This is a genomic window from Chlorobiota bacterium, from assembly GCA_016710285.1.
GTDB lineage: Bacteria > Bacteroidota > Ignavibacteria > OLB7 > OLB7 > OLB7.
The window spans coordinates 288,357-403,699 of the sequence record JADJXR010000001.1 but is presented as its reverse complement, the minus strand read 5'-3'; the positions used below and the strand labels follow the sequence as shown (position 1 = coordinate 403,699).

Below are 115,343 nucleotides of genomic sequence, written 5' to 3'. Positions count from 1 at the left end.
CCAATCGTTCGGCAAACTGAATCATCTCGCGGCTGTTTTCGGAGACGGGGTGAAGGTCGCTGTTGCGCCCTCCGCCGCGGTGGCCCAGTATCCAAAAATTCCTGATCAACGCCCTGATTGGTCGAATCCGCTCCATCACGATCTCGCGCTGCAATTCCCCTTCGGTTCCGCCCGATTTTCCCCGAATCGTTACCGTGCCGGTTGGCTGCAATCCTGCGCTAAGTTGGCGGCCCCCTTCGTCAGGGGCAATGAACAGCCGAACCCTTCCGGTCTCGTTCTGGTAGGCATATCGCCAGTATCCCTCAAACACAATCGTGTCGCCCAGGCTGCGGGCCTCAAGGATAAAAAAGGCAGAGTTTTTTCCGCAGAAGATGGAGGGGTTTTCGCCCCCCCAGCGAAGCACCACGGTATCGCCAAACTGCTCGGTGCCGGCCCGCACGTGATAGATGCCGTTCATCCACACGTACGACTGTTTGGGGATTGCCCCCCCACCTTCCAACAACGACTCGGCAGCGGTGAACTGCGGAATCACCGGGCTGAAATCGTTGCTGCACGAACCAAGCAGCACCGCAACGGCCAGCAACCACAGCAGGGAAAGACGGCTCATAACATCACCCCAAATTGGAATTCTGGATAGAACAAAAATTCGTTGAAGGTGCTGAAGGCCAGCCATGATTGATACATCGAGCGGGAGTAATAGACCTTCAGGGCGATGAACGCTCCGGTGCTTCCCCAAAACGGTTGCTCCAGCGTGGTGGTGAAGGCATATCCCCCCAGCACGTTCCGGTCCGACCCCGTCTCGATCCCCTCGGTGGCGGAGCTTCGGAACGTGACGAACTGCGCTTCGGCGCGCCCGCTTAGGTGGAAATCATCGAAATCAAACCCGGCACTGATTGCCGGAAAAGTAAGCCAGCTTTGCGCGTCAACATTGAACCCTTCGAAGGCCGCAAACCCGTACCAGTACGCCACCGAGTAACCCGCGCTGGCCGAGAAGCGGCCCAGCTTCCCGCGCCACTCCGCCCCGGCCGAAGCAAGGTTGGTGATGACGTTGCTGGCAACCCGCCCGGTGGCAGCAAAACCGAAGGGAAGGCCGTACCGAAGCTCAAGGTTCACCATTGGGACCTGGCGCAATTCTTCCTCGGCAACGATGCGGGGAAGGATGGTGATGCTGGCCCCAACCGCAGCGCGAACATCCCCCGAAGGAATCGGGCGCGGGGTCAGCAAGATTGGGTCGGGAGTTGCGGTGTTGGCAACGGCGGTGCCGGGTGGTGGGGGCGCGGTGGGTTGCGACGCAAGCGGTTGGCTCAGCAGCAACAACAACGCCACCCCCCAGCAGAGTGTGGCGCAACCACGCAGCCCGCAGCAATCCGCTGGGCGGTTCCAGATGCAAGGCATCGGCAGGTTCAGGAACATTGGTTCAGGGAAGTTGATTGGGAGAAACCGGCGCAGAGGGAAACCGAAAGGAGAGCGTTGGTCCGGCGGCGAAGATACAGCACCGATGGAATCCAACACACGCTTTGTTTGCCCCGAACGGAGGCAGCAGCGCGGCAATGGTTCCCGCTGGTTGGTATCGTTGGTTGCGTGGTTCTTCGCGTATATTCGCGCAGAAGCAAACGGGCTTCCATGCAAACATCAACGCACATTAACAATAAGCATCATGCAATCAATCCAACGGGCAGTTGGTTTTGTTCTTTTGATCCTGCTTTGTTCCGCGCCGGCAGCATTGGCGCAGAAGGGGAACCGCAAAGGGAAATCCAAACAACCAGCAATCGAGCTACGGCTGCAACTGAAGCCGGGAAAAACCTACCGAATGTGGATGGCCACCGACCAGGATATCACCCAAGAGGTCGCCGGGCAAAAAATCACCATCAACCAGATGATGGGGATGGGATACCGCTACCAGGTCCAAAGCGTTGACGATGCCGGGACCGCCACCATCACCATGGCCTACGACTCCATTGTGGTGCGGAACAAAACGCCGATGGGGGAGGTCAACTTCAACTCCGCCGATCTATCCAGCGATGCTACGCCAGAAACCGCGCCATACCGGGCGATGGTGGGTGCAGCGTTCACGCTAAAGCTGACAAAAATGGGCAAGGTGGAAAGCATCACCGGGATGGAAGAAATGATGGGGAAGATCGTGAGCGAAATGGGCACAGGCGACCCCGCACAAAAAGCGGCGATTGAGCAATCGCTGAAGAGAATGATCAGCAACGAAGCAATGGCCGAAACGATTGAGCGTTCGATGAATATCTACCCAACAACCCCGGTGGCGGTGGGGGATTCATGGAACCACAACATGGAGGTAGCGATGATGATGCCGATGACGGTGAACACCACCTACACCCTGAAGAACGTAGCCAACGGCGTTGCCGATCTGGACGTTCAATCCACCGTTACCAACAACGCCAACGCCAAGCCGATGGAGATGATGGGAATGGAGATAAACTACAAGCTGACCGGCACGCAAAAAGGGACGATGAAAGTGACGGTGGAAGATGGCTGGATTGCTACCTCATCGCTGAAGCAAACCTTGTTCGGCACCATGAGCATCAGCGGGGAGAACATCCCTGACATGATGAAAAACATCCCGGTGGCCGTGCAAAGCGCCATCACCATATCCTCGCGATAAAGGGGCTTGGAGTCTTGTGCCATGCAGCCGCAATCAACCAAACAGCGTGGGGTGGGGGCGTTGTTGCGGCTGCTGTTGGTGCTTCTGTTCCTTCTTGTGGTGTGCGATAAACACCCCGCGCCACAAAGCAACACCGCCAGCAAAGCCCAGCTGCGGCTGAAGCTGAAAGCCGGCGAAGCATGGCGGCATTGGACGCTGACCGAGCAAACCATTACACAGCAGGTGATGGACACCGCCGAAGCGATTCAGCAGGTGGTTGGAATTGGCGGAGTGATGGAGGTGTTGGGGGTTGATTCCAACGGCGCGGCGCACATCCGCTACACCTACGACTCCATCACCTTTGGCCAAACAATCGGGGACCGGAAGGTCAGTTTTAACTCGGCAGATTCGGCAGCCGATAGCGGCGGCAGGGTCCCGCCCATTGTGGCCATTTACCAAGCGATGGTGGGCACGGCGTTCACCATGAAGATGCTGCCAAACGGAACGATTGCAGAGTTGGCGGGATTGGATTCGCTGGCCAAGCAGATTGTGGAGAAGGCCACCGCCAATCCGGTGGCGGCGGCTGCTGCGGCACCGGAGGCGATGTTGGTGGGAATCAAGGAGATGGTCAGCAGCCAGGCACTTCGCAGCAATCTTCAGCGCACGCTGGCCATGTATCCCCCCAAGCCGGTTGCCCCGGGCGACACCTGGAGCAACGCCTTGATGCTCACGGCGGGAATCCCTCTGGAGATCATCACCACCCACACCGTGAAGGGGATGGATAGCAGCCGGATGATGGTGGATGTTCGCTCGGTCATCGCCGCAAGCAACCGCGCCGGAAGCATGGCCATCAGTGGGGTGCGCTTCCGGTACAACATGGCGGGGACGCAAACCGGGGCAATGGAGATAGACCGCGCCAGCGGATGGCCCGCAAGCAGCAAGTTCCACCAAACATTGTCGGGATTTATCGAGGTCCAAGGGGTGGATTCAAGCGACGGCATCCCCAGCAAAATCCCGATGGACGTTTCCACCACCATCACCAGCATGATCTGGAAGAAATAAACGCGTTGTTGCCGGAAGCGTGGTGATCCTGAGATTCGGAAATGGATACTTGGTTCGGTGGTGTCTCCAACCCACCCCCCGCCCAAGAGGGGGAGCCGCGCACAAGGCCAGGCAGGGAAGCCCCCGCCTCACTCCCCCTTTTCCCGGAGCGTGAAAATTTTCAGGAGGAGCACCCCCACCACCAACAGCACCACCACCCACAACACCGTTAGCGTGTTCAGCATGATTGTTTGCTGATCTGTTGTTATGATTCTTTCCGTTGCAGGTCGTGGATGCGGCGGCGTAGCTCCACGTTATCGCGCGAGACGTTCAGGCGGCGCGCCTCGTACACCGCTGGGACTTCGGAGGAGGAGACGGTGATCTCCCCACGCCGTGCCGCCTCGATCCGTTGCTGCAACTGCAACGCCTGCCCCGACATCCGCCGCGATTGCCCCGCCCCTTTCCCCGATGGCTCATCTCCAACCTGAGCTTCAGGTTCGGCCTGGCTTGCAGGCCGTGCGGCGGCGGGGGCGATTGATTCCATCTCAATCAATCGCCCCACCGGTTGCTGCAATTTTTGCGGGGTGATTGTTGGCTCAGCAATCGGAGATGGAGCCTCCGCCGGAGTTTCTGGAATTGGCGCGGCCACGGGATCCGGCTCTTTTGCAATCGTTGCCGTTGCCACAACTGGCGGCTCGACTTTTTCTGGAGCTGCGGGAGTTATCGGCACTGCTGGCGCGGGCGGTTCTTGCGGGATTGGCTCCACCGGGGGTGGCGTGGTGGTGGCCACTGTTGGCGCAACTGCCGGGGCAACGGCTGGCGCAACCGCAGCTGCTCCGGCTGGCGCGGCGGCGGCAATTGGGTTGGGGTCGCGCCCCACCACACGAACGTCTGGTTGCTCCGGCTGCCCGGTTGTTGGTGCGGAAGGAGTGTGGGCCGGTTTCTTCCGCGAGGAGCGGATCAGGATTGCCAGCGCGATGGTGAACAGCAGCAATCCGCCAATCACCGCAACAAGGACCCGCCAGTCGTTCAACGTTTCCATGAATGATCGTGAGGTGTGAGTAGGGGAGGATGTTGGTATCTGCTCCGGCGTGGAAGGCTGGATTGCCGGTGCTGGGTTGCTGGCAACGGGAGCTCCATCCCGCTGCTGAATCTGCTGCAAGGCTTGGCGGTCGTCCTCATCGGCGGGGACGGCAAGGTAGCGCGCGGCCAGCGAGTCGTTCCCGCTGCGGGCGTAAAGGACCCCAAGGGCCGAGGCGGCCCGCTGCTCGCCGGTGGCGTAGGCAACCCCCAGAAGCTCCTCGGCTTGCTGGGTCAGGCCCGACTCCAACGCCAGCAGGCCTTTGTGATATTGCTCTTGGTTGTAGGGAAGCCCGTTCCAATCGAACGTGTGGACGATCAGCCGTTTGGTGAATGGCCGCCAGAGCGTTGAGTATCCGAACCGCGCTCGGGAGGTGACGGTAAGCCGCAATCCGCCATCGGGAAGTGGGGAGAATCCTGCGGTCCCGCTGTGGCGATTACGCAGGTGGCGCAGCGTTGCGTTTGGGGCAATCGTGGTGCCCGGAAATCGAATCACCACCACGGTGGAATCGGTCTCGGCAAGGTCAACTTCGTAGCGAACGCTGTCGCTGAAGGTTATCACAAAATCGCGCTCGTTCCATCCGGCTTCCGTCACCTGTGTGGCAACCGCAGCAAGGGGGAGCAGAAGGGAGAGAAGAAGCCACAACGGGATGCATCGCCTAGACATGGGCGGCCTCCGGATCGGGAGTTTGCAGGGCCATTCCTTCGATTGCCCACTCACCCAGGGGAACTTCACGCGAGGGGAGAAGGTCATCGGGGATCATGGTCCCGCTGCTGACGAACCCCAGCGGAAGCCCAAGCCACCGCAGCGAGGAGATAACCCCGCCAAGCGACGGAGCTTCGTCCAGCTTCGTGAAGGTGACGTAGTTGATCCGTTCCCCCAAAAACAGCGCGGCGGTTTCCTGGATGGCCCGCTGGCTCATGGTTGCCGAAAGCACCAGGTGAATCTCGTCCGGCGCGGCGGCGGTGATGAACTCCGAAAGCTCCTCGCGTGCGGCGCGGTCGCTTCGCCCGGCGGTGTCAAGAATCACCAAGTCAATATCGCTTCCCAGCATCTGCTCGGTGATGTCGCGCGGTTCAAACGCAATGCCGAACGGGACGCTCAGGATGTCGGCAATGGTTTGCACCCCTTCCACCGAGCCAATCTTGTAGGTGTCGCAGCTGATGATTTTTACCCGCAAGCCAAAGTTCAGCACCGCACGCACGGCCAGCTTGTACATCATCGTGGTTTTCCCCGCGCCCGATGGCCCCACCAACGCCACCACAAACGGTTTTTCCCCGCTGGCGCGTGGGCGTATTCCTGGCAGCGATTCTTTCATCTTTTCGATGGCCGTATCAATCTCGTGCGAGGCAGCAAGTTTCAGTTCCTCATCGCTTGGCTCGTTCTTCCCCACCGATTGGAACAACGCCCGCACCAATGCCGAGGCGGTGCGGCGGTCGAAGTCGGAGGTGATAAGGCTGGAGTAGAGCTTGCGATACTGCGCCGGAAGGGAGCTGACCTGCTCGGCGCGCATCCATTCGTGAAGCTCGCCCAGAAGCTCTTCCATGTGTGCCAGCCGTGCCTCGATCGCTGCGGACTGTAAAGATGAATCGGGAAGTTCCCCGCTGTCGCGTACAAATGCCTTCATGGATATATCGGTAGTCGGGAATCGGTTGTCGGTTAGGATGTTGTTGAATCGGGAAATGGCCATTGGCCGGCTGCAGAAGATAGGGCTGCGGAATCCGGAGATGGAGATTGCCTGCGCCCCCTGTTACTTCTGGCAGAAGCTACCGTTTTTCAGTTGAACGGCGATGGAGGCGGCTCCGCGCAATGGCATCCCGATGGCGCAAAGTTACATGGGGATTACCGATTGACTTGCACAGGGTGGGGTGGCGTTGTGATGTTCGCGCTATCTTTGGCGCGGCAATTCCCGTTCGCCAAACCACCGTGGCGGCTGGGACCTGGCCCGGCTTCGTCCGTTCCGAACAGAATTTTCCCGTAATCCATGCTTCACACTCGGCTCCTTCTTTGTTCGCTTGGCGTTGCCCTTTCGTTGGCTGCCTGCCGCTCCTTCGATGACCAAATCAAAGGGGTGATTGCCCTTGATGAGGTTGAGTACGCCGATTCCTCCGGCGCGAAAGGGGTGTATATGATCGGCCTGAAGCCGTTCAGCCAAGCGGACCCCGCCACGTTGGTGGTGGACCCCTGGCGGATCATCACCGATAAGTTCCCCGACTCCATCCACCTGTACGTTCGCGTTTTCGACCGCGCTGGCTACCTTATCACCAACCTTGCGCCGCCGTACTACGACGGCCCGGGCGATTACCGTGCAATCTGGAGCGGGCTAACCGAGCAGATTGGAACCGACGGCCAGCCGGAAAAGATTGAGAACTTCACCGTGCGCGAGTTCAGCGAAAAAGATGGCTTGCCGAACGAGCTTGCGTTGGTGCTGGATTACTCCGGCACAATGGCCAGCAGCATCGGGTTGCTGGAGAACGCGGCCCAATCGTTCGTGAAGCTGAAACGCCCCGCCGACCGGATCACCGTGGTGAAGTTCGACGACAAACCGCAGCTTGCCGCAAAAGCCAGCACCCAAACCGATGAGCTTCTGGGCATCTTCGGCAACGGGTTGAAGGGGTTTGGGAACTACACCGCAATGTATTCCGCAGCGAAGTTGGGGGGGGAACAGCTTGCCGCCGCCCCCGCCGCAAACCCCCGCGCACTGATCCTGTTCACCGACGGGGAGGACAACGCCAGCAACATCAATGAGTTGGACCTGTACGCGTTCGTCAAGAAACACAACATCCCAATTTTCACCGTTGCGTTCGGCGCGGTGAACCGTGGCGTGCTGCAGGAGCTAAGCAAGTACAGCGGCGGGAAATTTTACCAAACCGACGACCCCAAAAAGCTGCCAGCAATCTTCGAGGATATATACCGTAGCCTGCGGAATTACTACTTGGTGAGCTATCAGCCAATCAACGCCGGCGGGCGGCATATCGCACGGGTTGGGCTGAATCCCCCGGGCGCGCCGGAGCCGGCCGCAGGGAAGATTGAGTACGAAACCAGCGGGCCGCGGCTATCCCCCAATTCGATCACCGAGAACAACGCCGAACCGATTGAGCGGCGAATCCAATTTGCCTACAACTCGGCGGATCTTCTGCCGGAATCGAATCCGGCGTTGGACACAATCGCGGCGCGGATGAAGCGGAACCCACGGTTAGAGATCAAGATTGAGGGGCACGCATCGGCAGAAGGAACGCCCGAGCGGAATCAGCTCCTTTCCGAGCAACGTGCCCAGGCGGTCCGGCAAGCGTTGATCGAGCGGGGAATCGCCGAGCAGCGGCTGACCTCGCAAGGCTACGGAAGCACAATGCCGATTGACAGCAACGAAAGCGAAGAAGGGCGGAAGCTCAATCGCCGCGTCGCCATCGTCGTCACGCGGCGGTGAGTGGGGGGGCGGGGATTGGGTTTGACCAACTGCGTGGCCCTGTGCGTTGCTCCCCCTCTTGGGAGGGGGTGGGGGGGTGGGTTGGGGACACACACGAAACTGCTTTCCCTTCCGAATCTCAGGATCATCGCCTTCCGCAACCAACGCGAACCTCCGCTTGTTCGGTGGTGTCCCCGAACCCACCCCGCCCTGTCGGGCACCCCTCCGTTGGAGGGGAACGCTTCGGGAGGTTCAGAGAACAACGGGTATTCCCCCTCCCCAACGCAGTCGGGGGTAGCCGCCCCGACCTCCGTCGGGATTGATAAAAGGTCTTTAGCCTTCGGCTACAGAGGACGAGGGGCATCGGCAAACCCGCGTTGCTCCCCCAAACCTCAGGATCATCGGTTATCGCACCTTGCAAGCATTCAACCCGAACCAGCGTGAGATGTGGTGGCGGTTGATGGCCACCAGTTTGTAGGCAATCACTTGCAGCAGAAGCAGCGGCGGAAGCAGGATAAACGGAAGCGCCAGCAGCGTCCACGGGGGTGAGGTCAGCAGGAACCAGTTCACCCCAAACGCCCCGCCAAAAACCTTCCCCGATTTGGTGATGACATACAGCCGCTTGTCGCAGTCATCGTAGGTGATACCATATTTTTTTAGTTCTTCTTCGCTGTGGGAGAAGTAGGGTTGGATGCTGTACGCCCCCGGGCGTGCCATTTTGGGGCAAAGGTTTGTGGCCAACCACGTGCAGATGCCGCAATCGCCATCGAACAGCAAATGGTTCTTTCCGTCGTGATGAATCATGCGATTCGAACTCCATTTCTAACAATGATTTCTGATCCTTCAGCCATGAATGCCGAGAGCGGAGGATCCGCCAGCACGGGGGCAAACTCCGGCCCGTAGAGTTGCTGGGCGTTGCAGATCAGCCGTGGGTTGGCACAACGCCGCGCGGTCCAGCGTGGGTGCTCCACTTGATACTCCACCGTCCCGCCATCCCGTTGCCGGGCATACCCCCAGTAGTGTTCGGTGATGAACTCCTCCTCCGATCCGTCGGCGATTGGCTGCGGTTGGCCAATTGGCTGGACCGCCATGCTGTTCCACACTCCGTTCAGCTTCCACCCATACTCAACGTTTGCGTTGGCCTCTGCCGCGTTCCCTCCCATTCCTCCTTCTGTTGTGAAGCAATGGCGCATCGGCATTGCCACGTAGTTCTCGTTGTAGAAAATGCGTGCGGCAGCAGCAATCGCCCAGCGGGGAACGATTTCCTTGATGAACACCACTCCACGCCGCACCTGGCCGTTGACCACGCGCCGCACGTAGAACCGCAAGTTCACCTCCTCAAAATTCCGATGGAAGGGAATTGGCAGCCCCATCACTTTGGTATCCAAAAAAAGGAATCCGACCAAGCTGGCATAGGTGCGCCCCTGCCACGTGTCAAGCACCGTCCCGTTGGGAACCAGCGGAAGGAGCGTTGCCGGGGGAACCAAGTAATTGAGCATCACCAGATGCCGCCACTGGCCAGTAAGAAAGATAGAGGGCTGCGGCATGAAGCCACGGGTTATAGTGATTGGAGGAAGATGCCCGAATCTAAGAACCTGGCTAAAATTTGAAGTAGGAAAAATCGAGGATCGGCATGGAAGCAAAGCGAATCGCCAGTCATATTCTTCCGCTGACTGTGTTCCCTCCATCGTCCCCCCACTGTGACAGTGTGCGATGACCGCTTCCCAATTGTGTTGTGGCTCTTGCACCGCCACCGCCCTTTCGCTATGTTGCGCCCCGCGTTTTTCTGACAGCGGAGAGGTTTCCCGAACAATGAAGGACTTCCAGATAAAAAAGCTCTATTACTCCATCAGCGAAGTAAGCAAGATGGTGGGATTGGAGCAGTACGTCCTTCGGTATTGGGAGTCGGAGTTCGAGCAGTTGCGCCCGCAGAAGAACAGGGCCGGAAATCGGATTTACACCAACAAGGAAATCGAGTTGGTGAAGCTCATCAAGAAGCTGACCCGCGAGCATCGCTACACTATCGAAGGTGCGCGGCAGATTCTGGAGACGATGGACCTGGAGGCGATTCTGGCACCAGCAGCAGAAGGAGGGACGGCGGAGTTCACAATCCCCGGCACAGAAGCTCCGGCAACCATAACCGAACCTACCAACTCGCTCCCCGACGACGTTCGCCGGGACCTGCAGGCGATTCGCGATTCGTTGGTGGAAATCCTTCAGGTGCTGGATTCTTCGCCAGCCGAGAAGGCCACAGCTCATTAAGGGAACAAGAGCGGGGGGCAACTGAGCAAGGGGAACATAAAGTACATTTCGGCGTGTAGCGCAGCCCGGTAGCGCACCACTTTGGGGTAGTGGGGGTCGTGGGTTCAAATCCCGCCACGCCGACAAGGAAAGCCTGCTTCTTGCAGGCTTTCGCTGTTTTGGGAGATTTGCCCCATTCCCGCGGCCCGCAGCTGGCTGGATTCCGTTGGCGTGTTATCTTGTTGGCGTGGTTTGTTAGTCTGCTGTGGGGGGTGTGGAACCTCTCCATTCTTCCCGCCAGCGCGACGTATCACCAAGCACCAATTCCCTTCCCTTGATGCACGAAGAACTTCCGCTTTCATCTGCCCCTTCAACCAAGCCTTCCGTTGCCGAAACGCTTCGCGCAGCAACCACAGCCCAGCAGGTGCTGATTGCGTTGTTGCTTGCGTTGGCGTTTACGCTGGCGTTCCGGGAAATCCGCGACCTTGACACCGGCTTCCACCTGAAAGCTGGCGATTGGATGCTGCAAAATTTCCGCTGGCCGGGCAACGATGTCTTCACCTACACCATCAACGACCACCCCTACATTGATATGTATTGGGGCTATCAGGTGGTGCTTTCCATCACCAACTCCATCGGCGGGGAGTTCCTGATTGTGGCCATTAACGCGCTGTTGGTGGTGCTGAATTTCTGGCTGGTGATCAAACGCACCCAGCAGCTTGGTTCCATCCGCCAGTTCAGCTTTGGGGTGGTGATGTTTGTTGGCGTTTTTGCGGCAAGCTACCACTTCGGCATCCGCCCCCACATCTTCTCCTTCCTCTTCCTCAATCTGATCCTGCTGGTTCTGGAGAACTACTACCGCGACCGCTCCACAAAACTGTGGCCGCTTCCGGTTATCATGCTGCTGTGGGTGAATATGCACACGATTTTTGTGCTTGGTTGGGTTGCTTTTTTCTGCTACTTCGTTGGCATTTCCATCGAGCAGCGGAAGCTGGATATGAACCTGCTGAAATGGTGCGCAATCGGCGTGGTGATCTGCTTGCTGAACCCCTACACCTACCACTGCTTCCTGTTGCCGCTGGAACAATTCGGGTTCCTGCAAGGGGGGAACCTGTTCAAAAAAATGATTAGCGAATATGCCTCCCCATTCAAAGGGCGCACGCTAACAGGAATGTATTGGCTGAACGGAGAGCTTGTCCTGTTCCAGCCAAATTTCTTCTTCCACCTTTTCTTGGTGCTGACGTTGGTTGCCGTTGGTGCGCGATTGCTGAAGGAAAAAATCGTCAAAATCCACGAGCTGCTGCTGGTGGTGATTTTTAGCTATCTGATGGCATCGGCATTCAAGAATATCGGCTATTTCTTGATGGCACTGATGCCGTTGGTGGTCCATGGGATTGGCGCGTTATTCTACCGCCACCGCGACCGCCTTACCCCCGCCGGAACCCGCCTTCGCGATGCCTTGCCAACCGCGCTCACTTCCGAAAAAATGCTGCTGTGGGGAAGCGTTGGGATGATTGTTGTTGTGGTGCTGGCCTCGATGCGCGTTGCCACCAACGCCTACTACATCGGCTGGCGCTCGCGCGATGTCACCGGCTACCGATACAGCACAAATAATATGCCGATGCGTTCGGCGCAATTTCTTCGGGATAATGGGCTAACGGGGCGGTTGTTCAACCACATCAATTTTGGCGGCATTTACATGTATATGCTGCCGCAAAAAGTTTTTATTGATGCAAGAAATGAGGTGATCGGCGAAGAATTTTTTAAGGAGTTCAGCTCCTTCCGGACACCGAAAGGGCGGGAAGCAATTCTGCGGAAATACGACCCGCAGATCATCGCCTTCCCGCGCCGCGTTGAGGAGCGATACTGGCTTCCGCCGCTCCGTAAATCGCCCGATTGGCGACTGGTCTATCTGGACGATATTTCGATGGTGTTCTTGAAGAAAGATTACGCTCCGCAAATCCCTACTCTAGATTCCAATAAAGCTGCCGAGGGTGCGCCGGCGCGCTCGCTTCAGGAAATAGATGAAATTATCTACCAGTATAAACCCAGCAGTTTCTTCAGCGGATTTTTCAAGCCTCAATATTTCCCGAACGAGGAAATGGATGTTGTTGGCGGGATGCTGGCAATGCGCTGGATTGAGCCAGCAATCCGCTACGGCGTTGAAGGAATACGCCGCAGCACCGTTGACGTGCCCGAGATGTATTACAACCTTGCCGAAGCCTTCCGGTTGCGTGGCGATTGGGAACGCGCCATTTATTGCTACCGCCGGTACCACACCGCCAACCCAACGGCGGAATCAGTAAAGAAAATCCGGTACTGCCAGCAGATGGCAATTCGGCAGCAACGCGGGATGGGGAATGAGCAACCTCCAGCAGCAATCCCGGAGGAGAATGCCGACACCACCAGCAGTAATCAACTTGACCAATAAAGGGTATTTTTTCTGATGCTGAACGAACAGGAAAATAATCGGCAGGGCGATGCCGCGTTGATCCGTGGTGAGTGGGGGAAAGGGATGTGGTGGATGATTGCTGCGATGATGGTGATGGGGGTGATGCTGGCGTTCCAGGAAATTCGCGATTTAGATATTGGCTTCCACCTGAAGGCAGGGGAATGGATTCTGGAGAATATGCGATTCCCCGGGAACGACCCCTTCACCTACACCATCACCGACCGCCCGTACATAGATATGTATTGGCTTTATCAGGTGACGCTGGCATTAACGAATAACATTGCCGGGCCGTTCGGAATGGTGCTTCTGAATGGGCTGGCGGTGGGGTGCAGCATTTTTCTTCTGTTCCGCCGTACGGCCCAGTTGGTGACGTTGAATAATCCGTACGTTGCGCCGGTTCTGTTCGTGGCGGTGATGACGTGCAGCTATTTTTTCTTTATCCGACCTCACATTTTCAGCTGGATTTTCCTTAACCTCCTCCTCTTTTTTCTTGAACGCTACCGCCGCGACCGCTCCGCAGCACTGTGGCCGATTGCCCTGATTATGCTGCTGTGGGTGAACACCCATGCCCTGTTTATTCTGGGATGGATTGTCTTTTTCTGCTATTTCGTTGGGGATAGCTTGAAGAATCGGAAGGCCGATGTCAATCTGCTGAAATGGTCGGCAATTGCGGTGGCTGCCTGTTTTATCAATCCCTATTTCTACGAGGGAGCTGTTTTGCTTCCGCTGGAGCAGTTTGGTTTTTTGCAGTCGGGGAATTTATACAAGGATATGATCGGCGAATATATGTCCCCATTTTCCGGGTTTACGTTCGCTTGGTATTCCCTGGATGGCAGCTTTATCTTGTTCCAGCCAGCGTTATTCTTTCACCTTTTTATCCTGCTGACGGTCGTGGGGTTGCTGTTGCGTTGGTTGCGTGGCGGCATTCGGTGGGTTGAGTTCCTGCTTTTTGCATTCTTTACGTTCGTGCTTCTGTCAGCGTTCAAAAACATCGGCTATTTCGTGATGGTGGTTGCGCCGATTGTGGCCGCCGGGTTTGCTTCGTTGGTGAAGAAGAAAGAGGGAGAGGTGGAGATGGAGGAGGCTCAGAGTGGGGGAGGTGGAACGGCAGCAACGCGTTGGAGCTTGATTGCGGTTGGCGTGCTCTGCTTCCTAACCTGTGTTCGCGTTGTCACCGACGATTATTGGGTGGCATGGCGCGGGCTTGGAACGTTCGGGTATCAGTTTGCCGATAATAAAATCCCGATAAAAGCTGCTGAATTTATCCGAAGCAATAACCTTGATGGGCGCATCCTGAACCAGATAAATTTTGGCGGGATTTTCATGTGGAAACTCCGCCAGCCAATTTTTATTGATGCCAGGAATGAGGTGATCGGCGAAAAATTCTTTGCCGAATATCTGCGCATGGCAACCGACACCGGAAAGCTGGCGCTGATTGAGCACTACCGCCCAGTGATTATCTCCTTCCCTCACAAAAACGAATCGCCCTGGCTGCGGTTTTTTCACAGCCGCACCGATTGGAGGCTGGTGTATATTGACCAAGTGGCGGCGGTTTTTCTGAAGCAGGGATACGCGCCGCAAATTCCTGCAATCAGCGAGCGGGATTTGCTTGCCACCGGGCCACAGCGGACAAAGGAGGAGATGGAGGCAATCATCACCAATTTCAAGCCGGATGGTTTTTTTGCGGGATTTTTCCGCCAGCAATACTCGCCAGCGGCCGAGGGGGATATGATGAAAGCCTGTTTGCGGATGGGGTGGAACCGTGCGGCGGCGCAGATCGGGATTGAAGGCATCCGCCGCAGCACCATCAATTATCCCGATTTATTCTACAACACCGGAATTGCGTTCGAGCAGCTGCGGGATTACGACCTTGCCGAGCAGTGCTACCGCTTGCATGATGGCATCGTGAAAACGGACTACGGAGCCAAAGCCTTGCGGCGGATAGAGCAACTGAAGCAGCAATAATCCCCCATCACGGTCTGCATCCTGCGGTTTGCCGGCCACCCCTTCAAGGGAAGGGGGGCCGCTTCGGGAGGGTTGGAATCTGATCCCATTTTCCCCCCCAAAAAAATCTTACTTCAATTCCTCCATCACCTTCCGAACAACCTCCCAGCCAAACCCACGAGTTGCAAGAAAATTGGCAAGGGAGCGTTCCCGTTTTTGTGGATCGGTGGCGCGCAAGGTGGAGAGTTTTTTGCGCGCCGCCGCAATCGCAAGCTGCAACTCCTGGTCGCTGTCGGAAAAAACAGCGGACAAGGCATCGTCAATATCATGCTTGGCAACCCCGCGCCGCTGAAGCTCCAGCTGCAACCGCTGCCGGCCCAAAGGGCGGCGCAGCAACTGGTCCCGAACGAACGCTTGCGCAAAATTGCGGTCGTCCAAGTAGCCGTATTCGGCAGCGAAGGCGAGTGCTGCGTCAATCGCCTCGGCGCGGAATTCTTTCTCGCGCAATTTCTCCTGCAATTCCTTTTTGCTTCGGAGCCGCCTTCCGCAGATTGTTAGCACGGCCTGTTTTGCTTGGAAGGCTTCTTCGGCACCCCGAATCTGCTCGATCTGTTCTTGCGAAACCACCACCCCTTTTGCCAGCCCAAACCGGACGATGGTGTCGTCGCTGATTGGAAAGGTGAAGCCGTCGGAAAGGCGGATGCGCCGGGGCTGCGTTCGGCTCCGCTGGGGAAGGATGTCGGCAATGGTAATCGGCGTGGTGTCCATGGTTCCGATGATGAAAATTCTTGGTGAAATGGCATTTGGGCGCATGGCATCTTGCCCAAAAAAAACTCCAAACCTTTTGGCAATCGCTGGGAAAATAGGGGGATCGAGGGAATGGAGTTGAACGAAGGAAGAAAATTTATTCAAGGGCTGGGGGCGGGGGCAGGGCGATCCCGACGAACCCGCACGGTTGGCCGGCCACCGCAACGCAGTCGGCACCGCAATCACTCCATGTTTTTCCACTGGCGGTAGCTCTCTTTCAGCAGCGATTGGAAGTGATAGACCCCTTGCTCGCACTCCACCGAGAAACGCCCGCGGTCGTAAGCGTGCGAGGCAACGCCCCGTTGCACCCGCTCGCAAATCTCAATATCCTCAACTTGAATGCGGTGGCTGGTGGCTATTTCATCATTGATGAAGGCGATTGCTTCGGGCGATTCAACGTCGTCGTAGAAATAGTCGAACCGAACAAGCGTCCGCTGGTGTGTTATCGGGATCACCACGTTGGTTTGCAGCCGCCCGGGCAAAATATTCAGCATGAAATTGGGGTAGATGAAATAGTAGAATGCATTGCCCGAATCGCCGTTGGCTCCGTACGGATGATCGCCCGTGCCACGCAAGGGGCTGAATTGCAACGAGTGCCAGCGCGCGGTTTCGGTGATGTAGCTGTTGAACTCCAACATCTTCATCAGCTCCGGGTGAACCAGCGGGACGTGATAGCCCTCCAGATAATTATCAACGTAGATTTTCCAGTTGCAATCAACGTGGTAATCCACCCTGCGGAAAAACCGCTTTGCCGGAAGTGAGTTCGGCGCGATGCGCTGGGCAATCCCCTCCATCACCTCGGTGATTGGGGGTGGAGTTTGGCACAAGCTCACAAAGATCAGCCCTTCCCACACCGCCACGTTCACCGGAACCAGCCCGTACTCTTCCCGATTGAACAACTCCACGCGGTCAAATTTCGGGATCCCGCGCAGCGATCCATCCAAGCGATAGGTCCAGCCGTGGTACTTGCATTGCAGCATCGTGCAGTTGCCCGAATCCTGCGTGGCCAGCGGTCCGCCACGATGGCGGCAGACGTTGTAGAATCCGCGCAGCATTCCTTCGCGGTCGCGAAGAACGATTACGGGATTATCGGCAACATCGGCAAGGAAGTAATCGCCAATCTGCTGCAGCTGCCCAATGTGCCCAACCCATTGCCACGTTTGCGAGAAAACGGCCTGGCGGTCCAGCTGGTGGAATGCCGGGTTGGTGTACCAATCGGAAGGAATCGTTTCCGAGCGTTCAATCGGCAGCACCGCCAGCGATTGCTCGGTCAGCTGCTCGGTCAGCGTGGGGAAGTTTTGCTGGTTGGTCATCGGGGGCATTCCCACATTCTGATTCGCGATGGAAAGATGGTCAGGAGTAAGATGGTCAGAAGCAAAATGTTCAACAAGAAGGCCTTCACCGGCCAGCGCGGGTTGGCTACTGAAGCAGCCCCCAGCGGGCCACCATCAGCGCCAGCGCAATGCCAAACGCCTGGAAGGTTCGCCGCTCGCTGCGGAACGCGGTGGTCCAATGGATGGTGGTGGAGCGGTCCCCCTGATACGGGGTAAATCGGGGGAGGAACCGGGGGACGTGCTGGCGGAATTTCTCATACTCCGGCCCGAACTTCTTCGCCAAAAATTCTTCCTCGCGTGAGACGATCAGGTGGTATTGGAACAGGAACCAGAGGAGGGTTATCACCACCAGCCACCAAAGGTTTGCCATGATCCCAAATCCGGTGTAGAGGAGGATATTCCCCACGTACAGCGGGTTCCGGACGTAGGCAAACGGCCCGAAACCACCAATCGCGAGGCCCCGACGGTTTCGGTGACGCGGGTTTCGTAGCTGGCGTGCCCAACGCCCCAGAATCGGATTGCCTCGCCAAGCAGGGCGCACAAACATCCACCGATCAAGCTGGGGATGGTTGGCTGGCCCAGTGCCAAACCAACAAGAAGGAAGGGGATGGGGGTGTAGCTACGCCACGTGAAAAGTCGGTCGCGAAAATCAGGCATGAAGGGAAGGTGTTCTGTTCGGTTTGTTGTTGGTTCGATGGCAGTGATGCGGTCCAATTCGGCGGGGCGGATGCCGGTTGGAGACTCCGTTACCGCAGGTCCCGCTCATACTGCGCGGCGTGTTCTTTCAGCCATTCGATGGAGGCCTGATAGTTCGGGTCGAACCGTTCCACCAATGCCCAAAATTTTGGCGAGTGGTCAAACTGCCGCAGGTGGCAAAGTTCATGGATAACAATGTAGCGCCGGACCTGCTCCGGGAAGAGTATCAGCCGCCAGTTGAAGGATAAGTTCCCTTTTTTGGAGCAGCTTCCCCACTTCGTTTTCTGGTCGCGGATGGTGACGCGTCCGTAGCGAAGTCCCATCCGTTCGGCTTCCCGCCGGACATCGTTGGTTAAAGCGTCGGCGGCATCGGCGCGCAGCCACTGGCGCAAGGTTTCGCGGATTGTTTGATCGTGATCGGCAGGGAGGTACAGGTGCAGCTGGCCTTCTTCAATGAAGATGTGCGGGTTTTTCCCGATGCCCCGGTGCACCCGCAATCGCAGCGGTCCGCCGCGATAGTAGATAATGGAGCCATCCCGAAGCTGCGCCGCCGGGCTGATTGGCTTCACGTGTTGGAGGTGGTGAAGCACCCATTCCTGCTTTTCCCGCAAAAAATCTTCCGGGTTGATGTAGCGTTTCAGCCGCAACGGGAGCGTTACCACCACGCCACTGTGGGGGGAGATGGTGATCCGCATATTCCGAGCGCGAGCATTGCGGCGCACGGTGTAGCGCACCGAAACGCCGTTCAGCATCACGGTCCCGATTTGCGGTTTTGGAGGCTCGGGTTTCACATCGCGAAAATACAATCTGGCAATCCCTTCCCGCTATTCCCCGCGATTGTTCGTTGATAGAAACAGCCCGTGGTTACAAATCCTTATCGGCAAACGCGCCCTAAGAACTGCCCCCGCGCTGGCGAAAGATGGTAGCTTGCAAACGCATTCCAACACGTTAGGGAACTACCAAGTATCCCGCATCCGCACAGCGATTGCAACACACGAACCTCCATTGAACATGAAACAACTGCCTTCCGCACGCAACCGGTGGGTTGGCTTCTTGGCGATAATGGCCACCGCCATGGCCACGATTATGGCCGCTTGTGGCCAGAATTCCCCGGACGATAGCAAGCCAAGCGTTCAGCAGGGATACACCCAAATGGTGGAGACCATGCGCACCGGCGACGGGGCCAAGATTTACGACCTTTTTGATAGCGACCAGCAGCACCAGCTAGATATGATGCTGGCTGGCCAAACCATGAATATGTCCCTTGACTCAGCCCGCCGCCAGGAAGTGGAGGTGTTGCAAGGGCTGAAAGGGAAGGAGGCGTTCGCCAAGTACATGCAGCTGTACGGCGAAGACTTCACCGGCAAATTCCAAGGGGATTTTGAGGTTTTGCAGGTGGATACGTTGTACTCCCTGGTGGTGCGCCACAAGGATCGCCCGGCGGAAATCTTGATGATGCGCTGGGAGAACGGAGCCTACAAAGTTGCGGCCCCCCCGAACCCGCAAGCCGTTGCGCAGCGGGTGGATGCGGGCAAAGGGAAGCCCAGCCCCGTTCCCCCGCCTTCATCCCCCGCCCCAGGGGATACGGCGCGGTGATAAACGCAGGCCGGATGGAATGCCCGCTCGTAACAATGAGTTGTCATAACTAAGAATGAGCTGTTTCATGCGGTAAGGCATCTTGCCCACGTAAACGGGTCGGTGCTATCTTTGCGCTCTTCTTTGTAAAAACCGAAGTCCAACAACACAACAGTCAAGCTGTGCCGACAATCAATCAGTTAGTTCGCAAGGGTCGTCAGGAGGAGTTGTACAAGAGTGCTTCCCCGGCATTGGACCGTTGCCCGCAGCGTCGTGGGGTTTGCACCCGCGTGTACACCACCACCCCGAAGAAGCCGAATTCGGCACTTCGTAAAGTGGCAAAGGTGCGTTTAAGCAACCAACAGGAAGTAATCGCCTACATCCCCGGGGAAGGCCACAACCTTCAGGAGCACTCAATCGTGCTGATCCGTGGTGGCCGCGTGAAGGACCTTCCAGGTGTCCGTTACCACATCGTCCGCGGCACGCTGGATACCCAAGGGGTTGCCAAGCGCCAACAGGGGCGTTCCAAGTACGGCGCAAAGCGTCCAAAGAAGTAATCAACGAACATCTCTCTTTACTGAATAGAATCCATGAGAAAGAAACGCGCAGAAAAGCGGTGGATATCTCCAGACCCACGCTTCAACGACGTTACCATCGAGCGGTTTATCAATAACCTGCTGCTGGATGGGAAGAAAAGCACCGCCCGCGACATCCTGTATGGCGCGCTTGACCTTGTTGCCGAACGCACCCAGCAGGACCCGCTAGAGGTCTTCCGCAAAGCGTTGGCGAACGTCTCCCCAGCCGTCGAGGTCCGCTCGCGCCGCGTTGGTGGGTCCACCTACCAAGTTCCGATGGAAGTCCGCCCGGAACGCCGCGTTGCCCTGGGCATCCGCTGGTTGATTAAGTACGCCGACGACCGCCGCGAAAAAACCATGCGCGACAAACTGGCCGGCGAGATCATTGCCGCTTCCAACGGCGAAGGTTCTGCCGTCAAGAAGCGCGAAGATGTTCACCGCATGGCCGACGCAAACCGTGCCTTTGCTCACTTCCGCTGGTAAAGCGGAAACCGGTGGCCGGGCCAGTTGATAGAACCAAGCGATAGAAATGATCGGCGAAGAAGGGCATCGCTCTTTTTGGCACGCATCTGCTCCGTCGCAATCCCGGCCGCAAAACACGTCAACCTGCTGTGTAGGCCTTGATATTCATAGATAACCGAAGCTAATTCTCGATTATGCCACGCCTGTATCCACTTGATAGAGTCCGCAACATCGGCATCATGGCGCACATTGATGCCGGCAAGACAACCACAACCGAGCGCATCCTGTATTACACCGGCGTGCTTCACCGTATCGGTGAGGTTCACGACGGAGCCGCAACCATGGACTACATGGAGCAGGAGCAGGAGCGCGGTATCACGATCACATCGGCAGCAACAACCTGCTTCTGGAAAGGGTCCAAATCCCATTTCCCAGAGCACCGCATCAACATCATTGACACGCCGGGCCACGTTGATTTTACCGTCGAGGTAGAACGCTCGCTTCGCGTGTTGGACGGTGCTGTTGCCCTGTTCTGCTCGGTTGGTGGCGTGGAGCCGCAATCCGAAACGGTGTGGCGCCAGGCCGATAAGTACAATGTCCCGCGCATCGCCTTTGTGAACAAAATGGACCGCGTCGGTGCCGACTTCCTGAAGGTTGTTGGCATGATTCACGACCGCCTGGGCGCAAACGCTGTCCCGCTGCAATTGCCGGTGGGCCAGGGCGATATGTTCAAGGGTATCGTTGACCTGATTGAGTGGAAAGCCTACATCTTCGATGACTCCAGCCAGGGCGCAAAGTGGGACATCATTGACATCCCGCACGACATCGAGGAGCAAGCCAAAGAGTACCGCACCAAAATGCTGGAAGCGGTTGCCGAGGTTGACGACACCCTGCTGATGAAATATCTGGAAGGGGAAGAAATCTCCCCAGAAGAAATCCGCAAGGTGCTCCGCGAAGCCTGCTTGCAGGTGAAGATCATCCCGGTGATGCTTGGCTCCAGCTTCAAAAACAAAGGCGTTCAGCAGTTGCTGGATGCGGTGTTGGAGTTCCTTCCATCGCCGATGGATGTGGGAACCACGCCGGGCCACCACATGGATTCCGACGATCATATCGAACGCCAGCCGTCCGATACCGAGAAGTTCGCTGGATTGGCGTTCAAGATCATCACCGATAAATTCGTTGGGAAGCTGACCTTCGTCCGCTTGTATTCCGGCACATTGTCGGCAGGGTCCTACGTCCTGAACACCATCACCGGGAAAAAAGAACGCGTTGGCCGTCTGTTGCGGATGCACGCCAATCACCGCGAGGATATTGACGAAGCCTACACCGGCGACATCATCGCTGTTGTTGGTTTGAAAGCCACAAAAACCGGCGACACGCTCAGCGATGAAGCGGATCCAATCGTGTTGGAGAAAATGGAGTTCCCCGACCCAGTGATTGACCAGGCAATCGAACCAAAAACGAAAGCCGATCAAGACAAGTTGGGCGAGGCCCTGGCCAAACTCAGCGAAGAAGATCCAACCTTCCGCGTAAAAACGGACGAGGAGACCGGGCAGACGATCATCTCCGGCGTTGGTGAGCTTCACTTGGACATTATCGTGGACCGTATCCGCCGCGAGTTCCGTGTGGAGGCGAACGTTGGTAAGCCGCAGGTGGCCTACCGCGAAACGATCCGCGAGACGGTGGACCAGGACACGAAGTTCGTTCGCCAGTCGGGTGGGAAAGGCCAGTATGGACACGTGGTGATCGAGTTCGGTCCGAACGAGCCAGGCAAAGGCTTCGAGTTCACCAACGCCATTGTTGGCGGTGTGATTCCAAAAGAGTACATCAAGCCGGTGGAGCAGGGGATCACCGAGGCACTCCGCAACGGCGTGCTTGCCGGATTCCCGGTGGTGGACATCAAAGCCAAACTCCATTTCGGTTCCTACCACGACGTTGACTCGTCGGAAATGGCCTTCAAGATTGCCGCATCCATGGCCTTCAAAGAAGCCTGCCGCAAAGCCAAGCCAGTGTTGTTGGAGCCGATCATGGCCGTCGAGGTCGTCACGCCGGAAGAGTACATGGGGGATGTGATGGGCGACCTTTCCAGCCGCCGTGGCCGCATCGAAGGAATGGTCCAGCGCCACGACGCTCAGGTGATTCGCGCAATGGTTCCGCTTGCGGAGATGTTCGGCTACGTCACGACGTTGCGCTCCATCACGCAAGGCCGTGCAATCCCTTCGATGACCTTCGACCACTACGAGCCGGCACCAAAATCGGTGCAGGAAGAAGTGGTGGAGAAAAGCGGAAAAGCTGCGATTGCAGCCTAACCCAAAGCCTTTTTTGATAGAGGCCGACGGCAAAGAGCAACAGACACACGGGTTCAATCAACAAATACTTAACACACACTTCTCGTAGAGGAGACATCAGGAATGGCAAAAGAGAAATTTGACCGCAGCAAACCCCACGTCAACGTGGGCACCATCGGTCACGTTGACCACGGAAAAACAACGCTGACCGCCGCCATCACCATGGCATTGGCACTTCGTCACGGCGGTGAAGTCCGCACGTTCGACTCAATTGACAACGCACCGGAAGAGCGCGAGCGTGGTATCACCATCGCCACCGCTCACGTGGAGTACCAGACGGACAACCGTCACTACGCCCACGTTGACTGCCCGGGCCACGCCGACTACGTGAAGAACATGATCACCGGTGCCGCCCAGATGGACGGTGCCATCCTTGTGGTGGCCGCCACCGACGGTCCAATGCCGCAAACCCGCGAGCACATCCTGCTCTGCCGCCAGGTCGGTGTGCCACGCATCGTGGTCTTCTTGAACAAAGTTGACATTGCCGACCCAGAGTTGTTGGAGCTTGTTGAGCTTGAGATTCGCGAGCTTCTCTCCAAGTACGAATTCCCGGGCGATGATATTCCCATCATCCGTGGTTCGGCATTGCAAGCGTTGGAAGCCGGCACCGCCAGCGCCCCAACCGACGACGCACGCTATCAGTGCATTTGGGACTTGATGGACGCTGTTGACAGCTACATCCCAACCCCAACCCGCGACACCGATAAGCCATTCTTGATGCCGGTCGAGGACGTGTTCTCGATCACCGGACGCGGAACCGTGGGCACCGGCCGTATCGAGCGCGGAATCATCAACGTCAACGAGGAAGTGGAGATCGTTGGCTTCGGCGCAAAGAAGAAATCGGTGGTGACGGGCGTGGAAATGTTCCGCAAGCTGCTGGATCAGGGCCAAGCCGGCGACAACGTCGGTCTGCTGTTGCGCGGTGTTGGGAAGGAAGAGCTGGAGCGCGGCATGGTTATCGTGAAGCCAGGCTCGATCACTCCACACATGAAGTTCCTTGCCCAGGTGTACGTCCTCTCCAAAGAAGAAGGTGGCCGCCACACGCCGTTCTTCAACGGCTACCGTCCACAGTTCTACTTCCGCACAACGGACGTTACCGGTATCATCACGCTTCCAGCCGGAACCGAGATGGTGATGCCTGGCGACAACCTGGACAACATCACCGTTGAGCTGATCACGAACATCGCCATGGAAGAAGGTCTCCGCTTCGCCATCCGCGAAGGTGGCCGCACCGTGGGTGCAGGCGTCGTGACGAAGATTCTGGACTAAGACCCGTCCAGAAAGGGAAACACCAAACCCGCCCGACTCAAATTTTTTTGAGTCGGGCGGGTTTTTTTGTGGGGCATTGGTAGATCTGATGTAGTAGATTTGATGCGATGCCTAACGATCCCAAGTCGAAGTGCTACAGCCCACCGTTGTTGCACGGGGGAATCGTTGAAGGTAGCTGTGAACCAGAGTTAGCAGGCCCAGACATCCGACATGGTGGCAGAATGAGCATACGCAAGATGTTGGAAAACCTTTTTGGAGAGACTCCAAAACATGGAATAGTTGTTTCTCCTGATCCTATAAAAGCAGTTGAGAGATACTTCCGTGATGGGGGCAAGGAGGTACAATCCATACAAGAAGTTCAAACAAGAAGAATGGGAGTGTGGAAGCTCTCAAAAGAAGCGAATGCCGAAAATCTACTGAGCTATTTTAACAGCCTTGAAGAATATGCCCCTGAAGAGGACTCGCTGATATTATACCATGTTGTTGACGTTAAGAATAAAAAGTACTGGGTTGTCGTATTTGACCCGGTAGAGCTATTTGATAATCCCACAATACTGTTGTGCTATGAAGATGAGGGGAATGCTGATTGAATTTCAACGAACTTGAACCCGCTGTTGAATTAGCAAACTAATCCCGAGGGAAAAGATGTTTCCCAGAAGAAAAAATGAAAACAATAACAATCAGATTGCTAATTGCAGTATTCGCAGCTATGAGTTCTTGCTCAAATGCTGTTGTGAAGAGAAAGATTGATTCTGTTAGAATATACAGCGTGGGTTGGAATTCCGAGTTTTTAGTGGCACAAACACCAACTGCGGTTGTGAGCAATCCACGTGCTGTGGTTATAGATTCCATATCACAAGATTTGGCAAGTGAACTTCAAACAGGTATCCAAGCCTTTGTCCCAATAAAGGCAAATACAGCCTATTTTGACTGCCGGATTTCCTGCCTGTTGTTTAGCAATGGAATTGTGGATACACTCTCATTCAGCAACAACAGAGTGATGCAATACAACGCTGGATTGTATGAAGAGGATAGCGTTTTGCTCTGGCAGATCGCAAGGGAGCTACCTGAGTATCAATATCAGCAATTGGAAATAGGTCGAGCTATCCAGAGTAGAAATGATAATGAAAAAAATATGATGGATGATACATTGTTGCTTTGGAAGCAAGATTCTAATGGTTGTCAGCAATTAAGAAATCCAGAAGTATTCAATTATTTAATCAATAAATATAGAAATGATATATATGATAAGGAAGGGATTCTAAAAATATTTGGTACTCCAAACAGGATCGTATTTTTTGATTCTCGAACGACAAAGGATACGAGCTACTATAACGTTATGCACCTGTATTACTACTGGGGAACCGTTTGCAATAATCAAGGGATGATTACCCCAAATTCAGATATATGCTGGTTTGATTTTGAGATACTTCCTCAAAATGATAGCACTCTCGGCTTCATCTATTTTTGTCAATAGCCATACTCGTTGCAAGTAATGCGCTACTAGCCCAAAGAACCGCTTGGGTTTGGGCGACACGGTGTTGTACGAGTACGACAAGGTGGGGAACCGAACACTGAGTGCTCGGATAGATGGCCAGGATGTGCGAACGTACCAGTACGGCGCACCAACAAGTGGTCCGAACCGGTTGGAGCAGAGCCTGCAGCAACAAGGGGGAGTAACGATGCGGACGGACTACGGGTACAACCTCAACGGTTCCATCACGGATCGAATAAGGTACAGCCAGGTAGCTCCTCCATTCTGGGGTTTGGCGGGTGAGGATCACTTCGGCTACAGCTACCGTGAGCTAAACTGGAAGTACCTAAACGGGAACCCGTGGGAGAACAACCACTGGGATTGGCGATACCGGTACAACGCGCAGGGGGAACGAGAGCAAAAGCGGTTGTACCACGGCCCATTGGCAGATAGCATCATCGGCCAGCCGTACCCCTGGGTGCAGTATCTGCTTGGTGGAAGCAAGGAGCAATTAGCCGTCTGGCACGGCCAACAGATGACCAGCCCCTTCTGCGACACCGCTTGGCGGCGGAATGTGTTTCTGTATCCAACGGAGTATCTAAGCTATGGAGTAGGGAAGCACAGCAACGTGGTGACGCGCCCTGATGGAGCGAAAGAATACCGTTTCTTCGACCACTTAGGCTCCAGCCGAGCAGTATTGGGAAGCAACGGATTCACATACAGCGATTACGCACCATTTGGAGGGTTATTGGCCGGCGGAACGGAGAGCCGGAAGGGGTTTATAGGGAAAGAGAAGGATGGAGAGAGCGATCTGCGGAACTTAGGGGTGAGGCAGTATGATGATGAAGGTGGAAGGTTTTTGAGTGTGGATAGGTTCTGGGAATTATATAGAAGTTCAAGCCCGTATAATTACGGATTAAATAATCCAATTGGTTTGTTAGATCCATCTGGAGATACTGTAGTGTATGTAAGTGGTGAGGTTGAAGAAGTTGTGAATCCAGCAGCAGAAGATTTAGCACGAGTGGAAGAACGGATGGGAATGGAAGGCGAGTATAGTAATGAACAAACAGCTAATGCTGTAATGACAGATTCGCGAGTTATGACGATTGGGTTTGGAGATACGAAGATGGAAGGAAGAATTATGGCAGCTATAGTTCGTACAACAACTGATGCTGATGGGAATATTATAGGCCTACAATTAATTATTAATAAAGAGGAATGGGACAAAAAATCTCATGTTGATAAGGTTACTTTGTTAGGGCATGAGTTTAAACACGGAAAGGATTTGTTCTCAGAAAATGGAAAGAAGATATATCAAAATCGCTTAAAAGAAGGTAATAATGGAGTTCCATATGAGAAACGAGCATCAGAAAAGTCAGCTAATGGGTACGAAAAAACGATATTTCATTATTATTTAAAATATAGAGATTCGCAAGTATTAATGGAGAATAAAACAAATATATATCAATGGTGGACTCCACAAACAAGAAATATCAAATGAGAAGCATCATTCTTTATGTTGTATGCTTTAGCTGTGCCATACTTTTATGTATGAATAATCAGTTATGTGCACAAACAGTATTCAGCGAAAATCAATTAAAACTGTTTGCTCGGAATGTTACTGTTGCTAGGCAGATTCAAAGAAATTTAAACAGGTTGCTGACCTCATATCCGTGGAAAATGGGTAATAGCTTAAACGTAACATCAAGAGAGTATGAATTGTTAATTAATATAGACACTAATCTGATTCTTATTAAGAAATATCAAAATATCATTCAAGACTCTAATATAATTGTCTATAAAACTATTTATAATATTCCGATGTACGAGGATTCATATCTATTAGCATTCAATCGTCAAGGAGGATTGTATTGTCTTAATGGTTTTGACACGAATCATTTTGTGCAGTATATGTATGATCGTTGGAAACCAATTAGAGATACAAGAGCAGCCATAGAGATTGCGCGCCAATATGTCTTAATTGTTCAGCATAGTCCATTTAACACACGATCCATTATAGAAACTGATTCAATAATACAAGAAGCAGGTGGGCATGGTTATGCTCAACTGCCAAAAGCAACATATGATGGAATCGCATACAGTGTTGTTTTATACACCTATAATGAGTACACAAGAGAAGTCGTACGTCATCAAGTGCGAATAAAATGGAATGGTGATAAAGAGGCTGCCTATGTACGATATTCTTCAAGTGTAATGCGTGAAGGTGAACGATGAGTTAATGAAATTGGTATCCCCATCAGTGTATTATTTGATGGAAGCGGGAGCAAGGAGCAATTAGCCGTCTGGCACGGCCAACAGATGACCAGCCCCTTCTGCGACACCGCTTGGCGGCGGAATGTGTTTCTGTATCCAACGGAGTATCTCACCAACGGCATCGGTTGGAACGGGGTGCATGAGGACCTCACACCGATCATCACCAAGCCAGACGGGAGCAAAGAATACCGAATCAGCGACCACCTAGCCAGCCTGCGAGCGAGCCTCACCCCCGGCGTTTCAACAAAGTATTATGATTACGACCCGTGGGGCGGCCTTCTAAGCGGGACGGGAACGCGGCGGATGTATAACGACCGAGAGGAGGACAAGGAAAGCAGCCTGTACAACAACGGAGTGAGGAAATTAGAGGAGGGATTGGGTAGATTTACAGCAATAGACCCATTGTGGGAGAAGTTTTTGTGGCAATCGCCGTATGTGTATGGGGATAATGATCCGCTGAGGAAGACGGATCCGAAGGGGATGCAGGCTGCTGTAGCTGCGGGGACAGTAATAGCCACGAATCCTGAGACATGGCCAGTAGCAGCAGGAGTAGGGGTGGTAGTATTGTTAGGAGCTGATGTCGCAGTAAAGGAGAAGTATCCGGCATTGCGTGGGATGCCTGTGGGAGGAGCCATAGGAGTGTATGTGGCATCTCAGATCTTTGATGGAGATGAGGGTGGTAGTGGTGGTAGTGGGTCATCGGGTAAGGGAGGCAGTGCGTCGCCGGGAGGAGGTGGAGGAAGTTTCATTGGTGGAGGTTTAGCAGCGGCAGCTATCAAGAAAGGGATCGATAATATTTCAAAAAAAGTTATTTCTATTGTAAAGCAAGACGCAAAACTTGCAAAATTTGCTGAACAAACATTCTCTGGTAATAAGTCTTTGAGTAACGAAGCAAATGGTCTGATCAATCAGCTAACAAAAGGAAATATGAATCCTGGTATAGGTACTAAAAGTATCGGAAAAAATATTTTCGAAGCTAGATCTAAAGGTGGAGCAAGGGTCTATTTTAGAAACACCCAAGGAGGGGTGGAGATTTTAGGCTATTCAAATAAGACAAACCAACAGCAGGTCATAAATCGCCTGATAGAAATATATAAATAACAATAGGGTATTTAACATGAAATCTTTCAAGATCGTTTTCCCTACAGGTTATCAGGTGCTGAACGTGCTGGATGATAATCTAGATATAAATATTGTTATCGAAGATGAGAGCGTGTTCTTCGCAACATTATTTACGCTGTTAAATGTTCAAAAAATAATGATTCAGGATGGTGATAATTATTTTTGGGCAGTGAATATGATCATTATCGAGGATTTAGAATTACAAACAATTAGAAGCGTAATATCAAAAATTTTAGATGCTGGTTGTGAAGAATCAATTTTTTCAAGAATTGGCACAATCCAAACAATATTTTCAAAAGATTCTTCATTTAATACCATACAAGATATGGGAGGATTCCATTGAAGTGATCGGCTGATAGATGACACCGTAAAAGATGTTTGAGAAAAGAATCCTAAGATGGAAGAATTAAATGAACTTGAGAAAGCGATATTGAGCAAATTGTCAGTGAAGTATCCAGCAATACAGGAGCATATGCCTTTCCTAAGAGTGCTGAATAGAGAGATTACAGGAGTAGGTATGTATGTGAATTTTTGCTATGTAAAAGATCCGCAAGTCTCTATTCCATGCCTCGAAATCTCTGATGGTTGTATAAGTACGAATGAGAATATTGAGATTCAAGGATTAAAATATGGTATAGGTTATGAAGTGGATGTATCAGATGGGAAGATCAAGTTCATTGAATTTATTACCTATGGAGAGGAGTGGGATGGAGTCATAAAAGACTACCGGTTCATTTGACGGTGGGTTAGTAATCGGAGATCAATACATCTGCACCATGTGGCGTGCCAGCAAAAGTGCCTCTACCACGGCCCATTGGCAGACAGCATCGTAGGCCAGCCGTACCCCTGGGTGCAGTATCTGCTTGGCGGGAGCAAGGAGCAATTAGCCGTCTGGCACGGCCAACAGATGACCAGCCCCTTCTGCGACACCGCTTGGCGGCGGAATGTGTTTTTGTATCCAACGGAGTATCTAAGCTATGGAGTAGGGAAGCACAACAACGTGGTGACACGTCCTGATGGAGCGAAGGAATACCGTTTCTTCGACCACTTAGGCTCCAGCCGAGCAGTATTGGGAATCAACGGATTCACATACAGCGATTACGCACCATTTGGAGGACTATTAGCCGGCGGAACGGAGAGCCGGAAGGGATTTATAGGGAAAGAGAAGGATAGGGAGAGCGATCTGCGGAATCATGGCGTAAGATTGTTTGATGATGAGGCAGGAAGATTCTTGAGTATTGACCCATTATGGGAAAAGTATAAATTGCTAACACCATATCAATATGGTGCAAATAATCCGTTAATGATTAGTGACCCTGACGGAATGAAACTATGGCTTCATAAAGATGATGTGAAAAATCCATCCCCAGCGTTTAGAAAATGGTATAAAGAATTTAAAAAAGCTATTAAGTATCTTAATAGTGGTAAAGCAAGCGGAGTATTAGCAAGGCTTCATAAATCTAAAGATGTGACTTATATCAGACCAACGTTTTCAGAAACGCGTTATGAGGCTGATAAGAAAACTATTTATTGGTCTGCCGAATATGGTTTAAGATTATCTAACGGATACACTCAAACTCCCGCATTAGGGCTTATTCATGAAGGGGGACATCGTGCATTGGAATTAGAGAAAACGCCAGAACAAATGAAGGAATTATTAGAAAAATCAGATAATAAGTTTGAAAATAAAGAGGAGCAGCAAGTATATGAAAAATATGAAAACCCTGCTGCAGTAAAATTGGGAGAGCCTTTGGCTCCAGATCATGGTGGTCAAATTGAAGAAACTGATGGATCGGATCAGCGCAACCCTGATATGCCAGTTGTTACAACGGTTCCTCTTGAAACTCTAAACGACTAGCTACTATCTACGAGGTTATTCAGATGATAAAACTCATAAATCTTCTTGTAGCATTGCTAATGCTTAATGGGCCACTAATAAGCATTGATAATGGTCTTATTTATCAAATGCAAGAAGTGAAAGGCAATAAAATAGATTCAATAAAAATCCGAAGTTTATATTGGAATGTCCGAACTCGCTCTCAGATAACCCCAGAGCGATTTTGGAAAACTAAATTTCGGAAAAGCGAAGAAGATTTTTTTGATACCACAGTGATTTCTCGTGTAATAATAGATAGCATTGAAAGTGCTATCCTGAAATTAGAACGATATTCAATAAATGCAGAAAATCATTCTCAATTATTGAGAATAGATACTAGATTAAGTATTCAGTTATTTTATCACCACCATCCTTATGCGGACACAGTTAGTTTCGGCACAGGGGGTAGGTACTTGCTATTAAAGGTTCCGTATGGAATAGTATGGAATTCAACTCCATACTATTGGAAAGAAGGGTTAATTGATAAAATTATTCAAGTTTTACCCGATAATCACAAAAGAAAGATTCCGGTGAATAGAGACTGAGATAGTGATTGGACCGGCTGCAGAAATGGAGCCGCTTGGGTTTGGGCGACACGGTGTTGTACGAGTACGACAAGGTGGGGAACCGAACACTGAGTGCTCGGATAGATGGCCAGGATGTGCGAACGTACCAGTACGGCGCACCAACAAGTGGTCCGAACCGGTTGGAGCAGAGCCTGCAGCAACAAGGGGGAGTAACGATGCGGACGGACTACGGGTACAACCTCAACGGTTCCATCACGGATCGAACAAGGTTCAGCCAGGTAACTCCTCCATTCTGGGGTTTGGCGGGTGAGGATCACTTTGGCTACAGCTACCGTGAACTGAACTGGAAGTACCAGAACGGGAACCCGTGGGAGAACAACCACTGGGATTGGCGATACCGGTACAATGCGCAGGGGGAGCGAGAGCAAAAGCGGTTGTACCACGGCCCATTGGCAGACAGCATCGTAGGCCAGCCATACCCGTGGGTGCAGTATCTGCTTGGCGGGAGCAAGGAGCAATTAGCCGTCTGGCACGGCCAACAGATGACCAGCCCCTTCTGCGACACCGCTTGGCGGCGGAATGTGTTTCTGTATCCAACGGAGTACATCACCAACGGCATCGGCTGGAACGGGGTTCATGAGGACCTCACGCCGATCATCACCAAGCCAGACGGAAGCAAAGAATACCGAATCAGCGACCACTTAGCCAGCCTACGCGCCAGCCTCACCCCCGGCGTTTCAACGAAGTATTATGATTACGACCCGTGGGGGGAGGTTCTTGGCGGTGGAACGGTAGCGCGTCGAGGGTTCAACGAGAACGAGAAGGACCGTGAGAATGGATTGTTTAGTTTAGGAGTGAGGAAGTACGAAGAGGGGAGATTTTTAAGTATAGACCCATTATTTGAGAAAGAAGCAGAGATCAGCCCGTACGTGTACGCGGGGAATGCGCCGTTGAATTATGTGGACCCGGATGGGATGCAGCGGCGTGGTGTAGCAAGTGTCAAGGGGATGGCGCTAACAGTAGGAGATGGACTACCGGAGCAATTATCGGCATTTGGCGGTGCCCAAGGTTCAGGTGGTATGATTGTGAGGATGCCAAGGATTGGGAGTGGTTTGAGTGTTCGTCCAAGCGGCGGAGGTGGGGGGGTAGCAAGTAGTGGAAATTGGATACGAGTAGGTCAAGTCTCAAGCAGTGTAGGAGCGCGAGGGGGAATAAGCCAATCTTCGGGAAATACTATTAGAGCGAACAATGCTAATGGGAAGGCGCAAGAAGCCAAATTTCAACAGCAAAATGGAGGAAAAAATGGAGTAAGCATAAAGACAAATCAAGGAGCGAGGGTAGTAGATAATGTCAAAAAGGATCAAGCCAATGAAATCAAGACAGGAAGGACACCATATTCCTCAAGGATCCAGAGCCAAGTCAAGAAAGATGCTGAGATATTGAAAAGTAATCTTGGAGATATTCAAGGGGTAACGTGGCATTTTTATCCAAGCCCAGTAACTGGGCAAGTCGGTCCGACATTAAGGTTGCTGAATGCTCTTCAGGAGCATGGGATAGGTGTCATAATCCATAAATAACAAACAGAAAGGAGTCATGAACGAGACCACATTCATCGAACCATATCCCATAATTCTTACTCCGTTAGAGTTCGCGGAGAAGGATCACAAGGATTGGAGCAAGAAAGAAGCGAAGCAAAACCTGCTTTGGTTTTTGAGCATTTTTCCTGAACGTCTTGAGGTGTTGAGTAATTTTTTAGATGTGGATATAGATTTCAGGAGAGATAATGTAGAGTTATTAGATGAGATAGTAGGTAAATCAATGGAGATATTTAGGGATGAGAGATTTCACACAGATAACAAGAACGAGGAGGATTTCAGTGTCGAGGTTCACAAGGATGGGAAGTACACGATCATCAATCATCCGAGGATAGAGTTGACGACGTATGGAGCATCGTTAGCGGTTGACATTGGGATCGTGTTTGCGCATATGTTGATGAAGGTGCAGCCTGAGTTGGAATGGGGAGTTGGAGTTGGAGGCAAACGAGCCTTATCCTACAATCTGCCTGTTCTGAAGTATGGAAAGTTTTTTGAAGAAAATCCGATTAGATCAGCTTATAATCAGGCATTACGGTCTATAAAGGAAGAAAATAAAAATGGGATGCTCCATACACTGGATGTCTGGTCACGGCGGTTACAGAATGGGGGGATATTATAGATCTGTGGGCTGAATTGAAAATAGCTATGGAACGAGGTTCAGAAGAGTCTCACACCCACCATCACCAAACAGAAAGGAGTCATGAACGAGACCACATTCATCGAACCATATCCCATAATTCTTACTCCGTTAGAGTTAGCGGAGAAGGGGCACAAAAATTGGAGCAAGAAAGAAGCGAAGCAAAACCTGCTTTGGTTTTTGAGCATTTTTCCTGAACGTCTTGAGGTGTTGAGTAATTTTTTAGATGTGGATATAGATTTCAGGAGAGATAATGTAGAGTTATTAGATGAGATAGTAGGTAAATCAATGGAGATATTTAGGGATGAGAGATTTCACACAGATAACAAGAACGAGGAGGATTTCAGTGTCGAGGTTCACAAGGATGGGAAGTACACGATCATCAATCATCCGAGGATAGAGTTGACGACGTATGGAGCATCATTAGCGGTTGACATTGGGATCGTGTTTGCGCATATGTTGATGAAGGTGCAGCCTGAGTTGGAATGGGGAGTTGGGGTTGGAGGCAAACGCGCCTTATCCTACAATCTGCCTGTTCTGAAGTATGGAAAGTTTTTTGAAGAAGATCCAATTGGCGCGCCTTATGGTAATGCAGAACGCGCTTTAAAAACGGGAGACACTAAAGGATTAGAGCGTTTATTAGGTGTCTGGTCACGGCGGTTGCAGAATGGGGGAATATTATAGAGCCGTGAGCTAAACTGGAAGTACCAGAACGGGAACCCGTGGGAGAACAACCACTGGGATTGGCGCTACCGGTACAACGCGCAGGGAGAGCGAGAGCAAAAGCGGTTGTACCACGGTCCATTGGCAGACAGCATCGTAGGCCAGCCCTACCCCTGGGTGCAGTATCTGCTTGGCGGGAGCAAAGAGCAGCTTGCCGTCTGGCACGGCCAGCAAATGAGCGGTCCATTCTGCGACACCGCTTGGCGGCGGAATGTGTTTCTGTATCCAACGGAGTATCTCACCAACGGCATTGGCTGGAACGGGGTCCATGAGGACCTCACGCCGATCATCACCACGCCAGACGGGAGCAAAGAATACCGAATCAGCGACCACTTAGCCAGCCTACGCGCCAGCCTCACCCCCGGCATTTCAACGAAGTATTATGATTACGACCCGTGGGGCGGCCTGTTAAGCGGAACGGCAACGCGTCGGATGTATAACGACCGAGAGGAGGACAAGGAAAGCAGCCTGTACAACAACGGAGTGAGGAAATTAGAGGAGGGATTGGGTAGATTTACGGCAATAGACCCATTGTGGGAGAAGTTTTTGTGGCAATCGCCATACGTGTATGGAGATAATGATCCGTTGAGGAAGACGGATCCGAAGGGGTTGCAGGCGGGTTCGATTGGAGATGATATTGATCCTGTTGATGCGACTGGTACACCTGGTGAAGATGGCAAGATCCAAGTGCTCGGAAGTGCAGGAGGAGGAGATATAGGAATAGGGTTAAGGCGTTTATGGCAATCAATATTTGGAACAGAGTCAGCAACAGTAGCAAGGGCCGCATCGGCGACTCAAACAGTTGGAACAAAAGGTGTAGAGGGAGCAAAAGCTCTTCTACATACAAGGCAAGTTGCAGTTTCTGAAAGCAATGCAACGACTACAAGTGTTTATCGAGCTGTCTCACAAGCTGAATTATCCGATATTGCCCAAAATGGTTTGAGAAATTTGGCAGGAGGGTATGAAACAACAAAACTTTTTGCACCAACTGCGAAAGATGCAGCTGGTTTTGGTCAACTTCTGTTTCGTGCAGATCAACAGCCATTTTATGTAATTGAAGCTCGGATTTCAAGTAGCATAATGAATGGTGCAACGCCTTTCAGAGCGGATGGATTTTCTGCAATCGCAATTCCTTCAACTCAACTCAGTCAAATTCAAGTCAACGTACTAAATTATACACCACTTGTTCGAATCAAGTTTTAATCAAAATGGTTAAGATCAAAGCTAAAATACGATTGAATAATAAGAGGCAAACGCCGTTCCGTTCAGGGTATTGGCCTACTTTTAATTTTATAGATAACATGAAGACGGGTGGGAGAATAACGCTGATTCACAAGGATGAATTTTTTCCTGGAGAAGAAGGCATTGTTGAGATAACATTCATAAATGACAGATATTTAGGAGGTGAATTTCGTGTTGGAGCAAAGTTCACTTTTGATGAAGGAAGTGAAGTAATAGGAGAAGGAATAGTTGTACAGATTTTGAGCATGAATTCATAGAGTGTTGAGAATCGGTGTGTTGATACAACAAGCGCGGTTGGTTGGATTCTCTGGAGAGCCAGTACACGATCGTCGCGCCGAAGATATTCCAGCAGAAATTATCGTACGACTCAGTAGGGCGGATCGTGAAGCAGGAATCGAAGAATGGTGGGCAGGGGAGTTGGTTGGTGCAGGGGTATGAGTACGACGGGGTGGACCGGCTACAGAAATGGAGCCGGTTGGGTGTGGGCGACACGGTGTTGTACGAGTACGACAAGGTGGGGAACCGAACCCTGAGTGCTCGGATAGATGGCCAGGATGTGCGAACGTACCAGTACGGCGCACCAACAAGCGGCCCGAACCGGTTGGAGCAGAGCCTGCAGCAACAAGGGGGAGTAACGACGCGGACGAACTACGGGTACAACCTCAACGGTTCAATCACGGATCGGATAAGGCACAGCCAGGTAGCTCCTCCATTTTGGGGTTTGGCGGGTGAGGATCACTTCGGCTACAGCTACCGTGAGCTAAACTGGAAGTACCAGAATGGGAACCCGTGGGAGAACAACCATTGGGATTGGCGCTACCGGTACAACGCGCAGGGAGAGCGAGAGCAGAAGCGGTTGTACCACGGCCCATTGCCAGACAGCATCGTAGGCCAGCCCTACCCGTGGGTGCAGTATCTGCTTGGCGGGAGCAAAGAGCAGCTTGCGGTGTGGCACGGCCAGCAAATGAGCGGTCCCTTTTGCGACACGGCTTGGCGGCGGAATGTGTTTCTGTATCCAACGGAGTATCTGAGCTATGGAGTAGGGAAGCACAGCAACGTAGTAACGCGCCCTAACGGAGCGAAGGAATACCGTTTCTTCGACCACTTAGGCTCCAGCCGTGGAGTACTGGGAAGCAACGGATTCACATACAGCGATTACGCGCCATTTGGAGGGTTATTAGCCGGCGGAACGGAGAGCCGGAAGGGATTTATAGGCAAAGAGAAGGATGGAGAGAGCGGTCTGCGGAATTTAGGGGTGAGGCAGTATGATGATGAGGCAGGAAGGTTTATGAGTGTGGATGCGTTCTGGGAAAGCAATCGTTATACTACTCCATATCATTACTCGAGAAATAATCCAACGAATCGTATTGATGGAAGTGGTTTATGGGATATTGAAATCCATTTTATGAGGAATCGAGGAGAAGAAGGGGGGAGTTTTGTAGGTGTTGCTACTCTCAAAGATAGGAATGGAAAGGAGATTTATTCATTTATTGTAAGAGGGCAAGGGGAAGGAAGAGATAGAATGCATACAGACCATGATACTCCAACAGGAGTATATGATATAGATGATAAAGCACCTTGGACAAGCGGCGGGAGTCGAGCCTCTTATGGCCCTAACCCACGATTAGTTCTTACGGGGGAATCTGGTGAAATCAAAGAGAGTGGAAGAACACTTATCCGTATTCATGGAGGACAACAAGAGGAATACAACGAAAAGACAAAGAAATGGGAACCGGTTGAGGATCCTCAATTACAGGCAACTCATGGATGTCTGCGAACATTTGATCATATCATGAAAGAGTTAAAAGAGAAAGTGGAGGAATTAGAAAAAAATGATTCTCAAGAAGTCCCTGGTAAGCTGATAATCTCAGATGACATACCAGTTCCAGGAGATATGACACAGCAGCCTGTTTCGGAAATGCCACAATAACTTAGGGAGGAAGGTACTCATGTTATGTTATAGATATCATGCTACTCGCAATGAGTGGAAGAATTTATGGAAAACGGGTGCAAGATTAATAAAGAACGACTTTATACTAAAGTTAAGATGGTCAATCTGCGGATTATTGCTTGTTATGGTAATAGTGGGATGTTCTACTGAACAGAATCATTCTGGGAAATTGGATAGTAATTTGTTAAAAACTAAAAGATATGAGGAAAGCCAAAGAAAGAAGCGTATAGAGTACATAGCAATGATAGACACTACATATGCTTGCAAAATGATCCGTAATTATCCTGATTCATTAGTGCTGGGTGGTGATATTCGATATAGAGAATTATTAAATGGATATGATTCGTGTGTATTGGAAATAATAGACGCATTGTTTTATGATTATAGACGAACAGGAGAAGAGAAGTATATAATGATGATAGATTCTATAAGTAAATATTCAGATGGGTATATAAGTGAATTTTTAGAAGAAAATATTGGTAAATTATTTTCAAAGTCACCGATAAATCTAATAAAGTATTTATCTAGAAAGAAAGAAGAAGATAAAATATTTCAACGTACAATTTGGTATTTACAATCATTACATGATTATGAGTATTACGAAAATGAAAAAGAAGATGTAGCAAGAACGATAGATAGTTGCTTAAAAATTCTTTCAAAACATGATGCTACATGGTTAAAAAAAATAGTTCGAAGAGCTAAATTAAATACGAAGTAAGCTATATAAGAAGCTCCGAATACTATTAAGTGTTGAGTAACAGATATTGCTTATCGGTACACGGTGTTGGGGAATGTGGAGCAGATGAAATACCCCGAGGCACAAATCACAACGGACTATTGGTACAACAAGCGCGGTTGGTTGGATTCTCTGGAGAGCCAGTACACGATCGTCGCGCCGAAGATATTCCAGCAGAAATTATCGTACGACTCAGTAGGGCGGATCGTGAAGCAGGAATCGAAGAATGGTGGGCAGGGGAGTTGGTTGGTGCAGGGGTATGAGTACGACGGGGTGGACCGGCTGCAGAAATGGAGCCGCCTGGGTGTGGGCGACACGGTGTTGTACGAGTATGACAAAGTAGGGAACCGAACCCTGAGTGCTCGGATAGATGGCCAGGATGTGCGAACGTACCAGTACGGCGCACCAACAAGCGGTCCGAACCGGTTGGAGTGGAGCCGACAGGAACAAGGGGGAGTAACGACGCGGACGGACTACGGGTACAACCTCAACGGCTCGATTGTGGAGCGGAAGGTGACGGATCCGATGGCGATTCCATTACCGACATTGCTGAGCGAGGACCACTTTGGCTACAGCTACCGTGAGCTAAACTGGAAGTACCAGAATGGGAACCCGTGGGAGAACAACCATTGGGATTGGCGCTACCGGTACAACGCGCAGGGAGAGCGAGAGCAGAAGCGGTTGTACCACGGCCCATTGCCAGACAGCATCGTAGGCCAGCCCTACCCGTGGGTGCAGTATCTGCTTGGCGGGAGCAAAGAGCAGCTTGCGGTGTGGCACGGCCAGCAAATGAGCGGTCCCTTTTGCGACACGGCTTGGCGGCGGAATGTGTTTCTGTATCCAACGGAGTATCTCACCAACGGCATCGGCTGGAACGGGGTTCATGAGGACCTCACGCCGATCATCACCAAGCCAGATGGCAGCAAAGAATACCGAATCAGCGACCACTTAGCCAGCCTACGCGCCAGCCTCACCCCCGGCATTTCAACGAAGTATTATGATTACGACCCGTGGGGGAACGTTCTTGGCGGTGGAACGGTAGCGCGTCGAGGGTTCAACGAGAACGAGAAGGACCGTGAGAATGGATTGTTTAGTTTAGGAGTGAGGAAGTACGAAGAGGGGAGATTTTTAAGTATAGACCCATTATTTGAGAAAGAAGCAGAGATCAGCCCGTACGTGTACGCGGGAAACGCGCCATTGAATTATGTGGACCCGGATGGGATGCAGCGTAAAGAAACGAATAACCCTCAAGGATATAGAGGGATGCAGACTGCTGTGGATAAACCTGGAGCAACATTCCCAAACCCTAGCTTAAGTTCAGATCAATGGTCAAAGATAATGGCATCAGCAGAGAAAGTAGCATTTATGACGGGAATGAATACAGGGCAAATTTTAGATCTTTGGTTTAATGGCAGTGTAGCATCAAGTGCATCTGAGACTTTACAAGACTTAACTGGTAAAACATTAGAAGAAGCACAAAAGATACTTGAAGGTGCTGGATTTAAAGATCAAGGCACTACAGAGGGAGGATATAAAAAATGGTACCATCCAGATGGTAGCCGTGTACAAATTAGGCCAGATGGTGAAATTGTGAGAACGGGGCCTAAAGTTGAACCAGCTGGAGGTGGCACGAAATATAGACCTCGCATAGGGCCAGATGGAAAAAAAATACCGCAAGATGCTCCTCATAATACTGGTGAAACAGTAACCAAATAGAGATTAAAATGAAATTCAAAAACTTTAAAATTACGACCGTTCAATATATTACTAAGATAGAGTATATCCCCACGGAAAGGAGGTTGTCGGTTGCTTTAACAAATAACCCAGACAATCCAGTGATAGATTGTCTTTTAACGTTTAATGATGTCCATTCTTTTTATGAAGAGGTTGTTTGCGAGGATTATGATGACCCATATTTAGAGAGTTGTATTGATATAGTTGAAACTAATATGAAAAATCATACGCACTATAGAATCGTGACAGATGAGCGGGAAATATCTTTTAGGACATATAAACCTCCTGATATATGGATGCGATCAGTTGATAACCCGTTATAGGTACAGTGAATTCGAATTAAAAATGAATTAGCGATATATCAGTGCTAATTCATTTGACAACAACCATTGGGATTGGCGCTACCGGTACAACGCGCAGGGAGAGCGAGAGCAGAAGCGGTTGTACCACGGCCCATTGGCAGACAGCATCGTAGGCCAGCCGTACCCCTGGGTGCAGTATCTGCTTGGCGGGAGCAAAGAGCAGCTTGCCGTCTGGCACGGCCAGCAAATGAGCGGTCCCTTCTGCGACACGGCTTGGCGGCGGAATGTGTTTCTGTATCCAACGGAGTATCTCACCAACGGCATCGGCTGGAACGGGGTCCATGAGGACCTCACGCCGATCATCACCGCGCCAGACGGGAGCAAAGAATACCGAATCAGCGACCACTTAGCCAGCCTACGCGCCAGCCTCACCCCCGGCATTTCAACGAAGTATTATGATTACGACCCGTGGGGGAACGTTCTTGGCGGTGGAACGGCAGCGCGTCGAGGGTTCAACGAGAACGAGAAGGACCGTGAGAATGGATTGTTTAGTTTAGGAGTGAGGAAGTACGAAGAGGGGAGATTTTTAAGTATAGACCCATTATTTGAGAAAGAAGCAGAGATCAGCCCGTACGTGTACGCGGGAAACGCGCCGTTGAATTTCAGTGATCCAGGGGGAAAGCAGCGAGATAAGTTTTTGATGCGAACCCCGATGGGTTTTTTTGGAGTAGAAGTGGCGATGGGAGCAGGTTCGGGGATGTCAGGATCAGGCGGGGTGATGACGGAGCCAGATGGACAATCAAGCGGGAAGTTTGGTTCGGTAGGGTTACGTCCGTCGTCAATGGAGCATTCATCTGGGGCAAGGTATAGTAAAGTTGGGAGTGTACCGCAACCGTTTTTACAGTCAAGTCGAGGGGGTGTTGCGGCAGGAGCGCAATCTGCTCAATCTCCAAAGACATACCAGACATACACCAAAACAAACCCTACAACCAATCAAGTATATTCTGGACGAACAAGTGGTACGGGAACGCCAGAAAAAAATGTCGCCAAGCGGGATGCGAACCACCATATGAATAAGAAAGGATATGATCCGGCAGAAGTAGAACGATCATCTACGAACAAGGAAGCAATTCGGGGAAGGGAACAGCAATTAATTGAGAAGCATGGTGGAGCACAAAGTCAGGGAGGGACATCTGGAAATGCGATCAACGGGATTAGTCCAAACAATCCCAGTGGTAGTCGTTACTTACAACAGGCAATTCAGGAATTTGGTCCTTTATAGAGGATCACAAAACAAAATATAGAGAGCAAAACAATGACAAGACAACGGATCACACCTGGTTCGATCATCAAGATAGATTTAGGAGACGGGTATCATTCCTATGGTCGGATACTACGGAATGCAGGGTATGGATTTTATGATATTCGGACGAAGGAAGAGATAAGCGATATGGAGGAGATTGTGGATAAGGCTATTCTTTTTATCGTTGCTGTGTACGATGATGCGATCACCCGAGGTCATTGGCTAAAGGTGGGAAAAATGCCGTTAGAACCATCGTTAGAAGTAATGCCGAATAAATTTATCCAGGATGGGTTACATCCGGATAAATTTCGAATATATGATCCTAATACAGGAGCTATGTACCCGAGTACGCGGGAAGCGTGTCGTGGCTTAGAGCGTGCGGCAGTGTGGGAGCCGGAGCATGTGGAAGAGCGGTTGCGGGATCATTTTGCAGGTAGGAAGAATCGGTTGGTAGAAAAAGATCGGCTTACTTTGTATGGTTCAGTAGAGAGCAGTTAATGCTGATATTGTTTGGCTGGAAGGAGGGATGAATTGCAGGAAGAGGTGAGTACCAGCAGCTGGCATCGGCTGGAACGGGGTTCATGAGGACCTCACGCCGATCATCACCGCGCCAGACGGAAGCAAAGAATACCGAATCAGCGACCACTTAGCCAGCCTACGCGCCAGCCTCACCCCCGGCATTTCAACGAAGTATTATGATTACGACCCGTGGGGCGGCCTGTTAAGCGGAACGGGAACGCGGCGGATGTATAACGACCGAGAGGAGGACAAGGAAAGCAGCCTGTACAACAACGGAGTGAGGAAATTAGAGGAGGGATTGGGTAGATTTACGGCAATAGACCCATTGTGGGAGAAGTTTTTGTGGCAATCGCCGTATGTGTATGGGGATAACAACCCTCTGAGTGTGGTTGACCCTGATGGAATGCAGGGAAGACCGAAAGCTCCAGGAGGAGGAAATGCGTATAGTATCGGGCCGGATGGGATACCGATTGGCAGTGGCGCATTCGGTAGCGGCGGAGCTGGAGAGGCAAGTTTAGCAAGTGGGAGTGGTTTGAGTGTTCGTCCGGGAGGGGGAACGAATGCTGCATCAGCAGCACCATCGGGAGCGCGTGGAAGTGTGGTAGCTCCGACGCAATCAGCTGCTCAATTAGAAGCACGAGCAGTACAGATTCATCAAGCAACATCACAAGCAACACAAAATCGTACTACTGTTGCTGTTGCCGAAGTTAATGTGAATGGCCAAACGACACGATATATAGCATCAAGTGAAAACGCTTTACGCCCTTCCCAAAGAGCAATGCTTAGCAAAAATGAAGTGATGGTAAAGGGACAGGGTCATGCTGAAGCTACAATTCTTCAACACCTTGATAGATCTGGAATTTCGGCAAGGAATGCATTAATAGCTGCTAGCCGTCCTATTTGCCCATCATGTGCTGCAATGATTGAAGCCGCAGGAGCAATTCCTGCGAGTACATTAAAATTTGTGGGGAGTGAAGCTGGAGCTGCTGCAAAGTAAACCTTATTCAAAATTGATATGCTGAATCAGCTAAAACAAAATCTGAACTCCTTGAAGGAATTGCAGTATGAGCATAAGATAATGTTTGCTGCTGCATGTTGTGAGAGAATGCTGCCGAATTACAAAGCGTTTTCAGAAATTGAAAACTGGGGTGATGTATCAGCATTATCTAATGCTTTAGCTATTGCTTGGCAATTTGTCAAAACTAAGGATGAGAACATTTTAGAACTGATACAGCAATGTGAAAATCAAGCACCGGATACTGAAATATTCAATTCTTTGTACACATCGGCAGCTCTTGATGCTAGTAATAGTATTGTTGAGTCTTTACTGTTCATTGTGGATGGTTCTTTTGATCACATTGAATTAATCAGCCAATATGCAATTGATACTATAGATATGTTTATCCAGGTAAGGGATGATCTCGATTTCAATTCTGACCCTCTATTTGAAAAGAAAATCTATAATGATGAATTAATGATTAAAGAAATCACAAAACAGGTTTCAGATATTCAATGGTTATCTTCTCATTTAAAGAGAACAGATTCAGACATAGATTTTTTTAGAAATCATTCTAATCCATCATCACCGTATAGTAGCATAGGAGTAGGATAAAGGATGTAATCGGTTAAATATCCAACGGAGTATCTCACCAACGGCATCGGCTGGAACGGGGTCCATGAGGACCTCACGCCGATCATCACCGCGCCAGACGGGAGCAAAGAATACCGAATCAGCGACCACTTAGCCAGCCTACGCGCCAGCCTCACCCCCGGCATTTCAACGAAGTATTATGATTACGACCCGTGGGGGAACGTTCTTGGTGGTGGAACGGTAGCGCGCCGAGGGTTCAACGAGAACGAGAAGGACCGTGAGAATGGATTGTTTAGTTTAGGAGTGAGGAAGTACGAAGAGGGGAGATTTTTAAGTATAGACCCATTATTTGAGAAAGAAGCAGAGATCAGCCCGTACGTGTACGCGGGGAATGCGCCGTTGAATTTCAGTGATCCAGGGGGAAAGCAGCGAGATAAGTTTTTGATGCGAACCCCGATGGGTTTTTTTGGAGTAGAAGTGGCGATGGGAGCAGGTTCGGGGATGTCAGGATCAGGCGGGGTGATGACGGAGCCAGATGGACAATCAAGCGGGAAGTTTGGTTCGGTAGGGTTACGTCCGTCGTCAATGGAGCATTCATCTGGGGCAAGGTATAGTAAAGTTGGGAGTGTACCGCAACCGTTTTTACAGTCAAGTCGAGGGGGTGTTGCGGCAGGAGCGCAATCTGCTCAATCTCCAAAGACATACCAGACATACACCAAAACAAACCCTACAACCGGTCAAGTATATTCTGGACGAACAAGTGGTACGGGATCACCAGAAAAAAATGTCGCCAAGCGCGATGCGAACCACCATATGAATGAGAAAGGATATGATCCGGCACAAGTAGATAAATCATCTACGAACAAGGAAGCAATTCGGGGAAGGGAGCAGCAATTAATTGAGAAGCATGGTGGAGCGCAAAGTCAGGGAGGAACATCCGGGAATGCGATCAACGGGATTAGTCTAAACAATCCCAGTGGTAATTATTACTTAGAAGAGGCAACTCGGACACTTGGTCCTTTATAGAGAGTCACAAAACAAAGTATAAGGAGCAAAACAATGAAAAGACAACGGATCACACTTGGTTCGATCATCAAGATAGATTTGGGAGATGGGTATCATTCCTATGGTCGGATACTACGGAATGCAGGGTATGGATTTTATGATATTCGGACGAAGGAAGAGATAAGCGATATGGAGGAGATTGTGGATAAGGCTATCCTTTTCATCGTTGCTGTGTACGATGATGCGATCACCCGAGGTCATTGGTTAAAGGTGGGAAAAATGCCGTTAGAACCATCGTTAGAAGTAATGCCGAATAAATTTATCCAGGATGGGTTACATCCGGATCAATTTTCATTATATGATCCCAATACGGGAGCTATCTACCCGAGTACGCGGGAAGCGTGTCGTGGCTTAGAGCGTGCAGCAGTGTGGGAGCCGGAGCATGTGGAAGAGCGGTTGCGGGATCATTTTGCAGGTAGGAAGAATCGGTTGGTAGAAAAAGATCGGCTTACTTTGTATGGTTCAGTAGAGAGCAGTTAATGCTGATATTGTTTGGATGGAAGGAGGGATAAATTGCAGGAACAGGTGAGTACCAGCAGCTGGCATCGGCTGGAACGGGGTTCACAAGAATATCACGCCGGTTATCACCAAACAGAAAGGAGCCATGAACGAGGCCACATCTATCGAACCATATCCCATAATTCTTACTTCGTTAGAGTTTGCGGGGAAGGATCACAAGGATTGGAGCAAGAAAGAAGCAAAGCAAAACCTGCTTTGGTTTCTGAGCATTTTCCCTGAGCGTCTTGAGGTGTTGAGTAATTTTTTAGATGTGGAGATAGATTTCAGGAGGGATAGTGTAGAGTTATTAGATGAGATAGTAGGTAAATCAATGGAGATATTTAGGGATGAGAGATTTCACACAGATAACAAGAACGAGACGGATTTCAGTGTAGAGGTTCACAAGGATGGGAAGTACACGATCATCAATCATCCGAGGATAGAGTTGACGAAGTATGGAGCTTCGCTAGCGGTTGACATAGGGATCGTGTTTGCGCATATGTTGATAAAGGTGCAGCCTGAGTTGGAATGGGGAGTTGGAGCTGGAGGCAAGCGAGCCTTATCCTACAATCTGCCTGTTCTGAAGTATGGAAAGTTTTTTGAAGAAGATCCAATTGGCGCGCCTTATGGTAGTGCAGAACGCGCTTTAAAGACGGGAGACACTAAAGGATTAGAGCGTTTATTAGATGTGTGGTCACGGCGGTTGCAGAATGGGGGGATATTATAGAGCCGAGGGCTGAACTGGAAGTACCTGAACGGGAATCCGTGGCAGAACAACCACTGGGATTGGCGATACCGGTACAACGCGCAGGGGGAGCGAGAGCAAAAGCGGTTGTACCACGGCCCATTGGCAGACAGCATCGTAGGCCAGCCGTACCCGTGGGTGCAGTATTTGCTTGGTGGGAGCAAGGAGCAATTAGCCGTCTGGCACGGCCAACAGATGACCAGCCCCTTCTGCGACACCGCTTGGCGGCGGAATGTGTTTCTGTATCCAACGGAGTATCTCACCAACGGCATCGGTTGGAACGGGGTTCATGAGGACCTCGCACCAATCATCACCAAGCCAGACGGCAGCAAAGAATACCGAATCAGCGACCACCTAGCCAGCCTGCGAGCGAGCCTCACCCCCGGCGTTTCAACGAAGTATTATGATTACGACCCGTGGGGGGAGGTTCTTGGTGGTGGAACGGTAGCGCGCCGAGGGTTCAACGAGAACGAGAAGGATCGTGAGAATGGATTGTTTAGTTTAGGAGTGAGGAAGTACGAGGAGGGGAGATTTTTGAGTATAGATCCATTATTTGAGAAAGAGGCAGAGATCAGCCCGTACGTGTACGCGGGAAACGCCCCGTTGAATTATGTGGACCCGGATGGGATGCAGCGGCGTGGTATAGCAAGTGTCAAGGGGATGGCGCTAACAGTAGGAGATGGGCTACCGGATCTCGTATCGGCATTTGGCGGTGCTGCAGGTTCAGGTGGTATGATTGTGAGGGTTCCAGGAATTGGGAGTGGTTTGAGTGCTCGTCCAAGCGGCGGAGGTGGAGGGCTAGCAAGTAGTGGAAATTGGATACGTGTAGGCCAAGCCTCAAGCAGTGTAGGATCGTCAAGTCGAGGGGGTGCGGCGGCAGGAGCGCAATCTGCTGCTCAATCGAAGGCGGGAGGTGGGAATAGTGGGGGAGGAAATTCTGGGTCGGGTGGTGGGAATGCAGGAGGGAAAGGATCAAATAGCCCTTCAGCCTCAACACCTGTTGGAAAGAGTGGGAGTCCAATGAAAGTACAAGGGAATACTCCTACTGCTATTAATGGAGTAAAATTTACAGGGCATGCCTTAGATAGAATGCAAGGGCGAGGGATTCTATCTCCAAGTACGGTGTTAGATGTCATAAATAACCCATTCAAAATACATCAAGGTAATAGCCCTGGATCTACAGTTCACGTAGGTCAACAAATGAAAGTCGTTACGAATCAAAATGGGGATGTTATCACAGTTATACCATTAAGCAAATGACGATGATAGCGATAAGAGTTTTCTCTGAAGAAAAGAAGAAAATCGAAATTGCAATTCACAACCGGAGTCATCCCGAGAGTGAAGATTTTGATGATGCAAATTGGCTTAATGCCATTATCTCAGTGTCGGTTATAGGATTTACAGCAACAGTTGAGATAAATCTTAGATCTGAAGATATTATTGATTTTTATCATCAAGTAATCGAAACGATAAAGGGTAATTCGTTAGATGGACTATTTTCAAATTTGGAAGAGAATATATATATCAAGTATAGTCAGAAAAAATCTGGAAGTATTTTATGGGCAGGGTACGTAAGAGATTTTGAAGGTAATATGCTTCAGTTCTCTTTTTCATCAGACTACATGGTCTTAATTGATATAAAGGGTCAATTAAAAGCCGTAATGGACAAGTATCCACTCATCATTAAGGATTGAATTTAATGACCAGACAGCATCGTAGGCCAGCCGTACCCGTGGGTGCAGTATCTGCTTGGCGGGAGCAAGGAGCAATTAGCCGTCTGGCACGGCCAACAGATGACCAGCCCCTTCTGCGACACCGCTTGGCGGCGGAATGTGTTTCTGTATCCAACGGAGTATCTCACCAACGGCATCGGCTGGAACGGGGTTCATGAGGACCTTACACCGATCATCACCAAGCCAGACGGCAGCAAAGAATACCGAATCAGCGGCCACGTAGCCTACAGAAAAACTGATGAAATCACTATGACTCAAATAAAACTAATCTTCGCAATCTTTGGAGATTCGCTTGATCCAGAGGCATTGAGCAAAATAGCTCGGATTTCTGCTACTTAATACTGGTTCAAGGGTGATCCAATTCCGAATAAAAACATAACAAGGAAGGAGACTCACTGGGGGTATACTGATGGTTTTGTCGAAACTCTGTTTGTGGATGAAGTCTGTGATCTATTCATGCAGAGGTTCAATTCAAGGATTGAAGATATCGTTCAATACATAAATGATAATTGTTTAGAGACTCAAATAGATGTAGTTGTAGAAGTAGAAGATAACCAAGCACCTTCACTTAGTATGAGTAAAGACCTCATAAGCCTAATGGCAAAAATGAACGGTAGTATAGATATTGATTTATACATCTATTAATCCTCCAGTAGGGGCTGCAATAATGCTCAAGAGGTGGAGGGGGTGCATTTCACAATGCCAATCACAATTCCAATGCCGCCGCCGGCTTGGGTAGGCTGCGGCGATTTCCGGCACGTTGCAATGCGCCCCCGTACAAGCTACCCAGCAACCTCGCTGGGTTGCAGCTTGTATTGCAGCCGGTGGAGCGTGGCGTAGATGCCGTTCAGCTTCAATAATTCCTCGTGGGTTCCGGCTTCGCGCAGGCGGCCGTGGTGCATCACCAAAATGGTGTCGGCCTTCTGGATTGTTGAAAGCCGGTGCGCGATAACAATGGAGGTCCGCCCCTTCAGCAATCGGTCAATGGCGCGTTGGATTACCTGCTCGGTCTCGGTATCCACGCTGGAGGTTGCTTCGTCGAGAATCAAAATTTTGGGGTCGTAGGCAAGCGCGCGCGCAAAGGAGAGAAGCTGCTTTTGGCCCACGCTTAGGGTGGAACCGCGCTCCTGCACCGGGGTGGCGTATCCTTCCGGCAGCGATTCAATGAACTCCGCCACCCCCACCGTCTCCGCCGCTTTTTTTGCTTGCTCCAGCGTGATGCGCTCGTCCCCAAGCGTGATGTTATCAAGGATTGTTCCGCGGAACAGGAACACATCCTGCATCACCAGCGCGATGTCGCGGCGGAGATCGGCGGTGGGGATTGTCCGCAGGTCGCGCCCGTCAATCAGCACCGTTCCGGATTTGTGCTCGTAGTACCGCATCAGAATGTTGATGACGGAAGTTTTCCCCGCCCCGGTTGCCCCCACAATCGCCACGGTCTGGCCCGGTTGGGCCGCAAAACTCAGGTCCTCGATCACGGTATGCTGGCCGTCGTAGCTGAAGGTGACATCCTTGAACTCAATCGCCCCGTGCTGGATGGCGAACGGCTCCGCACCGGTGGCTTCGGCGGCGAAGGAGTCGGTGTCCAGCAGCTCGAAAATTCGTTCGGAGCTTGCCATTGCGTTCTGAAGGATGTTGTACTTCTCCGACAAATCGCGCACCGGGCGGAAGAACATTTCGGTGAACTGGATGAACGCGAACAGCGTGCCGAAGGTGAGCGGGTCCCCCTGGACGTTCCCGAACCAGCTTTGCACCAGCTGCGCCAGCCCCAAATCGGGGACCGCCTGAAGCACCTCCTTCCCCCCATACCACAAAATCAGCGCGACGGAGAGTGTGGAAAGGAAATCAACGATTGGGAAGAAGACGGCATAGTAAAAGATGGAGCGGACTTGGGCATCGGTGTAGGCTTTGTTGATGGTGTCGAATTTCTCCTGGGCGGGGCGTTCTTGCCGGAAGAGCTTCACGGTCAGCGCGCCGGTGACGTGTTCGTTCAAAAAGGCGTTCATCCGCGAAAGGTGAAGGCGGGTTTCGCGGTAGGCGGTGCGGACGCTTTTGCGGAAGATGGAGGTTGCCCACAGCAGGAACACCAGCGAAACAAGCGTCACCAGCGTCAGGTTGACCGACATCAGGAACATCACGATCACAATGCCGAGGATGGTGAAGATGTTCGCCACAATCATCACCAATCCGCTGCTGAAGAAATCGTTCAACACCTCAACATCGCTGGTGACGCGGGTAACTAATCGGCCAATCGGGTTGGTGTCGTAGAACCGCAGCGAAAGCCGCTGCAGATGGGCGAACAGCTCGATGCGGATTTTGTGGATCGTCTCCTGCCCAACAAACTGCATCAGCAGGTTCAGGGCGTAGGTAAGGCCGGCTTGCAGGATCATCAGCAACAGCATCACCCCAATCACCCAAAGCAATCCGCCGTAGTCTTTCTGAAGCAGATAATCATCAATGGCGATTTTGGAAACGTAGGGGCGCAGCGCGAAAAAGCCGCTGGAGACAATGGCCATTGCGACCGCGCCAGCCACGTGCCAACGGTAGGGACGGATATAGACAACAAGGCGCTTGAGCAGCGAGCGGTCAAGCGCCTTCCCCAATGCCTCGGTTTCTTCGTGCTTTGCCATGCAGTAATTGAAAGGGAATGGTGAACAGGGAAAATGGATACGTGGTTTGCGGAACACCCCGTTGACGATGCACCTGGGGAATGATTGCCCAATCAAACAACGGAAATGATAATTTCGCCCATCCAGCCGAAACTTCCATTCATCAACGTGTGAACCGCTCATGGAACCTACCGCAATGCCTCCCGATTCCGCAACGAACCCCGCAACAAGCCCCGCAGCCAACGGCGCACCAGATCAACAAGAAACCGACCGGATAGCAATGCTGATGAAAAGCCGCGCAACCCCGCCGCAACCCAGCCACTGCTTGGATTGCGGCACGCCGGTTAGCGGCCACTACTGCGCCAACTGCGGCCAGGAAACAACCGCCCACACCCTCACCTTCCGCGAACTTGCCCGCGATGTGATTGGCGAGTTTGTTTCCACCAACTCCAAGTTCTTCCACACCCTGCGGAAACTGCTGCTTAACCCGGGAACCCTAACCACCGACTACATCGCCGGGCGGCGGGAACGCTACCTGATGCCCTCGCGGATGTTCATTGTTCTTAGCGTTGTCTTCTTCTTTGTCCTGTCGCTTACTCAGGTTCCGGTTTCGGAGAATGTGGTCACGATGGCGTTTGAGAAGGAAGAGATTCAGGCATCGTTCCAAGCAAGCGGGCTAAGCCAGGAGATGTTTATCGAGAAGCTGGATTCCGCCTTCACCTCCGCGCTTCCTATCCTCCTTCTGCTGATGGTCCCGCTGTTCGCCGGGATGATGCGGCTGATTAACCTTACTTCCCGCAATCGCTTTATCGTCCACCTGATTTTCAGCTTCCACCTTTTCTCGTTTGTGGCGGCGGCCAGCGTGGTGGGGTTCTTGGTGATTGTTGTGCTTGGGATTGTGGCAATGGCTGCCGGGACCGAGGTGATGGAAACCCTTGCCGCACTTGTGCTGATTGCCGTTGCCATCTACGCGCTCATCTACACCATGATCGCGCTCCGGAAAGTTTATGGTTACTCCTGGGCTGGGGTGTTTATCGAGACGCTGGTTCTGTCCGTTGTTGGCGTGGTGATTGCTGCCGGGTATCTCTCGATGGTTGCCGGATTCGCCTTGGGATTTGTGGAGCAGTAATAGCCGAACCGCCCGCAACGCACCGGAGTTTTGAGAAGCCATGTTGAAAACCAATGTTGAGAAATCTTGCAGAAAATTCATTTGCCTGGATGAAGGCAGAATACCATCTTGGGGCAACCCATGATGGGCGAAAAAAACCTTTGAACTACTAACCAAGGATACCAATGGACGAACTCATCAAACTTGTGGCCGATAAAACCGGCATCCCTGCCGAGACCGCAAAGACGGCGATCACCACCGTCATCGGCTTCCTGAAGGATAAGCTCCCCGCGCCACTTGCCGGCCACCTTGATGGGCTTACCGGCGGCAGCGATAACAGCGACGGCGGCGATAACAAGGAGGGAGGAGAAGGGGGAGGCCTGATGGATACCGTCGGCAAAATGTTCGGCTAATCCCGGCAAGACTAACCGGAACCGGGGTGGAGAGATACCGAATCTTTCCACCCCGGTTTTTTATTGCTTGGTGCGGGGCATGGGCAGTTGTTGGAAACCAGCAGCTACGCCGTGGCCAGCGTCCCCAGCCGGGCGGTGGTTGCTTGGTATTCTTGGATCATCCGCCGCACCACTTCGCCAGCGGGAAGAATCTCCCGCACCAGCCCCGCGCTTTGCCCTGCCTCCAGCTCCCCTTCGGCAAGGTCGCCTTCAAAGATTCCGCGCCGTTCCCGTTTGGTTCCCAGCAGTTCTTGCATTTGTTCGGGGGTTGCGCCGGCGCGTTCGGCGGCGGCGGCCCGCAGCGCGAAATCGTTTTTCATCAGCCGGACAGGGGTAAGGGATTTCAGCGTCAGCATGGTTCCGGTGTCGCCCGCTTGGGTGATGGTTTGCTTGTAATCGGGATGGGCGGAGGATTCAATCGTGGCGGCAAAGCGGGTCCCCACCTGAACTCCATCGGCCCCGAGGGCAAGGGCGGCGGCCATTCCGCGCCCGTCGGCAATTCCTCCTGCGGCAATCACCGGAATGGTTACTGCGTCGGCCACTTGGGGGATCAAGCAGAAGGTGGTGATCTCATCAATCCCGTTGTGCCCGCCGGCCTCGAAGCCTTCGGCCACCACGGCATCCACCCCAACCGATTGCGCCTTCAGCGCGTGCTTCACCGAAGCAACCACGTGGACCACTGTAACTCCCGCAGTCTTGAACCGGTCTATGTGGAGCGCAGGATTTCCGGCAGAAGTGAAGACGATATTCACCCCTTCGGAGAGCGTGGCCTCGATCAATTTGGCAACATCTCCGCGGATCAAGGGTATGTTCACGCCAAACGGAGCTGCGGTTACTTGGCGGCATTGGCGGATATGTTCAATCAACAATTCTGGCTTCATCGAACCGGCACCAATCAGCCCTAATGCCCCGGCATTGGCGGCGGCGGCGGCAAGTTTCGCGCCGCTACACCAAACCATCCCAGCTTGGATAATCGGGTAGCGGATGCCGAACAGTTCGGTAACTCGTGTGTTCAGTGTCACGGCGTGGAAAAGAGTAGATGGAGGGGAAACGTTCTGGCGCATCATTGGAGCGGCCCCCCGTTCCCGCCCCCCAATGCTGCGTTGCCGGAAAAAAGATAGTGCCATGCGGCCATTTAGTGATTGCTTTTCCGGGCGCGATACGCCAAATTACTAGCCGCAGAATGTTCCCGCGCAAAGTGAAGGAACGCCTGCGCTTCCGGCGGCGTGATGAAGAACCGAACCAAGCCGTTGTTCGTAGAACTACCGGCAATCAACCGCAGCACCATGCAGAATTTTTGACCCTTTCCGTAATCATGGCTTTCACCGATTAACCGAACCGATGCAGCATAGATTGAGCGTAGTAATCATTGCCCTGTTGCTGGCTGCTTGCGTGGCCACCACCACCGCGCAACCAACTCGCAACCGCGTGGACAATCGGGGCAAGGAGTTCCGGCTGGCCTTCCTTCATACCGATGGGGCCGAGGACACGCCACGGTTTTACGTGAACGTCTGGTGCACCAAGCCAACCCGCGGGGTGTTTACCTACATGAGTTCGGGGGAGTCGTTCACGGTGGATATCCCCACTGCCGACCGCCCGGTCCGGGTTGCATTGGACCCCTCCAAGCTGATCCTTCCGCGCCCCAACAGCACCAGAAATGAGGTAAGCAAGTACACGCTTCATGCCGTGTTCGACGACGAGGTGACGGTGTATGGAATCAACACCCAACGCTGGAGCAGCGATGCTTGGGTGGCGTTGCCGGAGTCGGTGCTGGGGATGGAGTATGTGGTGATTTCCTACCCAAACACCATCTCCCCCGATGCCGACGGGCAGCTGTTCGACCGCTCCGATTTCCCCTCCCAGCTTGCGGTGATTGCCTACCACGACGCGACGAACGTCACGGTTTATCCCACTGCCCGCTTGGTAAGCCGCTCCAACAGCAATCCCTTCACCACGCTTCTGAACGCTGGGGAGATTTTATTTGTTCAGGCCGATAACAAAGTGGGGTTCGATTTAACCGGAACGCGCATCGTTTCCAACAAGGCGATTGGCGTGTACGGAAGCCACCAGCGGACGAATATCCCGTACAACCAAGCCGTTGGGCGCGACCATCTTGTGGAGCATCTGCTTCCGGTGAACCGCTGGACCAACCGGCCAATCCTGACACCCCATTTCCAGATTCGGAAGACGATTCCCGATGCCAACCTTGCCCGCATTGTTGCCTTGAACGACAACACGGAGATCAGCATTGATAGCGTGCCGATCCGCACCTTGAATGCGCGGGAGTTTGCGGAGATTCCTTTGGATAAAGGGATGCTGGTAACCGCCACCGGCCCAATCCAGGTGGCGCAGTATCAGCATTCCACCATGGATGCCAGCAAAGCCCGCTTGCCCAACGACACCATCGGCGACCCGTTTATGATGCAGGCGTTTGCCCCGGAACAGTTCGATTCGGCCTATGCGTTCGAGAGCTACGCCACGCAGGATTTCCTGTTCCACTTCATCAATGTGGTGATCCCCACCGAGCGGGTAACCACGGTGGAGTTAGACGGGCGTCCGGTGGGGCAAAACTGGATCCGCATCCCCAAAACCAGCTACAGCTACGCCCAAATTCCTGTGCCGTCCGGGACGCATTACATCCGGGCGCGCGTCCCCTTTGGGCTGTATATCTACGGCTATGGCCCCTACAACTCCTACGGAACCCCGGGCGCGGTGGTGTTCGACACCCTGTTTAAGGACCAGAAACCTCCGCTGATTTCGGTGGAAGATTCCTGCCAGGGGGTGGTGGGGTATGCCTACGACGACAGCACCTACGATTTTGGCGTGGAGAGCGTCCGGCTGGACTCCAGCTCGCGCAATGTGATGCTGGCAACCGAACCGTTCACGCCCGGGATAGATTCCGTGCGGTTCCGCGTGCTTCTGAACGACCCGTTCAACGATGGCCAGGCGGAGATGACCGTGGTGGATACGGCGGGACTTGACAGCAAAGTGAAGTTCCCCGTGAAAGGCTTCACCGTTTCGGTGGCCGCCGCCGGACCACTGCCGTTGAAGATGGATACGCTTGCTTCGCTGAACGGCCTGCAGTTCTGCACAAGCCTTCGGCTGCGGAACTACGGTGGGTTCCCGCAGACCCTCACCAACCTCAATTTCAATTCCTCGGACCCCGGGCTGACGATTGCCGAGCAGCTTCCCATCACCTTGCAGCCGGGGGAGGAGCGCGAGGTAAGATTCTGCTACCAGCACGTTGGCGACACGGCATTCACCGTCAGCCTCCGCATTGGGAACGGCTGTTTGGAGCGTGAGCTTGCGCTGCTTCCGCTGATCAGCGCGGTGGATTCCGTCTATCCGCTTATCACGTGGGAGGGCGACTCTTGCTCGCCGTCGCGGAGCTTCAGCTTGAAGGAGCTTGGGATCAGGAATGCGGGGATTAAATCCATTGAGTATCTCACTCTGGAAAACGCGGATCCAATCCTGAATCCCGCAACCCTTCCAACCCGGCAAGCCCAGCTAACGTTGCAGCGGCGCGACCCGCGGAAGGATGTGGTGTACACCATTGTTGTGGAGGATTTAGTGGGGAACCGGGTGACGCTAAGCGACACGGTTGGCGGCGCGACGCTTTCGGTTGCGCGGACCAACGGAACCGAATTGGGAATGCGGATCAACAGCCCGTGGGAATATTCCCAGCTGGTGTATGGCGGCCAGCAATGCGACTCGGTGACGCTGCAAAACTACGGCCTGCGCCCGCTGAACTTGTCGTCGTTGCGGCTGCTGGGGAACCTTGAGTACTCCATCCCTCCGGATCAACTTCCGATAACGCTTCTTCCTGGCGAAACCCGCCGCTTCATGGTCTGCATGCGGCCCCGTGGGGTGGGCCAGCGGATTGATACGCTGGTGGTGGATTTCAACTGCGGTGCGTATTCGGAGCTTGTGGAGCTAACGGCGAACGTGCTTCCGTTGGCCGGAAGCGGGGCCGACCGCTGCGGCAACGCGCTGACGTTCCTGGTGGGCGGGTTTGCGCGGCGCAATTATCTGATGGCTCCATTCCCCAACCCAGCGTCAAGCCAAACCGCAACCGTCGGTTTTGGGCTGGATGCGGACCAGAACGTGACGTTGGTGGTGCTGGATGAGTTCGGGAACGAGAAGCAGCGGCTGCTGGATAAGGACCCAATGCCGGGGGGCGTTGCGCAAATCCAAATGGATGTAACGAACCTGCCGCAAGGGCTGTACTTCTTGCAGATGCAGACCAGCAGCGGCGATGTGATGGCGCAAAAACTGGTGGTTACCAGATGATTGCGCGGCAACGCCAATCGGCACGCCCCCAAGCGTGACCAAACTGCCGGGACTGGATCATTAAAAAATCCACGATGAACGACTTCCCTACGGCGGTTGCCCATGAGCCTTGCGCCAAGTTTCCAACGATTGCTTCTTCCACTGATTGCAGCCATTGCGGTATCCATTGCCGCATCGTGCGCCGCCCATGCCCAAGCCCGCGATAATCGCGGCAAGGAGTTTTGGGTGGCGTTCATGGCCAACAACGGGTCGGGCGATTGGGATGAGACTTCGCAGATGGATCTGTACATCAGCTGCGAACGCCCAACGAACGTCACCATCACCTACCATCGGAATGGCCGCACCCACGCGGTCCCGATCCCCAAAGCCAACACTCCGGTTCGGGTTGATATTTCGCGGGTCTTTGGAACCGGCGTTGAGATTGCCGATGCCGCCACCGACTCCATCAGCCGCCGGACGCTGAAAGTGGTGGCGGAGGATGAGGTGACGTTGTACGGGGCCAACATCCGCACCATGTCGGCCGATGCGTTCATGTCGCTGCCAACCGATGTGCTCAGCGGGCGGTACATCGTTCTGGCCTATCCGAACGGCTACGCAGAAGGCTTCGACGACTATGATATGCCCTCCGAATTTGTGGTGATTGCCACGAAGAACGGGACGACGGTGAATATCACGTCCCCTGCGGAAATCAACCGGCGTCCGGCCAAGCAATCGTTCGCGGTTCGGCTGGACAGCGGCCAAGCCTACTTTGCGCAATCCTCCTTAAACGGCCCGCAGGATGTGAGCGGAACAATCATCAATGCCGATAAGCCGGTGGCGGTGTATGGCGGAACAAAACGCTCCTCAATTCCGGTGTTGGTGGGGAACTATCGGGACCATTTGGTTGAGCAGCTGCCGCCGCTGGAAACGTGGGGGAATGAGGCTTTGATTACCCCGCATTTCCCGATTACCCCACAATCCCGATACGAAGCCGTGGTGCGGGTGATTGCCGCCAGCGACAGCACCACATGGACGCTTGATGGCGCGCCGCAGCCGATGTTGCGGGCCGGGAAATCGGTGGAGCTTCCGCTGACCCGGGCGCAACATATCGCGGCTTCGGGGCCGATACTGGTGGCGCAGTATGAGCACTCCGTTGGGTTTACGGAACTGGGCGATCCGTTTATGATGCTGATCCCCCCGCCCCAGCAGTTCGATTCCATCTACTCCTTCCAGTGCGTTATTAACGATGAGTTTGTGGCGCACTACGCCAACGTGGTGATCCCCAGCAACGCCGCAAGCTCGCTCCGGATTGACAGCGCGGCGGTTCGGGCAACGTTCCGCCCCATTCCCGGGACCCGTTTCAGCTACGCGCAGATTCCGCTTGCTGCGGGCGCACATTTTGCCCGCGCAGATTCCACATTTGGGTTGTACGTTTACGGCTACGGCGCGGCAAACTCCTACGGCTATCCTGGCGGGATGCTGCTGAAGGACCTAACGCCCCCCCCGCCCGACAGCTTGCGCTGGGCCGATAACTGTGGCAATGAACTGATCTTCCAATCGGGTGCGATGGCGCGGCGGAACACCATGATGGCTCCGTTCCCCAACCCCAACGCTGGCTCAATCGCCACGCTGTACGTTGGCCTTTCTTCCGATCAGCAAGTGACGGTGGTGGTTAGCGACCCGTTGGGGAACGTGCGGCTTCGCCCCTTCGATAACGTGCCGATGCGTGGCGGCGTTGGCGCGCTTCAGCTGCGGTTGGATGAGCTTCCACAAGGGGAGTACTTTGTGCAACTGCGGACTTCGGGCGGCGAGGTGATGACCCAAAAACTTCTGATAGCCCGCTAACCCGGGAAACGGTTTTGCGGTTGCAGGGTTCTTTATCCTTGCTGGCTTGCAATCTCTCTGGTTCCATCTCTCTGGTTCCATCTCTCAATCATTCATCCAACGGATGTTCCCATGAACCTTGTGAACGCTTCCCATAAAACCTTCGTGGCGTGTGTGGCCGTGGTTGCCCTGCTACTGTTCACCATGATGGAAGCATCGGCGCAAACGCCGGTGCGCGACAACCGGGGGAAAGAGTTCTGGGTGACGTTCATGACAAACCTTGGGTCGGGGAGTGCAGAGACCTCACAGATGGACCTGTTTTTAAGCTGCGACCGGCCCACCACCGCAACCGTTTCCTACCATGAAGATGGCAGCAGCGTCACCATTCCGATCCCTCAAGCCAACGTCCCCGTTCGTGTCAGCGTTGATCTGCTGTTTGGACCGAATGCAGAGCTTGAGGATATCTGGGCAGATCGGGGGAATGAAGTTACCGCCAAATCAATCAAGATTGCTTGCAACGACGAGATCACCCTGTACGGCGCAAATATCCGCACGAAGTCTGCCGATGCGTTCATGTCCTTGCCGGTGGATGTGCTGACCGGGCGGTACATTGTGCTTGCCTACCCGAATGGATACGATGCCCAGTTTGCGGACACCTACGATACCCCTTCGGAGTTCGCGGTTATCGCCATTGAAGACGGAACCACCATCCGTATCACTTCCCCTGCCACTATCAACGGACGGAGCAGACGAACACCGTTCACCGTTACGTTGGATAGTGGGCAAGTCTTCTTTGGCCAAGCGCGGTTGGGGCTGCTGCAGGATGTGAGCGGGACAGAGATTGTCGCAAACAAGCCGGTTGCCGTGTATGCCGGGGTGAAACGGACAGCGGTTCCGGTGGCGGTTGGCAATTATCGCGACCACCTTGTGGAGCAGATACCGCCATTGGAGGCATGGGGGACCCAGGCTATCGTCACGCCACATTACCCGATCACTCAGCAGTCTGTCGAGAAAGCCGTGGGGCGGGTGCTGTCCGCGTTCGACAACACCAACTGGACGCTGGACGGCCAACCGCAACCCCCGCTGATGGCCGGGCGGCCGGTGGAGTTCGAGCTTACCAAAGCCATGCCGCTGATTGCCGATGGTCCGGTGTTGGTGGCGCAGTATGAGCATTCAGTAAACGTCGGCGGACCGGGGCAGCAGTCGGGATTGGGCGATCCTTTTATGATGCTGATTCCCCCACCTGAGCAGTTCGATTCCATCTATTCCTTCCAATGCGTGGATCACCCTGAGTTCTTCCGCCACTTTGTCAATATTGTGATCCCCAGCAACGCTGCCCCCTCGGTTCGGATTGATGGGAAGCCTGTCACCCAACCGTTTGTGGCAATCGCCGGAACCCAATTCAGCTACGCCCAAATTGAGCTGACCGCCGGCGCGCATTTCGCCCGTGCCGATTCCACGTTTGGATTGTACAGCTACGGCTACGGTCCGGCGAACTCCTACGGCTACTCCGGCGGAATGCTCTTCAAGACGTTGGTCACCGATTTCCAACCGCCGGAATTGATGTCGGTGGATACGTGTGGCGGGATGATCGGCGTTGTAAGCGATAGCCATATCACCGACACCGGCATTGACTCGCTATACACCACCAGCCAAACCCAAAACGTCAGCGTGGCGATTGACCCCTTCACGCCAGGTGCCGACACCGTCCGCTTCCGCGCCACGCTGGTTGACCCCTACCAAGATGGAGTCGTGGCGATAAAAGCGATTGACAGCAGTGGACGCTCCCGCTTCCAAATGAACCGCTTCCCGGGATTCACCCTGCGCGCCACCGGCGGAACAAACGGCATGATCGTTGCCGATACGCTAATCGCCTACAACGGCAACTCCTTCTGCCGGCGGTTTGAAATTGAGAATTACGGCGCGTTCCCGCAGCGGATTAGCAACGTGCGGCTGCTGAACAAACAAGATTCCGGGATCATCGTCCGGAGCTTCCCGCAAACCATCGAGCCGGGGAGCAAAGGGGTGATTGAGATCTGCTACGAAGGAACCACCGACACCCTGCAAATCGTGGACCTGCTGTTGGAAGGGGAGTGCGTCCAGCGGCGCGTGGCCACCATTCCGTTTATCCACCGGATTGACACCACCGCCCCGTCAATCTCGCGCAGCAACGACCCCTGCGGTCGCGACCTTGTGCTGCAACTGCAGGAACAAAACAACGCCAGCGGGATTGCGGAACTTCAATACAACTATCTGGAGAACTGCACCGCCTCAACGCCAGCGCAAACCTTTGCCCCGGCGGTGCAGAACGTCAACATTTCGCTGAACCGGATTGATCCGTACAAGGATATGATCTTCGAGATCACGTTGTGGGATGCCGCCGGCAACGGCGTTGTTCGCCGCGACACAATTGGCGGGTTCACCTTGCAGGCGTTGGACCCTGCCGGCCAGCAAGTTGCCATCCGGCTGAACCATGATTGGATTGCCGACAGCATGACCGTTGGGCTGCACCGCTGCGACACCATCACACTTTCCAACCCCGGACGCCGCCCAATCACCATCCAAAGCGCGCGGATGTTGGGGAACCTGGGGTTCAGCGTGCCGCCGTCGCAGCTGCCGGTAACGATTCCGCCGGGGGAGGCACGCCGCATGAACGTCTGCTTGGAAGGATTGATTGGTGGAAACCAGCAAGGGGACACGCTGGTGCTGACCGATGCTTGCGGAGTAAGCGAGGAAATCGCGCTGAAGCTGGCGGTAACGTGGCTGGTGGCAACCGGACAAGATGGCTGCAACAACACCATCCGAATCGAGATGTTCGCGCAAGCCAAGCGCACCTACCTGGGGCTTCCCGCCCCAAACCCTTCCCGGGGAACGGAGGGATTTGTGGATGTGGCCTTGCAGCAGGATGACCTTGTGCGGCTGCAAGTGCTGGACGACCACGGCAACATCGCGCTCACATTATTGGACGGAATAGCCTTGAAAGGCGGGGTTCATCGTGTGGATTTCAGCCACCAGGGGCTTCCCAGCGGAGTCTATGCGCTTCGGCTGGTGACAGCCTCCGGAAAATCGGGAACCCAGCGAATGGTGATTGCGCGGTGATGGGGGGGGGGTGAGATTCTGCTACCTAATAGTTCTATGCATGTTCTTTTCATTCATCGTTGCTCTCAAATTCTTCTTTGCGCAGCCATTCTGATAATGGCGGCGCACAAAGGGATTGCGCAAAATTCTGAGCCACGGCTGAATCTTGTTTGGTCGGGGTTGCGGGGTGGGTTTGCGCCACAGATGTGCGCGTTGCAGCGGGGAGCCGGATATGTTGCTTCCTTGCACCACCTGTACACTGTTGATCTATCTGACCCGGATCGCCCCCGAATTTCCGACACCATTCCGCTGGCAGGAACTAAGCGGCAAATGGAGGTTGTGGATGATACACTCCTAATTGTTGCTTGTGATTCAGCAATTACTCTATTCTCATTGCAGGATTCATTCAATCCACAAAAACTCTCAACAATTCCTGTCGAAAATTCTCCAAAGTTTGTAGCCTACAATGGCTTTCTTTATGTGACTACATACTCGAAAACTACTCAGGAAGGAGTGTTTGAAGTTTTTAATATCATCAAGCCTAGTCAGCCAATACGTTCTACTCAATCAAAAAACATCTATCCATTTGGAAGCCTCAGAAGAATAAACGATTTCTTATTGATCGGCACTCTCCAGATAGATGCGATAACATACCGGATCGTTAAAATTTTGCCGAATGGAGAATTAGAAGGGGGAAGTTTTTGGGTTCCTCCATTTTATTCGGAGCATGGGTTTGTAGCTCACGATAGCACTGCTCTTTTTTTAGGGAGAGTAGGAAGTAATTCTTATGTATTCTCCATTGTATTTCATGAAGATCGCTTGCCTACTACCCAGTGGTATCAAACCACCGTAACCTCGGATTATCAAGCTGCCGAATTTGCAGCGAGTGATATCCGCACTCTATTTACTTGCGTGCCAACAAAATCTTCAAGGGCTTTAGTTGGTTATGGCTCACAGTCGATGCTCATTGGTTCGGGAAGATCAGATACGTTAAGGGTTGGGGCTAATGTTGTTAGGCAGTCGCACCCAAATCGTGGATGGGCTATGCATACTCAGGTAGTGGATTCAACAGCCATCTGGATAACAAGTACTGGTTTCTATGTAGCAACTATTACGCAAGAAGGGGAAATTATAGACCGTGGGAGCATCTCAACAAGCAAAAACTGCCTTGCTGTTGACGGAAGGGGAAATCGTGCAGTAGCATTGATGGAGCAAGAGATGCTCGTGCTGGATTTGTTGGACCCACGCAACCCTGTGGTGCAAGGCTCGCTTCCTATTACTGCCGATGGAATAAGGATGATTTCAGAAACGGAAGCAGTAACCTACGATTCTGTAATAACCTTGATTGATTTATCGGAACCAAATCGCCCAGTGGTTCGCTCTCGCCATTCGTTAGGTGAAAATATTATTGCCAATAACATAGCATGGAATGGAGAAATGCTTGCTGCGGCCTGCCTAGATAGTGGAACCTACATCATGCGAATGCAGGGGCTGATAGAACCTGTTGTTCATATCCCTGCTTTAGGAACCGATGTCGTGTGGAAAAATGACACGTTGATTGTTGCTGAAATAGATACGCTGGCAAGTGTTTGGGATATCTCCATTGCGACTACTCCTCAACTACTCTCTCTACTTTCTGATAAGGCAGACAGCCCGAAAGGTTATCGAATTGCTCGAGGTTGGGGCTTAGGAATAATAGAAGATTATTTGCTTGTGGGACGGTATGGCGAGGCTTTAATATTTAATATCAATAAGGCATCAGAGCCTTCTTTCATAGGAGAAAGCACATTCAATAGTGGGGTTGCTCAATGGCAGAGTGCTGAGAAATCAGTATATGCATTTAATAGTAGCGCAGGCTTTTCTTTGAATAATTACACTGAAAAGTCAGGCGTAATTTTTATAAAAAGATGGGATCTGATAGATAGTGCTGATTCAGAAATTCCTATTGACTCTTATGAACTGATTTCAACACTTACCGTGCCTTCTTCATGTGTGCGCAATCAATACGTGGTTATTGCTGGCGGCACATTAGGGTTAAGAGTTTGTTCGGTTAATCATAACACATCGTCGGTGAAATCTGAACCTTCGGATAATCCATCAAAATCTTGCCATGGCCTTTTTCAGGTGATGTTGTCGCTACATACTATACGTTGAGATCAGCACGCAGAGCTTGGTTGCCATGATGTGATGTGGTAGGTGAAATCATAAGTAGCTGCTCTTTGAGGGCGAAGACAATGCGAGGGGGGTACCCGAAGGGCACAGGGGCGAACCACCCCCAACAGGCGCGCAGCAACCAGCGGCGCAATCACCCTACTGGCACGGGCCATTGCGCCCATGCCCAAGCATTTGCCTACCGCTTTACAGCGATTGTTCCGTATAATGCCTTCGGAGAGAATGTCTGCACCCATTGTTTCCGCAACCATGTAGCTGAGAAGATGCGGCATGAACTCACGATACTCACTTCCTTATGATGGCCTTTGCCACCATGCTCCGATGCTCGCTTTCGCCCTGTTGGCGATTGCATTCCTTTGCCCAATTCGTTCCATAGCCCAGCCCGCCGGGATCTCCGGGCGCGACTCCAAGGGAACGCTCTTTTGGGTGGCGTTTATGGAGAACTACGGGTCGGGAACCAGTACCGAGACCTCGGACCTGCGGCTCTATATCAGCTCCGACACCATCACCACCGCCACGGTCCATTACTTCTTTACCGGGGATTCCGTGCAGATTGACATCCCCGTCCCCAACGTCCCGGTGGAGGTGAACATCCCTGAGATTTTTGGCTACTACACCGAACTCTCCAGCGGCGATCAAGGCGTTACGCAGAAAGCCTTCAAGATCACCGCCCAACATGAGGTGACGCTCTACGGCGTGAATATCCGCAAGATGTCCTCCGATGCGTTCTTGGGCCTTCCCGACGACATCATCACCCGCCGCTACGTCATCCTTGCCTATCCCAATGGCGTGATACAAGCCGAGTTCGGTTTCAGATATGCCGACATGGCTTCGGAGTTCGCGGTGATTGCCACCGAGGATAACACCCAGCTGAAAATCTCCCCCTCGACCCCGATCAACAACCGCCTTACCACTGCGCCGTTTACCGTGAACCTAAACCGTGGTGAGGTCTATTTCGGGCAGGCAAATTTGGAGGAGGAGTATGACGTTAGCGGGACCGAGGTGCTGGCCAACAAACCGGTTGCCCTCTTCTCCGGAAACCGCCGCACCAGTATTCCCAATTCTGTTGGCTCATACCGCGACCACCTGGTGGAGCAGATGATACCACTGGAAGCCTGGGGCGCAAGCGCGTTGATTACTCCATTCTATCCAATCTCTCCCGCTTCCCCCTACACCGCTGTTGTGCGCGTGCTTGCGGCAGTGGATGGAACCCCCTGGACAATTAACGGGGTCCCGCAATCGCCGCTTCAGGCTGGGCGTTCAAGGGAAGTTCCTCTTAGTGAGCCGATGTTTATCCAGGCCTCTGGGCCAATCATGGTGGCGCAGTACGAACACTCCGCGGGGGACACCGACCCCGGCGGGAGTGTCACCGAGGTTGGCGACCCGTTTATGATGTTGATCCCTCCGCCGGAGCAGTTCGACACAGCGTACTCCTTCCAATCGGTGGCGCACCCGGAGTTTACCAACCACTTTGTGAATGTGGTGATCCCCACCGATGCAATCCCCTCGCTGACGATTGATGGCGCGATCCCCTCGGCAAGTTTTAGCCCGATTGGAAGCACCCGTTTTAGCTACGCCCAAGTCCGCTTAACCGCCGGGTCCCACACGGCCCGCTCCGATTCCGCATTTGGGTTGTACAGCTATGGGTACGGGTTCGCCAACTCCTACGGCTACCCGGGCGGGATGCTGTTCAAAACCTTGCTAACCGATTTCCAACCCCCCGAGCTTTTCTCGGTGGATACGTGCGGCGGAATTGCCGGCACGGTAAGCGATGCCCACATCACCGATACCGGCATTGACTCCCTGTTTGTGGTGGCAACGGAGAATATGAACGCGATGATCGAGCCGTTCACCCCGGGCGACGACACCGTCCACTACTGGGCAACATTGGTGGACCCGTACCAGGATGGGATGGTGGCGCTGAAAGCGATTGATAGCAGCGGGCGTTCGCGGTTCCAACAGACGCGAGTCCCCGGCTTCACGGTGCGGACGGTTGGGATGAACAGCAACGCGCCGCTGCTGCTGGACACGCTGGTGACGTTCAACGACCAAGCCTTCTGCCAGACGGTGATGATTGAAAATTATGGAGCCTACCCGCAAGCCATTTCCAGCATCAAAATTTCCGGCGGTGGGGCCGGGGTGACGCTGAAAAGCAGCGTGACACAGCTTCTTCCAGGGGAACGCCAGCCGGTGGAAATCTGCTACACCGCCACCAACGACACCAGTTTCACCGTGCAGCTGGAGCTTCAGAACAATTGCGTTTCGCGGGTTGTGGCCCAGGTCCCACTGAACCACAGGGTTGACACCGTTGGCCCAGCAATCCTGGGCGTTGCCGACCCCTGCGTTAATAGGATGCAACTGCAAACCGGTGAGCAATGGGCCGGGTCGGGAATCACAGAGATTTGGTACGACGAGTTGGTGAATTGCACAACCGCTGTTCCGGCCCAGAAGTTCAGCCCGGCAATGCAGAATGTGGCGGTTTCGCTGAACCGGATTGACCCACGGTTGGATATGATCTATCAGATTACCGTGGTGGATGCCGTTGGCAATCGCACCGTTCGCCGCGACACCATCGGCGGGTTTACGCTGGCGGCGTATGATGCCGCACGGCAGCAAGTGGCAATCCGGTTGGAGCGCGATTGGCAGGCCGACAGCATCACCTACGGCAACTTCCGTTGCGACAGCATCACCCTAACCAACAATGGCCTTCGCCCGCTTCAGATTGCCGAGGCACGGATGCGGGGGAACATCAACTTCAGCATCCCGCCGGCGCAGCTTCCGCTGCTGCTTGCCCCGGGCCAGTCGCGCAGGCTTGTGGTTTGCTTGCTTCCAACCGCCGATGGCAACAGCTTGCAGGCCGACACGTTGGAGCTGGTGAACCTTTGCGGAGTTCGCGAGGAGGTGGCGCTGAAGCTGCCGGTGACGTGGCTAAGCGGGACCGGCCAGGATGGCTGCAACAACGCGCTTCGGGTCCAGATGTTCGCGGCGGCGCGGCGCACCTTCTTGGGGCTGCCAACGCCAAACCCCGGCACCAACTCCGCCAGCAGGGTGGACGTTGCCCTGGCTCAGCAAAGCCACGTCTGGCTTGACGTGGTGGACCAGCAAGGGAACATCGTTGCCGAGGTGCTGCGGAATGTGGAACTCCGCGCCGGCGTTCACCGCGTGGAGTATTTGCTGGAGCAGATTCCCAGCGGCCAATACTTCGTGCGAATGCGGACCAACCACGGCCAGGTCTTCACGCAAAAGCTGATACTCCATCAATAAGGCATCATCACAACAAAGGCTTCCCAACATTGTGGAAGCCTTTGTTGGTGATGGGGGGGAAGGCCAACGGCTGGCATCTACCTCTGGGATTACTCAACTGACTCTATCCAACATCGCACTTCCTGGCCATGACCATTTTTCAAACACCTCGGCTACAGCTTGCCACGTGGTATCGTTCCGATGCTGAGTTGCTGAAGGCAATCGCCACCGACCCGCAGATGATGCGGTACATCGGGAGCGGGGAAGCGTGGGATGATGCGCGGATTGCGCAGTTCATCGAGCGGCAAATGAACCACTACAACCGCTTTGGATATTGCATGTGGAAGCTGATTGATCGCCAGAACGGTCGGCTTATCGGCCTTTGCGGATTGCAGCCGCTGGCGGAAACCGGAATGGCGGAAACCGGAATGGTGGAAATTGGTTGGTGGATTGCCACCGATTGCTGGGGGCGCGGGCTTGCAACCGAGGCCGCGCAAACTGTGCTGGCGTTTGGGTTCCACCAGAAGCAACTGCCGGAAATTGTGGCGATTGCACACCCAGAAAATGGTGCCTCGCTGAACGTCATGGAGAAGATCGGCCTGCGCTTCAGCCAGCACACCGATAGCGACACGCTTGGCCTGCAAGTCAGCGGTATTCCGATTGTGCTGTGGCGGATGAAGAACCCGTTTCTGAGCAATCACCCTTCGCAGCTGGTTGACCTAAGCCACACCGTTGAAGAAGGGATGATAACCTACCGTGGGCTTCCCGCGCCAATCATCTGCGACTTCCTGAGCCGCGAGGCAGCGCGTGCGGTTTATACCGAAGGGACGGAGTTCCAGATTGGGAAAATTGAGATGGTGGCGAACACTGGAACCTATCTTGACTCGCCGTTCCATCGCTACCGGGAAGGGGGCGATTTATCAGATTTGGCGTTGGAGTCGCTGGCGGATCTTGATGCGGTTGTGGTGCGCGTTGCCGAACATGGCCAACGAGCGATTGATGCCGATGCCATCGCCGGGCGCGACCTTGCCGGGAAGGCGGTGCTGATCCACACCGGCTGGGCAAGGCATTGGCGGACCGATAGCTATTTCGAGGGACATCCATTTTTGACGCTGGATGCTGCAATCGCCCTGCGCGATGCCGGCGTGCGGCTTGTGGGGATTGACTCCTACAACATTGACAGCACCGACGACATGGAACGCCCGGCCCACACGATTTTGCTGGGGGCCAACATCCCAATCGTTGAGCATATGACCGGGCTGGAGTTGCTGCCAGAGAGCGGCTTCCGTTTCTACGCTATCCCCGCCAAAGTCAAAGGGTTCGGAACCTTCCCCGTTCGTGCGTTTGCGCTGCTCCCTCCCTCAAGTTTGGAATAAGCAACCTTCTGTTCCTCTCCATGCGTGGCCTTGTGCGCTTCCTCCGCTGGAGGGGGGGGGGACGCTTCGGGGTTTTTTGGTGGAAGCCTGCTACTTCCCACTGTTCGCCGTCACCCCTTCGCTCAATCCCCACTCGTTGTTCCGCGATTGCACCATGTACTCATATTCCGCCGAAGGGTCAGCGTACCAATCTTTGAACTCCCGTTCATCGCTGTTTGGTTGGGCGATTGTTCGCTTCTCCCCGGTCTTCCGTTCGGTGCGGGTGATGACGTATCCCGCCACCGTTGCCGCCGGTGCTTCCCACTGAATCCGCAGATAGTTGCTTCCGCGCTCTACCTTCACCGACCGCGGAGGCAATGGGCGTTCCTGGTGGCGATAGGTGATGGAAACTGGTTTGGACCGCGCCCCTTCGTTGCCGGAAGAATCCACCGCAGAAATGGAGTAGAAGTAGCGGCCATCGGCAGGGAGCTGTTCGGTGAACTCCATCCCAGAAACCTCGCCAACGCGCTGCGGATTGGCCTTCTCATCGCTTCCTCGGTAGATCCGATACCGCGCAACGTCGCGCTCGCTGTTTGGCAGCCAACGGAGCGTTGCTTTCGCGTCGTGCGCCTGCAGCTCGGCGATTGTTGGCGCGGTGGGGGGGACCAGATCGGGCATCCGAGCAAAGATCATCGCTGACGGTTTGGAGCGGTTGTAGCTTCGGTCAATCGCCGTCACGACGTAGCCGTAGGTGGTCCCCGATTGGCGCGGCAGCCGGTCAACAATGGTGGTTCCGGCAATGATCGAATCGTTCAGCAGCAAGCGGCTGATGCGCGCGTCGTCCGACGAGCGTTCAATCTGGTAGCCAAGCAGGTCGCCCTCGCCGTTCGGCTTCCAGCGGATGGTGATGCTGCCGGTGTCGGCAATGGCCGTAACGCCGGTTGGCGGCGCGGGGGGCGTGGCATCATTGGCCCGGTACGTCACCGTGTCGGAGGGTTCGCTCTCCAAACCATTTTCCCCAACCGAGCGGAGAACGTAGCGATACTCCTTCCCCTCAACCACCGAAAGATCCACCCACTCCCCGGCGCGGAATCGGGCGGAGGAAAGTGGGGGGCTGGCTTCGCGGAACTCCCGCTCCGGGGCGGTCATCTCTATCCGGTACACCCGCGCCCCGGCAATCTTTCCGCGCAGTGGCGGGACCCACGTCAGCCTTGCGCTTCCGGCAAATTCTTCCACGGCAAGATTGAGCGGCGGCGGCGGAATTTCTTCGCTCCCGACCGTCACTTCCACCGCCACGCTTGGCTCGCTTTCTATCCCAAAAACATTGACGGCGCGGATGTGGTAGAAGTAGGTGGTCCCGGCCTCAAGGTATTCATCGCTGAACGTTTGCTGGTTCTGGTCCTGGGCTGATTGGCCGGACGATACCGTGATCGGCAGCAGCGCGGCGGTGTTGATCTGCTGGAATGGACCAAGCACACGTTCGGCACGGTAGATATTCCACGTGATGACCTCGCCCCGTTGCAGCAACGCCGGGTCGCGCTCCCAGCGGAGCGTTGCGCTGCGGTCGCCGGCTTCGCCAAGAAGATCGGCAACGGGGGGGACGGTCCCGGGCGCGGAGCCGACGGCGGTGCTAACGCCAACCTCACGCTCGGCCCCGTTGACCAGCGCGACGATTCGGTATTCGGCATCGGCACCGGCGGCAAGGGTGTTGTCGAAATAGACCTCCCCCATCAGCTTCCCGAACTCTGGATTGACAACGCAGATTGCTTCAAACAGCCCGTTGTTTTGCCGGGATAGCACGCGCTGGTAATCGGCTGCGGTAAGGTCTCGCGGCGGTTGTGCGGCCTCGAACAGTGATAGATAGAGGTCGGTTTTGAATCCTGCAATTCGCTCAATCTCTTGCTGGCTTGTGGCGCGTTGCATCGGCACGGTTGTCAGCCGGGTCCATGCTTCTTGCGGCCCTCTTCGCTCAACGTGATACCCCCCGAACCCCGATTCGCGAACCCCTTGCCAACGAAGATGCACACCATCGGCAGCCCGAAAAGTGATGACCTTCGGCTGGGCAAAGGCGATGGGGGAGAGGAGGGCCAGAACGAGAAGAGAAAGAAGGCCACACCGCCCCGCACGGGCATGGAGTGCCATGCCCGTGCGAAGGGTTTCGGTTGCAGTTGCGAAGATTGATGTGATGTTCATGGTGTTGTTCCTTCTTCGCTTATATGCTTGTTGTGTATCCAACATCCACCGACTCATCCACCGTGAACCAAAGGACCGAGCCGCGCACCCGCGCCGTTCCCGTGAAGGAAATGGTGCTTGTGCTGGCCATCAGTTTTGCCTCCACGCTGATCGCTCCGGAAAGCAGATCCAGCATCCCAACCGGCGTGTCAAGGTTCACATCCCAGGTTCCTTCAAACTTCGCGTCGGCACTCAACGTTTTCGAGGCGTTGACGTACTTCAGCGAGGTCTTGATGGAGAGATGGAGGTCCACCACCGCCGTGGCCACAAAGAACGGGAAGCTCTTGTTCAGATCGTACCACAGCCTTCCGTCGGCTTCGATCTTTTCTTCGGTGAACTCCAAGTTCGCTTCGGCCTTCACCTGCTTCAGCACCGCCCCCTCGATCTTCTCGCTTCGGATGTACTTCTCTCCATCGCGGTATTTGAAGTTGATTTTTCCGTTGAAATAGAAGACCTCACCCTCGGCATCGGGAAGCCCGACGAACATCCGCACAAATCCTTCCATCCCTGGCTTGTCGTTCCAGAAAAGGGTCAGCTGGCCTTCGCCGAACATATTTTTTTCCTGCTTCAACAGCCAGACTTTGCCGTTCAGCGTGAAGTATTCGTCGGTGAGGACCATCGTCAATCGCCCAGCAAACACCTCGCCCGATGGAGCGTTGCCAATGCCGACGATTGCTTTGAACGAGAGCGCGCCGGAGTTCCGTGGCGAGCCAGGTTGCTCACCAACCGGAGGATCGTAATTCCAGCCAACGCCGCCGCCAAGCTCCAGCAACGCCAGCCCCGTTTGCCCCAGCAACACTCCCTTCAGCCCAAGCGACATCTCCACGTACCAGTAGGTGAAGTTGCTTTTGTCGTCAATGGCTTGCGTGCCAACCACGAAGCTCCCTTTGATCCCTTTATCCAGCAGCTTCTTGATGCCGATTTCGAACGCGCCTCGGAACTCGTTGCCGTTGTAGGCCAGCTCGCCATCGAACGTCACCGCGCCGTTTTCGAACTTCAGTTTTGCTTCGTCCAGCGTGACGGAAATCTCTGGGCCGGGGGCAATCGCGATCGAGCCTTTCAGCTTGTCAATCCCGATTGCGGGGATCATAAATCCGCCGGTGAGCGATAGGCCGTATTCCCCCCCCATCGCCACAAATTTCACTTGGTCCACCTCCACCGTCAGCCGGTTGTTGAAGGTGATCGCCTTGTTGAAATTGAACTCCCCTTTGATTTCCCCTTTGCTGTTGAACTCGAATCCGTTGATGTCAATGTCGCCAAACTTGGTGCTGCTGATGACCGCATCCAATTTCAGCGTCCCCACCGATTCCTTCGTGTCGTAAACAATCTCACCTTTGCGGAGGGTGAAGACCGTTTGCAGCCGTGGCAGCGAGACCGGGTTGTCGGTCCCGATGCTTGCTTTCCACTCGTCGCCGGTGATGCCGATGCCCACGCGGAGCTTCCCTTCCATTGGCGCGGGGAGCGCGACTTCCCCGGTAAACGCGCCGCCTGACAGCGCGCTTTTCTCGAACGTGAGGCTGACTTCATCGGCTTGGAATTCGTAGCCAGCGTAGCCGAAGGTGAAGAACTTCCCTTTCAGGGCGACCTTCCCGCCAAAGCCCGCATCCCCCGTGCCGATGTAGAAATCGGTGACGCTAAGGGTGCTTGGCGCGCCTTCGCGTCCGTTGAAGATTTGCGGCAGTTGCAGGTTGGCTTCGCGGATCAGCAAGCCTTGCCAATCGTCGGCCATTCCCTTATCGCTTTTTGTTGGATGGAGGTCAATCGCGAACGACGTTCCTTCCTTCAGCGTGAACCCCGCAACAGCGATTTCCGGCACGGCAGAAACCTCACCGTAGAAATCCCCTTTCGTGTTCATCTCCGCGTAGAAACTCACCGGTTGCTCCAGCTTTGCGTGGCCAACCTTTCCGCCAATCCCTGCGCCGCTTTGTGCGCGGATCACCACCGAGTCAAGCTCCACGCTGAAGCCAAGAATGTTGGCTTTCACTGCGTCGCCGCTTGGCTGCCAGGAGACGGTCCCGGCGGTGGCTGTTGGGATTTCTTCGTCGCCATCCTCCAACATCACATCGCTGATCTTCAGGGTGATGTCCTTCAGTTCGGCAATCAAGATTCCGGCGGCAGCAATCTCAATTTTGCCGTTGCCGCTTACCGGCTCGCCACGCGCTGGTGGGTCGTCGGGGATGATAACGAACAGGTCGTCCGGCGAGCCGATCTTGAATTTCTCGACCTTGGAAGAGTTGTACGTCCCCTCCACCGTGAATGGCCGCGACACCTTCTCGTACTTCTTTTCTGGATTGACTTTTAGCGTCAGCGCGCCTTTCTCCGGCGGGTCCTGGACCACCGTTCTGGCAATGCCGAACAGTTCCGTTGTGGCTTCGTCGGGCGCAACCTTGAAGTCCCCCGCTGGCTTGAAGAAAAGTTTCTCCCCAACCACCGAGTCGCGGTTTTCGTCCAGCAGTCCGGCAACGGCAAAGACCTCGTTGGCGTAGTTGTCCTCTTTGGCTTCCGGCATGGTTTTTAGGGCATCGGCAGCCGGCGTTCCCTGCCAGACTTTTTTGGCCGCATCCCACGCCACCGTTGGCGCGCCGCTGGTGAAGCGGAGGAACTGCGGGTAGAGTGGTGAGGTGGCGATGATCTCCTTTGGCGGAGGGCACTCACCCGGGCGTTTCCACTTGGCTTCAATCTTGAACTTCGCGAAGCCTTCGCCAAAGTGGAGTTCCGCTTTGGCGTAACCATCGCCGTCGGTTTTTTTCGTGACGGTTGTGCTTGTGCCGTCAAGACCGTATCCCTTTGCTTCCCCTTCCACAAGGGTGAGGGTGAACTCAACTTCCTCGCCTGGGCGACCTTTGTGGTCCCCTTTCACCACGCGTGCCCGCACGGTGTCAACGTGCTTGGGCCATCCAACAAGGGAGTCGGGCGTTTCAATCATCACGCCGGGGACGATTTCCGGGAGGGTTTCCCGCTCCGGGATTGCGTCGGCAGCGATGCTGTTGGCGATATACTTGGTTTTCACCGTCGCCTTTTTCTTGCAGTCGGGTTGCGGAACGTCAATCGTTTTCCAGAATACGCGGGGGTACTCAATGCCGTTGATGTAGCTGCCATCGCCGCCCCAATTGAATGTCACCAAGTCGGCAATCGCGCCACCAAGACCGCCGGGGGGAAGGCATTTTTTGGGATCAACCGGAACGCAGACTTGCCGCCATGCATCGCCGTCGCTGCCGCTGGCAATCATCCGAACAACGTCGTCGGTCAGGACCGGTGCGGTGCCAGGGATCACCGGCCACTCTGGCCAAAGCGGTTCCCCTTTTTTGTAGATCAGGGCAATGGTGCGTGGCTCCGGCATTTCAAGGCTTGGGGGAACCGGCACGATACCGCCGGGAGGGGTGAACGAGACCTGTGGATTGCACCCTGCCATGCTTTTCTTTGGCGCGATTTTTACGCTGGGATAGCTGTTGGCAAACACCGGCACGCGATCCGAAGGGTAGGTGAGTGTTTTGATGATTGTCACCGTGTCATCCTTTGCGCGGAATCCATCCAGCGGCGTGTCAACCGCCTTGATCGTCAGCTTCACTTCGTGGTTGACGACGTTGAACTCCTCTTCCAGCAAGTACTGCCGCAGCGAGTCTTTTGCTGCTTGAAGTTTCTTGCGGGCGTTCTCCACGGTGTCCTTCATCCCTTTCGTGATGTCGTCGCGGCGTTTCAGCGCGCTGGCGATTTCCGCCTCGGCTTTCTTCATCGCTGCTTCGGCTTCTTTGGCCTTCTCGTCGGCGGCTTTCTTCTCCTCATCTTTTGCTTTTACTGCGTCGTCGTCGTTCACCGCGTCGGCAATTTTTTCCTGGAATTCCTTCCGTGCGTTGTTGCACTTCTCGATTTCTCCTTCGGCTTTTGCCAGCACCATCCGCCAGTAGGTAAGGCTTGTTAGAAGCTCCTCCATCTGCTCGTTCAACTCCACCAACGTGTCTTTTGCGTTGCGAAGCTCCTGCTGTTTTTTGATGATGGATTCGGAGCGTGCAATCAGTGAGTCCTCGGCGGTCTTCGTCCGTTTCTGTGCGGCATCGTAGCTGCTGGCGATGCTCTCCACGCTGCTCTCCAGCGTGGTAATCGCCGTCTTCTTTGCCGTCACCGCACTCTTCTTGCTGCTGACGGCGGCATCGGTTGCGATTTCGCGGCGTGCGTTGCTTCGTGCCGCCGCCCGGCTTGCCGATTGCTGTGCACGTGCAAGCGCGTCCTCAAGTTCCTGAAGCTCGCGGCGTGCGTTCTTCAGTTCGGCGGTTCGCTCGGTAAGGGTGTTCTTGGCGTTTTGGCGCAATCCTTCCTCGTAGGTCAGCTGGGCGCGGGCATCTTGCAGGTTGCTTTCCAGAGTTTCAATCTCCTGCTCCAAGCCTTCAATCCGCTGGCGTTGTTGCTCAATTTTTTGGGCAAGGGTTGCGCTGTCGGCCATTGCGTTGTTCAGCCGTTTTTCGGCGGTGTCCTTGTGGGCTTCGTTCCGCTCAAGGATGTCCAGCAGGCGGTTTTGGTAATCTTGGTACTCCTGTGTTTTGTTGTTTTTCAGCGTGGCAAGCTCGCGGTCAAGGTCGTTGGCTTCTTCCTCGGCGGCTTTCTTTTCAGCTTCGGCTTTTTTGTAGTTGGCCATCTGGCGCGCAATCTGCTCAAGCTCTTTCGTGAGCTTCTTCTGCGCCCCGGCCTTGAACTCCTGGGCCACCACCACTCCCCGTTCGGCCACCGCCACGGAGTCCTTCAGGGCGTTGAACTTCGGCTCGTTCTTCAAGATTTCTTCCAGCGGCGGCGGGATGTAATAGACCAGCGCACCCTCGGCAGTTTTGTTCCCTTCGGCCAGCGTCTCCTTGCTCTTCTTCAATTCCTCAAGCTGTTTCTTCAGCTTCTCCTGCTCCTTTTCCAGCGCGGCGATTTTTGCGATCAACGGCTTCTGTGCATCCTCAATTTTCAGGTCAAGGATTTCTTGGAATTTTTTCTGGAGTTCAGTCAGCTGCTTCTTCTCCTTCTCCAACTCCGCCTTGACGTTTTCCAGATGTTCCTTCAGGCGGCCAAGCCGTGCGGTGTCGTTGTCAATCTGGGCGATGGTGTCGCGAAGGGCATCGGCGGTGCGGAGCATGGCATCGCGAAGCGTTTGGCTGCGTTGGCGTTCCAGCAGATACGCCTCGCGGTTCTGCTCAAGATCAGTCTCGCGGATTTTCACCAGCGTTTGGTACTCGCGTTCAAGCGTTGCTACCCGTTCGTTCTTTGTGGCAGCGGTTGCCAGCAGTGTGGTGCGGTCCCCCTCCAAGCCTTTGATGGTGGTGGTGTAGTTGCGCAGCGCGGCCTCGTAGGCATCGCTTTTTTGCTGGACGGTGCGTGCGGCGCTGGCAATGGAGCCTTCCTTTGCCGCAAGCCGCGTGCGTGCTGCCGAAAGGTCGGCAAGAAGCGCGGGGCTTAGTTTGTAGCCAGATTTCAGCGCGTCATCCAGCGCACGGTCGTAGGCAGCGGCGGCGGCATGAAGCGCGGGAAGGTCGGCGGTGCAAGCCGAACGCTTGGCGGTGTCGGCAATGCTGCCGCAGGTGAGTGCCGTTTTTAATGCTGCCATTCGCGTGCGGAAGGTGGCAAGCGCGGCGGTTCGCACCGCAGGGGTTGGGGAGGATAGGCCGCTTTCGGCTACGCCGTTCAGTTTGTTCAGATCGCCCCCCAGCGTGGTTTGCGCGCTGGGAAGGTGACGGCTGATAAAGTTGATGGCCGCAAGGTCCCACGCCCGCTGCGCGTTGAAGAAGCTGCGAGCAATGGCCGGGCCGTAGAGTTTTTTGTTCAGATCGGCCACCTTTTTGGTCTCGACCTCGCCCCCACGTTTCAGCGATTCGTAGGCTGCGGTGGCCGCATCAAGCTCGGCGGCTGCGGCATCAATATCCGCTTTCAGCCGTGCCGATTCGGTTTGGATGTCGCGGGTTTTCCGGGCCACGCTGCTGTCGGCAGCGGCGGCGGCGGTGCGTGCGGTGTTGACTTCTTCCAGCTTGGCGCGCTCGTTGGCGGTTGGCTTCCCGGCAAGGATCGCATCCAGCGAGTCAATCGTTTTCTTTGCCGATGTCGCAATCTTGATGGAGTCGTTCCGTGCCTTCACCTTCGCTTCCCGAAGCCCTTTCAGGATCGTCAGCGAATCGCTGGTGGTGGCAAGGCTGTCGGTGACGCGCTTGGTTTCCGCCGTGATGGAATCCAGCCGCGTCTTGATTTCCTCAATCTGTTTTTCAGCATCTTTTTTCTGCTTCTCCAACCGTGTGCGGAGCGCGGCGGTGTCGGCTTTTAGCTGGTCCAGCGAGTCGGCAATCTCCGCCAATCGCTTGGCGACGGCGACAATGGAGTCATCGGTCTTTTTCATCCCCTCCAGATCGAACGGGACGTTCAGCGAGCCTTTTCCTTCCAGCTTCCACTGGTAGATTTCCACCCTGTCGCGGACCGGTTTCCAGATGGAGGCAACCGCGCCCTCGCAATCAAGGCATCGGAAGATGGCGTAGTCCATATCCACCGCGTCGGCCCGCAGCGGAACGGCACGCGGGTAGGGGAACAGGTCGGGCTGATCCAACATGGCACCCAGCGAGATTCCCGGCCCCTTGTTTGATTTCGGCGGAAGCGGGCTGCACTTCTCGATGGTTGTGTTGGGGGGGATCGTATCGGTTGTTGGGATCTCCGGCGGGAACTCAATCGTGTCCAGCTCGGTGACGGTTGGGGGGCGGGTGATTTTGTCATCGTCCGACTTCCCACCTAAATCACGCTCGAATGTTCCGGAGCAGCTGCTTGCCGTTGAATTGCCACAACGCACCGAGGCGTTCACTTGGATGATCGCCTTTGCGCCAGCCACCAACGGGAAGGGAAGGGTGATGATGGTGGATTGCCCACTGGCCGTGATGGTGTGCGATTCCCCATCGCCATTGATAATCTGCAAGGTCCATGTCACCTCAATTGCGGGGGGGCAACCTGGGGGGCAGTCGGCGGTGATGTCGGCCTTCACCATCAGGCCGCTGCCGATTGGTGCGCCGGCAGCATCACCAGCCGAGCGTGTGGTTTCCACCCGCTGAACTGTTACCCCGTTGATGGAGCATTTGCCCGGGTTGCATTTCACCTCGGTGGTGTGGTCGGGGTTTTTAACGCTGAAGGTGAACGGGGCGGCATAGCCGTTGGGGTCGGCAAGCGTGCGTCCGGCTTCGTCCAGCGTCTGCACGCTCCAGATGTACTGTTGATCGAGGCGCGGGCCAAGAATATCGGGCGGCCAAAGGAGCGATGGAGTGCCGAAACTTTCGGCTTCCAGCACCGGGCGGTTGGCAAGGAATGCGGACATCGGTTGCTGCCCGGGCATCACCTCGAACACCCGCAGCACGTAGCGCGGGGGCGTTGGGGTTTGCGGAACAACCGGCGTCCACGTGAAGTTGATGCGGTTCGATTGCTCGGGGGTAAGCGTGCCGTTGTTTGGCGGCAGCAGAAGCTGCGGCAGCTGGTAGCTGGTGACGGTGAAATTGCCGCAGGCATCGGGGGAAAGGGGTTGCTCGGTTTCGGCATCAATCACCCGCGAGCAGATCTGGTACGTCCCCGCCGGAATTTTCCCCGATTGAATAATCGCTTGCTCCCCTTCGCCATAAACTTTGATTGCGCGAACGGGGATGATGTTTTCGGCATTGCAGGCGAACGTTCCCGGGCCGTTGACCGAATGCACCGGCATCTCCGGCGTTTTGGTTTCGGCCTTCAGATTCCCGTTCAGAAAAATCTGCGTTTTGATTTTGAACACCAGGCGGTTCGGCGTTTGGTTCACCACCTGGAAGAACGCTGTCTCGCGCCGCTGCTGCCAATCCGACAAGTACGGCGATGGGGTGGGCGACATGATAAGCATAACCTGAACGCTGCTGGTTTGGGCGCTCAGCAATTGAGTAAGCAACAGCTGAGCAAGCAAAAGTGGGAGTGCCAACAGCACAACCTTCGCCAACAACGGCCCGAACGTGCGGGCGTGTATCCATCGTTTCATTCCTCTTCATCTCCTCCGGCGTTCTTGTTTGCCGGATATGGTTTTTGGTAATCTGGTACGGTTGTTTTTTTAGAATCGTGTCGTTATTCCGGTTCGCAGGAATTGTTCGTTTACCGAGCCCCCCCCGCGCGAGCTTCCGTAGCGGTAGAGCGTGGCCGACGCGCTAAGCTCCCAGGTCAATGTTTCGGTGATGCTCCAGGCGGCATCGGCTTGCAGGGTGATGTTGTTGTCGGGGGTGAATCCCGCAAAAGCATTCCGCCCCCAACCCAGCCGCAGCGATGGGCGCAACCTTCCTTCCATCAGCCGATACGCGCCGCTAATCCCTGCCGAAAGCAAACTCAGCTCCGCCCCGGCAAATGCGCTTTCCACGCTGCTGAGCGTTGCCGAAAGGGTTAATGGAATCGCCAGGAACGCCGTTGACCACGTGCCGAACAGCGAGGTGGTTTTGGCGTTGTTCAGCGTGCCGGTTAGGGTGTTGGCATCGGAGTAATCGTTCAGCGAAACGGTGGCGGTGATGGTGTGCACAAGCGATTCCCCGCGAAGGGTGTAGGTGGGGGAAACGGTGAACGATTGGTTGACGGTGCGAATCTTCAGCGTGTCGTTCTCCACGTTGTTCCGCAAGCCAAAGTTGGTGTAGTTGGCCGCAACCATCAATGCTTCGGTAAGCTGCGCAACGATGTTCGCCATTCCCAAAATTTGGGTTGCCGTCTGGAGGTTTGTGCCGGAAAGATTGTTTACGCGATAACCAACCGAGCCGTTCAGGAGCAAGCGATTGTCCAACAGTTGGACCCGTGGGGAAAAGCGAAGCTCGAACAGATCGGTCGGCTGGTAGGGGAAGCCCAGGGGAACAAATCCATCGCCCAGATACCGCAAGTCCAGCTCGGCCCCCCACAAGACTTCGTTGAAAGCAAGGCCAGCGATTGCCCCAACATCCAAGCGTGTTGACTCGCGGATCAGTTGAATTGGGGAAAGGAAGTCCAGATCGCTTCCGGCAAACTCCGGCGAGCGTTGGTCGCGGGTGAACAGGGAGATGGCCCCTTCGGCCTTCAGCGATAACTGGTTGCTTAGCCGGAAGAACGTTGCCAGCGAAGCCAGCGACCCTTGTTGCGGCGGAATAAAACCAAGCGGGGTAGCGGCGATGGAGGTGGTGTCGTCGGCGGTGTGGACAACGGTGAAGTCAACATAGCGCAGCTCGCGATCGCCAAGCCCAACTTTGGCGGCGAACATCTTCCGCTGGTACGCGCCAATGATGTTGGCGTTGGAGTCAGGTTCGATTCCCCGCTGGGTGATGCCGTAGAATCCAGCAACCATCACCGGCCCGGGGGAAAGCTCGGCACCGACACCGAACCCGGGTACGTCGCCGGTGGAAAGATCAGAGTAGCGAGGGGTTTGGGTCCCCAGGTGGAGTTGGGCCCATCCATATTTAGGGGAAAGGCTGACGGTGTTCAGCGGGTTTTGCAGGAACTGCTGAAGGCTTTGCTGGGGTGCAAGCGCGGTGGTGACGTTCGTCTGTTTCGATGAAATGGCAATGGTGATCGGGAGTTGGAACTCACGATAAGTGACCGTTGGGGTCAGAACAAAGCGAAGGAGGGAAGCGGGGCGGACGGAAGGCTCGAAGCCTGCTGGGGAAGAGGAGGAACCGTAGAAATCCCCAGAAAGCCGAGCCTGGCCGCTAACGTGAAGCGACCCTGAATCAGCGTCCTGTGCGAAGGAGGAGGAGAAAGAAGAAAGGAGCACCAGCAGAATTGCCGTGCCACAACGGTTCCAGAAGCCAAGCCCACAATCCATATCTACGAACCTCCCACAGCAGTCGCGGGGCGACTGCCGGTTGTGAATAGTGTGTGTGGATCACCGCCCTGTCCCTCAACCGATGCGGTATCCGATTCACTACCATGATCGTCGCTGCGCCTAAAATACTCTTAAAGCCAATACGGTATCCAACAAGGAAGCAAAATAAAGCAAGATTGGAGAAGTGAAGAACCTGAAGGGACTGTGAGTGGGTAATTAGGCCGCAATGCCATGTTAGGTTATCGGACACAAAGGGAGTTTCCGCACAGTAATTCAACAGATTTCAGTTGTTATTGGTGGGATTATGAGTGGGCATAGAAATTGCCCATTGGTAGGGAGAGGACAGCATCAAATCTCGCATTCTTACCAATCAATGGCTCCATCAGCTTCCAAATCTTCGCGTTTGGCAGGTGCGGCAACGCAACCGGCACTAGCGGAAACAACAGACAGACTTCTTACGGCAATTCGCCAGGGCACCGTTGCCCGCCAGACAATACATGATGAGAAGACGGCGTTACGCTGGATTGAGGAGACCTTGCACCCGCAAGGGCTATGCTGTCCCCGCTGCGGAAGCAAGTATCGCCGCATTGCGCGGCACAAGGGAAAAATCCCGGCCTGGCGATGCACCGACTGCGACCGCTACTACACCATGATAAGTGGCACAATCTTCGAAAAAACCCGCCAAAGTGCCGACGGCCTTTTGCAGATCATTCATGGGATATTCCAAGGTCGCCCACTATCCCACTTGGCGAACGAAATGGATATGTCGCGGAAGCAAGTCTATAATATCCGCGAGAAGCTAATGAAGTTCAACAAGGAGTGAGGATGAACTGGTGAATCGCAAATAAGCATTCCGGCTCTTAGAGTAAGGGTTGCAAATTCATTATAATAACCACTCAGCGGTAAGGAACTTTCCCTTGCTGCTGAGTGGCGTTTTTTTGTCGAATTCTTTGCATCAAATATTGTCACGCGCCATCACCAGGTGAAGCAAAGAGTGTTGAAGCGAGCGTGAATTTATTATGCGAATTATCCACATTGCGCAAGTGTTAAAGTGAATTTTGTATGCGATCCCAACTCGCTTAAATATCACTGAACAAATTTCGTGATGCTACAGCATCAAATCTGTAGCTTCTGCGAGGAACATTATCAACTCACCTTACGCAAGAAAGCGGTATCTGGGAAATTGGGCATCCATGGCGTTCCATCAAGAATGCTCGTTACTCATGCTAAACCCTGTTGCAGTAAGGGCGAAATCGCTGAACGGGCAACGATTCACTTCTATATCCTGCGTAAGGTGGGTTTGTAGGTGATGTTTTTTTACATCAGATATTTTTATCAGCCATCACTACGTTGATAAAATCACGAGTATTGGAATGAATGTGAATTTATTATGCGAATTATCCACACTGTGTGAATTAAAAGTGAATTTTGTATGCAGCCGCAATAATATAATGGTTAATAGCAACTTGCCTCAACAACATCAAACCAATTTCACCAAAAACTTGAATCAAAACAGTTGAATGATCCAGCCTTAAATGGCCATGAACGGAATTGGCCAGCTTTAGATTATAGCCACCTAATGCTGGGTTCGATTCCCATTTGGCTAATGCTGCGGTCAATGGAAATACAACTCTAACGGAGCCTTGATGGTACGGTCCAAGGACCCGAAAAGGGGATAGTGCTGAAGCGTTTCACTTTGTGGGAACGCTTTCATCATTTAAAGCCCCTTTGCGCACCAACTACACAGCCAGCGCGGCTTGCTGGCAAGGCTATCTCCCGCAGACAACGAATCCTTCCTAGATGTCCCTTCTACTATGCCTCATCGTACATCTGTCCCATACAGAAGCAGGAACAATCTCATGATTCCTTTGCGACACCTTTATCAATCGTGCAATCGTTGGCTTGCCGTAATGGCGATCATCTCCATGCTGGCCGTGGTTCCCCGTGCTATGCAAGGGCAACCGGTTGTCTACGACCCCCATCCACGTGACCTTGCCATGCACCGCCTGGTGCTTGATGATGGCACGAACAACGGGTTTTGGGGGATCCTTCGATTAACAGGAACCTTAACCAACGACATCTACATTGATTTCCCCGCCGATGCAACCGGCCCGGTGATTCGCGGGCACTCCACCGGCGGCCAAAGCATCACCGGCGGCCTAACGGTTGATGACCTGGCACTAAGCACCCCGCTTTCGCCGATCTACGGTGGAACTGGATTTAGCTCCTATGCCATTGGCGACATCCTGTATGCAAACTCCCCAACAACGCTTGCACGCCGTGCGATTGGAACAACGGGGCAGGTGCTAGTGGTGGATGGAGGTGTCCCGCAATGGTCCAACAGTGATGTCTTCTCTTCGGTGGGGGGGAGCAACCCCGTCACCGGAATCAACAGCGGGGACATTACGGCGGGCTTGCCGGAAGCCATTACCAATATTGGCTACAACGATGGTGGCGGGGCCAACGAGCCTTCCACAACGAACATTGCTGGCAACACGAATATCGGCAGCGCCACCGGTGACGATGGGGGGCCAACCACCACCACGGTCAACGGCAACGCGAACTTCACAGGAACCACAACCTTTGCAATCGCGCCAACGATTCCGCTGGCAACCGATAACCTTTGGGTTGGTGTTGGCGGCGTTCAGACGGCATATCCACCCGGAGCCGCCGGAACCGTGCTGACCGTGGTTGGCACCACGCCAACGTGGTCCGCAACCATCGGCAGTTCCTCTGCTCCGGAGAATGTGCTTGGCGGACCGCTGAACCTGAACAGCAGTGCAGCGGGTTCCCCTTCCACAACGAACATCAACGCATCGCCGGCAACGGGTGGGACGACGAACATTGGGAATGGGACTTCGACAACGAACGTTGCTGGGACAACGAACCTGACGGGCCCGGCAACGCTGAGCGGCGCAACAACGACGATCAGCAGTCCAACGACGAACATCAACACGGCGCCGAACGCAGGTGGGACAACGACGATTGGGAATCCGACCTCGACAACAACACTGAACGGGACGGTGAACTTCACCAATCCACCAACCATTCCCTTGAACCAGAATGCGATGTGGGTTGGAAACGCCTCGAACGTCCAAGCCGCCTATAACTCAACCAACGTCAACGGTGCGGTGCTTGCGCAGAATGCCAGCGGCACCCCAACCTGGACAACCAGCACTGTTCTGGCCGCAACAACAGGGAGCGCGCCAGTAACCAACATCAACAATGGCGACGTGAACAACGGATCGGGAACGGAGTCGGTGACGAACATCGGCTACAACGATCCCGACGGAGGTGCCGCCGCAAACGCTGCCAGCCAGACGAACATTCTTGGCAACACAAGCCTGGGATCGAACACAGGAAGCGGCGGTGGTCCAACCACAACAACAGTGTTGGGAACAACGAACCTGCAAGGCGCAACAACGAACATCAACACGGCACCGAACGCAGGTGGGACGACGACGATTGGGAATCCGACCTCGACAACACAGCTGAACGGGACGGTGAACTTTGCCAACGCGCCAACGATTCCGCTGAATCAGAACTCGATTTGGGTTGGGAATGCCAGCAACCAACAGCAGGCATATGCCTCGACGAACGTCAACGGCGCGGTGCTTGCGCAGAATGCCAGCGGGACACCGGTTTGGAGCAGCACCAACAACTTCACAACGACGGCACCGGCTGCTGGTGGGGCCACGACGAACATCAACAACGGTGATGTGAACAGCGGGAACAACAGCGAAGCCACGACGAACATCGGTTACAACGATCCCGACGGCGCGACGGCAACGAACGCTGCCAGCCAGACGAACATCTATGGCAACACGAATTTGGGATCGAACACGGGAAGCGGCGGTGGTCCAACCACAACAACGGTGTTGGGAACAACGAACCTGCAAGGCGCAACAACGAACATCAACACGGCACCGAACGCAGGTGGGACGACGACGATTGGGAATCCGACCTCGACAACACAGCTGAACGGGACGGTGAACTTTGCCAACGCGCCAACGATTCCGCTGAATCAGAACTCGATTTGGGTTGGGAATGCCAGCAACCAACAGCAGGCATATGCCTCGACGAACGTCAACGGCGCGGTGTTGGCGCAAGATGCCAGCGGGACACCGGTTTGGAGCAGCACCAACAACTTCACAACGACGGCACCGGCTGCTGGTGGGGCCACGACGAACATCAACAACGGTGATGTGAACAGCGGGAACAACAGCGAAGCCACGACGAACATCGGCTATAACGATCCCGACGGCGCGACGGCAACGAACGCTGCCAGCCAGACGAACATTCTTGGCAACACGAACTTGGGATCGAACACGGGAAGCGGCGGTGGTCCAACCACAACAACAGTGTTGGGAACAACGAACCTTCAAGGCTCGACAACGAACATCAACACGGCACCGAACGCGGGTGGGACGACGACGATTGGGAACCCGACCTCGACAACACAGCTGAACGGGACGGTGAATTTTGCCAACGCGCCAACGATTCCGCTGGCAACGGACAACCTTTGGGTTGGCGTTGGCGGTGTTCAGACGGCATATCCGCCGGGGGCGGCTGGATCGGTTCTTTCCATTGTTGGAACAACGCCAACATGGAGCAGTGCAAACGTGCTGAACGCCCAGGGTGGCCTTGCGCCAGTCACCAGCATCAATGCTCAAGACAATAACGTTGGTGCCGGAACCGAAGCGGTGACATTGATCGGTTATAATGACCCATCGTCTGGTGGGGCCGATAATCCATCAACCACCAACATTCGCGGCAACACGAACGTTGGATCGAACACGGGGGACAATGGGGGAGCCACGACGACCAACATCTTGGGGAACACCAACATCAACGCAAGCCAGCCGAACAGCCCGAACACGCAGACAACAACGATTGGCTATAACGATCCCGACGGAGCTGGGGCAAACGTCCCTTCGGTCACCAATATCCTGGGAACAACAAATCTGAGCGGATCCACCAACAACGTTGGCACAACCGACAACACGCCGGCAGGCGGCCCAGAAAGCCAGATTACTCTTGGCTATAACGATCCTGATGGAGCCGGTCCAAACGGTCCATCCTCAACAACGATCAATGGCAACGTCAGCTTCGGAACCGCGCCAACGATTCCGCTGAATCAGAATTCGATTTGGGTTGGGAATGCCAGCAACCAACAGCAGGCATATGCCTCGACGAACGTCAGTGGTGCAGTGTTGGCGCAAGATGCCAGCGGGACACCGGTTTGGAGCAGCACCAACAACTTCATAACGACGGCACCGGCTGCTGGTGGGGCCACGACGAACATCAACAGCGGTGATGTGAACAGCGGGAACAACAGCGAAGCCACGACGAACATCGGCTACAACGATCCCGACGGCGCGACGGCAACGAACGCTGCCAGCCAGACGAACATCTATGGCAACACGAACTTGGGATCGAACACGGGAAGCGGTGGCGGAGCCACAACAACGAACGTAGTTGGCAACACCAACATCAATGCCTCCAATCCGGGTTCATCGGTTGTTCAGACCACGACGGTTGGCTACAACGACCCCGATGGCGCAGGTGCGAACGCGGCATCGCAGACGACGGTGTTGGGGAATATCAATCTGAACTCCACCAGCCCCGGAAGCACCTCGCCACAAACGACGACGATCGGCTACAACGATCCTGATGCAGGTGGTGGGAACGTGCCGTCGCAGACGACGATTTTGGGGAACACCAACATCAACGCAACAAACCCGAACAGCCCAACGGCGCAAGTCACAACCATCGGTTATAACGACCCTGATGGCGCGGGACCAAACTCCGCATCCAGCACAGTCTTCAACGGCGACGTCACCTTTACGAATCCGCCAAGCCTGCCATTGGCCACGAACAACTTGTTTGTTGGGGTTGGTGGTGTTGCAACCGCTCTTCCGCCAACGAACAGCAGCGTGTTCGTCACCGACGGATCCGGTGTGCCGCAATGGCAGACGATCGCATCGTTCTTGCCAGCGACGGCTTGGGCGTTGACGGGGAATGCCGGAACGACTCCTGCCAGCCAATACTTGGGAACAACGGATGACCAGGACGTATCGTTCCGGACGAACGGAACGGAGCGTGCGCGGATGTACAGCAACACAAACGGCGGTGGATTTGGGATTGCGAACGCATTCCGTCCGGGTGGGTTGGCTGGCTCAACCGGCCAGATGTTGGCTTCCACAGGCTCAACAACTGCACCGGTCTGGACACCAAGCGGCGTGTTGAACGCAGTGGGCGGAACAACCCCAGTAACAGGGGTCAACAGCGGCGACATCAACAACGGATCGGGGACGGAATCGGTGACGAACATCGGCTACACCGACCCCGACGGAAACACGGCTGCCAACGGAGCTTCAACCACAAATATGCTGGGCGATGTGAATATCAACACCACTGGCCCCGCTGGAACCCGAACAACGCCGCAAACGACGACGATCGGCTACAACGATCCCGACGGTGTGGGAACAGGGGTGGCTTCGCAAACCACAATTCTTGGCAACACGAATATCGGTTCGTCCACGGGGCCAACCACAACAACGTTCAGCGGCAATGTGGTGTTCAACACTGCGCCAAGCATTCCGCTTGCCACGAACAACTTGTTTGTTGGGGTTGGTGGTGTTGCAACGGCGCTTCCGCCAACGAACAGCAGCGTGTTTGTCACCGACGGATCCGGTGTGCCGCAATGGCAGACGATCGCATCGTTCTTGCCAGCGACGGCTTGGGCGTTAGCGGGGAATGCCGGAACGACTCCTGCCAGCCAGTACTTGGGAACAACGGATGACCAGGACGTATCGTTCCGGACGAACGGAACGGAGCGTGCGCGGATGTACAGCAACACGAACGGCGGTGGATTTGGGATTACGAACGCATTCCGTCCGGGTGGGTTGGCTGGCTCAACCGGCCAGGTTCTGACCTCGACCGGTAGCTCAACCGCGCCGGTGTGGACCAGCAGCAGCGTTCTTTCCTCCGTTGGCGGTTCAACGCCAGTAACCGCCATCAACAATGGCGACATCAACAACGGTTCGGGGACCGAGTCGGTGACGAACATCGGCTACAATGACCCTGACGGAAACACGGCGTCGAACGGGCCATCAACCACGAACGTGCTGGGCGATATCAACCTGAACGCCACCAACCCGAACAAGGGCGCGCCGCAGACGACGACGATTGGCTACAACGACCCTGATGGAGGTGCCGGGAACGTGCCGTCGCAAACGACGATCAACGGGAACACGAACATCAACGCCGGCCCGGTGAACTCGCCAAACACGCAGACGACGACGATCGGCTACAACGACCCCGACGGCGGGGGAACAGGCGTTGCTTCCACAACCAACATTTTGGGGAACACGAACATCGGTTCGGCCACGGGACCAACCACAACAACGTTCTTCGGCAATGTTGTGCTGCCGTCGGGAACCACGCTTCCATTGCCAACCAACAACATCTTTGTTGGCGTGGCGAACGTTGCAACGGCCTTGCCTCCGGTGAACAGTGCCGTGTTGGTGACCGACGGAAGCGGTGTGCCGCAATGGCAAACCATCGCGACGTTTGCCCCCAATAACTGGTCGTTGCTTGGTAACACCGGAACAACGCCTGGCGTTGGTGTTGGCCAAAACTTCATGGGGTCCACCGATGATCGTGATGTGGTGCTGGCCACCAATAACACCGAGCGTGCCCGCGTGCTTAGCACCACCAATGGCGGTGGCTTCCGCATCAGCAACGCTTTCTTGCCAAACGGGCTTGCCGGTTCAAACGGCCAGGTCCTGACCTCGACCGGTAGCTCAACCGCGCCGGCATGGACCAGCAGCAGCGTGCTTTCTTCCGTTGGCGGTTCAACCCCAACAACGGGAATCAACACAGGGGATATCAACCCGGGCACAGGGTCGGGCGAAGCGGTAACGAACATCGGCTACAACGATCCCGACGGGGGAGGGCCCAACGGACCATCAACCACGAACATTGCTGGCAACACGAACATCGGTTCGGCCACGGGGCCAACCACAACCACGTTCTTTGGGAACGTCGTGCTGCCGTCGGGAACCACGTTGCCGCTGGCACAGAACAACATCTTTGTTGGGAATGCTTCGAACAACGCAGCCGCCGTTGCCCCGGGTTCGGTTGGTTCGGTGCTGACGGTCAACGCATCATCAACGCCAACATGGATCACCACAAACGTGCTGAGCGCCACCGCAGGGGCAACCCCGCTGACGGGGATCAACAGCAGCGATGTGAATCCTGGAACGAACACGGAATCCACAACAAACATTGGCTACAACGACCCCGACGGCGCAACAGCAACGAACGGCCCATCGGTGACGAATATCCGTGGGAACACGACGATTGGAAGCGCGACCGGAAATGGTGGCGGGCCAACCACAACCACCATCAACGGAGATATGGTGTTTGGCAATCCTGGTGCTATCCGTAACGCCCTGGGTATCTACTCCGGTCGGGTGGCCAACAGCACCGGAAGCAACACCACAACGGTCACTGTCACTGGCGCAACGTTCACGGCAAACACGGTGATTGAAATCTCCTGGGAGGAAGCGGGTGCTGGCACTTCAACGTACCTGCAATACAAAGTGGTGAACCGTTCGGGTGTTGGTGGAAATCAGTTTACGGTTTCCTTCTCGGCAATCCCACCGGCTGGGTTTATCAACTACATCGTTCATCAGTAAACGGTTCGTTTGCCTAATAGCCGCCCCACAAACGGATGGGGCGGCATTCCACACAGAATCTTTCCATGATACCCTTTACCATGGTGACTTATATGCAGCCTGTTTACCATATCGCGCGTTGGGCGATTCTCTGTTCGGCGATTCTGCTTTCCGCTGTTCCGGCATTGGCGCAGCGAACAACCAAAACCCAAACAGTGGTGCTGGACGACAATCAGGGGCCGGCATCAACCATCACCCTGCAAACGCCCACCGTACCGTTCACCAGCTGGACCATGACCCTTCCCGACGGCCCTCCAGGAAGCGCGGGGAGCTTGCTTACTTCGGACCTCACCGGCAAATTGTCGTGGCTTCCTGGGGTTCCACAAAGTGGATATTGGACGCTGACGGGGAACGCTGGGACGACCGCTGGAACCAACTTTATTGGAACCACAGATAACGTCGCTTTCCAGATCCATGTCAACAATGTTGCGGCCGGAACATTCGGAACTTCCACGCAAGGCAACGGGCGGGTGATGCGGTTCGAGCCAACAAATCTTAGCCCAAACATCCTGGGCGGGCATCACGATAACACGATCACCACCGGCGCACGTGGGGCAACGATTGCTGGCGGCGGATCCAATGCCAGCCCGAACAGCATCACCGGCGCAACAACAGATTTTGCGACCATCAGCGGAGGCGTTGGGAACACGGCTTCGGCCTCCAATGCCACTGTTGTTGGGGGAACAGGGAACACCGCATCGGGGGATGCAGGAACGGTTGGCGGGACAAACTCCACCGCAAGCGGAGCAAATTCCGTGGCATTTGGCACCGGCGTGACGGCAAGCGGTGCGGCAGCGGTGGCAATGGGGGGAAGCACCCAGGCGCGTGGCAACAACAGCGTTGCAATGGGATTGTCGGCACAAACGGCGGTGGCAGCAACGGCGGCTATCTCCTTGGGAAATAGCACTAACGCCAACGGCGTGAACTCCGTCGCAATGGGGAACAGCACCACTGCCAGCGGCAACACAGCAACGGCAATGGGGGGATCCACAACAGCTTCTGGCGACACCGCAACGGCAATGGGGAACAGCACCAACGCCAGCGGACGCGCCGCCACAGCAATGGGAAGCCAAGTGACCGCCAGCGGCAGCAACAGCATTGCAATGGGCCAATGGGTGACGGCCAACGCCGCTAACGCCATGGTGCTCGGCAAAGGTGTCAGCAACGGAACCCGTTTGGTGAACAGCACTGCTAACTCACTGATGGTTGGTTTTAACTCAGCATCCCCCACGCTGTTTGTTGGACCTTATACCTCACAAGCGGATAACCGTGGGTATGTCGGTATCGGCACCGCAACGCCGCAAGCCCGCCTTGTGGTGGTGGGGGAGAACAACCTGGCAACCAGTGCTGCGCTGAACGTAACCAACAACGCGGGGACCTCGGCACTGCTTGTGACGAACAATCGGAAGGTGGGCATTGGCGGGTTCAACGTGGCAACGGTGGATACTCCAAAAGCACGGCTGCACGTGCGTGGGCTTAGCGATGGTGATTTCACCAGTATCCTTCCAACATTGGCCTTGAACATCAGCAACGCCGCTGGGGACCCACTGCTTCTGGTGCGTGACGATGGCCGCATGATGATTGGCACAGCCAGCGCGCCTTTTGCCGGGCTTACATCAAAAGGAAGCATTGGCCCAAGCACAAGCAATACCTACGATTTAGGCTCCTGCGACCTTCAGTGGCGCGACGTGTACGTCAACCGCGATATGCTTTTCACGTGCAATACCTCTACCGGGCATAGCCGCGCAAAATTCAATTATAACACGGCTGCAACCGCCCAGTATCTTGATATCTCGGTGGGAACCGGAACCGCTGCGCCCACAACAGCAATGGTGATTGCCGAAAACAACAAACGCATTGGCTTCACCGATGGAAATGCGGCAACCCTTCCCGATCCTTCTTTCAATACCTCAGGGAGCGGCGTTGCTCCGCAAGGTGCGTTGGATATTCGCTCATCAACGGGCGCGCTTATTATCCCACGCATGACACAAGCCCAGCGGCTGGCACTATCAATGGTGCTTGGCAGCATGGTCTATCAGACCAATACCGTTGGGGCCAGCACCGAAGGATTCTATTTGTGCGAGACGGTGGCGGGCGTTCCAACATGGGTACGGAAATAGCAAGCGATTTCCCCCTTTCGATGTGTCACGTGAACCTTAGAACAAGAAGCAAGAACCGATGAAACCTTCGGTACAACCATATCTCCTGGCCTTGTTGTTGGCGTTGGCCGCCACCCCCACATTTGCGCAGCGTGCAACGTGGGCGGGGAATCAGTTGGAACTTGACGACAACACCGGCAATACCGTTACCCTTGCCAGCCCTGCCTACACCTTCATCACCAGTGCCAACGGCCGTGACTCGCTCCTTTATAGCTATGCGCTGAAGTTCCCTACCTCCCCAGCACCGGCACCAATTGCCCCAGGCGGACCGTTGAACACCTACTACTGGGTTACCGATCCCGACGGAACAAGCTATTGGAGTACAGTCTATCTTACTGCCGGATTCTGGTTAAGCATGGGGAATGGCTCCACAGTGGTCGGGACAAATTTTCTTGGAACCTACGACAGTACCGATTTCAGCATCCACGTGGACCACGCCGGCCTTGCCGGGCAGGGGCGGCAGCGGGTGATGCGATACCAGCCGCGCCTAACAAGCCCCAACGTGCTTGGCGGATTCAGCGGTAACTCCATTACCGGGGTTGCGAACGGTGTGGTAATTGGTGGCGGTGGGCAAAGTGGCGGGACCAATCGGGTCTCATCGGCAACGGCGAATAATGCCACTATCGGCGGTGGTGTCAACAACAATGCTTCGGGGGCTAATGCAAGGATTTTTGGGGGAAGTGGCAACGCGGCATCGGCGACGGGTGCTATTGCCGGCGGAACATCGGCAAACGTAAGCGGCGCAAATGCTGTTGGCGTGGGAAGCTTGGTGGTGGCTTCCGGGGCGGCGGCAACGTCGTTGGGAAGCTCAACAACCGGCAGCGGGGCAAACAGCATTGCAATGGGGCTACAGGCACAAGCAACCAACACCCGATCGGTTTCGCTGGGCAATGCTACGGTTGCAAGTGGCGCTAATGCTGTTTCGATGGGCAGCGGATCGCGGTCCACCAATACCTCATCGGTTGCAATCGGCGGATTGGATACCGCTTCGGGAGCAACATCGGTGGCGATTGGGAACACGGCCGCAGCAACCGCAACCTCTGCCGTTGCAATCGGTTCGCAGCTTGATGCACGGCAAACATCGGCAATGGCATTCGGGCAGTTTACCACGGCCGATGCCGCCAATGCAATCGCCATGGGGAGGGGGTTCGGGGCAACAGCAAGCGATCGTTTAATCAATACTCGCGCCAACAATATGGCCATTGGATTCCGCGATGGAACCGGCAGCGGTTCGTCCACGGCAAACTTCCCTGCGCTTTCTGTTGATGGCCAAAATGTGGGTGTCGGCATCGAAAACCCAACGGCACGCCTGCAGATTCGCGCCGAAACCAACACCGGAAGCGGCGCGTTGGCTCCAGATGGAATGTATGCCTTGGATGTCCGCGACGCGGTCACGAACTCGGTCGGCTCGCATCTGTTTGTGCGCCATTCCAACAACGCCGGGCATTACCATCCCGGGGGGAGCTTGGTGGCAAACGGCGGATTCATTGGAATGGGCGACCCCTTTGCGACCCCAGTGATTGACGACACCGCACGGGTGATTATCCGAGGGATGAGCAACACCAATACAACGTTTGCGCTGTATACCGAGGACAGCACCGCCGAGCCACTGCTGGGGGTGCGCGATGATGGCCGTTTGATCTTCTTCCAGAATACGGTTACCGATTTCGATGGGCTGAATATCAAAGGGCACGTTGGTCCGCAAGCCAACGATGTGTTCGATATTGGAAGCTGTGATATCCAATGGCGCGATCTTTACTTGGCCACGGGTCGCCGGTTCTACTACGACCGCTCCATCCTTCAATTCAACTCAACGAACGATTACCTCGATTTCCAAATCTTTGACACCACGTTGGTGGGAACCAGCGATGTAACCCAAAACTCTAGCAATGCAACGTGGACTCCTGCGCTGAGCTTAGGAAGCTATACCGCTTCCCAAACGTTCTCACCTGGCGGCGCAGGCTCGGTGGATCGTGTCGAAGTTTACTTCTCATCCTTTACGCCAAGCTCCAATATCACCCTGACCGTTTCCGGCGGGATTGACGCTCCAAAATCGGTGACGATCACCACGCCAGGCGTTTCTTCGGCAGGGTATCTAACGTTTGAAATCCCACCGTACAATATCTACGGTTGCGGCGAGGTGCTTACCTGGACCGTGACCTCGACCTCGACGTTCACAATAGATATGTACGACCGCACCCCATGCTTTACCGGGCTTTCCAGCGACCGCGCCCAGTTCAATTACACAGCCGATCCGCCCGCGGCGGGATGGTCCAACACTGGCGGAATCTACGGCGGCGGAAGTGCCGACATCACCGACCAGCTTGGGGGAACCGCTCCGATTATCCAACGTGATACGCTCTGCGGCGCAACCGATGCCCTCTTGGGCAACTGCTACACTGGAGGAACCTTATGTGGTGGCACTGGGACGGCTGATCTCAGCTCGTATATCCAACTGTTCGGCGGGGCAACGTCCGTGAAGCAAGTCAACACCTACCCGATTGATTACCGCTTCCGCACCTACCGGATCAACGATCCCTCGAACGCCATGGCGATTAAATCGGCGGCCAACCACCGCACGGGCATTGGCACAACAGCACCCCAGGCGCAGCTGGATATCGTCTCAACCACCGGGGCAATGATTCCGCCACGCATGACCCGTGCGGCGATGCTGGCCTTGCCGGCCATTCCCGGTTCGCTGGTCTATCAGACCGATACGCCCGCCCCTGGTACTCCCGAAGGGTTGTATGGCTACGATGGAACAATCCCCGGTTGGAAAAAACTTTAAGCAATCAAGAATTCTTTTGCCGTTCGGTCCTGTTAGTGCTACGTTTACTGCGGGCGGAAGGCTTGCGGGGGAGAGTAGGGAGGGTGGGGGCTTGAACCTGTGGGAATCCTTCATACACACTATCACCAACGGAGGCTGAATGCTAAAGGAGTTCAAAGAATTTGCCATGCGCGGAAACGTCGTGGACCTTGCGGTCGGCGTGATTATCGGCGCGGCGTTTGGGGCAATCGTCAACTCAGTGGTCAACGACCTTCTGAACCCTTTGTTGGGGCTTATTCTTGGCAAGGTGGATTTCGCCAATCTTTTCCTTCTTCTCCGCGAAGGGGAGAAGGCCGCCGGTCCCTACAAAACCCTTGCCGATGCACAAGCCGCCGGCGCAGTGACGATGAATTATGGGATGTTCATCTCCGTAGTGATCAAGTTCATTCTCACCACGTTCTCCATTTTCCTGATGGTGAAATGGATGAACAAAATGCGCAAGCCCGCACCGGAAGCACCGCCCGCAGGTCCAAGCGCCGAAGAATCCTTGCTGACGGAAATTCGCGACTTGCTGAAGTCACGGAACTAACACACAAAAAACTTGGATAGCCAACGGCGTTCCGCTAAGTTCGGAACGCCGTTTTTCATTACTGATCCCGACGATGCTTCTCTCCGCCATGAAACCAGCCCTTGCTTCGCTTGGTGCCGCCTTCTTGCTTTGCTCGTTCCTTTCCCTTGTTCTCTCCGCCTGTGCCAATAAGCCATCTGCCCCTGCGGCCCCCATTGTTGGCGACCCCGTGGCGATGGACACCATCTACGTACCGATTGAACCGGCATGGGGCGGCTTTAGCAAACCGGAGGATGTGCTGGCCGGACGCGAACCGTTCATCTACGTTGCCGACACCCAGAACGACCGCGTGGCAATGCTGGACCTGGCCGGAAGAGTGGTGGGATATTCAAAACCAATCCGCCGTCCGGTGGCGCTGGCGCAGGATTACCGGTTCCGGCTGCTGGTGGCCGGGGAACTTGACACCACGATCCAGGGGAGGGCAACCACCATCGGCGCGGTGTATCGGATTGACCTTGCCGCCACGCAGCATGCCATTGCTGCGGCACCAATGGAGTTGATGTGGGCCGAGCCATCAAAGCCCAATCGCCGGTTTACTGGCGTGGCCGCGCTTCCTGATAACGGGTTCCTTGTTGCGCGGGTCGGCCCGCTGAACACCTCGGCAGTGGACCCCGACAACAGCGTGTTGGAGATCAGCCAGAATGGGACGCTGATCTCCCCAGTTGGCGCGGTTGCTCCGGTGGGAAACGCCATTGGCTCCATTGCCGGATTGACCTCAATCCTTACCCAGGAGAACGGGCGAAGTTTTTCCATCACCCAAAGCGACCCCGGGCAGCAGTTCCGGTTCCAATCGTTCACCTACTCCTCAAGCTCGGAAGGCGAAGGCTGGCAACCAACGTTCCCGCCACAGTTTCAGCTTGGCGACTTGATGAACATCGAGCGATTTACCCAGCCGGAGGATGCCGCCCAGGACCGTTTTGGAAATATCTACGTGGTGGATGCCGGGCGCGATAGCGTGTACAAATTCAACAGCAAGGGGATGGAGTTCCGCGGGCAATCGTTCGGCGGCGCGGCGGTCCTGAAGAACCCCCACGGCGTGGCCCACCACGACCGCACCCTGTACGTTGCCGACACCGACAACAACCGAATCGTCCGCTTCCGGTTGACCACGGAGAATTGAGTTCGGCAGAGAAACTGAGTTCGGCAGAGAAATAAAAAACGGGTTGGCAAGGGATATCCTTTCCCCTGCCAACCCGTTGATTGTTCAGCAACGTGGTGTTATTCCACCCGGTCCCCACCTTCCCACTCGCCCCGTTCGCTGTTGGTGGCGGCGGTTTCGCTGGGGGCGGTGTTGGCACTTGTTGGGCTATCGGCGGCGGTGGTGGCGGCCCGGCGTTCCTCGGGGCGCATCATCGGGAAGAAGATCACGTCGCGGATAGATTCCTCGCCGGTCAGAAGCATCGTCAGCCGGTCAATGCCCACGCCAAGGCCTGCGGCGGGGGGCATTCCGACTTCAAGGGCGTACAGGAAATCGTTGTCAATCAGCATTGCTTCGTCGTCGCCGGCGGCGCGCAGCTTGGCTTGTTCGGCAAAGCGTTCGCGTTGGTCGCGGGGGTCGTTCAGCTCGCTGAAGCAGGGGGCAAGCTCCTGGCCGTTGACAATCAGTTCCCAGCTTTCCACCAGCCCGGGTTTGCTTCGGTGGCGTTTGGCAAGGGGGACCATCTCGGTTGGGTAATCCATCACGAACGTCGGCTGGATCAGGTTTGGCTGCACCCGCTGGCTGAAGATTTCATCAATGATTTTCCCCGCCCCCATTGTCCCATCCACGCCGATATGGAGTTCGCGGGCAACGGTGCGGAGCGTGTCGGCATCCATTCCGTCAATCCGGTGGCCGGTGTATTCGTAGATCAGCTCGTGCATGGTGGCGCGGCGGAACGGGCGGGTGAAGTTCAGTTCGCCCGCAGCGGTCCGCACCCGCAGCGACCCGTTGACGGCCAGCACCACCTCGTTCAACATCTCCTCCACCATCTCCATCATCCAGAGGTAATCCTTGTAGGCCACGTACAACTCCAGCATGGTGAATTCCGGGTTGTGGGTTTTGTCAATCCCCTCGTTGCGGAAGTTCTTGCCAAGCTCATACACCCCTTCGAAGCCGCCAACAATCAGGCGTTTCAGGTTTAGCTCAAGGGAGATACGGAGGTACAGGGGGATATTCAATGCGTTCAGATGGGTGCCGAACGGGCGCGCCGCCGCGCCGCCGTACATGGTGTGAAGCACCGGGGTCTCCACCTCCAAATATCCACGCTGGTCCAAGTAGCGGCGGATGGTGGTGATGATCTGCGCCCGCTTGCGGAAGGTGTCGCGCACTTGCGGGTTTACGGCAAGGTCCAGATACCGCTGGCGGTAGCGAAGCTCCTTGTCGGCAAATTGGTCATGGACAATCCGGTTCCCATGCTCGTCGGTTTCCTCCTTTGGCACTGGCAGCGGGACCAAGCATTTGGTCAGCATCTGGACCGTTTGCGCGTGCAGGCTTATCTCCCCGGTGCGGGTGCGGAACATGAATCCCTGCACACCGATGATGTCGCCAATGTCGAAGAGCTTCAGGTGGTCGTAGTTCGGCAGGTCATCTTTTTTTAGATAGATCTGGATCCGCCCGCTGTCGTCTTGCAGGTGGAAGAAGCTGGCTTTCCCCATGCGGCGGATTGCCACCACCCGCCCGGCAATGGCTGCTTGCAGTGGTTCCGGCGCATCGTCGCGGAACAGCGCGCGCGCGGCGGCGGCATCGTAGGTTTTGGGGAAGGAGTACGGGTAGGCAACCACCCCTTGGGTTTCCAGCTCGTGAAGTTCTTCGTACCGGCGTGCTACCTGATCGTTCTCGAAGGTGTTCATTACGTAATGGCTCAATGATGGCTCTGGTAGAAATCAGAAGGGGGGGAGGTTGCTGTCGTCCAATACTTTCTCCCCCCTGACTGTTTCATCCTGTTGATGAAGGGTGACAAATCTACGTAATCCCCAAAAGTGGTTCGCATGATTTCCGTGCAGCGTGTATCTTATAAATGGTTTGGTACAGGTTTGGCGGCACGGATGCCCCCACTGCGGAATCGGGAATGCCCAGCAGGAACATTTGCTGGCTGTTGGCCGGTTCTCATCACTCCCCCATCCACAAACAAGAAACGCACAGCCCCCGGCTGCACAACACACAACAGCATAACATCCAATGATTAACCGCTACACACACGCCTTGCTCCGCATATTCTTGGTGATGGGAATTATCCTTATCGCCACGGCTTCGGCCCATGCCCAAAAATTTGACTTCCGCGCCGTTCATCTTCTTGAGGGTGGGGGGGCCGTTGATGTCCATTTCAACGACCTTGCCACCCCAACAATCCAGGGGCTGGAATCGGAACATATGTCGGCCGTGATCCCCGGGCTTCCGGTGGGTGCGGGAAGCGTGAACGTCAAGGTTGTGGCCGCCGGGGCCGGAGTCGCTACTCCGATTATCGCCTCCGACATAGCGGTTGCTTCCAGCACCGATTATCTGGGAATCGCCTACGGAGCCAGCAACGCCAGCAGCACGCCAAAGTTCACGGTGCTTAGCCGGCTGAAGAACAATATCCCGGCCGCCGGAAAAGCGTTGTTGCGGGTGCTTCATGCCTCGCAGCTGGCTGACTCGTTCGACATCTATTTGGGAACGGTGGCAACTGGCCAGGCGATGTTCACGAATATCCGCCCCGATAGCGCAACGGTGTTCAAGTCGGTGGATGCTGTTGCCGCAACGCTGATTATCACGCGGAACGGCTCGACGCAACCGCTTGCGCAGTTTATCGCCCCGCTGGCGAACCTTTCCTACACCACGTTGGTGATAACCGGAAACGCCGCCAACAACCTGAAGGTCTATGAGATCAACGGAGCGTTGGGGGGAACCACTGCCGTGAAAATTCCGCTGCTGCAAGGCGCGTCCACTCCGCCAGCATTTATCCGTGCGGTGAACGCTTGGCCGCAATCCAATGTGCCGAAAGTGGATGTCTATTTCGATGGGAACATCCGCACCACCAAGCTCCCGTACCGCAGCGCCGCCGAACGCTACGGCCCGCTAACTGCCCAGGAAGCCACGCTCAGTTTTGTTGCCGCTGGCGAAAACCCCGGGAATCCGCTGCTGACCACAAAGGTTCCGCTCCATCCCGACACCGGCTACGCCGTGGTGCTGACGCAGTTCGACAACGGAGGCCGCACCCACCTGCTGATGCGGCGGTGGCTTTCGATGAAAATTTCCAATCCAAACGTGGCAAAGATTCGTGTGGCGAACGTTACCGACTTCTACGGCCCGCTGACGATTGTGCTGAAGCCCTCCGGAGCCGACACGGTGATGTACGACAGCGTTGCCTTCCTGGACTACACGCAGTACCGCGACGTGCCGTCGGGGATGGTGAACTTGCAGGTGTTCCGCCGGGGTCAGGAAACGCCGATCTACACCGGCGACTTGCAGATGTACGGCTCCAGCATCGTCACCTTCCTTGCCCTGGGGGATAACCTCCGCTTCAATGTTGACATCTTGAACGATTCGATCCCAACCCTGCAATCGCCAATGCGCTCGTTCGACCCCGCCGCTGGGGTGGAGGACCAGCTTCGCGAGGGAGCCAAGCGGCTGCGGCTTTCGGTGGTTCCGAACCCGGCTTCCGCCACCGCGCAAGCGATCTTCAGTTTGCCAGCGTCCGGCAACGTCACCCTAACGATCTATGATGCAATGGGGCAAGTTGTTGGAACGGTTGCCGATGGAAGAATGGAGGAAGGAAATCAGGCGATAGTGCTTCCGCTGCAGGACCTTCCGGCGGGCGTGTACAGCTGCGTGGTCCGAACCGACGCGGGGATCATGGCCGCCAAGCGAGTGGTGGTGGCAAGGTAGATTGCGGAAAGGGACGGTGGTGGCCGGGACCTCTATTTTTGGGGGAATCCTACATTCTGGCCCCAATCAAATTGCCGCTTTCGTACAAGCGCATTCCGCGGCGGAAGAACCAGCTGGCGATGATCGGCGAGATCATCGCCAGCCCGGCAAGCAGTGCCAGCATTGGCGCGCTTGGGGCAATCGCTTGTTCGGCCTGTGCGGTCCCTAAATACGCAGCGGGGATGATGGTGTACAGAACAACGCGGACAGCAAACGAGAAGATGGTTGCCGGCTTCTTCGCAAAATGGAGGATGACCGACATCAGCTTAATCACCACCAAGTAGTTGCCAAGCCGGAACGTCAGCGCGTGGATGATGACCAACCAGGAGCCAAAAATCGCCACACCAACCGCCACCCCAAACAGATAGAGTCCGATGCTTTGCAGGGTGAGCGGCATGACGGCGGCGTACACGGCGGTTCCGGTCAGCAGCTGCACGGCCCGCAGCGGTTGCGCTCCCGAAAAGAAGAGTTGAAAAATTGGGGATTTCGGCTGCACCAAGAACAGGTCGAATTGCCCTTTGATAATCAGCTCGGAAGCGTCCCAGATATGGTTCCCCATCAGCGTATCCAACCCGGCATAGATCACGTGGTTGAAGGCGATCAGAGCCACGATCTGCTCGTACGTCACCCCACCAACCCCGCCGGAGATACCGAAGAAGAGTTTCCAATAGAACAGGTACATCCCAACTTCCAGAAGCGAGAGGACCATCTCGAACAAAAAGTTGGTGCGGTACTCCAACGCGCTGCGCCAGTTTACCCGCATGAAGGCAATCAACAATGTGAAATAGCGGTGCAGCGTGCGCATCGGTTATTTTTGCCGCGGTTGAAGCAACATCATTCGTTTCCCAACAACTTCAATGGAACTGACAATCCCGTTCGCGGTGGAAGGCTCTCCACAAAAATGCGTTATCGAGCTGCGCGATCTTAGCTCGCGCCCCATTCATCGCGTTTTCCAGGGCATCTGCCAGCCCGGGGTTCATACCATTCAATTCAACCTCCGCACCTTGCCGCAGCCGTTGGATGCGGGCATCTATCTGCTGTCGGTGGAAATTGGCCAGCAGCAGGAGACGCGACTGGTTCAGTATATGCCGTAAACGATTCGGGGCGCAGGCGGTGGCGGGTTATCGGACCCGAACCTCCGCCACCCCAAGCTCATCCACTACCGCTCGGATATGATCCCCGGGGTTGATTGCCACGGCGGCGGTTGCCCCGCCCGCCAGGACAATCTGCCCGGCTTTTAGCGATTCGCCACGGCGTGCCAGCATATTCGCCAACTCCGCCAGCGAGCGTGCAGGGTGTTCCAAGATTGCTGCGCTGCTCCCTATCTCCACCGCAACGCCGTTGATTTCCATCACGATTCCCAAGTTCCCCAAGTTGACCGCATCGGGCGGTTTCACCAAGTCCCCAAGGGCAAACAGCACTGCCGAAGTGTTGTCGGCCACAACATCGGGAAGGGTGAATTTAAAGTCGCGGTAGCGGCTGTCAATAATCTCCAGCGCGGCGCAAACCCCTTCCACGGCAAGCAATGCCTCGGCCGGGGTAACTGGACCGGACAGATCACGTTTCAGCAGGAAGGCCACCTCCGGCTCGATGCGCGGATGGATCAAATCACCATGCTGAATCGTTGCGCCGTTGTTCAGGATCATGCTGCTGGTAAGCCTTCCGTAGATCGGCTCGTGGACCCCCATTTGCTCCATTTTGGCACGGCTGGTCAACCCCATTTTCATCCCCACCAGCCGTTCGCCCCGCTCAATTCGCCGCGCCACGGATGCAGCTTGGATCTGGTAGGCAACCTCCATCGTTAGCGCGGGGTTGGTTGCGGCAATTTGGTCTATCTCGGTTCGGTTCATCGCCGCGTCATCAACGATAGCGGCAAGTTGTTGGATATTTTCTGGAGACATGGTGTTGGTTACAATAATTGATCGCGCAGTATGGTTCAATGGTTATATTTGCCATGAGTCTGAAACTCAGCACGACTGAGGAGTAGGACTCCCCCGGGACGGCTCAGCCGCCCCTTTTTTTTTACCGTTCCACAATTCCTAAAGGGTGTTTTTTGGATGCTTGACGCACTAATGCAGCATCCAATCGAGAATAAAAAGTAGTGGCTCCTTTCTTACGCATATAGGCGTTAGGTTCATATAACTGACGTGCTGAGTAAGCAATCACATCAACAATCTGGTGGAAAAGAGATGTTGATGAGTTTTTCATAAATGGATCCTCCACAATGTGGGTTATTGGGGAATTCTGTACACCTGTATTGTTCTGGTATGGAATTGGGTTATATCTACGCATTTTGCGTAGTAGGGCAATCAGCTTTTGCCCATCGGTGTTATCCGGTAGAATTAACCCACGATCTTCAGAATTTGCATGCCCTCGAAAATTTTGATGGCGAATAGTGTTCTCAAGCCTTTGAATTAGGGTCTTCCATGCGATTTCAAAGACATTAGCCGGATGCTTATGCTTATTTATAGCAACGGTAATGACGCTCACAGTAGTTTGACTTGCTACCCAATCAAGGCATTGCTTCATAATATCAAGCCTATCATTCCTTTTAATGCGCGATAGCGTGCCCGGTTTGTTAATGAAATGAACAGCGTGAATCTCTTCACGAATTTTCAACCCTTTTGTATCCCTAAGATGCCTCCGCAACTGAACAAGTGAATCAAGGGCTTGATGCCACTGTAGTTCGTGAATAATCAAGGCACTAAGAATGAAATACGTTGTTGGGCTTCGAGCGATGTCTCCCGAATCGCCACTTTCATCCACATATATTAAATACATAGCCTATAGAATCGCTTGTAGTCGGTTATCTGATTTATCGATGAACGCGCCTTGAAATGCTGAAAAACACCCTGCTTTCAGTAAATCCATAGCCTGCTCCCCAATTCCAATTTTTCTCGTCAATACAAAAACATCGGCTTGCCGATCACGCTTCGGACTTTTGGGCGGTACTCGGTGGGGTCGTACAATTCATCAACGTCCACCCGTTTCAGCCCGCTGCTGATGGCACTCATTGGAATGTGGGTGTAAACTCCGTCACGCAGGGCCACCATCCGGCCCCGCGCCCCGCTTTTAATTAGGTCCACCGCCATGTTGGCGAAGTTGGTGGCCACCATCAGGTCCAACGCATCGGGCGCGCCGGAGCGCATCAGGTAGGCCACTTGCTGCAGGATAATATTCTCCCCCGTCAGCCGCTTCAACGCCTCGCCGGTGATCTGACCAATCCCCCCCAATTTCCGATGCCCGTAGGCATCTTGCTCGCCATACTCCACCACCTTCCCGCCAATCATGTGCGCCCCCTCGCTGACGGTGACCATCGCGTAGTTGCTGGGGTTCTCCCGTTTGTCGCGCAGGATTTGCTCGGCAAGGCGTTCGGGGTCGAACGGAACCTCGGAGATCAGGGCGCGATCAACGCCGGCAAGGTAGGAGCTGATAAGGCTGGTTTCGCCGGAGTTGCGGCCAAACAGTTCAATCACCGCAATCCGCTCGTGCGATCCGGTGCTGGTCCGTAGCTGGTGGATAAACTGCACGCTGCGCGTCACCGCCGTTCCGAATCCGATGCAGTAGTCGGTCCCGTACACGTCGTTGTCCATCGTTTTCGGAATCGCCACCACCGGGAACCCCTCGCGGTGCAGCCGCTCGCCGTAGCTTAACGTGTCGTCCCCTCCGATTGGAATCAGGACGTTGATCCCCAGATGCTCCAGATTTTTCAGGACGTGCGGGGTGAAATCACGCGGGCGTGGGTCCTGCGATTCTTCGGTTAGGTGATTTGGGTCGCGGAGGAATTCCGGTTCCTCCGAAAATTTCACGTTGCTGGGATTGGTCCGGCTGGTGTGCAGGAAGGTGCCGCCGGTGCGGTCAATCGTGCGGACGGTTTGCTTATCCAGCGGGATAACATTGGCAGCATGGGTGGCGGGGTCGTCGGGGTTGTAGTGAAGCAGCCCGCGCCACCCCCGGCGGATTCCCACCACTTCGTAGCCTTCATCAATTGCACGGTAGACTGCCGCTTTGATGCAGGGATTCAGCCCTGGCACGTCGCCGCCACCAGTTAGGATGCCGATCTTCATGGGTTGGTTCTCTTCTTGGATATGAGCGTTATCTGCGAACAGGATTTTCGCACACTGGCGGCGAAGATAGGAAGCCGGAAGGCAATGCCGTATGTGAAAGTTTGGCAGCGGAACGTTTGGGAGCGGAACCCACCATGGAACCCATCACCACCGGAAAAAAATCTGCGATAACCCCCTTGCCTGCCATTGCCCAAATCGAAGGCTGTCCAAACCGAAAATCGCTTCCCCACTAACCGCCAGCTGCGGCCTGTAGATTGGTAGCAACACAAATCGCAGCACACGTCCGGCGATAAAAAAGCAATCACATTATATCTGAGCAAGGAGAGCAACCATGAAAGCAAGAATGAAAACAAGAATGAAAGGGGGAATGAAACGGACCGTTCTGGCAATCGCAGCCGCAGCGATACTTGGCATCGGCGTTGGCACGCCCAGCGCGGTGGCGCAATCGGGAGAGGGATGCCTGCCGGCGGTTCAGAAAGCCACCAAGGAGATTATGGAGATGATCCAGCCATTCCTGAACCCGGGGGCGATGAAAGGATTCAACCCCCAACCGGAGCCACCAGGTCACCAACTCCGCCCGGGGGAAGCAAAAGGCTTTGACCCGCAGCCGGATCCGCCAAAGCTGAAAGGGCTTATCGGCCTGCTTCGCAACGCCTACCACAATGGAGTGCAGAAAGGAGGGAAGCAAAGTAGTGAGCTGGAGCGGCTTATCGGGCAGATGGAGTTGAAGCTCCGCCAGTTCGAGAAATCCACCACGCCAGCAATGGCCGCCCAAATCCTGAAAAGCATCATGCTGGATGCCGAGAAAATTATGCAGATGTAGAAAACAGGCTCCGCCGGGGTATGATCCCGACGCGGAAATAGATGCGGCAATGGATACCAAAAAAACGGCACTGGCGATTTGCTCGCCAGTGCCGCTTCCTGTTCAACGGTGGTTGTCCATAAGTCCGTTTCCCGTTTGCCCCACCCTTGTACCTCCCTGTGGTGATCCGGAGGGAGCCGTTAATTATAAACCACAGGGAGGCCACAGATTGGGCGCATGGGAGTTCAGACAGATGCAAAATGGGGCGAAAGAAATCCGAGGCAAACACTGCCGGAACAACACCACCGTTTTGGGGAATTGGTGGCGACGTTCCCGGCATGATCTCTATTAAAGCTGCACCGCTTTGCTCTGGTTCCCTGCTGGCGGGACCATCAAAGGGATTGGGGGAAGCGGGAACTGGAACTGGGCATCTTCCAACTGTGGCGTGGCTGGGGCGGTCATGATTCGTGCAAGGTGCTGCAACGCTCCGGGCGGAAGGATGCTGCTGAACTCCATGTCGCTTTCTGGAGCGGGCGCAATCGGCTGCTGCGGTGCCATTGGGGCATCTTCATCGTTCGGTGCCATTATCTCCGGCCCAAAGAAAAACATCTCAAACTGGCGCGGACCCTTTCCCCCTTTGAAATGGAATCTGCGCATCCGGCGGTCGCCATCGGGCCGGGGAAGCAGGTGGTTTTCCATTGCCGGAGCTTTCTCCAGCGTTGCGGTGATGGTCCGTTCCTGGTGGTCGCGAAGGATTCGGAGTTCAACGGTTCCTTCGTTGTGTTCGCGGATCATTCGTGCGGCATCGTTGGGGTTGTTTACGGGCTTCCCATCAACTGCCAGAATGATGTCGCCGGCCAGCAGTCCTGCGCGTTCGGCGGCGGAGCTGTCCACCACTTCGCTGATCAACGCGCCGCTGTTTCTGTCGGCACCGAAGTATTTGGCAAGCTGCGGGGTAAGGTCTTGCATCTGGACCCCCAAGCGTGGGCGGCCTGAGCCGAAAGGCATACACGCGATTTCCGGGGCACCGGACCACCCGAAGTTGAAGCTGTGGCAGCCACCCGGCATTGTGGTGTCGAAGCTCCAGGCGGTGTCAATTCTAATGTTGAAGTCTTTCAGGTTTTCCAAGCCTTTCAGCCCCTCAAGGTTTTCCATCCCTTTCCATTCTTTCAAGCCTTTCAAATTTTTCAGCGATTCGCCGATGGTGGAATCCAGGTTCATGCCTTCCATCTCGAATCTCTCGAATATCCCTTGTTCGCGCTTCCCAATCGTGGCGTTGATGGTCATTGGCGACCCGTTGCGCACGATTCCGATGCGGACGGTGCGGCCTGCCGGGGTTTCGCGAATCAGCCGTGTCAGTTGGCGGGTGCTTTCCACGCGGCTGTCGTTCCAGCCAACCACCACATCGTTGGCCAGCAATCCGGCTTTTTCGGCAGCGGTTCCTTCCATCACTTTGCTGATAACCACGCCGTACTCTTCTTTCAATCCCATCTCCTTGGCTTTGTCGGGGGTGACTTCTTCAATCTGGACCCCGAGGTAGCTTCCGCCGCCAAACGTCCGAACGGAGAGGCGGTGGGGGCGTTCAATGCGCGTGGCGGTGTCGGCCACGTCAAGTTCGGCGGTTGCGGTTTGTTGTGCGTGGATGGCAATCGAGCCGGAGACCAGCCCAGCCGATAGCAGAAGCAAAAGACGTTGTTTCATGGTTCGGAATCCTCCAAAAGGTATGTTGTTCAGCAGTGCTTGCGTGAAGTTCCGTTGGGACGGGAGGGGGGTGGAGATGTTCCGGCATGATTTTTTTTCTTTGTGATTGCTTCTGCGCGATTGCCCGATGCAGCACGGCGCGTTCTGCTGCATCGGGCAAGTGGCGGCTTGGCCAATGGCGTTGGCTACTGGCTGATATTCATGTGAAACTCACCATCGGTGATGGCAAACATTCTTCCAGACGCAGGATCGCGGACTATTGCCTCGAACACCCCCGATGCCGTGTTGTTCGTTAGGTCAACTGCGGTCAGGGTCAGCCGGAAGTAGCTGTTGGGATCGTTGTTGTTCACGAACTCCGTCAGGGTGTTTTGCGCAACAAACTGCATGGTGGCATTCCCCAGCATCACCTCGGTACCAACCTGCGGCAACGGCTGAATATCCAGTGTTAGGCCCACCGCTCCCGGGGAGAAGCTGGGATCAAGGGTGCGTGTGGTTGCGTCGAATGCCCGAACCTCTAGTTGTCCTCCCGATGGATTTCCCCCAGGCTGAAGCATCCGCAACCGGAAGAATGCTGTGTTATTTTCCTTGTTCCCACGGTATTCGGTGGTGTTTGATGTCACCGTGCTGGAGTGGGTCATCATCGCAGTAATCGCTTGATTCATGGTCATGGAGCTGGGGAGCTCCTTGTAATGGAAGACGAAATTTCGTGCGTTTTGCACCGCCGGAGCCAGCGTTTGCAAGGCATCGCAGGAGGCAAGGAAGGTGGCGGCGCAGGCAATCGCCAGTGTGGCGAGCAGTGGTTTCAGCATGAAGGTCATGGCGTTGTTCCCAGATAGTTTGAAGGTTGTTGTGATACTCGTGTAGGTTCCGTTCGTGCCCCGTGGGGCGGCTGCTGTTGCAGCATGGGAACAATCTATCGGGAGCGTCTTATGAACGGTGGATAGGCATCTTACGGCGCGTGGGTGGGGTGATAAAAAAGCTGAGAGGAAAGAATTGGGGGGGAGATTCTTTTCATCCTTCACCCTCCATCCTGTATTTTACCGCCATGCCAACAACCTCCTTGATATCCGATCCTTTACTGATCTATGTTCGGACCGTGCGGTTTGTGGGGCCGGAGATTGCGCGGCGGTATTACCGGATTTTTGGCGATTTGGAGTACGACCTGCTGGCACTGCGGGCCGAGGTGGTTTCCGCCGGGCATTTGATCCGTTTACTGGAGCAATCGTTTGCGGGGAATCGCCCGATGACTCCCGAGCTGGAAGGGGACATCCGGCACGCCGCCCACGAGGCCGCTGCAAACGAGTATCAGGGAATGGAGGGGTTGCGGATGGCGATCCGTTCGGCAAAGGAATTCCGCTACCAAGCGGAGCAGGAGCGCGAGTGCTACTGCTTGCTTGCCGACGTTGCCGAGGCGATCGTTGGAATTGCGGACCCCGCCCGCCGCCGCCGCGAACAAGAAACCTTAACCCTTGCCTGCGATGCCTACGGGCGGCTGGATGTGGTGGCATTGACGGAACTCCATGAGTTGGTGCAGCCGCTGCTATCGCTTGCCCGCCGCGAACGGTTGGAGGAAGCCGAGGAGGAGGAATGGCACCGGCGGATTGGAGAGTTGCAGCAATGCGAGCCGCTACGCCTTGCCCGCCACCTTGCCGATGCCGCCCACATCACTGCGCGGATGGATGAGCTGAAGCGGCGTGTGCAAAACCGAACCGCCGTGCTGACACGGCTGGAGCTTGCAAGCGCATCGCTGCTGCGGAATGGCCGGTTCCGAAATTGAGTGAGTAGAGGAGGGGGAAGAAAAGAAGTGGGGAGAGGGTGATGGAAAGAGGGAGAGAGAGGCAAACAGCATCAATCAACATTCAACCAAATATCAGCCGCATGATGGTTCGCAAAGAACGTACAATTCTTGTTGTGGGGGATCGGGTGTTGATCCGCTTGGAGAACGAGAGCGAGAAAACCCCGCACGGGTTGTTCCTTCCGCCGGGCGTTGCCGAGCGCGAAAAGATTCAGGCCGGGCATATCGTAAAAGTGGGGCCGGGGTATCCAATCCCCAACCCCAACTACAACGACGACGAACCCTGGGCACCCCAGCGGGAATTACTGCGGTATATGCCGTTGCAAGCCCAGGAAGGGGACTACGCACTGTTCCTACGGAACGAGGCCATCGAGGTGGAGTACGAAGGGGAGCAATATGTGATTGTCCCCCACCCGGCAATCCTGATGCTTGTCCGCGAGGAACTTCACGAGCAGGCGTGAGCGGCGCGGGAGGTGGGGGAAAGGGAGTGAGTAATCCCGGTTTGTTGTGAACGCCAGCCAAAGTAATTTCCAGCCCCCATCCCGAAGCATTCCGAAGAAACGTTGCAGCAGGAGGATGCATGAAGACAACTTGGAGGATTGCGGCAATGGTGCTGGCAACGGTAGGGTTGCCGGTGTCGTGGGTCCTGGCGCAATTGGCAAACGAAACGGGGCGGGTGGTGCGGCAGTGCGGGCGCGAGCGATGGGCGCAAAAAATCTTGGCCGATGACGACACCGCCATGATCAACTTCACCCGCGCCGGGCTGACCAGCATCGGCAACCTTGGGCAACTGCCGCGTGTGGTGGCCGATGAGTTTATGCCGCGCCAGCCATACGAGCGGAACATCTACTCGGTGGATGCCTTGCTCTGCGGGTACGCCCTTGATAACGACGGCAATTTTCGGCTCTATCTACGCGACCCCTCCGGCACGCATTCCATGCCCGCGCTGATCCCCGATCCCAACTGCCCGGAGATTGCCGCAACCCCCCGTGCAGAGATGTACCGGGCGGTTCGTGAATGGATCCGCGCCAGCGTTGGCAACCCCACCGATAGCGTTGCTTCGCCAGTTCTGGTGGCGGTGACGGGTGTGGGGCTGTACGAAGTATTGAATCACGAAAAGTGGATGGCCACAAACCGCCTGGCACTTCACCCGGTGATTGGGCTGCAGCCGATTGATGCTCCGCGATTAGTGGATCCGCCAACCATTGCGTCTTCGGCGGCAGCGGGAACGAAGCAGAAAAAAGGAAAGAAGAGTTCGGGGAAGGAATCCGCTGTTGCGACCGCAACCGCAACGCAACAATCCCCCACGGCCAACGGGTCGCCAGCCCAAAGCGTGACGCGAAGCACGGAGCAGAAACAGAGTTACCGCCGCACCGGAAAGCGGAAGAAGGGGAAGAAGTTCCGCCGTTACCGTCGCGGGGTATCGGGCAAACGGAATGGGTAATCGGTACCAACCAGCAAGCAGCAAGAAGGCCGATCTTTTTTCAAGATCGGCCTTCTTGCTGCTTTATGTTTTGGGGGGTTACTAGAAGCTGTCGGAGTTGGCGATGGCGGCAAGCATCCCGTTGTCGTCGTCGGAGATGATGGCGTTCAACACTTTCACGTCGTCCTCGCTAAGCACCAAGCTGCGGCTTCCGGCATCGGCGTACAGGGGACTGCTTGCTGCGGTGATGATTTCCGGTGTGGTGGCAATGTTTGGGGAATGGGGTTCATCGCCGTTGATGATGGATGAAAGCCCCCCGGTCATCACAAACAGCGTCACCCCGACGGCAGCTGCTGCCGAGGCCCAGCCGGTAATCATCGAGCGGCGGCGGCGCTGCTGGCGGCGTTCATCAATGCGGTTATGAACGTGGACCACGAAGTTCTGCCAGTATGCCGGGTGTGGCTCCTTCGGGCCTTCAACGTTCCGAAGCAGCATCCGCAGTTCGGCAACGTCGCGTTCAATCTCTTGATCGAGCGGGTCGTGGTTCATGGTGCTGTTCTGTTGTGCGTTCATGGCTGGAATCTATGGTTCTTGCTGTTGCTGTTCATCGTTGCTGGTTGGTCATCACTCGTTCTCTGTTATGCTTGGCATGGAGCATCTATCATATCAATCGTTGGCATTTACTCCATCTTCCCGTCGCCTTGCTCCACAAACTCATCGGGGTCCAGTCCTTCAAGGTTGATGGATCCGTGGTGCTTGCGGACGTAGGCGGCCACCTTCTTGACGGCATGATGGAAATTGGCTTTCAGCCCGCCAACAGTGGTCCCCAAGATTGCGGAGATCTGCTCGTACGGCATCTCATCATAGTAGCGCATGATGAACACCGCTTTTTGCTTTTGGGGAAGTTTTTCGATTGCCTCCTCGATCAGGGAGACGTTCTCCTTGCGGACCACGTCGGTGTCTTGCTCGGCATCGCGGCCCAGGAAGGGGATGTAGTCGGCAATGTCAACCAGCTTGCGAACCTTTTGTTTCCGCAGGTGGTTGATGGAAAGGTTGACAGCGATCCGGTAGAGCCATGTGAACAGGGCTGAATCGCCGCGGAAGGTGTTGATAGATTGGTAAGCACGGACGAAGACATCTTGGGTGATGTCGTCGGCATCCTCATGCACTTTCACCATCCGACGCACAACCCAATAGAGGCGCGAGTGGTAGCGGCGCACCATTTCGTTGAACATCTTATCGGTCTGTCCGGCCCGATGCAGTTCAAGCAATTGTTTGTCGTCAAGGTCAACCATGGTGCGCCTTCCGGGCGCTGCGGCAAGGGAAATAGCTGTGGTACTCATGACAGCCGGCTCCGACTTCGCAGCCCCTGTTCCGTTTAATCAGCGTGCAAGGGAAGTTTGTTGATGCTTGTCAAAAAGGTAAGCGGGGGGGGGATGAATCAGCACAAGCAAAGCCATGATGCGGCACCGATAGCCCGCGGCAATCGGTGCCGCGTGGCTATCAGCGGCGTATCTCTTGAATCTCTAACGTGATCTTTCCTGCTGGAACATTGACTTCCACCACGTCGCCAACGGTCTTCCCCATCAGCGACTTGCCGATTGGGGAGGTGACCGAGAGTTTCCCTTGCTCGATGTCCGATTCCTCGGCCGAGACCATCAGGTATTCCGTGGTCCTATTCGTTTTGCGGTTCAGCACTTTCACGGTGCTAAGGATATAGACTTTATCGTTCGGCACGTTCCCCGCCTCGATGACGCGAGCGCGGCCAATCATCTGCTCCATCCGGTAGATTTTGGCTTCCAGCAAGCCCTGTGCTTCCTTGGCTGCGTCGTACTCGGCGTTCTCCGACAAGTCACCGTAGGACCGCGCCTCGGCGATCTTCTGGGCGATCTCCGCTCGTTTATCGGTCTTCAGTTCCCGAAGTTCGTCTTCAAGTTCGCGCATCCGTTCGCGCGTTAGGTAGATTACTTCCGACATACCTGCTTCTTCTCTGGTAATAATGGTAGCTGGTTCTATACAAGACCAAAAGCCATTGCGCTGCGGCAACGGCTTTTGCTAAGGCCAAGTTTAAGATAATTCAACGGGAATCCCAATATTGCGGGCAAGGAATTTTCCAATGACAGAGAAAAAGTTGCAATTCCAACGCCATTGCCCTGTTGCAATCGCCGGTGTTGCTGCTGTTTCGCTGTTGCCACGCTTCCGAACAATCAGATGACCAGTACGCCTATCCTTTCAACGAACTACCCTACAATCCCTTTGTGGCGGCGCGGCAAGGTTCGCGACGTGTACGACTTGGGCCACGCGCTGCTGTTTGTTGCAACCGACCGCATCAGTGCCTACGATGTGATTATGGATCAACCGATTCCCGGCAAAGGGACGATCCTTACCGCCTTCTCATTGTTTTGGTTTGAACAGCTTAGGCATATCGTGCCTAACCACCTGATCACCGCCGATGTTGACCAGTACCCCGCCGAGTGCGCGCCGTACCGCCAGGAGCTTCGCGGGCGCTCGATGCTGGTTCGCAAAACCACTCCGCTGGCCATTGAGTGTGTGGCGCGTGGCTACTTGGCGGGTTCGGGTTGGAAGGAGTATCAGGCCAACCGAACCGTCTGCGGAATCCCACTTCCCGAGGGGTTGGTGCAAAGCAGCCGTTTGCCGGAGCCGATCTTCACCCCCGCAACCAAAGCCGAAGAAGGGCACGACATGAACATCACCTTCGACGAAGCTGCGCAGATTGTTGGCCGCGATGTTGCCGAGCAAGCCCGCAGCCTAACCTTGCAACTCTACTCCGCCGCCGCCACCATTGCCGAGGATCGCGGGATTATCATTGCCGACACGAAGTTCGAGTTCGGGCATGATGAGAACGGGCAGCTTATTCTGATTGACGAGGCCCTGACCCCAGATTCCTCGCGGTTCTGGCTGGCATCGGCGTGGTCGCCGGGGAAGGAGTCGCAGAACTTCGACAAGCAATACCTTCGCGATTATTTGGAGTCCACCGGCTGGAACAAAACCCCGCCACCGCCGTCACTCCCTGCCGAAGTTCTGCAGGGAACCGCCGCCAAGTACCAAGAAGCATTAGAACGGCTAACAACGTAGCGGGCTGCCGCTGGCTTCCACCATTGGTGCGCCGCTCAGTTCTTGAAAATTGGCGAACAAGATATTGGATGGCCGAAGGGCTTGCATCAACCTATCCAGTACGGTAGATTCCCCACGGTACAGAACAGTTGGAAGGATGCTATGGCCAAGCTGGCCGGATGGTTTTTTTTACCAAACCACGGGAACTTCTACACGAAGAACCAGGTTCGTTCGGCAATACGTATGTTTGCGGCAAACCCCGCCTGCCCGCAGCACCAAACAACGGTTCGGCAACAGCAATTAATAACGCATAAATCGTTTCCCACTTAGCGATGAGCTCAAAACGCAAAATGTGGTTCACCATTCTCGGACTGGCACTTGGGGTGCTGGTCGGCATCTACATCCAGCCTTCAATTTCCGGCGACAGCCCCTACGAGCAGTTCCGGAAGTTCGAGCAGGTGTTCAACCAAATCCAAAAAAGCTACGTTGACAACGTTGATTCGCCAAAGCTGATCGAAGCGGCAATCACCGGAATGTTAGAAGAGCTGGACCCCCACTCCGTCTATATCCCTGCCGAGCAGCAGAAGCGTGTGGAAGAGGATTTCCGTGGCAGCTTTGAAGGGATCGGCGTGGAGTTCGACGTTGTGCGCGACACCATCACCATCGTTACTGCAATCAATGGCGGCCCCTCCGAAGCGTTGGGGATCCTTGCCGGTGATAAAATCATCAAGATTGACGGCACGAATGCTATCGGCATGAAACGGGAAGATGTCCCCAAAAAACTGCGTGGCACAAAAGGAACCCACGTGGTGGTGACGATCTATCGCCCGGGCAGCCGCGAGGTGAAGGATTACGACATCGAGCGGGACAAAATCCCCCTCTACACCGTTGACGCTGCCTTCGTTGACGAAGATGGAACCGCCTACTTGGCCATCAACCGCTTTGCCGAACCGACGTACGATGAGTTCATGGCCAATATGGACCGCTTGTCGCGCCAGGGGATGAAGCGGTTGGTGCTGGACCTTCGCGGCAACCCAGGCGGCTACATGGAACGCGCCGTGCGGATCGTTGACGAGTTCATTTCCGGCGGGAAGGAGATTGTGTACACCAAAAGCAGCCGCTCGGAAGAACGGGAAGATTACCTTTCTGAAAGTGGGCAACGCTACGAGAAACTGCCGCTGATCGTTCTGCTGAATCAAGGTTCGGCCAGTGCTTCGGAGATTGTCTCGGGGGCAATCCAGGACCTTGATCGCGGCCTTGTGGTGGGGGAAACCTCCTTTGGAAAAGGGCTGGTTCAAAAGCAATATCCGCTATCCGATGGCTCGGCATTCCGGTTGACGGTGGCGCGTTATTACACGCCATCGGGGCGGCTAATCCAACGCCCGTACGACAAAGGGAAAGAAGCCTACTATCGCGGCGCGGAACATGATGAGGAAGAAGGAAGCAACATCGAACACACCCACGACGTTGCCGACTCCACCAAACCAGTCTTCAAAACCAGCAACGGGCGGAAAGTGCTGGGCGGCGGCGGCATCACCCCCGATTATGTGGTGAAACTTGACACGCTGCAAATGACCACGCGCGACATCATCCGCAAGAACATTATTTGGGATTTCACCGAGAAGTATATCAACGACCACGGGCAGGAGCTTCGCAGCAAGTATGGCGAAGACTTCCAACGCTTCCGCAAGGAATTCCAGATCACCGATGCGATGTTCAGCCAGATGCTGGAAATGGCCAAGAAAAAGGAAGTGGATGTGAAGCAACGTGAGGTTGAGATTGATGGCTTCGATCTTAGAATCCGGCTGAAGTCACGAATCGCACGCGGCTTGTGGGGGAACAACGCCTTCTACCAAATTGCTCTGGAAGACGACAAGCAATACCAAAAAGCCAAAACCCTTTTCCCAGAAGCAATGAAAATCTCGCGGTTGACTTCGCGGTGATGGGATAAACAGCTGGCATGGCAATAATGAATTCGGGGTAGGCTGCGGTAATGCAGGCCTACCCCGAATTGCTTTTGCGCGAAAGTAATGGCTATTCCCCCGCCAAATCCAACGCCACGTCCACAATCATATCCTCCTGCCCGCCAACCATCCGGCGGCGGCCAAGTTCGCGAAGGATGTCGCGGCTGTCAACGCCGAATCGTTTGGCGGCGCGCTCGGTGTGGAGAAGGAAGGAGGAATAGACCCCCGCAAACCCCAGCATCAGCGCGTTGCCGTCGGTTTGCACCGGGCGTTGCTGCAACGGGCGGACGATCCCATCGGCAGCATCAATCAGCGGGTAGAGCGCAACGTCAGTCCGAATCCCCATTCGGTCGGTGACGGCAATCAGCACCTCCAACGGGCAGTTCCCGGCCCCGGCACCCATCCCCGCCAGCGAGGCATCGGCGCGGTCCGCACCGCACTCAATCGCGATGATGGTGTTGGCCACCCCCAATCCCAAATTGTTGTGGTTGTGGAATCCCACTTGGCACCCAAGCTCGTTCTTGAACGCCGTGATCCGCTCGCGCGTTTCCTCCATCAGCAATGCCCCGGCCGAGTCGGTCACATAAACGCAGTGCGCCCCGTAGCTTTCCATCAGCTTGGCCTGCTCCACAAGCTGCGCCGTCGGGATCATGTGCGCCATCATCAGGAAGCCAACAACGTCGAACCCCATCTCCCGAGCTTTGGAAATATGCTGCGCGGCGATGTCGGCTTCGGTGCAGTGGGTGGCGATGCGGATGGTGTCAACCCCGGCTTCGCGTGCCATCTCCATCTCCTCAATCGTCCCAATTCCTGGCAGCAGAAGCGCCGCAAGTTTTGCGTGCTTCAGCTCGGCTTTCACCGCCTGCAAGTATTCGATTTCCGTGTGTGCGGAAAATCCGTAGTTGATGGAGTTGCCGTTCAATCCGTCCCCGTGCGAAACCTCAATCAGGTCCACCTTTGCCTCATCTATCTTGCGGGCAATCTCCACCATCTGCTGGACGGTGTATTGGTGGGCAATCGCGTGCATCCCGTCGCGCAGGGTGACGTCGTTGATGATGATTTTTTTCTCAGGTGTGTATGGCATGGCCTGTTGGAAAAAGGGAGTTGAAAGAAGTGTGGACGTTGTTGTTGTTCGCTGCACGATTGAAGCATTACTCACCGCGCTCAAACCCATCGAACACCGCATCAAGCGGGAAGACCTGCCCGGTGTGAAGGTCGCGGAAAATTTGTTGGGCGATTTCCGGGGTGCGTGCATTAATCGGCGTTGCGCCAGCAGCAAGCTGGGCAAGATCATGCCAGGCGTAGGCAAGGATTTCCGCACCATCGGCCCGAAGCTCACCGCCGATTCGTTCGGCCACGAAATTGAAACGGATTACGTGAAACCCACGCTGGCTGGTGTAGCGAAGCACGCGGGTGATTCCGGTGGGGCGGATTAGCAGCCCGGTCTCCTCCTCCATTTCCCGCACAATCGCATCGGCAAGGCTTTCGTTCTCTTCAAGCCTTCCGCCGGGAAGGCTCCATTGCCCCCGGCACCATTCTTTCCCTTCCTGAACCAGCAGAACTTTCCCGCGCTCAATCACTGCGGCGCTGACCGTGACGGTTCCTTTCATCGCACACCTCGCATCTTACACCTCCACGAAATTTCGATACTCACCAATGCGCCAGCCGGTGTGCCGCTCAATCCAATCGGTCAGGCGAACGCGGAGCGGGCGGGGGCGGGTGCG

Annotated in this window: 89 protein-coding genes, 1 tRNA gene and 2 pseudogenes (2 of these 92 cut by a window edge); 63 read left to right on the top strand and 29 right to left on the bottom strand. The window is 54.6% G+C overall.

The window, feature by feature from the left end:
• Positions 1–607 carry the 5' portion of a glycerophosphodiester phosphodiesterase gene (locus IPM61_01315; GenBank protein ID MBK8909945.1) on the bottom strand. The gene continues 644 nt to the left of window position 1, outside the view, so the window shows 607 of its 1,251 coding nt (coding positions 1–607); its start codon is at positions 605–607; its stop codon lies off the left edge, out of view.
• The gene (locus IPM61_01310; protein ID MBK8909944.1) at positions 604–1,413 is read right to left on the bottom strand and encodes a hypothetical protein; all 810 of its coding nucleotides are present in this window, start codon (positions 1,411–1,413) and stop codon (positions 604–606) included. Before IPM61_01310 ends, IPM61_01315 begins: the two co-directional genes overlap by 4 nt.
• Before the next feature lie 244 nt (positions 1,414–1,657).
• Here IPM61_01310 and IPM61_01305 point away from each other — a divergent pair, with 244 nt between their 5' ends.
• Both IPM61_01305 and IPM61_01300 read left to right on the top strand, forming a co-directional pair.
• Positions 1,658–2,632: a hypothetical protein gene (locus IPM61_01305; GenBank protein MBK8909943.1), complete on the top strand. Its 975-nt coding sequence runs from the start codon at positions 1,658–1,660 to the stop codon at positions 2,630–2,632.
• A gap of 21 nt (positions 2,633–2,653) precedes the next feature.
• Positions 2,654–3,673: a hypothetical protein gene (locus IPM61_01300; protein ID MBK8909942.1), complete on the top strand. Its 1,020-nt coding sequence runs from the start codon at positions 2,654–2,656 to the stop codon at positions 3,671–3,673.
• 244 nt (positions 3,674–3,917) lie between these two features.
• Here IPM61_01300 and IPM61_01295 read toward each other — a convergent pair whose 3' ends face one another.
• Both IPM61_01295 and IPM61_01290 read right to left on the bottom strand, forming a co-directional pair.
• Positions 3,918–5,399, bottom strand: coding sequence for a hypothetical protein (locus IPM61_01295; protein MBK8909941.1), 1,482 nt, complete (start codon positions 5,397–5,399; stop codon positions 3,918–3,920).
• Positions 5,392–6,423 carry a hypothetical protein gene (locus IPM61_01290; protein MBK8909940.1) on the bottom strand — a complete coding sequence of 344 codons (1,032 nt, stop codon included), beginning with the start codon at positions 6,421–6,423 and terminating at the stop codon, positions 5,392–5,394. The genes IPM61_01295 and IPM61_01290 overlap by 8 nt, the downstream gene beginning before the upstream one ends.
• 294 nt (positions 6,424–6,717) lie before the next feature.
• Here IPM61_01290 and IPM61_01285 point away from each other — a divergent pair, with 294 nt between their 5' ends.
• On the top strand, positions 6,718–8,160 hold the full coding sequence (locus IPM61_01285; protein MBK8909939.1) for an OmpA family protein: 1,443 nt from the start codon (positions 6,718–6,720) through the stop codon (positions 8,158–8,160).
• Positions 8,161–8,544: 384 nt separating this feature from the next.
• Here IPM61_01285 and IPM61_01280 read toward each other — a convergent pair whose 3' ends face one another.
• Entirely contained in the window at positions 8,545–8,943 is a 399-nt protein-coding gene (locus IPM61_01280) for a DUF393 domain-containing protein (GenBank protein MBK8909938.1), read from the bottom strand.
• Entirely contained in the window at positions 8,940–9,686 is a 747-nt protein-coding gene (locus IPM61_01275) for a DUF2071 domain-containing protein (protein MBK8909937.1), read from the bottom strand. The genes IPM61_01280 and IPM61_01275 overlap by 4 nt, the downstream gene beginning before the upstream one ends.
• Positions 9,687–9,951: 265 nt before the next feature.
• On the opposite strand from IPM61_01275, the gene IPM61_01270 reads away from it, so the two are divergent.
• The 4 genes from IPM61_01270 to IPM61_01255 all read left to right on the top strand — a co-directional run bounded on the left by IPM61_01270 (position 9,952) and on the right by IPM61_01255 (position 14,797).
• Positions 9,952–10,401 carry a MerR family transcriptional regulator gene (locus tag IPM61_01270; GenBank protein MBK8909936.1) on the top strand — a complete coding sequence of 150 codons (450 nt, stop codon included), beginning with the start codon at positions 9,952–9,954 and terminating at the stop codon, positions 10,399–10,401.
• A 49-nt stretch (positions 10,402–10,450) separates the two neighbouring features.
• Positions 10,451–10,524 (top strand) — tRNA-Pro (locus IPM61_01265).
• A 193-nt stretch (positions 10,525–10,717) separates the two neighbouring features.
• Positions 10,718–12,811: a hypothetical protein gene (locus IPM61_01260; protein MBK8909935.1), complete on the top strand. Its 2,094-nt coding sequence runs from the start codon at positions 10,718–10,720 to the stop codon at positions 12,809–12,811.
• 15 nt (positions 12,812–12,826) lie between these two features.
• Complete coding sequence (locus IPM61_01255) at positions 12,827–14,797, top strand: hypothetical protein (GenBank protein ID MBK8909934.1); 1,971 nt, start codon at positions 12,827–12,829, stop codon at positions 14,795–14,797.
• 108 nt (positions 14,798–14,905) lie between these two features.
• Here the strand turns inward: IPM61_01255 and IPM61_01250 are convergent, their stop codons facing one another.
• From IPM61_01250 to IPM61_01235, 4 genes are all read right to left on the bottom strand, one after another.
• Positions 14,906–15,544 (bottom strand): RecX family transcriptional regulator, encoded by a 639-nt coding sequence (locus IPM61_01250; protein ID MBK8909933.1) that lies wholly within the window; start codon positions 15,542–15,544, stop codon positions 14,906–14,908.
• A 221-nt stretch (positions 15,545–15,765) separates the two neighbouring features.
• Positions 15,766–16,896 carry an aromatic ring-hydroxylating dioxygenase subunit alpha gene (locus tag IPM61_01245; protein MBK8909932.1) on the bottom strand — a complete coding sequence of 377 codons (1,131 nt, stop codon included), beginning with the start codon at positions 16,894–16,896 and terminating at the stop codon, positions 15,766–15,768.
• 106 nt (positions 16,897–17,002) lie between these two features.
• Complete coding sequence (locus tag IPM61_01240) at positions 17,003–17,464, bottom strand: isoprenylcysteine carboxylmethyltransferase family protein (protein MBK8909931.1); 462 nt, start codon at positions 17,462–17,464, stop codon at positions 17,003–17,005.
• Positions 17,465–17,663: 199 nt separating this feature from the next.
• Entirely contained in the window at positions 17,664–18,404 is a 741-nt protein-coding gene (locus IPM61_01235; GenBank protein ID MBK8909930.1) for a M48 family metallopeptidase, read from the bottom strand.
• Between the two features lie 220 nt (positions 18,405–18,624).
• On the opposite strand from IPM61_01235, the gene IPM61_01230 reads away from it, so the two are divergent.
• The 34 genes and pseudogenes from IPM61_01230 to IPM61_01065 all read left to right on the top strand — a co-directional run bounded on the left by IPM61_01230 (position 18,625) and on the right by IPM61_01065 (position 48,134).
• The gene (locus IPM61_01230) at positions 18,625–19,209 is read left to right on the top strand and encodes a hypothetical protein (protein MBK8909929.1); all 585 of its coding nucleotides are present in this window, start codon (positions 18,625–18,627) and stop codon (positions 19,207–19,209) included.
• Positions 19,210–19,370: 161 nt separating this feature from the next.
• Complete coding sequence (locus IPM61_01225) at positions 19,371–19,745, top strand: 30S ribosomal protein S12 (protein MBK8909928.1); 375 nt, start codon at positions 19,371–19,373, stop codon at positions 19,743–19,745.
• Between the two features lie 33 nt (positions 19,746–19,778).
• Positions 19,779–20,246 carry a 30S ribosomal protein S7 gene (gene rpsG / locus IPM61_01220; protein MBK8909927.1) on the top strand — a complete coding sequence of 156 codons (468 nt, stop codon included), beginning with the start codon at positions 19,779–19,781 and terminating at the stop codon, positions 20,244–20,246.
• 173 nt (positions 20,247–20,419) lie between these two features.
• On the top strand, positions 20,420–22,534 hold the full coding sequence (gene fusA / locus IPM61_01215; protein MBK8909926.1) for an elongation factor G: 2,115 nt from the start codon (positions 20,420–20,422) through the stop codon (positions 22,532–22,534).
• 102 nt (positions 22,535–22,636) lie between these two features.
• On the top strand, positions 22,637–23,842 hold the full coding sequence (tuf, locus tag IPM61_01210; GenBank protein ID MBK8909925.1) for an elongation factor Tu: 1,206 nt from the start codon (positions 22,637–22,639) through the stop codon (positions 23,840–23,842).
• Between the two features lie 221 nt (positions 23,843–24,063).
• The gene (locus IPM61_01205; protein MBK8909924.1) at positions 24,064–24,432 is read left to right on the top strand and encodes a hypothetical protein; all 369 of its coding nucleotides are present in this window, start codon (positions 24,064–24,066) and stop codon (positions 24,430–24,432) included.
• Positions 24,433–24,506: 74 nt separating this feature from the next.
• Positions 24,507–25,319, top strand: a complete 813-nt coding sequence (locus tag IPM61_01200) for a hypothetical protein (protein MBK8909923.1) — start codon at positions 24,507–24,509, stop codon at positions 25,317–25,319.
• A 439-nt stretch (positions 25,320–25,758) separates the two neighbouring features.
• Entirely contained in the window at positions 25,759–26,817 is a 1,059-nt protein-coding gene (locus tag IPM61_01195) for a hypothetical protein (GenBank protein MBK8909922.1), read from the top strand.
• A 50-nt stretch (positions 26,818–26,867) separates the two neighbouring features.
• Positions 26,868–27,551: a hypothetical protein gene (locus IPM61_01190; GenBank protein ID MBK8909921.1), complete on the top strand. Its 684-nt coding sequence runs from the start codon at positions 26,868–26,870 to the stop codon at positions 27,549–27,551.
• A gap of 84 nt (positions 27,552–27,635) precedes the next feature.
• Positions 27,636–28,691: a hypothetical protein gene (locus tag IPM61_01185; protein ID MBK8909920.1), complete on the top strand. Its 1,056-nt coding sequence runs from the start codon at positions 27,636–27,638 to the stop codon at positions 28,689–28,691.
• A gap of 16 nt (positions 28,692–28,707) precedes the next feature.
• Complete coding sequence (locus tag IPM61_01180; GenBank protein ID MBK8909919.1) at positions 28,708–29,055, top strand: hypothetical protein; 348 nt, start codon at positions 28,708–28,710, stop codon at positions 29,053–29,055.
• 54 nt (positions 29,056–29,109) lie between these two features.
• On the top strand, positions 29,110–29,451 hold the full coding sequence (locus IPM61_01175; protein MBK8909918.1) for a hypothetical protein: 342 nt from the start codon (positions 29,110–29,112) through the stop codon (positions 29,449–29,451).
• Positions 29,452–29,715: 264 nt separating this feature from the next.
• Positions 29,716–30,570, top strand: a complete 855-nt coding sequence (locus IPM61_01170; GenBank protein ID MBK8909917.1) for an RHS repeat-associated core domain-containing protein — start codon at positions 29,716–29,718, stop codon at positions 30,568–30,570.
• Between the two features lie 23 nt (positions 30,571–30,593).
• Entirely contained in the window at positions 30,594–31,133 is a 540-nt protein-coding gene (locus IPM61_01165; GenBank protein MBK8909916.1) for a hypothetical protein, read from the top strand.
• A 197-nt stretch (positions 31,134–31,330) separates the two neighbouring features.
• Entirely contained in the window at positions 31,331–32,692 is a 1,362-nt protein-coding gene (locus IPM61_01160; GenBank protein ID MBK8909915.1) for an RHS repeat-associated core domain-containing protein, read from the top strand.
• A gap of 16 nt (positions 32,693–32,708) precedes the next feature.
• A complete protein-coding gene (locus IPM61_01155) occupies positions 32,709–33,329 on the top strand; it encodes a hypothetical protein (GenBank protein ID MBK8909914.1) in 621 nt (206 codons plus the stop codon).
• Positions 33,330–33,410: 81 nt separating this feature from the next.
• Positions 33,411–34,031: a hypothetical protein gene (locus tag IPM61_01150; protein MBK8909913.1), complete on the top strand. Its 621-nt coding sequence runs from the start codon at positions 33,411–33,413 to the stop codon at positions 34,029–34,031.
• Positions 34,032–34,151: 120 nt separating this feature from the next.
• Positions 34,152–35,273: a hypothetical protein gene (locus IPM61_01145; GenBank protein MBK8909912.1), complete on the top strand. Its 1,122-nt coding sequence runs from the start codon at positions 34,152–34,154 to the stop codon at positions 35,271–35,273.
• A gap of 5 nt (positions 35,274–35,278) precedes the next feature.
• A complete protein-coding gene (locus tag IPM61_01140) occupies positions 35,279–35,569 on the top strand; it encodes a hypothetical protein (GenBank protein MBK8909911.1) in 291 nt (96 codons plus the stop codon).
• Between the two features lie 41 nt (positions 35,570–35,610).
• On the top strand, positions 35,611–37,242 hold the full coding sequence (locus IPM61_01135; GenBank protein ID MBK8909910.1) for a L,D-transpeptidase family protein: 1,632 nt from the start codon (positions 35,611–35,613) through the stop codon (positions 37,240–37,242).
• 262 nt (positions 37,243–37,504) lie between these two features.
• Entirely contained in the window at positions 37,505–37,981 is a 477-nt protein-coding gene (locus tag IPM61_01130; GenBank protein ID MBK8909909.1) for a hypothetical protein, read from the top strand.
• Between the two features lie 84 nt (positions 37,982–38,065).
• The gene (locus tag IPM61_01125; GenBank protein MBK8909908.1) at positions 38,066–39,715 is read left to right on the top strand and encodes a hypothetical protein; all 1,650 of its coding nucleotides are present in this window, start codon (positions 38,066–38,068) and stop codon (positions 39,713–39,715) included.
• 510 nt (positions 39,716–40,225) lie between these two features.
• The gene (locus IPM61_01120; protein ID MBK8909907.1) at positions 40,226–41,317 is read left to right on the top strand and encodes a hypothetical protein; all 1,092 of its coding nucleotides are present in this window, start codon (positions 40,226–40,228) and stop codon (positions 41,315–41,317) included.
• 33 nt (positions 41,318–41,350) lie between these two features.
• Positions 41,351–41,836: an immunity 26/phosphotriesterase HocA family protein gene (locus IPM61_01115; GenBank protein MBK8909906.1), complete on the top strand. Its 486-nt coding sequence runs from the start codon at positions 41,351–41,353 to the stop codon at positions 41,834–41,836.
• Positions 41,837–42,083: 247 nt separating this feature from the next.
• Entirely contained in the window at positions 42,084–42,854 is a 771-nt protein-coding gene (locus tag IPM61_01110; protein ID MBK8909905.1) for a hypothetical protein, read from the top strand.
• Between the two features lie 18 nt (positions 42,855–42,872).
• Positions 42,873–43,469 carry a DUF416 family protein gene (locus IPM61_01105; protein ID MBK8909904.1) on the top strand — a complete coding sequence of 199 codons (597 nt, stop codon included), beginning with the start codon at positions 42,873–42,875 and terminating at the stop codon, positions 43,467–43,469.
• Between the two features lie 45 nt (positions 43,470–43,514).
• Positions 43,515–43,871: pseudogene (locus IPM61_01100) on the top strand (hypothetical protein).
• Positions 43,872–44,126: 255 nt separating this feature from the next.
• Positions 44,127–44,411 (top strand): annotated as a pseudogene (locus IPM61_01095) (RHS repeat-associated core domain-containing protein).
• A 96-nt stretch (positions 44,412–44,507) separates the two neighbouring features.
• Positions 44,508–44,993 carry an immunity 26/phosphotriesterase HocA family protein gene (locus tag IPM61_01090; protein ID MBK8909903.1) on the top strand — a complete coding sequence of 162 codons (486 nt, stop codon included), beginning with the start codon at positions 44,508–44,510 and terminating at the stop codon, positions 44,991–44,993.
• Positions 44,994–45,117: 124 nt separating this feature from the next.
• A complete protein-coding gene (locus tag IPM61_01085; GenBank protein MBK8909902.1) occupies positions 45,118–45,738 on the top strand; it encodes a hypothetical protein in 621 nt (206 codons plus the stop codon).
• A 213-nt stretch (positions 45,739–45,951) separates the two neighbouring features.
• On the top strand, positions 45,952–47,016 hold the full coding sequence (locus IPM61_01080) for a hypothetical protein (protein MBK8909901.1): 1,065 nt from the start codon (positions 45,952–45,954) through the stop codon (positions 47,014–47,016).
• Positions 47,013–47,450 carry a hypothetical protein gene (locus IPM61_01075; GenBank protein MBK8909900.1) on the top strand — a complete coding sequence of 146 codons (438 nt, stop codon included), beginning with the start codon at positions 47,013–47,015 and terminating at the stop codon, positions 47,448–47,450. The genes IPM61_01080 and IPM61_01075 overlap by 4 nt, the downstream gene beginning before the upstream one ends.
• Positions 47,451–47,492: 42 nt before the next feature.
• On the top strand, positions 47,493–47,828 hold the full coding sequence (locus tag IPM61_01070) for a hypothetical protein (protein ID MBK8909899.1): 336 nt from the start codon (positions 47,493–47,495) through the stop codon (positions 47,826–47,828).
• A 21-nt stretch (positions 47,829–47,849) separates the two neighbouring features.
• A complete protein-coding gene (locus IPM61_01065; protein MBK8909898.1) occupies positions 47,850–48,134 on the top strand; it encodes a DUF4279 domain-containing protein in 285 nt (94 codons plus the stop codon).
• A 137-nt stretch (positions 48,135–48,271) separates the two neighbouring features.
• Here IPM61_01065 and IPM61_01060 read toward each other — a convergent pair whose 3' ends face one another.
• On the bottom strand, positions 48,272–50,119 hold the full coding sequence (locus tag IPM61_01060) for an ABC transporter ATP-binding protein (protein ID MBK8909897.1): 1,848 nt from the start codon (positions 50,117–50,119) through the stop codon (positions 48,272–48,274).
• Between the two features lie 160 nt (positions 50,120–50,279).
• On the opposite strand from IPM61_01060, the gene IPM61_01055 reads away from it, so the two are divergent.
• Positions 50,280–51,227, top strand: coding sequence for a DUF3667 domain-containing protein (locus IPM61_01055; protein MBK8909896.1), 948 nt, complete (start codon positions 50,280–50,282; stop codon positions 51,225–51,227).
• A 164-nt stretch (positions 51,228–51,391) separates the two neighbouring features.
• Positions 51,392–51,619, top strand: coding sequence for a hypothetical protein (locus IPM61_01050; protein ID MBK8909895.1), 228 nt, complete (start codon positions 51,392–51,394; stop codon positions 51,617–51,619).
• 104 nt (positions 51,620–51,723) lie between these two features.
• On the opposite strand, the gene IPM61_01045 is transcribed toward IPM61_01050, so the two are convergent.
• Positions 51,724–52,674, bottom strand: a complete 951-nt coding sequence (locus tag IPM61_01045; protein ID MBK8909894.1) for a nitronate monooxygenase — start codon at positions 52,672–52,674, stop codon at positions 51,724–51,726.
• A gap of 325 nt (positions 52,675–52,999) precedes the next feature.
• Here IPM61_01045 and IPM61_01040 point away from each other — a divergent pair, with 325 nt between their 5' ends.
• The 6 genes from IPM61_01040 (at position 53,000) to IPM61_01015 (ending at position 67,620) form a co-directional block, all read left to right on the top strand.
• Entirely contained in the window at positions 53,000–55,948 is a 2,949-nt protein-coding gene (locus tag IPM61_01040; GenBank protein ID MBK8909893.1) for a T9SS type A sorting domain-containing protein, read from the top strand.
• A gap of 102 nt (positions 55,949–56,050) precedes the next feature.
• Positions 56,051–57,772, top strand: coding sequence for a T9SS type A sorting domain-containing protein (locus IPM61_01035; GenBank protein ID MBK8909892.1), 1,722 nt, complete (start codon positions 56,051–56,053; stop codon positions 57,770–57,772).
• Between the two features lie 111 nt (positions 57,773–57,883).
• The gene (locus tag IPM61_01030; GenBank protein MBK8909891.1) at positions 57,884–60,850 is read left to right on the top strand and encodes an IgGFc-binding protein; all 2,967 of its coding nucleotides are present in this window, start codon (positions 57,884–57,886) and stop codon (positions 60,848–60,850) included.
• 36 nt (positions 60,851–60,886) lie between these two features.
• A complete protein-coding gene (locus IPM61_01025) occupies positions 60,887–62,983 on the top strand; it encodes a hypothetical protein (GenBank protein ID MBK8909890.1) in 2,097 nt (698 codons plus the stop codon).
• Positions 62,984–63,271: 288 nt separating this feature from the next.
• On the top strand, positions 63,272–66,265 hold the full coding sequence (locus tag IPM61_01020) for a T9SS type A sorting domain-containing protein (GenBank protein ID MBK8909889.1): 2,994 nt from the start codon (positions 63,272–63,274) through the stop codon (positions 66,263–66,265).
• Positions 66,266–66,393: 128 nt separating this feature from the next.
• Positions 66,394–67,620: a GNAT family N-acetyltransferase gene (locus tag IPM61_01015; protein MBK8909888.1), complete on the top strand. Its 1,227-nt coding sequence runs from the start codon at positions 66,394–66,396 to the stop codon at positions 67,618–67,620.
• Between the two features lie 90 nt (positions 67,621–67,710).
• Here the strand turns inward: IPM61_01015 and IPM61_01010 are convergent, their stop codons facing one another.
• From IPM61_01010 to IPM61_01000, 3 genes are all read right to left on the bottom strand, one after another.
• Positions 67,711–69,792, bottom strand: coding sequence for a fibronectin type III domain-containing protein (locus IPM61_01010; protein MBK8909887.1), 2,082 nt, complete (start codon positions 69,790–69,792; stop codon positions 67,711–67,713).
• Between the two features lie 19 nt (positions 69,793–69,811).
• Positions 69,812–77,824, bottom strand: coding sequence for a hypothetical protein (locus IPM61_01005; protein ID MBK8909886.1), 8,013 nt, complete (start codon positions 77,822–77,824; stop codon positions 69,812–69,814).
• Positions 77,825–77,893: 69 nt separating this feature from the next.
• Positions 77,894–79,561, bottom strand: a complete 1,668-nt coding sequence (locus IPM61_01000; GenBank protein MBK8909885.1) for a hypothetical protein — start codon at positions 79,559–79,561, stop codon at positions 77,894–77,896.
• Between the two features lie 424 nt (positions 79,562–79,985).
• Here IPM61_01000 and IPM61_00995 point away from each other — a divergent pair, with 424 nt between their 5' ends.
• The gene (locus tag IPM61_00995; protein MBK8909884.1) at positions 79,986–80,435 is read left to right on the top strand and encodes an IS1 family transposase; all 450 of its coding nucleotides are present in this window, start codon (positions 79,986–79,988) and stop codon (positions 80,433–80,435) included.
• A 592-nt stretch (positions 80,436–81,027) separates the two neighbouring features.
• Here IPM61_00995 and IPM61_00990 read toward each other — a convergent pair.
• Positions 81,028–81,231 (bottom strand): hypothetical protein, encoded by a 204-nt coding sequence (locus IPM61_00990; GenBank protein MBK8909883.1) that lies wholly within the window; start codon positions 81,229–81,231, stop codon positions 81,028–81,030.
• Positions 81,232–81,471: 240 nt separating this feature from the next.
• Here IPM61_00990 and IPM61_00985 point away from each other — a divergent pair, with 240 nt between their 5' ends.
• The 5 genes from IPM61_00985 (at position 81,472) to IPM61_00965 (ending at position 95,030) form a co-directional block, all read left to right on the top strand.
• Positions 81,472–88,317 (top strand): hypothetical protein, encoded by a 6,846-nt coding sequence (locus IPM61_00985; protein ID MBK8909882.1) that lies wholly within the window; start codon positions 81,472–81,474, stop codon positions 88,315–88,317.
• A gap of 65 nt (positions 88,318–88,382) precedes the next feature.
• The gene (locus IPM61_00980; GenBank protein MBK8909881.1) at positions 88,383–90,476 is read left to right on the top strand and encodes a hypothetical protein; all 2,094 of its coding nucleotides are present in this window, start codon (positions 88,383–88,385) and stop codon (positions 90,474–90,476) included.
• Between the two features lie 58 nt (positions 90,477–90,534).
• Positions 90,535–93,303, top strand: coding sequence for a hypothetical protein (locus IPM61_00975; GenBank protein MBK8909880.1), 2,769 nt, complete (start codon positions 90,535–90,537; stop codon positions 93,301–93,303).
• A gap of 139 nt (positions 93,304–93,442) precedes the next feature.
• Complete coding sequence (gene mscL, locus IPM61_00970; protein MBK8909879.1) at positions 93,443–93,871, top strand: large conductance mechanosensitive channel protein MscL; 429 nt, start codon at positions 93,443–93,445, stop codon at positions 93,869–93,871.
• A 73-nt stretch (positions 93,872–93,944) separates the two neighbouring features.
• A complete protein-coding gene (locus IPM61_00965) occupies positions 93,945–95,030 on the top strand; it encodes a hypothetical protein (GenBank protein MBK8909878.1) in 1,086 nt (361 codons plus the stop codon).
• A gap of 98 nt (positions 95,031–95,128) precedes the next feature.
• Here IPM61_00965 and lysS read toward each other — a convergent pair whose 3' ends face one another.
• A complete protein-coding gene (gene lysS / locus IPM61_00960) occupies positions 95,129–96,739 on the bottom strand; it encodes a lysine--tRNA ligase (protein ID MBK8909877.1) in 1,611 nt (536 codons plus the stop codon).
• 328 nt (positions 96,740–97,067) lie between these two features.
• Between lysS and IPM61_00955 the strand changes: the two genes are divergently transcribed.
• Positions 97,068–98,753 (top strand): DUF4397 domain-containing protein, encoded by a 1,686-nt coding sequence (locus tag IPM61_00955; GenBank protein ID MBK8909876.1) that lies wholly within the window; start codon positions 97,068–97,070, stop codon positions 98,751–98,753.
• 49 nt (positions 98,754–98,802) lie between these two features.
• Here IPM61_00955 and IPM61_00950 read toward each other — a convergent pair whose 3' ends face one another.
• Positions 98,803–99,597 (bottom strand): ABC-2 family transporter protein, encoded by a 795-nt coding sequence (locus IPM61_00950; GenBank protein ID MBK8909875.1) that lies wholly within the window; start codon positions 99,595–99,597, stop codon positions 98,803–98,805.
• 52 nt (positions 99,598–99,649) lie between these two features.
• Between IPM61_00950 and IPM61_00945 the strand changes: the two genes are divergently transcribed.
• Positions 99,650–99,886 (top strand): hypothetical protein, encoded by a 237-nt coding sequence (locus IPM61_00945; protein ID MBK8909874.1) that lies wholly within the window; start codon positions 99,650–99,652, stop codon positions 99,884–99,886.
• A 27-nt stretch (positions 99,887–99,913) separates the two neighbouring features.
• Here the strand turns inward: IPM61_00945 and IPM61_00940 are convergent, their stop codons facing one another.
• The 3 genes from IPM61_00940 to IPM61_00930 form a co-directional block, all read right to left on the bottom strand.
• Positions 99,914–100,693, bottom strand: a complete 780-nt coding sequence (locus tag IPM61_00940) for a fumarylacetoacetate hydrolase family protein (GenBank protein ID MBK8909873.1) — start codon at positions 100,691–100,693, stop codon at positions 99,914–99,916.
• A 121-nt stretch (positions 100,694–100,814) separates the two neighbouring features.
• On the bottom strand, positions 100,815–101,573 hold the full coding sequence (locus tag IPM61_00935) for a DUF3800 domain-containing protein (protein MBK8909872.1): 759 nt from the start codon (positions 101,571–101,573) through the stop codon (positions 100,815–100,817).
• A gap of 119 nt (positions 101,574–101,692) precedes the next feature.
• Entirely contained in the window at positions 101,693–102,859 is a 1,167-nt protein-coding gene (locus IPM61_00930) for a 6-phosphofructokinase (protein ID MBK8909871.1), read from the bottom strand.
• A 331-nt stretch (positions 102,860–103,190) separates the two neighbouring features.
• On the opposite strand from IPM61_00930, the gene IPM61_00925 reads away from it, so the two are divergent.
• Positions 103,191–103,682, top strand: a complete 492-nt coding sequence (locus tag IPM61_00925) for a hypothetical protein (protein ID MBK8909870.1) — start codon at positions 103,191–103,193, stop codon at positions 103,680–103,682.
• Positions 103,683–104,009: 327 nt separating this feature from the next.
• Here the strand turns inward: IPM61_00925 and IPM61_00920 are convergent, their stop codons facing one another.
• Both IPM61_00920 and IPM61_00915 read right to left on the bottom strand, forming a co-directional pair.
• Positions 104,010–105,362, bottom strand: coding sequence for a PDZ domain-containing protein (locus IPM61_00920; GenBank protein MBK8909869.1), 1,353 nt, complete (start codon positions 105,360–105,362; stop codon positions 104,010–104,012).
• Positions 105,363–105,547: 185 nt separating this feature from the next.
• Positions 105,548–106,180, bottom strand: coding sequence for a hypothetical protein (locus tag IPM61_00915; protein ID MBK8909868.1), 633 nt, complete (start codon positions 106,178–106,180; stop codon positions 105,548–105,550).
• Between the two features lie 227 nt (positions 106,181–106,407).
• Here IPM61_00915 and IPM61_00910 point away from each other — a divergent pair, with 227 nt between their 5' ends.
• The 3 genes from IPM61_00910 (at position 106,408) to IPM61_00900 (ending at position 108,601) form a co-directional block, all read left to right on the top strand.
• The gene (locus IPM61_00910) at positions 106,408–107,139 is read left to right on the top strand and encodes a hypothetical protein (GenBank protein ID MBK8909867.1); all 732 of its coding nucleotides are present in this window, start codon (positions 106,408–106,410) and stop codon (positions 107,137–107,139) included.
• A 101-nt stretch (positions 107,140–107,240) separates the two neighbouring features.
• Positions 107,241–107,618 carry a co-chaperone GroES gene (locus IPM61_00905; GenBank protein MBK8909866.1) on the top strand — a complete coding sequence of 126 codons (378 nt, stop codon included), beginning with the start codon at positions 107,241–107,243 and terminating at the stop codon, positions 107,616–107,618.
• Positions 107,619–107,737: 119 nt separating this feature from the next.
• Positions 107,738–108,601 carry a hypothetical protein gene (locus tag IPM61_00900; protein ID MBK8909865.1) on the top strand — a complete coding sequence of 288 codons (864 nt, stop codon included), beginning with the start codon at positions 107,738–107,740 and terminating at the stop codon, positions 108,599–108,601.
• A gap of 81 nt (positions 108,602–108,682) precedes the next feature.
• On the opposite strand, the gene IPM61_00895 is transcribed toward IPM61_00900, so the two are convergent.
• From IPM61_00895 to greA, 3 genes are all read right to left on the bottom strand, one after another.
• On the bottom strand, positions 108,683–109,153 hold the full coding sequence (locus IPM61_00895) for a hypothetical protein (protein MBK8909864.1): 471 nt from the start codon (positions 109,151–109,153) through the stop codon (positions 108,683–108,685).
• Positions 109,154–109,260: 107 nt separating this feature from the next.
• Entirely contained in the window at positions 109,261–109,923 is a 663-nt protein-coding gene (locus IPM61_00890; GenBank protein MBK8909863.1) for an RNA polymerase sigma factor, read from the bottom strand.
• A 160-nt stretch (positions 109,924–110,083) separates the two neighbouring features.
• On the bottom strand, positions 110,084–110,557 hold the full coding sequence (greA, locus tag IPM61_00885) for a transcription elongation factor GreA (protein MBK8909862.1): 474 nt from the start codon (positions 110,555–110,557) through the stop codon (positions 110,084–110,086).
• Between the two features lie 234 nt (positions 110,558–110,791).
• Between greA and IPM61_00880 the strand changes: the two genes are divergently transcribed.
• Positions 110,792–111,676, top strand: a complete 885-nt coding sequence (locus IPM61_00880) for a phosphoribosylaminoimidazolesuccinocarboxamide synthase (protein MBK8909861.1) — start codon at positions 110,792–110,794, stop codon at positions 111,674–111,676.
• 311 nt (positions 111,677–111,987) lie between these two features.
• The gene (locus IPM61_00875) at positions 111,988–113,598 is read left to right on the top strand and encodes a S41 family peptidase (GenBank protein MBK8909860.1); all 1,611 of its coding nucleotides are present in this window, start codon (positions 111,988–111,990) and stop codon (positions 113,596–113,598) included.
• Positions 113,599–113,689: 91 nt separating this feature from the next.
• On the opposite strand, the gene dmpG is transcribed toward IPM61_00875, so the two are convergent.
• From dmpG to IPM61_00860, 3 genes are all read right to left on the bottom strand, one after another.
• Positions 113,690–114,703, bottom strand: coding sequence for a 4-hydroxy-2-oxovalerate aldolase (dmpG, locus tag IPM61_00870; GenBank protein ID MBK8909859.1), 1,014 nt, complete (start codon positions 114,701–114,703; stop codon positions 113,690–113,692).
• Positions 114,704–114,770: 67 nt separating this feature from the next.
• Entirely contained in the window at positions 114,771–115,229 is a 459-nt protein-coding gene (locus IPM61_00865; GenBank protein ID MBK8909858.1) for an NUDIX hydrolase, read from the bottom strand.
• 15 nt (positions 115,230–115,244) lie between these two features.
• Positions 115,245–115,343, bottom strand: the end of a protein-coding gene (locus IPM61_00860; protein ID MBK8909857.1) for a glycosyltransferase. Its footprint extends 795 nt past the window's final position; 99 of the gene's 894 nt are visible here — the last part of the coding sequence; its start codon lies beyond the right edge, outside the window; the stop codon is at positions 115,245–115,247.

Excerpts from the sequence above, each read along its gene's own strand:
- IPM61_01200 (MBK8909923.1), top strand. The coding sequence starts at position 24,507 with ATGAAAACAATAACAATCAGATTGCTAATTGCAGTATTCGCAGCTATG.
- IPM61_01035 (MBK8909892.1), top strand. The coding sequence starts at position 56,051 with ATGAGCCTTGCGCCAAGTTTCCAACGATTGCTTCTTCCACTGATTGCA.
- IPM61_01175 (MBK8909918.1), top strand. The coding sequence starts at position 29,110 with ATGGAAGAATTAAATGAACTTGAGAAAGCGATATTGAGCAAATTGTCA.
- IPM61_00880 (MBK8909861.1), top strand. The coding sequence starts at position 110,792 with ATGACCAGTACGCCTATCCTTTCAACGAACTACCCTACAATCCCTTTG.
- IPM61_01255 (MBK8909934.1), top strand. The coding sequence starts at position 12,827 with ATGCTGAACGAACAGGAAAATAATCGGCAGGGCGATGCCGCGTTGATC.
- IPM61_01105 (MBK8909904.1), top strand. The coding sequence starts at position 42,873 with ATGCTGAATCAGCTAAAACAAAATCTGAACTCCTTGAAGGAATTGCAG.
- IPM61_01190 (MBK8909921.1), top strand. The coding sequence starts at position 26,868 with ATGAATAATCAGTTATGTGCACAAACAGTATTCAGCGAAAATCAATTA.
- IPM61_00995 (MBK8909884.1), top strand. The coding sequence starts at position 79,986 with ATGGCTCCATCAGCTTCCAAATCTTCGCGTTTGGCAGGTGCGGCAACG.
- IPM61_00955 (MBK8909876.1), top strand. The coding sequence starts at position 97,068 with ATGATTAACCGCTACACACACGCCTTGCTCCGCATATTCTTGGTGATG.
- IPM61_01185 (MBK8909920.1), top strand. The coding sequence starts at position 27,636 with ATGACCAGCCCCTTCTGCGACACCGCTTGGCGGCGGAATGTGTTTCTG.
- IPM61_01015 (MBK8909888.1), top strand. The coding sequence starts at position 66,394 with ATGACCATTTTTCAAACACCTCGGCTACAGCTTGCCACGTGGTATCGT.
- IPM61_00935 (MBK8909872.1), bottom strand. The coding sequence starts at position 101,573 with ATGTATTTAATATATGTGGATGAAAGTGGCGATTCGGGAGACATCGCT.
- mscL (MBK8909879.1), top strand. The coding sequence starts at position 93,443 with ATGCTAAAGGAGTTCAAAGAATTTGCCATGCGCGGAAACGTCGTGGAC.
- IPM61_00965 (MBK8909878.1), top strand. The coding sequence starts at position 93,945 with ATGCTTCTCTCCGCCATGAAACCAGCCCTTGCTTCGCTTGGTGCCGCC.
- IPM61_00985 (MBK8909882.1), top strand. The coding sequence starts at position 81,472 with ATGATTCCTTTGCGACACCTTTATCAATCGTGCAATCGTTGGCTTGCC.
- IPM61_01110 (MBK8909905.1), top strand. The coding sequence starts at position 42,084 with ATGTATAACGACCGAGAGGAGGACAAGGAAAGCAGCCTGTACAACAAC.
- IPM61_01130 (MBK8909909.1), top strand. The coding sequence starts at position 37,505 with ATGATAGACACTACATATGCTTGCAAAATGATCCGTAATTATCCTGAT.
- IPM61_01115 (MBK8909906.1), top strand. The coding sequence starts at position 41,351 with ATGACAAGACAACGGATCACACCTGGTTCGATCATCAAGATAGATTTA.
- IPM61_01295 (MBK8909941.1), bottom strand. The coding sequence starts at position 5,399 with ATGTCTAGGCGATGCATCCCGTTGTGGCTTCTTCTCTCCCTTCTGCTC.
- IPM61_01020 (MBK8909889.1), top strand. The coding sequence starts at position 63,272 with ATGAACTCACGATACTCACTTCCTTATGATGGCCTTTGCCACCATGCT.
- IPM61_00875 (MBK8909860.1), top strand. The coding sequence starts at position 111,988 with ATGAGCTCAAAACGCAAAATGTGGTTCACCATTCTCGGACTGGCACTT.
- IPM61_01140 (MBK8909911.1), top strand. The coding sequence starts at position 35,279 with ATGGTTAAGATCAAAGCTAAAATACGATTGAATAATAAGAGGCAAACG.
- IPM61_01270 (MBK8909936.1), top strand. The coding sequence starts at position 9,952 with ATGAAGGACTTCCAGATAAAAAAGCTCTATTACTCCATCAGCGAAGTA.
- tuf (MBK8909925.1), top strand. The coding sequence starts at position 22,637 with ATGGCAAAAGAGAAATTTGACCGCAGCAAACCCCACGTCAACGTGGGC.
- IPM61_01250 (MBK8909933.1), bottom strand. The coding sequence starts at position 15,544 with ATGGACACCACGCCGATTACCATTGCCGACATCCTTCCCCAGCGGAGC.
- IPM61_00945 (MBK8909874.1), top strand. The coding sequence starts at position 99,650 with ATGGAACTGACAATCCCGTTCGCGGTGGAAGGCTCTCCACAAAAATGC.
- IPM61_01180 (MBK8909919.1), top strand. The coding sequence starts at position 28,708 with ATGAAATCTTTCAAGATCGTTTTCCCTACAGGTTATCAGGTGCTGAAC.
- IPM61_01010 (MBK8909887.1), bottom strand. The coding sequence starts at position 69,792 with ATGAACATCACATCAATCTTCGCAACTGCAACCGAAACCCTTCGCACG.
- IPM61_01080 (MBK8909901.1), top strand. The coding sequence starts at position 45,952 with ATGACCAGCCCCTTCTGCGACACCGCTTGGCGGCGGAATGTGTTTCTG.
- IPM61_00980 (MBK8909881.1), top strand. The coding sequence starts at position 88,383 with ATGATACCCTTTACCATGGTGACTTATATGCAGCCTGTTTACCATATC.
- IPM61_01030 (MBK8909891.1), top strand. The coding sequence starts at position 57,884 with ATGAACCTTGTGAACGCTTCCCATAAAACCTTCGTGGCGTGTGTGGCC.
- IPM61_00890 (MBK8909863.1), bottom strand. The coding sequence starts at position 109,923 with ATGAGTACCACAGCTATTTCCCTTGCCGCAGCGCCCGGAAGGCGCACC.
- rpsG (MBK8909927.1), top strand. The coding sequence starts at position 19,779 with ATGAGAAAGAAACGCGCAGAAAAGCGGTGGATATCTCCAGACCCACGC.
- IPM61_01090 (MBK8909903.1), top strand. The coding sequence starts at position 44,508 with ATGAAAAGACAACGGATCACACTTGGTTCGATCATCAAGATAGATTTG.
- IPM61_00950 (MBK8909875.1), bottom strand. The coding sequence starts at position 99,597 with ATGCGCACGCTGCACCGCTATTTCACATTGTTGATTGCCTTCATGCGG.
- IPM61_00920 (MBK8909869.1), bottom strand. The coding sequence starts at position 105,362 with ATGAAACAACGTCTTTTGCTTCTGCTATCGGCTGGGCTGGTCTCCGGC.
- IPM61_01300 (MBK8909942.1), top strand. The coding sequence starts at position 2,654 with ATGCAGCCGCAATCAACCAAACAGCGTGGGGTGGGGGCGTTGTTGCGG.
- IPM61_00915 (MBK8909868.1), bottom strand. The coding sequence starts at position 106,180 with ATGACCTTCATGCTGAAACCACTGCTCGCCACACTGGCGATTGCCTGC.
- IPM61_01205 (MBK8909924.1), top strand. The coding sequence starts at position 24,064 with ATGAGCATACGCAAGATGTTGGAAAACCTTTTTGGAGAGACTCCAAAA.
- IPM61_01155 (MBK8909914.1), top strand. The coding sequence starts at position 32,709 with ATGAACGAGACCACATTCATCGAACCATATCCCATAATTCTTACTCCG.
- IPM61_01160 (MBK8909915.1), top strand. The coding sequence starts at position 31,331 with ATGCGGACGGACTACGGGTACAACCTCAACGGTTCCATCACGGATCGA.
- IPM61_01240 (MBK8909931.1), bottom strand. The coding sequence starts at position 17,464 with ATGTTTGTGCGCCCTGCTTGGCGAGGCAATCCGATTCTGGGGCGTTGG.
- IPM61_01055 (MBK8909896.1), top strand. The coding sequence starts at position 50,280 with ATGGAACCTACCGCAATGCCTCCCGATTCCGCAACGAACCCCGCAACA.
- IPM61_01310 (MBK8909944.1), bottom strand. The coding sequence starts at position 1,413 with ATGTTCCTGAACCTGCCGATGCCTTGCATCTGGAACCGCCCAGCGGAT.
- IPM61_01285 (MBK8909939.1), top strand. The coding sequence starts at position 6,718 with ATGCTTCACACTCGGCTCCTTCTTTGTTCGCTTGGCGTTGCCCTTTCG.
- IPM61_00865 (MBK8909858.1), bottom strand. The coding sequence starts at position 115,229 with ATGAAAGGAACCGTCACGGTCAGCGCCGCAGTGATTGAGCGCGGGAAA.
- IPM61_01275 (MBK8909937.1), bottom strand. The coding sequence starts at position 9,686 with ATGCCGCAGCCCTCTATCTTTCTTACTGGCCAGTGGCGGCATCTGGTG.
- IPM61_01005 (MBK8909886.1), bottom strand. The coding sequence starts at position 77,824 with ATGAAACGATGGATACACGCCCGCACGTTCGGGCCGTTGTTGGCGAAG.
- IPM61_01230 (MBK8909929.1), top strand. The coding sequence starts at position 18,625 with ATGAAACAACTGCCTTCCGCACGCAACCGGTGGGTTGGCTTCTTGGCG.
- IPM61_00910 (MBK8909867.1), top strand. The coding sequence starts at position 106,408 with ATGCCAACAACCTCCTTGATATCCGATCCTTTACTGATCTATGTTCGG.
- IPM61_00975 (MBK8909880.1), top strand. The coding sequence starts at position 90,535 with ATGAAACCTTCGGTACAACCATATCTCCTGGCCTTGTTGTTGGCGTTG.
- IPM61_01165 (MBK8909916.1), top strand. The coding sequence starts at position 30,594 with ATGATAAAACTCATAAATCTTCTTGTAGCATTGCTAATGCTTAATGGG.
- IPM61_01025 (MBK8909890.1), top strand. The coding sequence starts at position 60,887 with ATGCATGTTCTTTTCATTCATCGTTGCTCTCAAATTCTTCTTTGCGCA.
- IPM61_01040 (MBK8909893.1), top strand. The coding sequence starts at position 53,000 with ATGCAGCATAGATTGAGCGTAGTAATCATTGCCCTGTTGCTGGCTGCT.
- IPM61_00940 (MBK8909873.1), bottom strand. The coding sequence starts at position 100,693 with ATGTCTCCAGAAAATATCCAACAACTTGCCGCTATCGTTGATGACGCG.
- dmpG (MBK8909859.1), bottom strand. The coding sequence starts at position 114,703 with ATGCCATACACACCTGAGAAAAAAATCATCATCAACGACGTCACCCTG.
- IPM61_00925 (MBK8909870.1), top strand. The coding sequence starts at position 103,191 with ATGAAAGCAAGAATGAAAACAAGAATGAAAGGGGGAATGAAACGGACC.
- IPM61_01125 (MBK8909908.1), top strand. The coding sequence starts at position 38,066 with ATGAAATACCCCGAGGCACAAATCACAACGGACTATTGGTACAACAAG.
- greA (MBK8909862.1), bottom strand. The coding sequence starts at position 110,557 with ATGTCGGAAGTAATCTACCTAACGCGCGAACGGATGCGCGAACTTGAA.
- IPM61_01050 (MBK8909895.1), top strand. The coding sequence starts at position 51,392 with ATGGACGAACTCATCAAACTTGTGGCCGATAAAACCGGCATCCCTGCC.
- fusA (MBK8909926.1), top strand. The coding sequence starts at position 20,420 with ATGCCACGCCTGTATCCACTTGATAGAGTCCGCAACATCGGCATCATG.
- IPM61_01245 (MBK8909932.1), bottom strand. The coding sequence starts at position 16,896 with ATGACCAACCAGCAAAACTTCCCCACGCTGACCGAGCAGCTGACCGAG.
- IPM61_00900 (MBK8909865.1), top strand. The coding sequence starts at position 107,738 with ATGAAGACAACTTGGAGGATTGCGGCAATGGTGCTGGCAACGGTAGGG.
- IPM61_01075 (MBK8909900.1), top strand. The coding sequence starts at position 47,013 with ATGACGATGATAGCGATAAGAGTTTTCTCTGAAGAAAAGAAGAAAATC.
- IPM61_00930 (MBK8909871.1), bottom strand. The coding sequence starts at position 102,859 with ATGAAGATCGGCATCCTAACTGGTGGCGGCGACGTGCCAGGGCTGAAT.
- IPM61_01290 (MBK8909940.1), bottom strand. The coding sequence starts at position 6,423 with ATGGCCATTTCCCGATTCAACAACATCCTAACCGACAACCGATTCCCG.
- lysS (MBK8909877.1), bottom strand. The coding sequence starts at position 96,739 with ATGAACACCTTCGAGAACGATCAGGTAGCACGCCGGTACGAAGAACTT.
- IPM61_01260 (MBK8909935.1), top strand. The coding sequence starts at position 10,718 with ATGCACGAAGAACTTCCGCTTTCATCTGCCCCTTCAACCAAGCCTTCC.
- IPM61_01060 (MBK8909897.1), bottom strand. The coding sequence starts at position 50,119 with ATGGCAAAGCACGAAGAAACCGAGGCATTGGGGAAGGCGCTTGACCGC.
- IPM61_01280 (MBK8909938.1), bottom strand. The coding sequence starts at position 8,943 with ATGATTCATCACGACGGAAAGAACCATTTGCTGTTCGATGGCGATTGC.
- IPM61_01150 (MBK8909913.1), top strand. The coding sequence starts at position 33,411 with ATGAACGAGACCACATTCATCGAACCATATCCCATAATTCTTACTCCG.
- IPM61_00905 (MBK8909866.1), top strand. The coding sequence starts at position 107,241 with ATGATGGTTCGCAAAGAACGTACAATTCTTGTTGTGGGGGATCGGGTG.
- IPM61_00895 (MBK8909864.1), bottom strand. The coding sequence starts at position 109,153 with ATGAACGCACAACAGAACAGCACCATGAACCACGACCCGCTCGATCAA.
- IPM61_01305 (MBK8909943.1), top strand. The coding sequence starts at position 1,658 with ATGCAATCAATCCAACGGGCAGTTGGTTTTGTTCTTTTGATCCTGCTT.
- IPM61_01085 (MBK8909902.1), top strand. The coding sequence starts at position 45,118 with ATGAACGAGGCCACATCTATCGAACCATATCCCATAATTCTTACTTCG.